Genomic DNA, 89,147 nt, shown 5'->3' on the forward strand with positions numbered 1-89,147 from the left:
CTCTCCTTTGCAATTTAGCTCTGCTTTGGATCGCAGGCCCTTATACTACCTGTATTGCCAAAGTAACCTAAGATATTGCAAGTACGTGGGAGTCTGTCTCGTTCATAATAACTGTTGACCCTCCGGGTCAAAGGGGACCGCTCCGCTTTTCCGGAATTGCTTCGTCCTCTCCGCTGCTTTTGTGCATCCCCCAACTTAACAAGAACAACCGGAAATCGCAATCTTCTGGTTTAACAAAATTGAAAAGGGGGCTGCCCTAAGCCATTTTCATGACTTTTGGGACAACCCCCTTCTGTATTTTGAATTACTGGTTTAAGCGGTTCTACATCGTTTTCAGCTCTTCTTTTGAAACAATACGCCAACCGTGTTTTATAAGGTTCTCTACGTAGGCTTCTATGGGAAGGTTTTCAAGCTCCAATGCAAGAGGTGTCAAAGAGACCCAGCATTCATCCGATGAATAGTTGAGTGTAACCTTCACAACCTCGTAACCATTGTGGAAATCCGGATGAAACCCAGGGTCGTCCAATATATCACCTTGAACAGGGCGAATATTAGATTCAAATGTTTTCACCAGTGCAGGTTGAATGCTGTTGCCTTCATGTTCTTGAACTGAGGATAAAAAGAGCAATAAGTTAATTTTCATTAGATCCTCCTCCTACTACTCGATTATTCTTGCTAAAGTCTTGTATTTTTTTGAGTATATCACAATGGAAAAAGGATGTTATTTTATGAAGAAAATCATTATGCCTATAGACACATTCGAAGAAGGGAAATAAGTACTATATATAGGTTAGAAGTCCGATTCTATAAGGTTTCGCAAGTATCTGTACGTCGGTAGAAGAAGAAATTAACTGTGAAATAAATCGAAATTTAAACATTGTTTATAGTCAATTATCGCAATCACGTTGCCTGTATAATTTCATTGTGATAACATAAAAATAGAAAAAGGACCGGTTGCAGCCGGTCCCTGCACAACTACCGCTAAAAGAGCGGTCGGCTGTGGGAAAAGCGATCAGAAGTAGACCGTTTCCTTAGCATGGGCGGCCTACTTCTTTTTATTGAAGGAAAGTGTCATAATCACCAATGTTGCAAATTGAATCATCAACTGTTGCAAATTGAATCATCAACAAAAGTGTATCTTTCACTTCCACAGGCATCACCTCCCTTCCGGGAGATTAGCCGACCGCCCTTGTTAGCCGTTAAGTTGTACAAATCAGATTATAACACAAACAAGCCCAGGGAAACCCCGCTCCCGAGGCTTTTATTTTTTTGTACACGCCAAGGAATAAGCTGCAGCCCCGCCTGAAAAGTCGAGGCCTGCATCGCTGCTTTCTATCAGCAAGGAGGTCGACTTAGAGATTCTTCAATTCGTTGAGATCGGTACCAACACGCACACCCAATTTGCCAGACATCCCTTGTGCAGAAGAACGTTCACATAAAAGCGCGGCTTCCGAAAACCCGGACAGCCGCGCCGTTACTATTTTTTTTAGAATGCTGGTGAAGGGAATCGAACCCCAGACCTACGCATTACGAGTGCGTTGCTCTACCTCTGAGCTACACCAGCAGAGCCGGTAACACCGACTGATCATAACCGATTATACAACTATAAATATGATAATCAAGACGGTTTTATTCCTTTATCAGCAGCCTTCAGCTTGGCCGCAACCGATTGCAGCTTCAATACGCTGGACGATTCCTTGTCGCGGCGGTCATCAATCTTGATGGATGTGGAGACGCGTTTCGCTCCTGACGTAAAAGGCGCTTCATGGAGTGCCGCAATCGCAGTGAATACATCGTCCAGGCTGCCTTCAATGATCGTGCTCATCGAGGTCAGCTCATAGGAAATCCCCTTTTGCTGGTGCAGCACCCGCTGCATTTCCACGACATAGCTGCTGAGACTGGTGCTGTCCGTCCCGATCGGAATGACTGTCACTTCCGCAATAGCCATATTCTTGCCCTCCTTTGGTGTCCGGCTCCTGCCACAACCGGTATGTTTTACATGTATTTTACCAGCCAGCCTCCCCTAAGTTCAAATACAGCACACTAGAAAATCAGTCTTTCTTCACCATGCTCGTCCATACTCTCGAATTTCCGCGATTTGCGTCTGTTTCCAATCTCCTTCCTTTACGGAATGATCTTTTTTTTGCTATAATCGTGCCTGTGTCATTTCATTTTTTCGGTTTACAGATACAATATATTGGGTTAAATTAGATAAGCAACACCTAAATATAGTACAGAAGCCAAAATTCGACACAATCCTGAAGAAAATGCCCATTCCTGAAGCCATGCGCTATTTTTAAGATTTGTGACGAGAGATTTACATAACTTCTCTCCGGATTGCTGCTCTTCAGCCCATCCGTGACGCATCATCCTACCGCAAGCAAGGCTTCCGCTCCTAAACGTTGTACGCAGACCATTTTTCAGCATGATCATGACCTGCAGATTCATAAATGGCAGACTTATTCTATAATCTTCAAAAAATGAAAGTGAGGAATCCTCCATGCCACAACTCGTGATTAAACCCAATAATCGTCAGCTTGCTTTTGACGAAATGCGAATTTCCGTTTATGCCGACCGTGTATTAAAGGATCTGGACAAACTGGATAAGGATCGCCTCGTGCGCGGCGTGTCGTCCAAGCTGCGCCGGGACGAAGTGACCGGTGATGAAATCAGCAATGCGTTCATCATGTCTGCCCTTGAACTGGTGAGCAAGGATGAGCCGGATTGGAAATTCGCCGCCGCACGTTCCCTGCTGACCTCACTCTACAAGAAAGCGGCCAATAACCGCCGTTATAAATCCTATCCTGATGAGCCTTACGGCGCGTTTTATCCCTTAATTACCGAAATGGTGAAGAAAGGGATTTACCGCGAAGAGCTTCTGGAATGCTACTCTAAAGAGCAAATTGACGAGCTCGGAGAACACATTGAACCGAACAATGATCTGCTGTTCGATTATATAGGCCTGCTGACTCTGTCCGAGCGTTACCTCGCCAACGACTTCGACGGCAAGGTCATGGAGCTGCCGCAGGAACGCTACATGGTCATCGCCATGTACCTGATGCACAAGGAGCCTGCCGAGAAACGCATGGAGCTGGTCAAGGAAGCTTACTGGGCCATGAGCAATATGTACATGACCGCCGCTACACCTACGATGTCCAATGCGGGCAAAAAAGTGGCTGGACAGCTCTCTAGCTGCTTTATCGATACGGTGGATGATTCCCTGGAAGGCATCTTTGATTCCAATACCGATGTGGCCCGTCTAAGCAAAATGGGCGGAGGTATCGGGGTTTACCTTGGTAAGGTCCGTGCCAGAGGTTCAGACATCCGTGGTCACAAAAACACCAGCTCGGGTGTCATTCCCTGGATCCGCCAACTGAACAATACCGCCGTCAGCGTAGACCAGCTCGGTACACGCAAAGGCGCCATTGCCGTTTATCTGGACGTATTCCACAAAGACATTCTGGCCTTCCTGGATCTGAAGCTGAACAACGGGGACGAGCGCATGCGCGCCCATGACGTGTTCCATGGCGTCTGCCTGCCTGATCTTTTCATGGAGCGCGTAGAAGCCCGCGGTGAGTGGAGCCTGTTCTGCCCTCACGAAGTGAAGAAGGTTATGGGCTGGACTGACGAGAACGGCCGTCCGCTCGGATTGGAAGATTTTTATGATGAAGAGTACGGCAAAGGCTCCTTCCGCGAGAAGTATGAGGAGGCCGTCAATCATCCGCTGCTGTCCCGCATCACGGTGCAGGCGATCGATATCATGAAACGCGTCATGAAATCACAGTTAGAAACTGGCACGCCTTACATGTTCTATCGCGATACGGTGAACCGTTCCAACCCGAACCGTGCCCACGGTATGGTCTATTCTTCCAACCTGTGCACGGAAATCATGCAGAACCAGTCCCCTACCGTCGTTGAGAAAGAGGAGCTGGTGACCAAGGACGGACAAACCCGGATCGTCATCTCCAAAATCCCAGGCGATTTCGTAGTCTGCAACCTGAACTCTGTCCATCTGGCACGTGCGGTGCCTGCTGGCGTGCTTGAGCGTCTTGTGCCGATTCAGGTGCGAATGCTGGATAATGTTATTGATATCAACAACATTGAAGTGCTGCAGGCTCAATATACCAACAGCCAGTATCGTGCGGTAGGTCTGGGCACCTTCGGTCTGCATCACCTGCTTGCCCTTGAGGGTATCCGTTGGGAATCGGACGAAGCGGTTGAATATAACGATAATTTGTATGAGAAAATCAACTATCTTGCCGTCAGATCCAGCATGGAGCTGGCGAAGGAAAAGGGCCGTTATGCGAAGTTCGAAGGCTCCGACTGGGAGAGCGGGAACTATTTTGCATCCCGTCACTACACGGACGGCACACGCGAGGGCAAGTTCGTTACGACGGCGGAATGGCAGGAGCTTGCTGAACAGGTGAGGATGAACGGTGTCCGGAATGCTTGGCTGTTCGCGATCGCGCCTAACGGCTCGACCTCGATCATTGCTGGCTCGACCGCCAGCATTGACCCACTGTACGAGCTGCTCTCTTATGAAGAGAAGACAACCTACAAGATTGCGAACCCTGCGCCGGATCTGAATGAGAAAACGATCTGGTACTATAAAACGGCCTTCCTGGTGGATCAGCATGCGTCCATTAATATGGCTGCTGCACGCCAGCGTCATATTGACCAGGGCCAAAGCTTTAACCTGTATGTCCGGCCGGATATTAAGGCCACCGAGTTCCTAGAGCTGCATCTGCATGCATGGAAATCGGGCATGAAGTCGACTTATTATGTCCGCAGCCGCGCGTTGACGATTGATGAGTGTGAAAGTTGTGCGTCGTGATCCTGAGGTCCTTTGAAAGGAGTTTCGATCCCCCTAAATCCCCCTTCCAAGGGGGACCCCAGCGGGGCCTGCTGCCCCCTGGACCCCCGCAAGTTTGGTGGAGAGAGTATGGGCAGCAGATAAGTTTCTATGGTAGAAGGAGCCGCGTTGTTGGTCCTGTTTGCTTCGCAAATGCGGTCCAACACGCTCTACTCCTGCGCTTAACATAAATCAAAGCTCACTTTAAAGGAGAGACTCTCCCATGCAATTACAAAAGATTTTTAATACGGAAGCACCCAACCGCTCCACACGCATCATCGAAGGGGAATGCTCCGGGATTTTGAACTGGAACGATATTCGTATGCCGCACATGTACAAGCTGTACAAGGTGCTGCTGCTCAACCACTGGATTGCGGATGAAATTCCGATGTCCAAGGATGCGTCTCAGTTTCCGCTGCTGGATTCGGAAGAGCAACGCACCTTTAAAATCAATATCGGGCTGTTGGCGGTGCTGGACTCGATGCAGACGATGTTTGTCGGGGACGTAAAACGTTACTTCACGGATTCATCGCTTGAGGCGGTCTCGGCGATTATCGGGCAGCAGGAGGTTGTTCATAACCAATCCTACTCCTACGTTCTTTCCTCCCTCGTCTCCGAGCAGGAGCAGAAGGAGATTTTTGAATATTGGAAGCATGATCCGGTGCTGCTGGAGCGCAACACGTTCATTTCGAACATTTATCAGGATTTCCGGGACAATCCGAACCCGCAAACCTTCTTCCAGTCGATGGTCGCTGACCTCATTCTGGAGGGCATTTTCTTCTACAGTACGTTCGCCTTCTTCTACAACCTGGCGCGTGATCAGAAGATGATGGGGACCAGCCAAATGATTTCGTATATTCAGCGTGACGAGAACCAGCACTGCTATTTCTTCGCGGAAGTATTCAAGCAGTTGCTCGTTGACTTCCCTGAGCTGAACACGAAAGAGAATATGGATTATGTCTACAAGACGATTAACCGTGCGGTGGAGCTCGAAACCAACTGGGCTTACTACACATTGTCCGAGGTGCGCGGCATTGATCTGAACGAGCTGTCTGACTATATCAAGTATATGGCTAACATGCGGCTGCGGCTGATGGGCATGGACAAAGCTTACGAAGGCGTTGATGTGAACTGCATGCCTTGGATCAAGCCTTTCTCGGACGATGCTCTGAACGCAACCAAAACCGACTTCTTCGAAGCCAAATCCCGCAACTACGGCAAGGTTGGCGACGATAACGGATTCGACGATCTGTAAGCAGGTTAAGCTTTAATGCTCTGAATGATATACCTGCTTAACCTTTTATAAAGTGAACAAAAGCCTGCATTCCTCAATTGGAAAGCAGGCTTTTTCCGGTGCAAGTCTCGATGAATAACCCCGTCTCAATTCCGTTCATATAGGTGATTTTCTTAAGCATATACCAATTATCGGACAAAATTTCTTCGTTTACAATGCGGATCTTCGGATTCATAGGGTGATCTCCTCCCCTTACTGTTTTGATCATAGCATTTTTCGTCCATGGAGGGAGCAACGGACAGCGCTCACGTTTCCTGGGCGTATGCATAGACTATGCAGTAAACAGTTACCCAGGAGGGACCTATGAACCCCATATATCCATATTACAAGAAAGAAACGGTCTGCAAGGAGCAAGTATTCACCTTCCCTCCTCAAAAGCAGCCGCTTCCCGGACTGGAAAGCTTGATGAATCCGCGTCCGATCAGCGAAGCCCCCTCCCTGCGCGGCAGCGGTAAGCTTGATGGCAAGACCATCCTCATTACAGGTGGAGACAGCGGGATCGGCAAAGCTGCAGCTATTGCCTTTGCCAAAGAAGGGGCGAATGTAGCTATCGCGTATTTAAGCGAACGTTCCGATGCGGAAGAGACCCGGCAGAGGATTGAACATCACGGGGGCCGCTGCCTGCTGATCGAGACGGATCTGAAGCACAAGGCCAACTGCACCCGGTCGGTGCAGGACACCGTTCGCACCTTCGGAAAGCTGGACATTCTTGTGAATAATCATGCCGTTCAATATGAAAGAAATAGTATTCTGGACATTACGGAGGAGCAGCTCTACAACGTTTTTCAGACGAACATCATATCTTACTTTTTTCTCATCCAGGCCGCACTTCCCCATCTATCCTCCGGCTCCTCTATCATCAATACCGCATCTGTTGTCGCTTATGAGGGCTATCCGCCGTTGATTGACTATTCTGCTACCAAAGGGGCGGTTGTCACACTTACACGCTCGCTGGCACGATCTCTGGCTCACCAAAACATTCGCGTAAATTGTGTGGCTCCTGGACCAGTCTGGACCCCGCTGATTCCCGCATCCTTATCGCCGTACAACGTCAGTACCTTCGGTTCAGATACAGCGCTTGGACGGGCTTCACAGCCCTATGAATTGGCCGCTGCCTACGTATATCTGGCAGGAGATGATTCCTCCTCTGTGACAGGAGAGTGCATCCATATCAACGGCGGGGCTATGGTGACAACCTGAGGAGAAATGCGAAGATTACGGACGGCCACCGGTATGCTGAAGCATTTCGATTTCACGGAGCATACGGGGCAGGTCGGCAAGCGAATCCATGATTAAATGAGCACCGGCACGCTTCAGCAGGTAAGCCGCTTCTTTGCGCTGATTCTCAGCACCCTCATCCCCGTGTCCAATTCCGTCCATGCGGTTCATGAAGCCGTCAAGCACACCGATGGTCCAGACGCCGGCATTCCGTCCTTCCTGCATATCGGCAACCGTGTCGCCAACCTTGACCATATCACTGAGCGGATACACCTGCATACGGTGCGCGTTTTCAAAGACCATCCAGGGAAATGGCCGGCCACTGTTGACCTCGCAGGGCGTTACCGTACAATCCAGCTCCGTATTTTGCAGAGCACGGCGTGCTGCGCCGTCCAGCAAATCGTTGGTGAACGCCGAGGTTGCTCCGGACTGAATACGCCGATCACGGATGTCCTGCAGCGCCTTATCCAGTCCGCTGCAAGGGGTGGAGGATTGCAGCAGGGAACGAAGCACCGGAACAAGCTCTGAATAAATGCGCTCGACATCGTCTCGGCCCGGCGCGGTGCCAAAGCGGTTGATCCAGCTCGACCGCACGTCCGACAGTCTTAACGTACTGGCAATGTGCTCCCGGATCGTCAACCCCCGGCCCCGCTTGATATCCTGCGGTCCGACATCGACACCCATCCAGCGGAATAAATCATTCATTCCCTGTGAGAGCCGAAGCCCCCCAGGATCCAGCACCGTGCTTTCCAAGTTGAATATGACAGCCTGTATCATACTTGCCCCGCCTTTCATCGCTGTACGTAAAATTCCTATAAGGACCATCATACACAATAAATGTTAAAAGAATTGCCGTGAACGGTCAGCCCTCTGTAATCTTCATGCTGTTCACGCCTGTACATTTCTGCCAAAACATACGTCTGTCTTAACTTATGCTGTCAGGAGGAATCATCATGCGAAATATGAACAATACCCAGCCCAAGCTGCCCTGGCGAATGGCCATCGGTCACTATGCACTGAACAAGCTGGCCTGCGGCGGTCTTGCCTTTTCCTTGCTGAGCCTGCTCTCGCTTCTTGTTCCGCTGCTACCGGCTGTGCCCTCAGCCTTGTCGGAGCAGGCATACTCCAACGACTGGCCCACACAGCTATGGGCCTATGGCCTCGGCCTGCCCACCGCCCTGGCTGCGGATGTGGCTGTAGAGCTCCTGTTTGTGCCGGATAAAAGGAAACAGGCCGCCCTTTATTTCACAACCGGGTTCGGCCTGTTTCTGATCCTTGCCTATTTTTCTGTACCCCGCCTAACCGGAATCACCGCGGCGGACATATATGCCGGCATCATCGTTGCCGCTATTTATATGACATGCCGGAAGCGATGGATGCGGGAATCCTTCGTACCGATTATGCTCGCCTTCGTGCTGCCCTTGATTTGCATGATTATAACGCATCAATAAGATCGCCAGCGATGACGGAGACAGCGCAGCTTCAGCACTTCATCAACGATGATCTTGCCTGCATTCTCCATCCTTCTCCACATCTCCTTCCGTAAACCCCCGCTTAATACCCTACGGTGAAGCGGGCGTTAACAAACTGCTCCTCCTCGATCTCATCCACGAGCGCAGCGGCATAGTCCTCCACAGAGATGCGGCTCTGCCCTGTCTCGTCGGTTACGAGCCAGTCCGTGCCGATCCGGAAATTCCCGGTACGGCGGCCAGGCTCAATGATGCTTGCCGGACTGAAGTAGGTCCAGGACACATCCGAGCCTTGATAGATGTCGAATGCATCGGCATGTGCCAGCGCGAGGGGGCGGATTTCCTCCGGAAATTCCTGTGTTTCCATCAGACGCTCGCCGTTCTCCGTTTTCAGACTCCCTGCTCCTCCTACGACGATCAGGCGCTCCACCTTCGCGCGGCGAACACCTTCAATCAGGGTGCGCGCAACCTCCAGCAGCTCCTCCTCCGCCCCGAACCTCGGTCCGTAAGCGCTGACCAGCACATCATGTCCCTGGGCGGCGGCTGCGATGGAATCCGGGCGTAAAATATCCGCCTCCACCACCTTCAGGTGCTCATGCGTCTCCGTGATTTTTCCCGGCTCCCTTACTGCTGCCGTCACCTGATGCCCGCGTCTCAGCGCCTCATGCATCACAGCCCGGCCAATCATGCCTGTAGCGCCGAGCACAATTATTTTTTTCTCCATGCCGATCCCTCTTTTCCTGCATTCTTGAAATCGCTTATCTGTATAGTGTTTCTTAAACCGCCCGTTTTACCCCAAACCAGCCCGTGCCGACTATCCCTTTCTCCAGTACATCCCTTCCGTTTCCGGCCGCGACAACCGGAACCCGAACTTCGCATACAGCTTATCCGCAGGCACATCCGCAAGCAAAGTTGCATAGCTTCCCAAAGGCATCTCCTTCTCCAGGTACTTCATAATCTCTGTCATCAGCAAACGCCCATATCCCTTCCCTTGATGGGTCGGCCTAACCGCAATATCTGTTATATGAAAAAAGCAGCCTCCATCCCCAACTACTCGTCCCATGCCTACCAGCTCGCCATTTTGACGCAAACTGACAGCAAACAGACTGTTGGGTAATCCGATCGCTGCTCCTTCTGCGCTAATAAGCGATAACCCAGCTCCCTGTCTCAACTCCACATATTCCTGAACAGTTGGCGCTTCATATAGGATTTCCGGCTCCATTCTATTCTCTCCCTTGTTAAAGACATCCCCACGATTGGTCCAGCCATAATTTATCGAGCTCTTTCACCTCATTCATTGTATCATTGTACGAGCAGATTGTAGCAAACGGAAGCCTCCCCATTCAAATTATGCTGACAGACTCAAGCATCGGCTCCGGCCACAGGGAAGAATCTGTAGACGAAACCCTAACTTACATCTAATATAAGATTATTCAGGCCTCATATCCGGTTATAGTATTCTTACATATAATGTTGTTCATGAAAGCCTTATCTTGAAACCGTTATATTAAGTATGCCATAGTGTTTAGTATAGAAAGGAGGGGACGCAATTGACCCCCGTGGAACTAACGGCCTTCTTGACGGAGAATCCGGCTGGCGCCCTGCCTTTGCTCATTGCAGCGGCGGTCATCGTGTGGCTGTATGCACACAGCGCCGTCCAGCTTCGTCTGTCCCGCAGACGACGGTTGGATGAGCTGCAGGAATCCTTGTATTTGTACGGTAGACTCGCAGGCCCGCTTCATGCCGCCGCACACGGGCAGCAGACGGAAAGCGATGGGGATATCGCGCTTGTGAAGGCGCTGGAGGAGTGCAAATCCGCACCTTACCTGACGCCGTACCTTCAGGAGGAAATTCAGAACTGTCTTGATCGCAGGGACGGTTCAAGAATTTCGCTGCTTCATAGATCATTGGATCGGGAAATGAACAAGCTGATTGAAGAACGGCGGCGGCTCCTCCAGGAAACTCATGCTCCCCGCTGGGGCACGGCTCTGTGGAATTTACTCCGTCCCGCCGCTGCTCCTGCCGCCGTCGCAGGCATTGTCCTGCTAACCTGGCGCTTGAACCTGGAGCTGCAATTCGCTGATCCTGCATTATCCGGCATGACGCTCTCTGTTGTCTGGATGCGTTATATATCCGGGCTGCTTGCCGTCGTTTACGTGTACCGACTGCTGAGTCTCCGGCGCCAGAATGGAATTGACGTGACGGCTTCCCACCTGCCGGCCAGTGTGCTGTCCTTCCTCATCGCTGCGGTTGCGCTGCTTCAATGGATTGGCCCGCACGCTTCCCCGTACATCCTGGGGGCCCAATTGCTTCTGTTTCTGAGCGGATTCATGTTCACTCGCGAACGTCCACGCAGCAAGCGTCCGTACGCCGGAACTCCCGACCAGACCGGACAAGCCCGGCAGACAGACCAGGATGAACAGCATACGGATCAAGGTACGGCAGAGACGGGGCCAGCCGCTCTGCATCGGTAACCTGCCCCCCTGGAACAAGCGCTGCAGTCTTCACGGACGCGGCGCTTTTTTTTGGAATTCTCTTCTCCTTCCGATTGTGCTGATTCAACGAGAAGGGTATTATATAGTTTATATAAATGTAAATGAATTATATGAATTGAAACTATTATGTAATCTACGGAGGAAGCATGGAACTCGATATTTCCGATAAATCATTGCCGGTGTACGAAGCGCTTGCCAGCGAGGTGCGGCTGAACATTATCCGGCTGCTGGCGGACACCCCTATGAACATCCGCGAATTGGCGGAAGCCCTGGGACTTAGCAGCGCGATCATGACCATGCATGTCAAGAAGCTGGAAAAGGCTGCGCTCATCACAACCAAAATGCTCCCCGGCCGCGGAGGCGTGCAAAAGGTATGCTCTCTGGCCGTAGACAGCATTCATATCACCATGCCACCGCATGAGCGGGACAACCGTCAATTCCATCAGACCGAGATTTCCGTCGGCCATTATACGGATGTTGATATCGAGCCCACCTGCGGCTTGGCCACTGTGGAGAAGATTATCGGGGAGTTCGATGAGCCCCGCTATTTTCTCGATTCAGAACGTGTGAATGCCAAAATTTTATGGTTCGGTCGGGGACATATTGAATATAAAATCCCTAACTTTCTGCTGGCCAGCCAAAAGCCGGGAGAGCTCGAAATCACGATGGAGCTGTCCTCGGAGGCACCTTCCACCAACGATAACTGGCCGTCGGATATTTCCTTCTATCTAAATGACGTCAAGCTGGGAGTCTGGACCAGTCCGGGTGACTTCGGAGATAATCGGGGCAAATATACGCCGTCCTGGTGGCCGGATAATATTAACCAGTATGGGCTGCTCAAAAGGCTGCGGGTGACCCCGGAAGGCACCTATATGGATGGCAATCGCATTTCGGATGTTACGCTGGATGAAGTGGTGATTGCGCAGAAGCAGTGGAAGTTCCGGATCGCGGTGACTGAAGACGCCAAACACATTGGAGGGGTTACCCTCTTCGGAACAGGCTTCGGCAACTATAACCAGGACATTGTGTTCCGTCTGTACTACACGAACATCAGCGGCAGATTAGGCCTATCCAAAGCAGAATGATTGCAGACGGATCGTTTGGAAAATCACAATAAAGGCGTCATGACCATCGGAAAAATTGGCGGTCGTGACGCCTTTATTACATGGCGGTATATTGTATATTCTGCACTTCCTACTTCGCAGGCTTTTGCATAGGTTCTATGCATACCGGACTTGGAATCTCCAGCACATATCCCGTGCGCTGCAACCGACCGCTCTCCCCATCGATGGCGAAAGATACGAGATTGCCGCCGTCCTGGTTGGCTGCGATCAGATATCCGCCGGGAAGCAGGTTGAAATTACGCGGTGTAGCCCCAAAGGTCTCCACCCAATCGATCACCTCCAGTTTTCCGCTGTCTTGATCGATCCGAAACGCGGCGATGCTGTTATGCCCGCGGTTGGAGACATACAGATAACGCCCGCAAGCAGTCACACGGATATCTGCAGCCGTATTGTCCGGAACCACCGCTCCTTCCGGCAGGGTGGACAGATGTTGCACGGGCTGGAGCTTTCCGGTTTGCTCATTATAAATAAACGCTGTCACCGTACTGTTCAGCTCATTAGCCACATATACAAATTTGTTAGTTGGATGAAACACCAGATGGCGCGGTCCCGAACCTGGTGGAAGTTCCGCTTCACGATGCGTCACCAGCTTTCCTTCTTCCAGACGGTAGACGACCACCTCATCCAGGCCAAGGTCGCATATCATGACATATCCGCCTGACGGATCAGGCACGATGGAATGCGGATGCGGGCCTTCCTGCCGATCCTGCCGAATTCCTGAACCAGTATGCTTCACCTGTGCCTGCAAACTGCCCAGTCCCCCGTCCGGTCCGGAATCATAGACGACCGCATTGCCACCTGAATAATTCGATGCCATCACATAACGCCCGTCGGAGGTCACAGACACATAACAGGGATCGGCTCCTTCCGTCGTCTTACGGTCCAGCATGTGCAGCTCACCTGTCCCGGCATCCACCGCATAAGCATATATATGCCCCTCCGCTGCTTCACTCACCGCATACAAACGGGACCCGTCCGGGCTCAGAGCCAGAAATGAAGGCCTCTCGATCCCTTCCGTCCCGCTTACAATTCTCATCTCCCCGCTTTCCCCATCCAAGGCGCACAGGTAAATCCCTGTCTCCGTGCGGGAAGCGTATGTACCCGTATAAAATAACTGCTCCTGTTCCATTTTCGTATCTCTCCTCTCCAGCTTCTGCATGCTCCATCCCTCATTATTACCCACGATGACTTGGAAATAAGACTGCCTTTAGTTCAGATCCACTGAAAACTTATACATTCTATAATCTTAACAGAAAAGACGATCCTTCCGTTCGGAGAGACCGCCTTTCTGTTTCAATCCAGTATTGGGCAAGCCTGCACTGCCCCTTTACACTGCAGGTTCAGCCCTTCTGCCTGCTTTCCAGTTCACCGCCAGAATCAGGCTGAGCATGAGGATGGCCGCACCGAAAATGTAAGGCAGATTAATATGCACGTCGAACAAGGTTCCCGCCAAAGCAGGTCCTACGATATTGCCGACGCTCATATAAGCATTATTCATGCCTGCGGCTACGCCTTGCTCATCACCCGCCATTTTGGATAATGCTGTATTGATCGCCGGACGCATCAGTGCCGTAGCCGTGAAGAAAATCAAAGCCACTCCGAGCACGTAGTAAAAGTTACCCGAGAACAGCATCAGCACCAGCGAAATTGCCGAGAACAGGAAAGATCCGGTAATGACGGCCTTTTCCCCGAATCGGTTTAATACCGGACCGATGGCGACAGCCTGGATCACGGTGCCAATCAGAGCCCCGATCGTAATAACCAAGGCAATATCACGCTCATCATAATGAAACTTGCCTGTAACAAAGAACGGAAACATCGTCTCAAAATGAGACAATCCAAACGTCAGCGTAAATATCATAATAAGCAGCGCAAAGTACGGCTTACGGAACGAAAGCGCAAACTGCTTGATCACATTCTCCCGCTTGAGCATCGTATTGCGATGTCTCAACTGATCCTCCTGCGACAGCGTTTCAGGCAGCAGGAACAGGGAAACCAATGTAGCCATAAGGGTCACAACGGCAGATACATAAAAGGGAGTCCTTACTGAAATATCAGCCAGCAGACCGCCTACGCCAGGTCCGATGACAAAACCCAGGGACATTGCCGAGCCGAGCAGGCCCATTCCTTTACCGCGTGTCTCCAGCGTAGTGATATCTGCGATATAGGCCATCATCGGCGGGATCAAAAAGGCCGCCCCGATACCGCCAATCAGACGGGAAACATAAAGCATCCACATAGCAGTACCCACGGCAAACAGCACGGCTGACACCGTCATAATGATCAGGCCAAGAATAATCAGCTTTTTGCGGCCGTATTTGTCGGACCATTCCCCTCCGATTGGAGAAAACATGAATTGGGTAAGCCCGAATGCGGCAACCAGATAACCCCCGGCTTCGCCACTGCCTCCCAGCATGCCCATAAACTGCGGCAGTACAGGAATGATAAGACCTATGCCCAGCATGGCAATGAACATATTGATCATCAGAATGATCAAAGGGCCTTTCCCTAACTTTGTTGCTGACATAATGCGGTTTCTCCTCCTCGTACACGTCTCTCTCGTAATAAAAATAGAACGCCTTGCTTGATTATCAATCCTTCAAGCTCTTATATCTTAATGGAGCGCCCGCCAAAAAACAAACAAAATTATCCAATCAGTGTGCCGTCCGGCAGCTTGACATCCGGGGCAAGCAGCACCACGTCTCCCTCACCCGGTACACCGCCCAGCACCAGCACCTCTGACTGGAAACCAGCAATGTTACGCGGCGGGAAATTCACAACAGCAACCACCTGCCGCCCGATCAATTGCTCAGCCTTGTAACGTTTCGTAATCTGGGCACTGGACCGCTTGATCCCCAATTCTTCCCAAACTGATAAGTTTGATAACAAACAGCAGCGATAGCGCTATGAACACACCGGACAGGAAACTTCTTACAACGCAAATAATTATAGAACATACGTTCGCTTTTGAACACAAAAAAACACAGGTATCGGCCGTAATGCCAATCCTGTGTCTGTTCGCTGCAAAGCATACGGCTTTCCGGCAAACTGCACGCAATCATGTCAAAATGTTTTGCCGATCACATGATCCAACGGGATGAAGCCGATCGAACGGCTGTCATTGCTGTTATTCCGGTTATCCCCCATCACAAAAATATATCCATCAGGCACAACCCACTCCCTGTCTTCCGTCTCATTCATGGTTTCCTTAATATAAGGCTCATTCAGCAGACTTCCGTTCAGATACACCGCATGATCCTTCACTTCCACCACATCGCCTGCCTTGCCGATTACCCGCTTGACATAGATGCTTCTACTCTTCTGCTCGTCAAACATCCGGAATAAAGGCTGCTCCCACAAATCGTTGATAAAACCACGCTTTTCCTTGACACGGCTATCAATAATGACGATATCGCCATGCTTCAATGATTCCGGGAAGAGGTTGGGGATCTTGGAGACATACAGCTTCTGCTGGTCTTGCAATGTCGGCTCCATCGAATGTCCTTCCACAGTATAAGGTTGGGCAATGAATATGCCGATAAATAAAGTGACTGCGATGGCTGCGCCGAACGTTCCCAACCAGCCCAACAGACTCTTCACCAGTTTCATCAGGACAAAACCTCGCTTATAATCATAGAGTAGATTTCATAATTCAAAGTTAATTTTGGTATATTCTTCTTATCAGTATACGTTGGTCTCCGCTGTCCGGTCAATTTACGGGAAGCGGATAACATTTCTATCATTCGAGAAATTTCCCAGGAGGGTGAACCTACTTTGCTTACCGCACTCAAGCAGCTTAAATCATACCGAATAGTACAGCTTGTACTGGCTGCTTATCAGAAACGTTTTGTCAGAATGCTAATTCCGCTCATTATTTTGGCACTTGTGATTTGGCTGGGAAGCCGTGAACTTCATAATATGAACATCGGCCGCATGCTGTTCGAACTGCGGCGTCTTTCGCCATGGACCATATTCGAAATTGCCCTATTCTCACTGATCGCCGCTGCCGTGATGAGCTCCTATGACTTTGTCGTCCGCAGGCACTTCCGGATGCCAATATCATTCGGCGCGACATTCCGGTACGGCTGGATTGCCAATACCTTCAACAACGCCTGCGGGTTTGCAGGTTTTACCGGAGCCGGCCTGCGCGCATTTCTGTATAAAAAAAGCGGCGTTCCGCTGAATGTCATCACGGCTGCTGTCATTTTTCTATCGCCTGTCGCGATCACAGGGCTGTCCCTGCTTGCGTGGGCCGTCCTGGCCCGGCTGTTCCCGGAAGGGCAACTGCTGCATACTTACCCCTGGCTGCGGTGGGCCATGTGGGGAATGGCTCTCTATCTGCCGTTATTCCTGCTGGTCCAGCGCTCACGCCTGTTCGGTAAATGGTTCAATCAGGGCAAAGGAACCATGCCATGGACAACCATCTCCGCTTCATTAGCCGCCTCCTTGCTGGAGTGGCTGTTCGCCGCGCTGGCCTTTGGCCTCGTCGGCCTTCGTGTCCTGCACGGCGTACCACTGGACGCGCTTATCGGTGTCTACGTCATTGCGGCCACTGCCGGTCTGATCAGCATGACTCCGGGTGGAATCGGCGCTTTTGACGTGACGGCTCTGCTCGGGCTGCAGCTCCTTGGGGTACACCCGGATCTTGCACTGACGGTCCTGCTGCTGTTTCGTTTCTTTTATTTTATCGTTCCTTGGCTCATCGCTCTTGTCCTGACTGCGGTCGAGATCATCCCGAACAGGGAACGAATCGGCGAGCTAGCAGGAACCGGTTGGGGCTATTCCTTGAATCAATGGCAGAAAATTTGGGGATGGCCCGGACAGTTTCGTTTTCTGGCTGACCTCGGCGTCTGGGCACTGAGCAAGCTGGTCCTCGCCGCCGGGCTCGTGCTGCTGCTGTCTGCGGCATTACCGGGACTGCTATACAGACTGCGCTTTGCCGAGAACCTGTTATCCCTGCCGATCATGCAGTTGTCCCATGATATTTCGGTCATCATCGGCATCATGCTAATCGTGCTGTCGCACGGCATTTCACTGCGAATCCGAAGGGCGCTCCGCCTTACCCTTGTGCTGCTGTTCGCCGGTGCGCTGTTTACGTTCATCAAAGGTCTCGACTTCGAGGAAGCCTCCTTCCTGCTGTTCGTCGCCTTGATGCTGTACCTTTCCCGCTCACGCTTTTACCGGGAAGGCGCGCCAGTGAGCCGTACAAATGTCCTGATCTGGGGCGGGCTCTCCGTCCTGGTAACCGTGGCCTACCTCCTGATCGGAGCGGGTGGGTACAGCTATTTTCTGCACCATTTGCCGCTGCGCATGAGAACGAATCTGCTGTTTGACAAGGAGCATTTCGGCATCAAGACCCTGCTCAGTCTGGTCTTCGCCTGGGTGTTCCTGACCATGTATCTGATGATGCGTCCCCAGCGCGATATCGAAACGCTGCCGGATACGGACGACATGGACAGGCTGCGCGAATTTATGTCTCATGAGCAAGGCAATTTGCTGACACACATGCTGTTCCTCGGAGATAAAAAATTTCATTGGGCCCAGGAGGGTGAAGTGCTCATCCCTTATGCCAGAAGCCGCAATAAGCTCGTCGTGCTCGGAGATCCTCTGGGTCCAATGCGCAAGGTCAGTGCAGCCATCCAGGAATTCCAGCAGTATGCCGACAAATATGCGCTTGCCGTTGTATTTTATCAGGCATCCCCGTCGTATCTGCCCATTTATCATGAGAACGGGTACCGCTTTTTCAAGCTTGGGGAAGAGGCCTTAGTGCCGCTGGAAGCCTTTACTCTGTCAGGCAAAAGCAACACGCCGCTGCGTACCGTAAGAAACCGGTTTGACCGGGAAGGCTACTCGTTTCAAATGGCTTATCCCCCGTTTGACGACACCCTGATGCGGCAGCTTAAATCCGTGTCTGATGTCTGGCTGAACGGTCGTAAGGAAAAAGGCTTTTCGCTCGGCTGGTTTAACGAATCCTACCTGCAGCTTGCTCCGGTTGCGCTTGTGCTGAACCCGCAGCAGCAGGTGATCGCCTTTGCCTCCCTCGCCCCGGCTTATGATCACAAGCAGACCGTCTCCATTGACCTGATGCGCCATCTGCCGGATGCGCCGAACGGAACGATGGACTTTCTATTCACCCGGGTGATGGAATGGGCAAAAGATGAAGGCTACGTGATGTTTAACCTGGGCATGGCTCCCCTCTCCAGCGTGGGCCAAAGCGAACGCGCGCTGCGCGAGGAGAAGCTGGCACGGCTGGTGTTTCAATACGGCAGTCACTGGTATGGCTTTCAGGGATTGCGCAGATATAAGGAAAAATTCTCACCCGCTTGGGAGCCGCGTTATCTTGCGTATCCAGCATCAATATCTTTGCCTATACTTACGGTAGAGCTGATGTACCTTGTATCGCGGAAAATGGATTAGGCTTCCAGCACGCATGTCAAAAAGGGGCTGTCCCTCTGTCATCCAAGATGACAGAAGGGACAACCCCTTTTTACTGCTAGCCTTAAATTAATTCACAGCCTTACCTTCTCAGAAGCCTCCGCGCACAACCGTCTCGGACAACGGCAGACGTCCGGATGGGCGAGCTGGTTCTTTCGCTTTGCCTACGGTAATCAGCATCACCGGCAGAAAACGATCTGGAATGTTGAATTCCTGAATCAGCTTCTCCGGGCTAAAACCGACCATCGGGCACGTATCGTAGCCCAAGGATTTAGCTGCCAGCATGATGTTCTGAGCTGCCAGCGAAGCGTTCATGATAGCGGAATCCCGCGCCGCCTGAGGACTTTGATAAGCCCCGTTAATCTGTCCGACCATAGCGTCACGGATTTCAGACTTGAGGAGGCCCGCTTCCACGGCCTGGTCAAAAATAACCGTATTGCGGTTTGCTTCCAGGTCCCCCAATACAGCGATCGTCAGGCTGCTCTCGGCAGTTTGGATTTGGTTATAAGCAACAGGAAGCAGCTTCTGCTTGTCAGCTTCCGACTCGATCACAAGGAATCTCCAATGCTGTAGGTTCCAAGCAGATGGAGCTTCGCTGGCCGCCTTCAAAATCGTCTGTAAATCCTCTTCTGGCATCTGAAAGCCAGTCTCATATTTTTTTACCGCATGTCTTTCGCTAATAACACGAAGCGTTTCGTTCAACTCAACTTTGGACATGGTACACTCTCCTATTCTCCTGTTTATGTATTTATACAAAACGATGTTTTCATTTCCGAAAACATCGTCAACACAGTATCCACCGTGTTCACGGCATTTCCGGATTAAGTTTTTACAGTGTACTGCTCACTTTCGCTGCTGTTGTAATTATAATAGTTACAGATTTGAGTGTCAATAAATTGACACATTTTTTCGTATCCATGAATCTATCCTCTCTCACTATAGATCGTTACTCCTGTTACAGCATTGTACTACTGTTTTTCCTCATTCGCTTATAGTATGATCAAAACAACTACATATATGAATCCTGGAAGAAAAGGAGAACATTCATGTTCGGAAAAAAGTCTGATTTAATGTTATTTTTCGCATGGATCGTCGCGTGCGTAGCGACACTGGGCAGCCTGTTTTTAAGCGAATATCTGGGGTACGAGCCCTGCAAGCTGTGCTGGTACCAGCGCATATTAATGTACCCGCTCACCGTTTTACTCGGCATTGCCTACTTTAGAGGTGATACGGGCATCCGCATCTATGTGCTTCCTCTAGCCGTGATCGGCGGCCTTATCTCCAGTTATCATGTGACGATTCAGCGAATCGCCGCCGCCCGCGCATCTGCTGCTCCCAGCACCTCCTGCGGCAGAGTGTCCTGCGAGACCGATTACCTGAACTGGTTCGGTTTTATTACGATTCCGGTACTGGCACTCATTGCATTTATTCTAATTATAGCGGCCATGATTGTTGTCAACAGACTGGACAAAAGACGGTGGTAATTCAGCAAAGGGGTTGTTCCAAAAGTCATGAAAATGGCTTAGGGCAGCCCCCTTTTCAATTTAAAGCAGCGGAGAGAACGAAGCAATTCCGGAAAAGCGGAGCGGTCGCCTTTGGCCCGAAGGGTCAACAGCGATTGTAGGAATGCTTCGTTCTCGGAGCCGTCTCACCCACGTACGAAAAGAGTGCCCCGGTCAAGAACTTTGGAGACTGGCATAATTATGTCAATTATAAGGCGAAACGATCCGGCATGGGGCTGTTAACCAGCAAATTGTGATATACTTAAAAAGTAGGATTTTTCCTGAAAAGACGGTTACAGATCCCATTAGAGAGGGGTTCTTCACTTGATACACATCAACCCTACTTACCTTCAATATGGAGCAACGATCGGCATGGTGATTATGGCCATACTCGCGATTTTTATTCGTATGAAGGCTAGCCATAGGCCCATAAATGTAAAAAAAATTATTATGCCTCCACTCGGTATGAGCACAGGATTTCTGATGTTCATCGTGCCTGAAGTTCGTATTCCGTTGCTGTGGGGACTAACTTCCTTCCTGGTTGGCTGGTTCATCTTCTCCTACCCGCTGATCCGAAGCACGAAATTCGAGATGGTGGACGGACAGATTTATGTCCAGCGCTCACGGGCCTTCTTCTTCATCCTGCTTGGCCTGCTCGCCGTCCGGATGCTGCTGCATGAGGTCGTCCAGCAGTATATCACCATCCCGCAGACAGCCTCCGTCTTCTTTACGCTGGCATTTGGAACGCTACTGCACTGGCGCCTGTATATGTATACGCAATATCGAAAGCTGTTCCCTTCCGGCACACCGGTGAGCCCCTAATACTACTCCAAATTGCAACAAAATCCCGAAAATATTATCGACCATTTGGTCAAGAAATGATAATATGAGTTGGTTGGAGGGAAAGGGGGCACGCCCGATTGGCAAGGAACAAGGAGTTCGATACTACTCTCGTTCTACACAAGGCCATGGAAATATTCGGCCACTATGGATATGAAGGAACTTCGCTAAAGGTGCTGCTGGAGGGGTTGGGTATCGCTCGTCAAAGCCTGTACGATACCTATGGTACGAAGCGTGATCTCTTCGTTAAAGCGGTCACGCATTATACGAACCAGAAATCATGTGCAGTTATCACCTATCTGGAGCAAGCAGATTCCGTTAATAAAGCGATTCACGATATATTTCACGAGGTTGCCGCCACTTTGAAAGATGAGCAGCGGCGTAAGGAATGTCTTATTTTGTACAGCGCCATTGATCAGGTTCCGCATGATCCCGAGATTGCAGACCTTTTCGAGCAAGACAGGGTTCGATTGGAGCAGGCTATCTATGATGCTTTGGTTCGAGCGGAACATCAGGGCGAGCTGAGGCCGGGTCAGGACCTGCACACTCTTGCCAGGTACTTGTACTATGCGCGCTATGGGTTAATTCAGGTTAGCAAGCTAACATCCGATCCTAAGGTGTTAGATGAAATCGTAACCGTTACGCTCTCTGCAATCGATAAATGATGGAGCGTTCACACACCATTATCTTTGTAGCGATGCCAAAGGACTCCAGGTCGAATTGACTTGGAGTCCTCTTTTATACACGCCATATTAAAGCTGTCTGTTCAACAGTGCTTATTGCTCAGTCAGCAGGATCGGCCCTTCAGCCGTGATCGCAAGAGTATGCTCGTACTGGGCGGATAATCCTCCATCCTGCGTGCGTGCCGTCCAGCCATCCTCGTCAATCTTGCAACGGTAGGTTCCAGTATTCAGCATCGGCTCGATCGTGATTACCATTCCTTCCTTCAGACGAGTGCCGCGATGTGGAGGACCGTAATGGGGGTAATGCGGCTCTTCATGCATGCTTTGACCGATACCGTGGGCGATAAAGTCACGCACGACCGAGAAACCTTGGGCCTCGGCATATACCTGAATCGCGTGGGAAATATCCCCGACCCGGTTGCCGACAACGGCCTGTTCCACACCTTTATACAAGCATTCCTTCGTCACGTCCAACAGCTTCTGCGACTGCTCGGACACCTGACCTACCGCATAGGACCAAGCGGAATCAGCCAGCCAGCCGTTTAAATTCACGACCATATCTATGGTGGCAATGTCGCCTTCCTTGAGCGGGGTATTGTTCGGAAAGCCGTGGCAGATCACGTCATTCACGGAACCGCAGGTTGCATACGGGTAACCGTTATACCCTTTTTGTTCGGGAGTAGCCCCGTTTTTTTTCATAAACGCTTCGGCAAAGGCGTCGATTTCAAGCGTGGTAATCCCGGGACGGATCATCTTCGCAATCTCCCGGTGACAGGCGGCGAGAATTTCACCAGCCTTCTTCATATGTTCAATTTGTTCCTTCGTCTTCAAAATAATCATGGTGACTCCCCTTACAATAGATTAAAGTCCGTGTCGCACGCAGCCGGAATCCGGCTATGCTGCGCAATTATGATTCAGCTTATGCGGCCGATCTTCTACCTGTTATTGTAGCGCAAAAAAAGGCAAAATGAAAACCGCAACGACAATTCCATTTGCAGAGCGGACAGGGATGATCTGTTTAAAATTTTATTGATACCGTTTACAAGAATAAAAAATTGTGTTTATAATAATCTTAACTTGTATACCAGTATACATGTTAAAGACAAACTTCATACGACAGGAGCGTGAGCCATGTGGATTATCCGGTAGCATGGCTGCAGGGAGCTTCATTAGGCGAGAAAATTGCCTGCGAACTCCGGCTGCAAATTATCCGGGGACACTATGCTCCAGGCACGGTCTTATCCGAGAACCAGATCGCTGCCGATTTCGGAACAAGCCGCTCTCCCGTAAGGGAAGCGATGAAGGTACTATCCGGTGAAGGATTAATCCGCCTTGAGCGGATGGGCGCCGTTGTTATTGGCATGACGCCCGCCGACATGGAGGAGCTGTTTGATGTCAGAATGCTGATTGAGCATTTCGTCGTTAAGCGTCTGGTCCGGAAAGATACCGTCCCTATCGTAGCCACGCTGGAACGCTTGACGGACAAGATGGAAGTTGCCTTCAAGCACTGGGATACCGCTGAATTTTCGCTGCAGGATTTTCTGTTCCATGAAATGCTGGTGCTGGAGGCAGGCCATACACGGATTCTGCATACGTGGAATGGGATGAGACAGCTCATCCTAACGGTGATGCTTGCTGCTACAGAGCAGCGCTTTTCCATCAAGAGCTCCGAATCGCTTGTGACGATTGCGAAGCATCGCACCCTAGCAGCCGCTTTAATGGATAAGAACGAGGAGCTGTTGACGTTTCTTGTGGACGATCATTACAAGGATACGCGCAATGCAGTCAATGACAGTGTACTTTCCCCTTTTCGCGAGTCGGTATCACCTCCAAAATGAAAGCGCTGCAAAAAAGAATGAAACACGTTTCCGTTTTCGGAAATGTTTTCATTACCTGAAGTTGTCGACAAGTATACAATTTAAACTTTTAAGGGAGGCTTCACCATGCAATCTCTTCTCGGGCTCAGTCATAATGCCAGTTTATTGTCCTGGGCATTGATCACGATTGTTCTGCTGATTGTGCTTATCGCTAAATTCAAATGGAATCCGTTTATTTCTCTGCTGCTGGCTGCGATCTTCCTCGGATTGATGAATGGCATGCCGGCACACGAGGTGATCACCTCTGTAACGAAAGGTCTTGGCGGAACGCTTGGTTCTATCGCCATCGTTATCGGGCTCGGTACGATGCTTGGTAAAATGATGGCCGAATCTGGCGGCGCGGAACGCATAGCCACCACGCTCATCGATCGCTTTGGCGAGAAACGCGTGCACTGGGCCATGCTCGTTGTTGCCTTTATCGTCGGTATTCCTGTGTTCTTCGAAGTGGGCATCATCCTGTTGATTCCTATTCTCTTCACCGTCGCACGTAAAATGAATATATCATTGATCAAAATTGGGATTCCGATGCTTGCCGGCCTGTCCACTGTACACGGCCTGCTTCCCCCACATCCGGCACCTATGATTGCGATCGAATCCTTCCAGGCTGACATCGGACGGACGATCCTGTATGCGCTGATTGTCGGCATTCCAACCGCTATTATTGCCGGCCCTGTATTTGGCAGTTGGATCAGCAAGAGGGTACATGTCACACCCAAGCCCGAATTAGTCGATCAGTTCACTAACAAAAGCGAGCGCGCCCTTCCCGGGATCGGCATCACTTTGTTTACGATCCTGCTGCCGGTCATCCTGATGCTCAGCGGCTCCATCGCCGCGATCGCCGATCCGGGGAAAACAAGCGGACTGACCGTATTCTTCGAGTTTACCGGGGATGAGGTCATTGCACTGCTGATTGCGGCCGTCTTCGCCTTGTTCTCGCTGGGTTATGCCAGAGGCTTCAACAAGGATGACCTTGCCCGCTTCACCAGTGAAAGTCTTGCGCCTACCGCGTCCATCATTCTGATTATCGGTGCAGGCGGTGCCTTCAAAACGGTCCTGATCGACAGCGGTGTCGGCAAGGCCATCGCCGAAATGGCAACAGGTGCGAATGTGAATGTCATTGTGTTCGCTTTTCTGGTTGCTGCGCTGATTCGTGTCGCCACAGGCTCAGCCACGGTCGCCATGACGACCGCCGCCGGGATCGTCGCGCCGGTGCTTGCGTTGACTCCAGGCGCGAACGTGGAGCTGGTGGTGCTTGCTACCGGTGCAGGCTCGCTGATTCTGTCCCATGTCAACGACGCCGGCTTCTGGATGATCAAGGAATTTTTCAATATGACGGTACCGCAAACACTTAAAACATGGACCGTCATGGAAACCATTCTTTCGGTCGTTGCTTTCGTTTTGATTCTGCTGCTGAGTGTGGTAGTTTAACTAGAGTAAAACACACAGTTACGGAAGCTGAGAGGAGTGTCACAATGGCAAATATCAATCATATGATCGGTGTGGATATTGGAACGACCAGCACCAAGGCGGTACTATTTGAGGAGAACGGCGCCATCAAGGCGGAGCATAATGTCGGTTATCCTCTTCATACCCCGGTCCCGGCTGCCGCAGAACAGGACCCGGATGAAATTTTCAAGGCGGTCATCACAACCATTCGCGAGGTGATGGTCAAGAGCGGCATACCGCCGCAATCCGTCCTGTTTGTTTCCTTCAGCTCAGCTATGCACAGTGTGCTAGCCGTTGATGAAGGCGGCACGCCGTTGACGGCCTGCATTACATGGGCCGATAACCGCAGCGCCCGTTGGACTGAGGTTCTGAAGAAGGAGCTTAATGGACACGCGATCTATCAGCGCACCGGGACGCCGGTTCACCCTATGTCGCCGCTGACCAAGCTGATGTGGATTACCCGTGATTTGCCCGAAATTGCGTCCAAAACCTATAAGTACATTTCCATGAAGGAATATGTGTTTGCCCAATTATTCCAGGAATACGTTGTGGATCACTCCATCGCCTCAGCCACAGGCCTGCTGAATCTGGAAAAGCTGGATTGGGACGAAGAGGCCCTCTCGGTGGCGGGTGTCACCAGCAAGCAGCTCTCATCCCTGGTACCGACGACACATGTCATGGAGGGTCTGAATCCGGTCTACGCCAAGGAGATGGGCCTGCCCGAAACGACACCGTTTGTCGTTGGAGCCAGTGACGGCGTATTGTCCAACCTGGGCGTCAACGCCATTAAGCCCGGGGTCGTAGCTGTGACCATCGGAACAAGCGGAGCCATCCGCACCGTCGTTGACAAGCCGGTCACCGATCCGAAGGGACGTTTCTTTTGTTATGCCCTGACCGAGGATCAATGGGTAATTGGCGGCCCCGTCAATAACGGGGGCATTATTTTCCGTTGGATCCGGGACGAATTTGCCGCGTCTGAGGTGGAAACCGCCAAGCGGCTCGGACTTGATCCCTACCACGTGTTGACTCAGATTGCGGAGCAGGTGCCTCCAGGCTCGGATGGCCTTTTGTTCCATCCTTACCTGTCTGGCGAACGTGCGCCGCTGTGGGACCCGAACGCACGGGGCTCCTTCTTCGGTCTGACCCTGAGGCATAAAAAGGAGCACATGATCCGTTCCGCCCTGGAAGGCGTACTGTTCAACCTGTACACTGTCATGCTCGCCATGGAGGAAGTCATTGACAGACCTTCTGTCATCCATGCTACCGGCGGCTTTGCCCGCTCCGAGCTGTGGCGGCAGTTGATGGCGGATATTTTCGATCAGGAAGTGATCATTCCCGAGAGTCTGGAAAGCTCCTGTCTTGGTGCCGTCATCCTCGGCCTGTATGCGCAGAAGCGGATCGATTCCCTTGATGCGGTCGGAAGCATGATTGGGACGACGCACCGTCACGTGCCGGAAAGAAAGCATGTTGAAATATACCGCGAGCTCCTGCCCATCTACATCCGGATTTCACGAAAATTTGAGGAAGAGTTCAGAGAGCTTGCCAATTTCCAAACCAAAATATTCGAAAAATAATGCAACCGTTCTTGTCTCCATACGTAATCTTAGAAAAGACAGTTTCCATGCAGATCATGGACTCTACCAAGGAGGACAAGACGATGCTTAAGAAAATATTGAACCGCCTGCTGCATTCCACTTCCCATTCTTCTCATTCTTCCCACCGGCGTCATTCTAGCAGCTCGCACGGGAAACATTATAAACGCCACTCAAGCAGCGATCACCGTGGGATGCACCGAGGTGGCCATGTCGGAAGGCTCTCTTCATCCGATCTGAAATACGGACACAGCCGTCACGGACATGGTTATTACAAGAACAGACACCGCAGCTTTTCGAGCTCCTGAGTCTGAGCATCTGTACACAGAAAGAACAGGCCGAGATTCACACGGCCTGTTCTTTTCTTCGTTTGGTTAGTAGTGCAATAATGTACGGGAGATAATGACCAGCAGAATGAACAAAACCAGAATCGCTCCGATCGATGTCATTCCGCCGTATCCTCCGAAACCACACCCGGATCCGCATCCCGGTGTATATCCTTGATCATATCCAACGCCTGCATATCCGGCACCTTTGATTTTCATTTTGTGACTACACCCCTTCTGCTGATGTCTCAGCTAGTCTTTACTACAGAATCATCTTATGTAGACGATCGTGCCGGGGTTATGGACAATATCCTATTTTTTTCAATTTCGTTGAGCACCTTATTCTCCGGGTAGAGCCGCTGCCCCGTAACCTTCACTCATTGGAGCAATCGGGACAGCCGTCTAAGATCCTGAAGGGCTACCGCCGAATCCTCATATCTGGGTCCGATCTGCAGCAAACGCTCCAGGAAATGGCGGGTTTGCGGGTGCAGTCGCAGCTCCTCCTGCCATTCGGCAGGTTCCTGGCCAGGAGCCGGATTGTAAGAGGAATACAGCATAAACAGCATGAAATGCCCGATATCATACAGATCGCTGTACATTTGTGCATCCCGCCGCTGCGGATCACGCGCATGCATCATGGAGCCAGGAAACACCTCCTGCGAGTCCTCCCCGATACCGAGAGCCAGTCCAAAATCGATCAGCCATGGCTCCCCGGCCCGCTGAATCACATTCGGAATGCGGATATCCATATGCACGAAGCCCTGCTCATGAACATAACGAACCCGCTCCAGCAGCTTCAGAGTGTATAGGATGCATTCCGTTTCCGTGAACCTTTGTTCCTGCTCAAAAATCAAATCTTCGAGTGTACTTCCCTCTATATATTCAGATACCATATATACCTTGTTCCGCCCCGGCGCGATCCACTCGATATACTGGGGAATGCAGCGGTGATGCATCTGCTGCAGAATATCCGCTTCCCGCTGCAGCAGCTTGACGGCACGCGCACGTTTACTAGGCTTGGCCTGTTTAACGGCTGCGCTCTTGCCGCTCTCTGTATCCGTACACAGATAGGTGAGTCCGTAACTGCCGATTCCGAGAAGCCTGACCACCTTATACCTGCCGCCGATCATCTCGCCAGGCTGATGCGGATAGTCCATCCAGGCTTCACGTACTCTGCGTAAATAAGCCAGCAACACCCTTCCTCCTTGGACAGACAGGCCTCTCGTGCCCGTCTTCACAACCCATTATATCACGGGCAGGTGCACGCAGGGGCACACGTTCACGCCTCTCTGCTTCTCCGCGGAAGAAGCCCGAAAATGCTGAACAGCGGGCTACGGGCCTTCTTCTTGCGTCCCTGATAGCTGCGGAGATTCGTAATGAGCTGTCTGTCCCTTTCCTCCTCCGTTTTCTCCTTGATCCAGCGCCGCTGTTCTTCAAGCTGGGCGGACAGGTCGCTATGCGTCTCAAGCAGCTTCTCCTGCCGCTCCTCCAATTCGGCAATACGGCGGTGGAGCTCCTCCCACTGTAAAGGAGCGTCTATCTGCTCCTGACCCGAGGCTGCCGCAACAGGAGAATAATCCTCTTCACTGGACAGATCGATATGCTGCAGCATAGGAGCTGCCGTGACCTCTTCCACCAGCGCCATGAGATCACGCGCCGCCTCCTCCGGCAAAGGCAGCGTTTCCTGCTTGTGTCCAAGCTCTGTCAAAACAACCTCAACCGCTTCCGACATCGTCATATTATTTTCCCGCAGCATGGACTTCAGAGAGCGAAAGCATTCAATATCCTGTTCCCTATATACTCTGGATTGGTTGACTGCGCGTTCGAAGCCGTAACCCTTCTCCTCCAAAGCCGCGGCATATTTCCTTAGCGTGCTGGCACCAACCCCCAATACTTTAGCAATTTCCGTTGTAGCTCCAGTTTCCTGCATACGCCATACCTCCTATAATTTAAATTAAACATGGCGACATTTCAGCATGACGGTCGCACTGCCCTGAGGGCTTGCCCCGTCCCAGTTCACTTATCTATACCAATTCGTCGGTTATACATAAAACTCCTTTGGCGCATTTATTCTATTATTGCGGATTACTAAGAGCTTTTGTCGGGACAGAATTCGACCTTGAAGGTGCTTGTTTCGACACATATTTTCCGGACTATTCACATCTAGACGCAACATGTTATGGTATATCACGTAAAAGTCCGCCAAAGCATAATTTAATGTATCACTTGTACGGGTCGGAATAGGGGGAGTAACAATGGGAGCAAAGTCGAGAAAAGTTGCGGTGGTAGGGGCCGGGATGGTCGGTTCAGGCTGTGCCTACTCCATGGTCAATCAATCGATCTGCGATGAAATCATGATCATCGACCGGACCTATGACCGTGCGCTGGCGCAAGCGCTCGATCTGTCGCATTGCATGGATTTTACGCATACACGGACAAAGGTATATCCAGGCACCTACGCGGATTGCAGCCAAATGGATGTCATTATAATCACTGCCGGAGCCAATCCCAAGCCGGGGGAGACCCGCCTCAGCGTACTGGATGCGTCCGCTTCCATTACCCGTGACATCGTCAGCTCCATCATGGCCTCAGGGTTTGACGGTATATTTGTCATCGCCGCCAACCCGGTCGATATCGTGACCTATCTGGTCAGAGAGATCTCAGGCCTGTCCCGCTCCAAGGTGATCGGCACAGGGACATCTATCGATTCTTCGAGATTGAAGACCTTGCTGTCTGAGGTGTTCAGTGTGGATCCGCGCAGTGTTCATGGTTATGCGCTTGGCGAGCATGGTGAATCCCAGTTTGTCGCCTGGTCTCATGTTACCATCGGCGGCAAACCTTTGCTCCACATCCTGCGCCACCACCGTGAACGCTTCAGTCATGTTGACCTGGACGATATCGCCCATAAAACAAAGAACGCAGGCTGGGAAATTTTTACCCGCAAAGGCTTCACCCAGTTCGGCATCGGCAATGCTTTGGCTTATATTACCCGCAGCATCTTGAACAATGACGGCAAAATTATAGCTGTATCTGCCGTGCTTGAAGGCGAATACGGCCACCGGAATGTATGCGTGGGAGTTCCAGCGATTATAGGCAGCGGGGGGATCCAGGAAGTCGTCGAGCTGGAATTAACGCCTGAAGAGCATGATAAATTCGACCATTCATGCCAGATTATTGCAGACAACATTAGAACTATTACAACCGTTTGATACTCTTTGAATGTAAAATCATATTCCTGTTTAAAAGTATAAAGAGCCGGAACACTAACCTTACCTTTGAAGGAGGAATGGATCATGCTGCTTGAAGCCGTATATCACCATCCGAAACGAAACTGGGCCTTCGGTTACGACAATGAGACCATTTATTTACGTCTGCGTGCCAAGAAGAACGACCTCACCGCCGTCAGCGCCCTGACCGGAGACAAATATGACTGGGAGCGGACCCGCGAGGTTATTCCCATGTACAAGCTGGCCAGCGACAGCAGGTTTGACTATTACGAATGCAAGGTCAGGCCCCGTTACCGCCGTTTGCGTTACGGCTTCATGCTGGAGGATGGGAACGAGCGCATCTGGATGAATGAAAATGACTTTGTAACAGAGGAGCCAAAAAAACCTGACCAGATGTTTCAGTATCCTTTTCTGAACCCAATTGATATTTTAATGCCGCCCGCTTGGGTTAAGGATGCTGTATTTTATCAGATTTTTCCGGAGCGCTTCGCCAACGGGGACCCGTCAAACGATCCTAAGGGAGTAGAGCCGTGGGGGGGAGAACCGCGCAGGGATAATTTTTTTGGGGGAGATCTGCAGGGTGTCATCGATCACCTGGACTATCTGCATGAGCTTGGCATTACCGGGATTTACTTTACGCCTGTGTTCCTGGCGACCACCAATCATAAATACGACACAGAGGATTATATGAAGGTTGATCCCCATTTCGGGGATATGAATACACTGAAAAGGCTGGTCAAGGAGTGCCATAACCGTGGAATAAGCGTGCTGTTCGATGCGGTCTTCAATCATTCGGGACGCACCTTCGCCCCTTTTGTGGACCTGCTGAAAAATGGAGAAAAGTCGAAATATAAAGACTGGTTCCACGTGCACCGCTTTCCGCCGGAGGTGGTGGATGGCGTGCCTACATACGACACCTTTTCATTTGAGCCCATGATGCCAAAGCTGAACACCGAGCACCCTGAAGTTATAAAGTACCTGCTGGGCGCGGCAGAATACTGGACACGTGAAATCGGCATCGACGGCTGGCGGTTGGATGTCGCGGATGAGGTGGATCATGCCTTCTGGCGTGAATTCCGGAAGACGGTCAAGACAGCGAATCCGGAGGCCTATATTCTCGGCGAAATGTGGAACGAATCTTCCGAATGGCTGCAGGGCGACCAGTTCGATGCGACTATGAACTACCCTTTCACTTACGCGGTAAATGACTTTTTTGTCAAACAGGAGCTGGATGCGGAAGGCTTCGCTTTCCGTATCGGCAATCAGCTTGCACGCTATCCCAAGCAGGCCACGGAAGTGGCGTTCAACCTGCTGGACAGCCACGACACCCCCCGTATTCTGACGCTCGCAGGAGGAGATAAGCGGAAAATGCGCCTCGCTGCTGTCTTTCAATTCACCTACATTGGCACCCCATGCATTTATTACGGGGATGAAATCGGGCTGGAGGGAGGGCCGGACCCAGGCTGCCGGAAATGCATGGAATGGGATGAAACAAAGCAGGACCGCGAATTGTTTCACTTTTACCAAGAGTTGATCAAGCTGCGCCGGGCCCACCCTGCCCTGAGAGCAGAGGGCACCATAACCTTTCTTTCAGCCGAGCCTGACGGCTCAGTCATCGCTTATGAACGACGCGGCACCGACGAGGTTCTCGTGATGCTGATGAACAGGAGCGCCGAGACGTCTCACCTCTCCTGCCCTGTTCGTGAATCGGACTGGCAGATCCTGTTGGGAGAGTGCACCTGGACACATGCGGGGGATGTACTGAAGGCCGAGCTTCCGGCCTACGGGTATGCTGTACTGCGCTCCCATTTAAGGTAGCCCTATCCCTTGTACATGATCAGCCGTTCAAATAGCTGCTGGGTAGAGGACTCCGGACTGATGTCCAGATCGTCTTTCAGCAGCTTTTTAAAACTGCCGTAATGCTCCTCGGCCGCTTTGTAATCCCCCATGCGGGCATACACCTCCAGCAACTGGCAGCAGACCTCTTCCGAATAGGGCTCCTTGTGCTGCAGAGCCAGCAGCCGCTCGGCGGCCTGCCGGGTACGATCGGCATACATCTCATCTGCCGCGGCATCCATCACGCCTTTCATGTACTTCCGGCGCAGCTTCTCCCTTTTGGAATAAGCCCAGGGATAATCATGCTCTTCCAAGTAGTTGCCGCGGTACAAGCCAAGCACCTGATCCAGACGGGCTGCTTCAGGCCGCCCAGATGCATAAATGTCCGTCATGCTCCGTTCAAATTCTTCCACATCGGTCGTCCAGCCGCCACGGGTAAGCCGGTACCTGTCCAGACTGAATTCCAGCTTGGTTCCGCATGTCCACTCCTTCATCGCCTTACGGATTTGATACACGGAGGTGTGTAAATGAACAACAGCCTTTTCAGGCGTATAACGGGGCCATAGCTCATTCAGCAGCTCCTGCTTGCCGATCCATTCCCGGCCATTGTGCAGCAGATAGGCAAACAGCTCCTGGGATTTTAGTGTCCTCCATTTAAAATGTCTTCTACCTGTTTCCCCCATAATACTGTCCGTAATCTCCAGCTTTTGAAAGCAGAGCACATTAGGCTCCTTAACGGGAGCCGGCTCTCTGATCGCTTTGGTCCCCCCGGCAACCCGGTCGATCGTCTTAGATAATCTTTGCGGGTGCACCGGCTTTAACAAATAATCCAGTGCCTGCAGCTCAAACGCTTCAATGGCATATTCCGAATAAGCAGTCACGAACACCACATGAATGTCGATATCCAGTTGTTGAATGATTTCAGCTGCTTCCAGTCCGTTGATTTCAGGCATACCGATATCCAGAAATATGATATCCGTCCGTTCGGATGCCAAATATTCCAATGCCGCCGTGGCAGAATTGAACATCCCCGTCATCTCGACGCGCCCATCCGCGCGCAGCAGCCTTTCCAATTGAATCAAAGCTGATCTCTCATCGTCTACCAGAATGGCCTGCATCATCATAATACCCCCTACCTTAGGTCCAATTAGATAAGACAATCAAACGCTTGGCTTATGCAGTAAGCGGGCAGGAGCGTTGTAAGGCACCAAAAAGCCCACCACCGTCCCTTCTCCGGGCTCACTGCTAATCTGCAGGCCGCTTCCGTAGAGGGAAATCAGTCTACGGTGGATATTCCGCAATCCTACACTGGGCGACTCCCCGCTGCCGGACAAGATTTGCTCTGCTTTGTCGCATGGCATCCCTACGCCGTCATCTTCCACGACGACAAGTATGCCTGTTTGTCGCGGACGGATAGAAATCTTTAGGTGTCCGCCACTCGCGCGCTGCATGATCCCGTGACGTATGGCGTTCTCCACGATGGGCTGAATAGATAGCGGTGGAATCAGCACATTGACCTGCTCCTCAATATCGAATTCGACCTGAAGTCGCTCCTCAAAGCGTGCGCGTTCCAATGACAAGTAAGACCGTACGAGCTCCAATTCCTTATGCAGTGGAACGGTCTGATCGCGATTGTGGAAATCAAAGCTGCTGCGCAAATACTGGCTGAGCTCCATCAGCAATTCTATAGCCCTGTCCGAATTCTCCGCACATTCGGAAATAATCACATTCAGCGCATTGTACAGAAAATGAGGCTTGATCTGCGCCTGCAGAAAGGCCATCTCCGAACGGATCGCCTCCTGGGTCGAATCCCTTAAATGAATCAGAGTACGCACTCGCGCACGCAGTTCTTCGGCATCCACTGGTTTGCGCAGAAAATCATTCGCCTCCGCCTGCAGGCCCGCATGAATATCACCCGGCAGATTACGAGCGGTAAGCAGGAGCACAGGCAGCTCCGCCAATGAGAACCTTTTCCGGATTTCCCGGCACAAATCAAGCCCCGACACGCCCGGCATCATCCAATCCGTAATCACCAGATCGATATGCTCTCTGCCGTTGATGTGGTTCAGCGCAGTACGGGCATCATGAACGGCAATGACCCTGCATTCTTCCGATGCCAGCAGACTTGCCAATACATGCAGATTCACACTGTCATCGTCAACAGCCAGGATCGTGTACTTACTTTTTTTGTCGGAAGCGGGAGAGCTTCGTTCGTCGTCCCTCCCTTCAAACAGCACCTCCTGCCTCTCCCTGTTCATTGCAGAAATGGTAACCGCATGATCTCCGGCGACCGGAAGTGTGAAGGTAAACACCGAGCCTGTCCCGATCTGTGACTCTACCCAGATTCGTCCACCATGCAGCTCAACCAGCCGCTTCGTCACGCTTAATCCGAGTCCGGTTCCGCTGGCCGTCATGTTCTCCAGATCATCCCCCCGCTTGAAGGAGTCGAAAATCGTGTCATGAAGCTCAGGCGCAATGCCAATTCCTGTATCCTCCACCTTGATTTCAACGTCTCCGCCTTGAACAACAGCAGACACCCGGATCTCCCCGCGCTCGGTAAACTTGATCGCATTGCCCAATAAATTGTACAGCACCTGCATCAGCCTGTCCCCATCAGCCATCACGTAAGGCAAATAATCGGGCAGTCTGGTCACGAAACGAACATCCTTAGCGCCGACAGTATGCTCCAGCACTTCCAGTACAGATTGCACCGCTGCCTTCAGGTTCGCGGGAGCGGGGTGAATGACGAGCCGTCCGTTCTTCAAATTAGAGAAATCAAGAATATCATTAATCAGGAAAGACAGGCGTCGCCCGACAGACACGATCAGCTCCATATTACGCAACTGTGCTTCATGATCCAGTCCATCCTTCCGGTCGATCATGCCCTGCGCAATATTGATCATGCCATGCAATGGGGTACGGAGCTCATGTGAGGTATTCGCCAAAAATTCATCCTTCATGCCATCCAGCGTGAGAAGCCGCTTCGACAGCAGTTCAACCTCCTGAAAGGTTACAGCGAATCGTTTGGCCAGCAGCACAGCCTGGGAAAAAATAAAGATCAGCGTTTCAAGGGGAACAATTCCCCGAATATCGGTCAGCCCCAGCAAATAAGCAATGCATAGAATGACCACCATCATAACGCTCAAAATGCCCAATGCCATTAATGAGTTATCCCGCTTGCTTTTACCAAATCCTTTCAGCAGGACGAATACCACATAGCATACCCAGGAAGCAAGATAGATCAGCAGCACCGGCTCGGCACGGGACAACACGACCGTCGGCATCAGGGGAATCAGAACAGTCCATACCACTGTCGCCGCCGTCGAAAGCCTGAGTAACTGCGGATGGACGATTCCGAAAGAATAGGCATTGACATAACGGACCAAAAAGAAAAAAGCGAGCAAGGATGACAACCACTGGGTTTTGACAACCCATTCGTAGTGCATTCCAGGAATCACCGCCATCATCTTTTCTCCCTGACTCAACACATAGAGCAGTGCTGCAAAGCAGAAGCAACCCATATAAAACAGTGCGGGCTCACTCCTGCGTAATCTATAGAGCAGCAAGAAGAATACGGCAGGAATACAGAAGCCTACAGCCAGTACCAGGTCTGTAGCCAGGCTAATGTCCCGCATGTTGCGGATGGAGGCATAATCACCAAACACAACCGGTTTGACGATTCCACCGGAATAATAATTGTAATTGGATACATGAATCATCACTTCAACAGTCGATCCGCTCACCCTAAAATACCCGTTGTAGGGCTTGTTGCCCGGATCAGACAATCTCCCATCCTCGCTTGGATTTCCAATACCTGCAACTTGAGCTCCGTTTATATAAATACTGCTTGCCGTCCGGATATTCAGCGTGCGTATGCCAAAGAGATCTTTATCCTGCTCCGGTGTCCGGATCAGCAGACGGTAGGTTCCATATCCCGTGCCGCTGTTCTCAGGCATATGCGGATTCCAGATATCCGGGACATGCACATAGCCGTGCGGGTGTTGTTGGCCGTCCGCCTTCCAGGATTGGGGATTTAAAAATTGGCCAGGATAAAACTCCCAGTCACCGTTAAGTCTTACAGCTCCGTTGTTCTGAAAGTCCCAGTCGCTCAAATCCAGGACACCTTGGCGGGCAAGGTAGCGCTCCGAATTCGTATGAGCACTTGTGAACAGATAATAAACGGGAAAAACTACAGTTAATAAAAAAAAACCTGACAGGATAATCCACTTTTTTTTCATTTGCCTCACCTGCGTTCATTATAACGTTTATTCCTATCCTTTCACATAATTCATCCAATACCTGAAAATGCTAACGGAGAAGGAACTGCAGTAGGCTCCGAAATTTTGGATATTAGGGGGATATAGAATGCCGCGTTTATGGAAGCAGATTTTGTGTATTACCCTTGCTTTTACGATTGCATCTGCCGTTTCAGGAGCCACACTCGTTATGGCCTCCTCTGCCCAACCGTATCATTTTGGATTTAAAAAGAGTAAAAATGGAGAACTGCCATCCATTGCCCAGGAAGGCTTCATGAACATTCTGCAGAAGAACGGATCGATCTTCCTCGGGGACGCAGGGCAAAAAGAGCTGTATCTGACCTTTGATAATGGCTACGAGAACGGGTACACGGCGAAAGTGCTTGATGTACTGAAGGCCAAGAAGGTCCCGGCAGCCTTTTTCGTGACCGGGCATTTTGTACGTGATCAGCCCGAACTGCTGCGCCGCATGAATGACGAAGGCCATATTATCGGCAACCATTCCTGGAGCCATCCCGATATGACGTCGCTGACGCCCGAGCAAATCCGCACGGAGCTGGACAAGGTGCGTGAAGCTAGCGCCCGTATAACCGGACAGCAGAAGATGAGCTTTGTAAGACCGCCACGCGGTATATTCAGCAGCCGGGTGCTGGAGACCTGCAAGCAACTCGGCTATACCAATGTGTTCTGGTCCGCCGCTTACCGTGACTGGGAGACGGACAGGCAGCAGGGAGCCGGATACGCCTACCAGCAGGTCATGTCACAGCTCCATCCGGGAGCCGTGATCCTGCTGCATTCCGTGTCCAAAGACAACGCCGAAGCCCTCTCCTCCATCATTGATGATGCGCGTAAGCAAGGTTATACCTTCAAAAGTCTGGATGAATTAAAGGTTAAAATGTATCGTTAGATTTCATGCAGCTCGAAGCAAAGACGGCCCTGTTACGGATAACAAACTTTCCAAATAAATGTAACAACCTGCGGTTCCGTTCCGTCTGGAAGGAAAAGGGGGTTGATCTTATGAGTAAAGCCTGGCGGAAATTACTACCGACGCTGCTGGGAGCAGCCATTGTATTCAGTATGCTGCTGGGAGTCAAGCCATCCGTCATGTATGCATGCTCCTGCGTCGAGCCGCCGTCTCCGTCCGAAGCCCAGGCACAGAGCGCGGTGGTATTCAGTGGAGAAGCGGTATCGCTCCAGCAAAAGATGTCTGACATCATGTCTTCGGCCGATCCGGTCCGGGTCAGCTTTCAAGTGGATCGCGTATGGAAGGGCAGCGTTGGGAATATCGCTACTGTTACTACCGCTGCGTCATCCGATAGCTGCGGATATGAGTTCGCGGAGGGCAGAGATTATCTTGTGTATGCCCGCTATGCCCCAGACTCCGGGGAGCTCCATACGATCTTGTGCGATCGTACGGCTCTTGTATCCGAGGCTGCGGCAGACCTACGAGAGCTTGGCCCACCATCAGCACCCGCTGTACGACAGAACGCATCCTCCACATTGCCAGGAGCTCCTCCGCCATTGGGCCCTGACAGCTCGGCCGTACACTGGGCTGTTTCCGGGTTGATCACCGTCGTCTCTTTATCAGCTATTCTTCTGTACAGGTGGAGAAATCCACGCAATTGACGGATCATTGGCCTGTGAACCTGCCTGTTCCATATTGGAATTGCAGTTCACAGGCCTTCAACGTAATGCCCGATGCCAGCAGACAGGCCTTTCATCAGGCTTGCCGAACAAATAACCTTGGGCGAGCGAGACGCCTGCTTCCCGGCAAAATTCGAAATCCTCGCGCTGTTCGATGCCTTCAGCAAGCACCCGGCCTGCAAAACGACGGGCCGATTCGACAATCTGGCTGATTTGCCGCTGCTTATCCGCATCCTGATGACAGCCGTCGATAATACCACGGTCAATTTTGACGTAATCGGGCTGCAATCTGTTCATGACCTCAAGCGTCGAATAACCTGCTCCAAGATCATCCAGTGCAACAGACATGCCCCGGCTGCGGTATTGTTCGAAAATTTGCTGAATCGCTCTCATATCGTCAATCTGCTCCGTCTCCACCACTTCAAATACGAAGTCCTGCGGATTCAGTGACAGACGGTCAATCGCTTCGAACGTAAGGTCCAGGCAATATTGAGGATCATTAATCGAGGAGGGCAAAAAATTAATGAATCTCTTAATGCCATTCGGCAACCAGCGTGCGCTGGCCTCAATGGCCGAAATCCGGGCTTCATTATCCAAAAAAGAAAGCAGTCCGGTCTTGCGTGCGACTTCAAATAACTGAAAAGGCTGAAAGACCCTCACACCAGACAGCGGCCGCAGCAAAAATTCATATCCGATCACCTTGGTGTCTAGGTCCACAATAGGCTGCATATAACTTGTAAAGCAGCGCTGCATCATCAGATGCACCATATCACTGTGCTCAATTCTGGACTTTAATATGTGCGGCGGAATCCATGAATCGTCCATCTCCATGTCCTCTAAGCCGGACAATTGCACAAGCACGCCACCAAGCACGTCTGTGCTTGCCGCTACTAGCAACTTAAGTATTTCAAGCACATCTTCCCTGCCCGAATAGCCCAATTGCAGTGTATGATCCTCCAAAACTTCAATTTGGCTCATATAAGAACTGAGCGCTTCTGCAAGTGTTTGGACAGCCGGGCGGATTCTGAGTAACCCTTGATCTTCGAGAGGCAATGTACCGCTGCGGCTGCTGCAATTCATCTAACAATCCCCCCGGAACAATTTTCCTATGATCGTTTTATTATAGCATGCCAAATAGAGCAAAAGAACTAGTGGATTGGATGAATTCGCCAAAATTCGAGCAATATTCAACCTCCTTTCATTTCTTCTATCAATTATATATGTATTAAATTCAATTTATATCCATTCATTTTGATCTATTGAAACTATTTTTCGTATTGTTCGACAAAAAAACCGACACATGGTGCCGGCTTCCTTTAAGTCGAGCATAGGTTATGGAATTTGAATCGTTTGGCCGATTTGCAGACGATGAACATTCTGGATTCCGTTCAGTTCCGCTATTTCCTCCCAGCTTACTCCGAACTTCAAAGCGATTCGGTACAGGTTGTCTCCCTTTTGAATGGTATAAGACGACCCGGATGATGATACTGGCGGTTTCGCAGGAGAAGGCTTGACCGGTGAACCCGTTTCCGGTGTCACTGGTGTTGTCGGCTTCACTGGAGCTGCAGGCTCTGCCGTTTCTCCGGCAGCTTCCGCCGACAGCAGTTTGTATTTAGCGAAGCCATTCTCTCCGGCTCCTGTGTAAGTGATGCTTGAAGCTTGGGCAGTCAAAGATTGAGCGGCTGGCGAGGAGACGAACGTCACTTCCGCATCCCCGAAAGGTGCGATCGACCAGTTGCCGTCAGCCGACGGGTTAATGCTGCCATTTTCGTTAATATAATCGATGATAACCTGACGGTTCTCATCCGGCGCCGCCATGATGATCCGCTGCCCGTCCGGGTTAGCCAGCTTGGATGAAGAAGCACGGTAGTTGTTCGTCGCAACGATGAACTCCTGTTCAGGATCAATCGGCTTGCCGTCATATTGCAGATTTTTGATCCGGTTCGCGGAAGCATTCACTACGCTGCCCTTGCCGTCATACTTGACGGGCTCGGTAACATCAATTTGGTAAGTTACTCCATCCATCACATCAAAGTTATAGGTTGGGAAATCGTTATTGATCAACTGCTGTTCACCGCTCTGTCCTGGTTGAATCTGATTAAATTGCCCGGCTGACCATTCCAGCCACTCCTTCACCTCGGCTCCTGTAACTCTCACAGCATATACCGTGTTCGGATAGACATAGAGATCGGCCACATTCTTGATGGCAATCGTTCCTGCCGGAATGTTCGTGTAATAAGAGGCGCCGGAACGTCCCCCTGCTTTGAAAGGTGCTCCTGCCGACAATACCGGCAAGCCTTCATACTCGGTGCCCGCAAGCTTCTTCTCCACATACCATTTCTGCGCATTCGTTACGATCTGAATGGAAGGGTCATCCTGAACAAGCGCAAAAAAGCTGTTGATCGGTGCAGTGGTTGTACCGACCGGTCCACGTACATACTCCAGCGTTTGGGCATGCTCTTCGTAAACGGCTTCTACTACTGCAGGGTCCGGCTCTGCCAAAGACGCCTTATTGGTTTTGTCATAGATTGGGCGGGCCGCAGATTGCGAATCCGCAACAGTCCACTTGCCGTCCTTCAGTTCCAACTCAAGGTCAACTACACCAAGATTGTCCCCCCAATAACCAGATTCAACGGAAGGAAGTCCGTTAATCGTTCCTGCTTCCACATCGACCCCTGCCATCCCTTCAAAAGCAGCACTCGGGAACACTTTATGGGCATGTCCGAACAAGATTGAATCAATGCCGTCCACTTCACTCAAATATTTGACCGCGTTCTCCATATTTGGAGTCTGTGGGGTATCCTCATATCCGCTGTGCACCAGCGCAACCACGATATCAGCGCCATCCGCCTTCATTTGCGGAACAAATTTTTCGGCTGTTGCCACGATATCCTTGGCAACGACCTTGCCACTCAGATGGGCTTCATCCCATAGATTAATCTGCGGAGGCAGCAGGCCGATCACCCCTACTCTAAGCGTATGCTCCGTTCCATCCTCATCCACGACTTTTTTATCGATAATCCGGTATGGAGTGAAATAGTTCTTGTCGTTGCTTTCATCCTCATCGCCGTCATCTGTATATACGTTGGCGTTAATATAAGGGAACTCGGCACCTTTCAACGTCTTCTGCAGAAAATCCAGCCCGTAATTGAATTCGTGATTACCCAGTGTAGCAGCATCATAATCCAGCAGATTCATCGCTTTGTATACCGGATGGACTTCCCCATCCTGGAGCGGATCGATTTTGGCTACATAGTCTCCAAGCGGATTGCCTTGAATCAGATCGCCGCTGTCAAACAGCATGCTGTTCTCGGCCTCCGCTCGCGCCTGCTTGATCAGCGTGGCTGTCTTGGCGAGTCCATACTCGTCCGTCGGCTTGTCCGTATAATAGTCATAGTTCACCAAGTTCACATGCAGGTCGGTCGTTTGCATAATACGCAGCTTGACAGTAGCGTTGTCTTCAGCGGCCCAGGTCGGTACGGCTGGCAACGCAAGCACGTTAAACGCAACAACGGCGGCTGCAAGGCCTTTCATTCCTTTTTTTCTAAATTTCAAAATTAACCCCTCCCGGTCTATGTATAAAATAATCAAAGCGATTTCCATGTCTGTAACATCCCTTGTAAACCTTGTCACAAAAATCGCTTTTATTGATACTTATTCTAATCGAACCACGGTCAAATGAATAGAGTTTTTATAGTGAAAATCCACTCTTATGTTAGTTTACATAACACATTGTAAAAAAATCAGGCCGATGTGCCGGGACCCGTTTCACATCCCCCTCTGGACACTCTGCCCGTGAAGGCATATAATCAACGTTAGTTCATACTATTGAGCCCGCAAAATCTTCAAAACAATGCGGATGCTTTCAAACCGGCAGTTTAAGGTCTTGAGGCTCCTTCATACAACTTGCCAGGGGTGCTGGAATCGGCCGGCTGAGATTGTGTCCCTAGACACTGACCCTTACAACCTGATCTGGGTAATGCCAGCGTAGGAATCGCTACAGAGTGACATGCCATTTAGAGCATCGTCATCCTTCCTTTGGTGTATTACAAGCGTCCCGGATAACGGGGCGCTTTTTTTTGCAGGATCACGGCAGATGATAAGCATTGCAGGGAGAGTACGGGTAATAAGAAGGAGAGAAGAAAGTATGTTTTCTTTGCAAAAATGGAGCCTTGGAGCGGTATGCACCCTGCTCCTGATCCTGACAGCCTGCGGCGGACAGACGCCCGCTTCACAGGGTTCGAACACTGCAGGCAGTACGGATTCAGGAAAGCTGAAAGACGTGAAGGTGGTTCTCGACTGGACTCCTAATACCAACCACACCGGATTGTATGTAGCCAAAGACCAGGGATATTATGAAGAAGCCGGTCTGAACGTGGAGATTGTACAGCCCGGAGAAGGCGGTGCAGATCAGATGGTCGCCTCCAATGCCGTTCCGTTCGGCATCAGCTATCAGGAAAGTGTGACCCAGGCTCGTACACAAGGCGTTCCGCTCGTATCCATTGCGGCCGTGATTCAGCATAATACGTCCGGCTTCGCCGCTCCGGTAGACCGCGGCATCAAGTCACCCAAGGATTTTGAAGGCAAAAAATACGGCGGCTGGGGCTCCCCGGTCGAGGAGGCTGTCATGAAATCCATCATGGAGCTGGATGGCGGGGATGTCAGCAAGGTAGAAAACATCAACATGGGCGATGCGGATTTCTTCACTGCGGTCAAGCGGGATATCGATTTCGCCTGGATCTTCTACGCATGGACAGGAATTGAAGCCGAGCTGCGCGGAGAGCAGCTTGATATGCTGTACGTCAAGGATTATTCCCAGAGTCTGGACTATTACACACCAGTCATCGTCACGAACGAACAGACCATGAACAACGACCCTGAGCTCGTCAAAGCCTTCATGAGCGCAACGGCCAAAGGTTACCAATATGCGATTGACCAGCCGGAGAAGGCTGCGGAGATTTTGTCGAAGGCGGTTCCTGAGCTGGACAAAGAGCTTGTGCTGGCCAGCCAGAAATGGCTGAGTCCGCGCTATCAGGACGATGCGGCGCAGTGGGGCGTCCAGAAAACGGAGGTATGGAAAAATTATTCAGACTGGATGTATGAGCGCAAGCTGCTCGACAAACCCCTGGAGGTTGAGAAAGCCTTCACGAATGATTTCCTGCCGCAGAACGGCGAATCTTAATCTGATCCCGAAAGGAGACGGTTGTATGGCTAACACATTGTTGAGTATACAAGTGATTCCCAAAACGCTTGGTGGCGAGGACAGCATCCCTTACGTCGACAAAGCGATTGAGGTGATTCAGCGCTCGGGCGTCAAGCATCAGGTCAATCCGCTGGAGACGACGATGGAGGGCGACCTGGATGAGCTGCTGAATATCGTCAGGGACATGCACACAGCACTAACCGAGGCTGGCATTCCAAGCGTGATTTCACAGATCAAGATTGCCCACAATCCGAATGGCATCAGCATGGATAAGCTGACCGAGAAGTACCGTCCATGAATACGAAGGAGAGCATCTATTCCGTGTTCAAAAACGTGTGGCCGCCCGTTGTGGCGGTCCTCTTCTTTTTGGCGGTATGGCAGGCGGCGGCGGTCTTCCTGCATATTGAGCCATGGATGCTGCCAAGTCCGGCCAACATTGCCGCCGAGGCGGCCGCCCAATCGGCACTGCTGGCGGATCATGCCTGGACTACGGTCAAGCTCACGCTGAGTGGATTTGCGATCGGGACTACTGTCGGGCTGCTGCTGGCCGTGCTGCTGCACCTGGTCCCTTTCCTGAGGCGTGCGCTGTATCCGCTGCTGATTCTGAGTCAGAACATTCCAACCATTGCGCTCGGACCACTACTGATGATCTGGTTTGGCTTTGGCCTGCTGCCCAAGCTCATGGTGATTACCCTCGTCTGTTTCTTTCCGGTCGTCGTTGCCGCCCTGGACGGGCTGGCACAGACAGACCGGCTGATGATGAACTATATGCAAATGTCTGGCGCAAGCCAGATGCGCATCTTCCGCAAGCTTGAGCTGCCGCATGCGCTGCCCTCTCTGTTCTCAGGCATGAAAATTGCGGCCACCTACAGCGTAATGGGGGCGATTGTAGCTGAATGGCTCGGGGCAAGCAAGGGGATCGGCTACTACATGCTGCTGCAAAAATCGGCCTATCGCACGGACCGCGTATTTGCGGCGATTGCCCTTATTGTTGCGCTCAGCTTGATCATGTTCCTGATCATTGCGCTCGTTGAGAGATGGCTGATCAGATGGCGGCCGGAACAAAAATAAGAGCTTTACATTAGCCTTGGCAGTTAGATGCCAGCCCGGAGAAAGGAAGTGTGAAAGGATGAGCTTGAATACCGGAGAAGAAGCGGCCCTAAAGGCCGAGCAGGTGAGCATCACTTTCCAGGATCGAAAGAAACGGCTCCCCGTGCTCCAGGACATTTCCCTGGCCGTGGGACAGGGGGAATTCGTCTCGCTGCTTGGCCCTTCCGGCAGCGGCAAGAGCACACTGTTCCATCTGATCGGTGGACTGCTGACCCCGGCTCAGGGGCGTATTTATATGAACGGCGAGGATGTAACAGGGATGCGTGGGCGGATTAGCTACATGCCGCAGCAGCCCGCCCTGTTCCCGTGGCTGACAACGCTGGACAACGTCCTGCTCGGGCAGGAGAATGCACCCGGCTCGGGCACAGGCCCCCGTCGTGAAGCGCGGACGGAAGCCCGCCACTGGCTGGATGAGGTCGGGCTCGGGAAATTCGCCGACGCCTATCCGCATATGCTGTCCGGGGGAATGCAGCAGCGTGCCGCCTTCCTGCGGGCTATGCTGAGCCCGCAGGAGCTTATGCTGCTCGACGAGCCGTTCAGCGCCCTGGATGAGCTCACTCGGTCGGATATGCAGCAATGGCTGCTGCATATGTGGGAGCGCAACCGCCGCTCCGTCCTGTTCATTACCCATAGCATTGAGGAAGCACTATTGCTGTCAGACCGCATCTATGTGCTGTCCGCAAGGCCTGCTTCAATACTGCAGGTGGTAGACGTGCCTTTTGCAAGACCGAGACGCGAGGAAATCACCACGGACAAGGAGTTTGTGGAATTGAAACGTGAATTAAGCCGCTGGATGCGGGAGGAAAAAGCGAAGAAAAGTGCCGTTTGGGGCGGTGATTCCGCATGAGCCTTCCCCCATTAATCGACGCCCATATTCATCTGGACAGCTATTCCGCAGAGGAGCAAGAAGCCCTCTTGTTCACCTTGGCCGGAAGCGGCGTAGAAGCAGTCATTTCCGTCTCCATGAATCTGCGGTCCTGCGAGGCCAACTTGCGTCTGTCCTCCGAACAGCCTGGAACGATCTTTCCGGCGTTTGGTTATCATCCCGAGCAGCCCCTGCCCGGCGCTGCCGAGCTGGAGCAGCTTTTCCGCTGGATGGAGCATCATGCGGACCGGATGATCGCGGTGGGGGAAGTCGGACTGCCTTATTACTCCGCCCAGGAAGCCGCACTCAAGGGAGCTCCCTTTGACCGGGACGGCTACATTGAGCTTCTGGAACGGTTCATTCTATTCGCCAAGCGGTACGACAAGCCGATCGTGCTGCACGCCGTATATGAGGACGCCGACATTGCATGCAGGCTGCTGGAGCGCCATCATGTCACGCGGGCGCATTTCCATTGGTTTAAGGGAAGCCCTGCGACGATAGAGCGAATGGCACAAAACGGATACTATATCTCATTCACACCGGACCTGCTGTACGAACCCGACATTCGGGCACTGGCGGAAATCTACCCTTTGTCTCAAGTGATGGCCGAAACGGACGGACCTTGGCCCTTCGAAGGCCGCTTTGCCGAGCAGACGACCCATCCGCGCATGACGTCCGATGTCATCCAGGCCTACTGCAGTATTCATGGCATGACGGGAACGGAAGGCAGACAGCTCTTCCGTGACAATACACGGCGCTTTTACAAGCTGTAATTTGATGGCCAAGTTGTACCCGCTTTTACTCAGCTCAACCTGCAGCGATCTCTCCTTCCGGCGAACTCGTAGGGTTGGATGCGGCAGCGGCGCTTACCAGCCTGTCATACTGCTCCGACAGCTCGGAGAAGAGCTGTTCGCCGAAGGCGGTCCAGCGGGCATGCTGGCTCAGAATGTCCAGTGCCTGCCCGATCTGGGCCAGCACCCGCTGCCTTCTGCTCGAGATGTCGGCATGCGGGACGGCGGCTTCAACAAGCTCATACCACAGCCCGATACGCACGAACACAAAAAGGCCGTGCAAAACTCCCTTGAGCGGCCGTAAATCCTCCCGCCAAGGTGAAGGGTACCGCTCATCCGGGCCGTTCAGCAGCAAATCATCCAATTCAAACAACTGGTCCAGCCGGGCATGGCCGAATTCATGGATCAGATTCTCGGTCGTCCACATCAGATCGCTGCGGTGAGACATGAAAATAGCTCCCTGGAACAAGTTGTGGGTAAGTGCCCCGATCTCCTGGGTATCCAGAAGATACACCGTCCGCACATGCGCAGACGCCTCCCGGTACATCTGCGGCCAGACCGTCTTGATCAGATCCATCGCCTTCTCGTAATACCATATATCCGCCAGTGGCACGGAACGGATTGCCGGAAACGACGGCTTCTCCTTGCCGTAGGATTGTATGATCTCCGGCAGCTCCCGCTCCAGAAAGACTTCAACGAGCGGATCGGAGCCCCCGAATTGAATACCGCCATGCTCGTAGAAGCCAAGCCGCCTAAGGATAGAAGCATCGGTCTTCTTTTCACCGGTCAGCTCGGAGAATCCGACCTCACACCGCCGTTCTCCTGCGGCTATCCATACCGTGTCGCCTGTCTTGGCGAATGTGACCCGCATATGCTTGGCCTCCACGCCGAGATCCACGGCTGTAGCGCAGCCGGGAAAATACACGACGCCCTCCGCATCGGTCCGCAGCACCGCTGCATCCGGCCCATCCTCATGCCTCCATAAAGGGATGAGGACCAGACGCGCAAACTCCTCCAGCAACCGCTCACTGACTGGCTTCTCAGGAATCCCCCCTTGAAAGGCAGGAAATAACCGGGTATCCATCCAGTTCACCAGTACGGGATGCAAAAGCATACGGTAATGCTCCTCGCGCAGCATGCTGTCCCAGCGCAGCAGGCCCGCATCCTGTTCCGCACAAGCCTGCAGATGATGCTTCAGCTTTTCCATCCGCCGCTTCACCATCAGGGTGTACACGAAATCGTTCTTCATTTCGGACGGCTGTACAAACTTAAACATGCTACATAACCTCCTTGGTTGCGGCCCCTGCTTCCGCAGCAGCCGGATGATGCACCGACGCATCCGAATCCTTGCGTATGGCCGGGTTCATGACCAACAGCACGATAACCATAATCCCGAAGATCCCCATAACACCGAAAAAGCTGCGCACAGGAATCCACGACAGCAGCATGCCCGTAAGCATCATCGCGAGCGGACGTGAGCCCTCTGTCATGACTCTCATCATGCCGGCCGCGCGACCCAGTACAGGACGAGGCACCTTAAGCATAAACAGCGTCTGCAGCGTCACATTGGCCAGCGGGCTGCCCAGGCCGGCCGCGAACACAAACAACGCTTCCCATACCAGCCCCCGAATCCAGAACAGCATACCGAGACCGGCCATCAGCAGGCCGAGGCCGGTGGACATGGTAACGATATAAGGCCACCTTCTCACGAATCCCGTTACGAGCGCGCCTGCGGCAATACCGATAAAGAAGGAAATTTCCAGCACTGCGAGCTCGGAAGCGTTACCGACCATAAGCGGAAACAACAGCGCGGTAGGCGAGAGCATAAAGTTGATCAGCATAATGTATATGATCAGATTCCGCAGCAGAGGCTGCGTCATAATCGTGTCCAGCCCTTCCTTGAAATCAGCGGCCAGACTGGCAAAATTCATGCTCGCTTCCCTCCGCTCCGTCATGCGAGCGTCCCGTACCAGCATCAGCAGCAGACAGGATATAAAAAACGTGGCCGCGTTAAAACCAAAGGCATAGACCGTTCCAATGGTTAAAAGCCATGCCCCGAGAGCAGGAGCCGTCAGCCCTACCACAGTCTGTACCAGTTGGGCCACGCTTTGGGCCTGGAACATATAGGGCTCGGGCACGATATTCCGGACGGTTACCGCTCTGGCCGGTCCAAAGAATGCCGTGAAGGACGACAGCAGCAGCGCGGCCGCGATGAGCTGATAGGGCAGCAGTACACCGGTGATCCACAGCAAGATCACCATTGCGATAATAATCCCGCGTATAATGTCACAGCAGATCAATATTTTCCGCTTGCTGCTACGGTCCACAATGACACCGGCAAACATACCCAGTACAATGAGCGGCAGCGTCTCAGCAACGAGAAGCGCCGACATCCACAAGGCACTTCCCGTGAGGAGCTTCATCAGCCAGATCAGCGCAATCGCATAGACGCCGTCCCCGATCACTGATATCGTCTGAGACATCAGCAGCAGCCGATAATTACGGATGGCAAATAACGCTCTGTAGGAGGCTCTGTTTCCGGTATCAGGTGCATTTTCCTGCCGAGATTCCTGGGAATTCATCCCCGTCCTCCTTCCGATTCAATTACTAGGGGCTGGTCCCCGAAAAAGGGATACGGCAAGCGTATGCCACTCACAATCCGGATCACTTGACACCAGATTTTCATCGTCAAACTCCTGCTGAAGCTCTTTAAGCCTGGTCATGTATTCATCTATTCGGGAGACAGGCACCTTCGCATGCACCATGCCCATATGAAAGAGATCTCCCCGGTTCATATTCGTGAGCAGCGCCGTCTTAACGACCCCTAAAATGTACATTGCGGCAGATAACCGCTGCGAATCGCTGTAGCTGCTGCCAACCAGCAGATGAAACGTATCCGCCTTGGAGGAATAACATTTCTCGACAATCCCGCCGCTGACCTTCTCCGAATGCAGAGTGATGAATTCCTGCTTAAGCATGCTGTCGAGAATATAATTCATTTTGGCCCTCGAACAGCCGAGCCTATCGGCCAGCTCTCCCGCGGTGGACGGCTTATCCATAATGCTCAGGAACACTTCCAGCCCTCTGTCTTTAATGAGCCGCTCCAGTAGCTCCGGCTTTCCCTGTACTTCACTGCCGCTGCCGTATTGCGATGACGTCATGCTTCATCCTCCTTACAGTAAAATGGCAAGCTCCTCGGAGCCTACACCAAGGGCCGAAAGAGCCATACGGTCCTGAGTGAACAGCTCGCAAGCGAACGACTGCAGCTCTTCGGCGGTCAGGCGCTCGATTTCGACCCGCTCCAGGTCTACGAAGAAGTCCCTGTTCAGGAGCGCATAACGGCCTGTGATCTGCAGCAGCTTGGCATCATTACCGGGAACCTGCATCAGACTTGTTATTCTGGCAGCCTTTACCCGCTGTAGCTCTTCCTCTCCAATGGCCTCCGTCTTCAACTCCTCCAGAACAGACAGGACCGCCTCGTACACCTCCTTGATCTGGTCCCGGCGGCAGTTCACCTGAATGCTTAAATATCCACTCAGGGCATAGCTCTGCGAATAAGAAAAGACCAGATAGGCAAGCTCCCGCTTCTCTCTGAGCTCCACATGCAAGCGTGATTTCAGGCCGGTGCCCAGAATGACGGATAGAAGATTCATCAACTGTCTCTCCTGGGAGTGAAAGGACGCGCCTACAAAGGAAATGTTCAAATCCACCCTCGGAGTGGCGGTAGACAAACCCAGAATACTCGGCTCGATTTCAATGACGACGTCCTTTTGTTTGCCCTGGTATTTCCAATCGTGGAAGTGACGGTCGATCTGGCCAATGACTTCTTCAGGTTCAACATTGCCTTGGACAATCATCTGCGTATTGTTCGGAATGTAATAATGGTGAAGCCTCTCTTCAATCTGCTCCCGGTTGAAGCCAAGAATATTGTTCCGGTTCCCGATCACAAATTGCCCCAGTGAACGGTTGCCCCAAAGGGCTTGCTCCACCAGCTCCTCCCGGATACGTCCAGAGGAGAAGTAGGTCTCCGCTTCATGAAGAATAATATTGCGTTCATGCTCCAAGCTCTCCATACTTACGTTGTTGTTCATGACAATGGCACCCAGGCACTCGATCATCATCGGAAGGTACTCCCGCTGCGCGGACAGCGTACACCGTGTCATCTCCTTGCCCGTAAACGCCTCATAGAGAGCGCCTCGATCCATCAATTCGCCCAGCAGCCTGCGGGCATAGCTATTCATATTCGTGTAATTAAAGGAAACATGCTCAATAAAATGGGAAATGCCGTTCACGTGATTCTCTTCGTTCTTCACACCGTGATTGATAAAAACGCCGATATTGAGCGTTCTCGCATGGGGTATTTTACGTATGGTTACCTGCAGACAATTTTCAAAAACGGCCTTGGTCACCAGCTCAGAGAACATTCTTATAATCTACTCCCTTCCCCGGATGGGTCTCGCACGGACCCTGTACCGCAAAAAGCAGCAGAGCCGCTGCCATAAAAGAGCGGCTCCCGCTTCCCGCTTATTTCAGGCTGCTGGCTAGAAGGACACGCTCACCGATACTTTGACGGCTTCCTGGATTCCCTGCTCGCCAATCTTGTTCTCCTCGGCGGATCCCAGCAATGCTTCGGACAGCGCCGAATCACTGATGACAACCTCCCCCTGACTATTTACCGTAAATGCCTCCGGGCTGAGCGTTAACTGTTTTTTCTCTTGTGCCATTCCAATCTCTCCTTTTTGGATAAAAGTGTAATAAAATGACCGACAGAGCTACCGACCAACGTTCATACCCGTTTTTTTGACCTCACCTCCCCAAAAGATCATCCTCTAATGCTCAGCGTCTCAGGACAGGGCACTAAGCTGATTCTCTCCGCTTCCGCTTGCAGCAGACAGCTCTCTTAAGCGCTGCAGCCCAGCCTGCTTGGGTGTATATGTCCCCAGCGGAACCGCCAGAGCCAAATAAACCTCGCCCTCGGTGACCATCCAGCGTCTCTCCACAAATCTTTCCAGGCAATGCCTGACCTCGTCCTCATGCAGAGTAAACCCTTGTTCCCGCAGACGGATGACGATGTTCGGGACAGAAATCATATTGTCACAGGATTGATAAATCATTGTTTCATGAAGTGTAAGCAAAGTCGTGGGCTGATCGGCGACTAAGCGCGTATCCACCAGAATGATGCGGTCATCCTTGAGTACGGAAAAGAACTCGCTTTCCCTGTAATGGGCCTGCCAGCTTTGGACGGCCTGAAGCATACGGGACGTGTACGAAAACGGATTTTGGTGATCTGCGTAGTCAAAATCGAAGTGGTAGGCAATCTGCGCAAGCCGTTCGGGAGGAAGCGCAGGGTAGATCAGTTCATAGGAACGAAGCGGACGGATGTTACAGATTCCGTAGGCTTCCGGATTCATATAATAGGGACTGAACCGGTCCAGCCGGATGGGAGCGGTCCCTCCGGGAGGCATCAGGTGGGTCAGAGACGGAATCAACTCCGCGGCGGCATCATATTCCCATTCATTCTCACCTGGAAAACCATACAAAAAGTTCCACAGCGGCGTCACCGAATATTCGGAGCACCATTTCAGCAGACGAACATTCTGAAGCATGCTCACTCCTTTTTTCATCAGCCTCAGTACAGACGTAATCATGCTTTCGATACCCGGCTGCACGTAATGGAACCCGGCTTCCTTGAACAGCCTGATTTGCTCTTTGGTCAGGTTCGCCTTGGTTTCATAGAACATATCAAGATCAAGCTCATTATCACGGATCACCGGAAGAACCGTCTTGAAATAGTTCATGTCTATGATATTATCCACTGCTGTCGCTTTATTCGTGTATTGTCCATACCGCTCCTTCAGATACACAATTTCATCAAGGGCCCTTTCGGGCGATTTGCTGCGAAAACTCATCGTTGACCCGTTCAGCCCACAAAACAGGCAGTGTGACTTTTGCCCCCACCAGCAGCCCCTGGAGGACTCGAAAAGAAAGCGGCGCCTGGTCTTGTGGTCCTGCAGGCCAAAATTGTCAAATTGTGAAAAATAATCATCGTAATTTGGGTAAGGAAGAGCATTCATGTCATGAATAGGCGGAGAAGAAGCCGTCTGACCCGGGTCTTGTCCCGAAAGGGCAGACCGGAGAATAATTCCCGGACCGGCGCTTGCAGCAGGGTCACCGGTAGTCCGGAGACGATCGATGAAGGAAATAAAGGATTGGTCTCCTTCGCCCGAGCATACCGCATCCATAAAATTGAAACTGCGAAGGGTTCCTAGTCCCATGGGACTCTCGACGTTGGAGCCGCCAAAAATGATAAATTTGTCAGGAAAGCGAGACTTCAGAAGTTTAGCCATACTTAGGGAGGCTGTATTTTGCTCAAATACAGTAGTGAAGCCGATGACATCGTAGCGGCTCCAGTCATACTCGGTCAAGCAGTTGTCCAGAAAGGAGTCTACCTTGGCACGCACATCCAGCAGGCGCTGAAAAGCCCGTCCTTCATTGGAGGACTTTCTCTTGAATCGAGAATACGTTGTTATAAGATATTGTTTGTACTCCTCGAACGTATCTTCACCATCAAATAACGATTGTGAGAAAATCCATTCCCCCGCCAGCGCATTGGTCGGGTAGGTTGAGTTTTCGGCAAAGCAGTCGTACTCCTCCAAGCCGATCAGAGCTGCGAATTTGAGGTTTAAATACAAGGTGTCGCAGTCAATCCCCTGTTTGCGCAATCCGGACTGGAGCAGACCCAGTCCAATCGATGGCCGATAGGCCGAGGCAAAGGGCATGCTTACGAGCGCAACATGCATAGCGTTCCTCCTCCTTGCAAGCTTGAAATTCGACGACTTCCGACCATAGCAGGACCGAGGTGCGAATGCAAGAAAACGGCCGGAGCGGGTAGATACTCAGTAGTTTCCGCCTTTACAGGGCCTGACAGGATGCAAGGAGCCTTGGAAGATTAACGCAATATGTGTAAATCATTTCCGTTTTGTCCATTGTAATCAGATTATCTCTCTATTTCAAGCAATTTTTTTCAACAATCCTTCAATTCATGTCTGACACCAAAAAAGAAAGGTACGGTTTCCAATCATCACCTAAGATGACTTTGGAAACTGTACCTTTTTTCTGTACTTTACCGCTTCACGAAGCCCTTTTGTTCCAGGAAACTCTTCATATGAAGACGGGCTGGCTCGGTTAACCGCACCGCCATAATCTCCGACCACGGGGTCGTCCGTTCACCGCCTGTACGCTCCGACAAATAACGGGTCATGGCTTCGTCATACAGCTCAACCTGCTCCATCGTTTGCTCCGGATCGTAGCCGTTCATATGCAGCACGGCTGCCTGCGGCAGACGCGGACGCAGACCCGGGTCTTGATCAGGCACACCTACGCACATACCGAACACCGGATATACCAGCTCCGGCAGACGCAGCAGCTCGGATACTTCAGCAATGTTATTGCGGATACCGCCAATGTATACAATCCCCAGGTCCATCGCCTCTGCGGCAATAGCTGCGTTCTGGGCCGCAAGAGCGGCGTCGATCGTAGCGACGATAAAGTTTTCCGTAGAATCCTCATAGGAAGTCTGGTCCGGCCTGTGCTGTTCTGTCACACGCTTCAACCGGTACAGATCGGCGCACCAAACGAGAAACACAGGACACTGCTCCACATACGCCTGACCACCGGCAAGCCCGGCAAGCTGTCTTTTCAAATCCGGCTCCGTTACTGCGATCACCGAATAAGCCTGTACATTGCTGGAGGATGAAGCCATCTGCCCCGCCGCCACAATGGCGGACAACTGCTGCTCGGATATTGCTTCCTGCTTAAATTTACGGATGGACTTGTGATTCATCAAAACAGACAACGTTTCGTTCATGCTTCCTTCACCCCTAATCCCAACAGAATAAACCGTACCGCTTCTGCAGCGATACTCTCGACCCCTATCTTCTCATCAGCAAATACATCTTCAAAATTGACCATATGTTTATGGGACAAGGCTACACCCATCACCATGACAAGGGCATTCGTAGACGAATCGAAGGTGAATACTCCTTCTTCCTTCCCTCTTAACAAGAGTGATCTGACCTGGGACCAGACCTCAACCAGAACATTCATGACCGTCTGCCTGCGCGGCGAACGCAGCAACATTTCCTGTTGGATTATAAAGCTTAGCTCCCGATCCCGGTGCGTTACTTGAATAATCCGTGAAACCAGCAGACGAATCCCCTCGATGGGGTCCAGATCGGCAAAATTCACACTTTTCAGCTCCTTAATGGGAAAAAAGTGTTCAACGACAGCCTTATACACGCCCTCTTTCCCCCCAAAGTGGTAGGATATCAAAGCAATGTTGGCACCTGCCGCCTCACAAACCTGCCGACAGCTCGTTCCGTCGTAACCCTGCTGGGCAAACAGCCTTTTGGCCGCAAGCAAGATGCGTATTTTGATATCCGGTTCCGTCTGCGTCATTCTCCCTGATCCCCTTCGCTATATGCTAGTCGGTCCTATTATGGAACTTTGCCGCCCGGGAATCAAGCGGGGACGCGTTTCACATCCCGGCATCAAGCTTCCCTTCCTGCTTCTTATGCGCCCTCCGGCATTACAGCCGGAGCTGCCGACGTCTTGCCTTTTAACGCCGTTGCCAGAATGGCAACCGCCAGGCATACCAGCAGGATAAGCGCAAGCAACCCCGCCGCATGGCCCGCACCCGGACCTCCAAGCTGTATGCTCATAATCCCGTTGACCGCATAAGTAGCCGGCAAAAATGCTCCAAGGTGCTGATAGAAGCCATTCAGCATTTCACGCGGCACCATCGCTCCCGAGGATACAAGCTGGATAGACAACATAATAATGTTGAAGAACATACCCGGCATGCCGAATACAATCAGGAACATTTGGGTGAAGAACATGAAGGTCAGCATCAGAAGCACTTCATATAACCACATCAGCCCAAAGCCCTGCTCCATCTGTCCCCCCAGTAGACTAATCAAACCCGTGCCCACGAATGAAACGACCAGTGCCGTTCCCAGGTTAATCAGGACGCGGGCACCAAACTTGCTCCATTTGCCAGCCTGATGGCCCACCATCATCGTCGACTGCTGCAGATTCAACCCCATAATCATGGAACCGACAAACGTAGCCAGCACCATCATCATCGGCACCATTTGATTGTTCATTCCCTGCACCGGATGGATGGAGGTTACATGGGATTCCACTCTTTCCGTTAACGCACGGGCGGTTTGCTCTGCCGCTGCTGCCGGCATATTGGCCTGGGTAAGTGCCGCCGTCGTTCCTTGCACAGCCGCCTGGCTGTTGATCGTGGCCGTCACGTTCTGTTCTACACCCTGCATGATGCTTTTAATGGTCATCGGGTTGGCTTCATTAATCGTGTAGCGGATTTCCGCCTTGTCCGCCGGTGACGTCAGCCGGGCTGTAAAGTCCGCCGGTATTTCCATCACCATTTGCAATTCCCGGTCATTCAAGCGCGTTTGCGCTTCCTCGGCCGTCAATCCCGTGACGATTTGAAAAGGCAAATTGCCTGCCAGTTCGTCCACAATCTGTTTTCCTATGCTCGGATCCTCGTTCACAATCGCGATTCTCAGCATGCTGCTGCGCTCGGTTACCCCACTGTACGCAGTCATCCAGATCACACTGAAAATAACCTGAAACATAAGAGCGGTAATGATGCCAATGATGGTCATTGGTTTGCTAAAATAAAGCTTTAATGCTGTAAGCATGTTTCTTTTTCCTCCAAGATTTTATTTAATCAAACATTTAAATCAAACGTTTGTTTAATAAACTATAAGATTTGAAACGATATGTCAATGCTTTTATGTAAATTTCATTTTAAATTTACATTCCAAATGCTACTTAAAGATTCAGGTGATATCCCATAATCTCCTATAATTTTTTTTAGCATTTCTCCGGGACCCTTGCTCTCATTTTCGTTAGTTCCAATGATTTTCATCTTTCTTACACGCTCCTCTCATTCAGGATCTCTTACATACCCCTATTATTACCCCTCCAGATAAAACCTGCCTCAAAACGTATACAATCCATCCGGATGGATGGATTGTACGTGTACTTTACATCATCGAAAGACCAGCAAAAAATCACCTTGAACTGGCGAAGCGTTCAAGGCATTTACTCCCCTGCCCAGTGCCCGGAATTGTTCTGGAGAAGCGGAGCGTTCGCCTTTGTCCCCGGATTTCTTCCGCTGCTTGCTTCAATCAGGAAATCCGGGGACAACAGCGATCGGAGGAACAATCCGGGCACGCCCCCTTACAACTTCACCCGCTGCAAACGCAAAGCATTCAACACCACTGACACCGAGCTGAATGCCATTGCCGCTCCGGCCAGCCATGGGGCCAAAAAGCCGAGCGCCGCAATCGGAATGCCAATGACGTTGTAGGCCAGCGCCCAGAACAAGTTCTGCTTGATGTTGGCCATCGTGCGGCGGCTCATCTCAATCGCATCGGGAATGCTGTTCAAATCACCGCGCATCAGCGTAATATCCGCCGCCTCCATCGCCACATCCGTTCCCGTGCCCATGGCCATGCCGACATCGGCTGTGGCCAATGCAGGCGCATCGTTGATGCCGTCTCCAACCATGGCCACAGAACCGCCAAGCTGCTGCAGCTTCCTCACTTCGTCTGCCTTGCCTTCCGGCAGCACTTCAGCCAGCACACGGCTGATTCCAGCTTGCTCTGCCACCGCCTGCGCCGTCCGCTCGTTATCACCGGTGATCATCAGCACGTCAACCCCCATTTCACGCAGACGAGATACGGCTTCACGTGAGGTATCCTTAATGGTATCCGCAACGGCGGCGAGCCCAGCATACCGGCCATCTACCGCAATGATCATGGCCGTCTTGCCGCTGCTCTCCAGCCGCTTCATCAACTCGTTAATTTCCGGATCAAGCTTCACCTGCTCCCGCTCCATGAGCCTGCGTGTGCCTGCCAGCACCATGCTTCCTTCAACGAAAGCTTTGACGCCATAACCCGGCATATTTTCAAAAGCGGATGCATCCGGTATTTCCACGGATCGGGCCGTTATCCCGGTAACGATGGCTTCGGCGAGCGGATGCTCCGAGCCCTTCTCTGCGGCTCCCAGCAAGCGAAGCAAACGCTCCTCCGGCATATCAGAGGCCGGAAGCAAATCCGTCAGTTCAGGTTTTCCGTTAGTGACGGTGCCTGTTTTATCCAGCACCACTGTGCGGATATTTTGCGCCGCTTCAAGATGCTCTCCGCCCTTGAACAGGATGCCGTATTCGGCCGCACGCCCCGAGCCTGCCATAATCGATGTAGGGGTAGCGAGCCCCAGCGCACACGGGCAGGCGATGACCAGCACGGCAATTGCCTTCTCCAGCGAGCCTGCAAAATCGCCAGGTGCAGCGAAGAGGTACCAGATCGCAAAAGTCACAAGCGCAATCCCTACGACAATCGGGACAAAAATGCCGGAAATGACATCCGCAATCCGCTGAATCGGAGCCTTGGAGCTTTGTGCCTCCTCTACTACCCTGATAATACGCGCCAATGCGGTGTCCGCCCCTACACGGGCGGCTCGGATTTTCAGCAGCCCGTTCTTGTTCAGAGTTGCGCCGGTGACCGGATCCCCCGCCTGCTTCTCGACCGGCAGACTTTCCCCGCTCAGCATCGATTCGTCCACCGCCGAGCTTCCTTCCAGGACTTCGCCATCCACTGGAACCTTCTCACCCGGCCGGACGATCAGTATGTCGCCGACAACCACCTGTTCCACAGGAATATCCAGTTCCTGTCCGTCCCTTACGATACGGGCCGTACGCGCCTGCAGCCCCATCAGGCTCTTAAGAGCATCGGAGGATCTGCCCTTCGCGACAGCCTCGAACCATTTACCGACCAGAATCAGCGTAATGAGCACCGCGCTCGTCTCATAATACATTTCAACCTGGCCATGTCCGTGCATACCAACCGATTCCAGCGTCAGGTACAGGCTGTAGAAATACGCAGCCGAGGTCCCGAGCGCCACCAGCACATCCATATTGGCACTGCCGCTGCGCAGCGCTTTGAATGCGCCGACGTAGAACTGCCAGCCGATAATGAACTGCACGGGCGTCGCCAGGATAAGCTGGAACCATGGGTTCATAAACAGCTCAGGCACGTAGATGCCGGAGGTGAAGCTGAAATGCCCCACCATGGCCCACAGCAGCGGCAGCGACAGGACAGCCGAGATCATCCACTTCCACTGCTTGTGCCGGATTTCGCGCTGGCGCAGATCCGAAATGTCCGAGCCTTCCGATTGGGGAACGGCTCCGTAGCCAAGCTGCTCTACCTTTTTGACAATATCTGCGGAATTTACCGTGCCCACCATATACTCCACATGCGCAGTTTCCAGCGCCAAATTAACACTGGCCGAGGTCACGCCGGGCATTCTGGACAGTGCTTTCTCGATCCTGCTGGCACAGGCGGCGCAGGTCATTCCGGTAATATCAAAATCAGCCTGTTCCGCTGCCGTACCGTAACCCAGTGAGCCGATCTTATCCCGCACTCCCTGAAGATCCGTAACCTCGGGGTCAAAGCTTACCGTCGCCTGCTCCAAAGCCAGGTTAACATTCGCTTCCGCAACACCCTCCATCCGGTTCAACCCTTTTTCAATCCGGGTGGCGCAAGCCGCACATGTCATACCTGTAATATGCAGTGTAGCCTGCTCCTTCCCTTCCGCTTGTGTGCTCATTTCCCGTCCTCCCTTTATTCAATATACCCCCATAGGGTATAAAATTCCCCCAAAGAGAGAGCTTCAATTCCTGAAGCTCCCATTATAGCTTTCGCAATAGCCAGACGCTGCCCAGCCTATTCAGACTACATCATACCCCTGATCTTCAATCGCTTCTTTAATCGCCTTCAGCGTTGCTTTGCTCTCTTCAAATTCGATCTCCACCGTCTTGGAAGCAAGATCCACCTTGGCTGTTCCTCCCGCATTTTGCACGGCCCCCTCCACAGCCTTCACACAATGGTTGCAGGACATACCTTCTACATTCAATGTAACTTGAGTCATGTTCCATTCCTCCCTGGTTATATTATTTCATTAATTTCTTGACCGTAACAAGAAGCTCATCAATCACTTCATTCTCCCCTGCCTGTAGACGCTCGATCACACAGCTCTTCATGTGCCCTTCAAGCAGCAGCTTGCCAACTCCATTCAAAGCGGACTGAGCTGCCGCTATCTGGTTCAACACATCGTCACAGTAGGTGTCTTTCTCAATCAATCCCTTGATTCCGCGAATTTGTCCTTCAATCCGGTTCAACCGGGATATCATGCTGTTCTTCAGTTCGGGAGCGTGATGGCTGCGTCGGGCTACCGGCTCTTCACTGCTCGCAGCATGGCCGCAATCATGTACAGTGCCGTTATCCTGCACCGCGTCTGCTCCCAGTTCGGACTGCTTCACTGAACTGTTCCCTCCCCAATGTGTTGTACACATATCATATTATACCCCACAGGGGTATGTCAAACCCGTTTATCCCCTATTTTTCGACAATCGTGTCAGCCGAAAACTCTACAAAATTAGTAAGAAGTTCTCATTTTTTTTTAGTTTTATCTGGTATAATGGCTACAAAGTTTCATTTTATTTGAAAATATTGGTCTTTTTTTGTTTGTTCGCGAGGTTTTTCGCAGGATTTTGTTGAGTGAGCTTGCGATGTAGCATCACTAGTACAAATCATATTACGGAGGATACGCTATGGTATATGATGGAGTACTGCTCGGGTTGATCGTCGGCCTGTTCAGGGGCGGATTTCGTCAGGGTCTGACGGGATTAAGCAATATCCGGCTTACTGCAGGATGGATCTTCCCGCTCTTGCTGCTCGTCCAGCTCGCCATTTTTTATCTTCAGGAGCACTCTGCCTTTCTCGCTTCCATTAACGGCTATTTGTTTATGGCCGTTTACGTCGCAGGGCTTGTATTTCTTTGGCTGAACAGACAGCATGCAGGCTTTCGTCTCATCCTGATCGGTGTTTTCCTGAATTTTCTGGTCATGGCCGTCAACGGCGGACGTATGCCGGTATCGTTGAGCGCTTCCTCCGTACTGGGTCCTTATTACGTTGAACTGCTGCAATCCGGAGAGGTGATATCCAAGCACTTTATGATGGACTCGGCAACCCGCCTTTCGTTTCTGGGAGACATCATCCCGCTGAGTGCCCCTTATCCCCGCACCCAGGTGATCAGCATCGGTGATGTCGTTATGAATGTCGGCATATTTCTCTTCATTCAGAGCGTCATGGTTGCAAAGAAGAAAAAGGTTAATGGACAAGTGAACCCGCATCATGCTTAACATACAGCATACTACGGCGAAGGGAGGGGAAATCTCATGAAAAATATGAAATATTCTCGCATTGTCGTAAACGCCATGATCATCGCTTCTGTTGTTATCGCTTTGACTTCCGGATACAAAATTGGCGGTTAATGATTTGTACCCCATTCACCCAAAACAGGCCGGATCGGCCTGTTTTTTCTTGCACCCGCTCCTGCCTCGTCGATTTTTGTCGTATTACCGCAAACTGAGGTGGATTTTTCAAACAGACCCTGATATGTTAAACATCAAGACCACCCTACAAGGCAGGAGAATATATTCATGAGATTATTCAAATCTCTCCATCAACACGTTACCCCAACCGGCATTTATGCTGTTGTGATGTGTCTGGCTGGTGCCGGAGTATTTGCATATACGAACCAGTGGTCCTTTTTACAGTATTCCTCCTCAGAATGGGTTACCGTCTATTCCTTGCTGGGGGCCGTTCTGATCCTTGAGTACTTTACCTTTCAATTACCGCCTGCAAGCAATAAGCAGTCCATGGACTCGTCTGTATATCTGGCCTGCATATTTGTCCATGGCAGCGAGATCGCCATCTTCATTTTGTTCTTAACGAGCCTGATTGCCGCGATCCGGGATTATAAGCTTTCGTGGTGGAAGCATCTTATTAATTTCTCCATTTACGCATTGGCCATTTTTGCAGCGTCCACTGTCTTTCAACTCGCCGGGGGACCGCAGGGGCCTCTGGATGACCGTTACATTGCCGGCTACGTCCTGGCCATGCTTAGTTACTTTGCGGTAAATACGGTGACCTTGGGACTGTATTTCTATCTGGCCTACGAAGGATCACTCAAGCAGCTTCGAAGGGCGTTCGTCGCCGAATCACTGCTTGTATACCTGTGCACCCTTATCCTGTCCCTTGTGCTGACCGTTCTGATCTACCATAACGGCATTCTGGGGCTGGTGCTCTTCCTGGGGCTGAGCATGCTGCTGTCGCACGCCTTCAAGCAGTTGTTTGACATGTTCCGGGATGTTGAAGAAAAGTCCATTATGGACCGCCGGACCGGTTTATATAATCACAGTTACTTTGAAAATGTGCTCGAATCCGAGCTGAGTGCAGCAAGAAAAGACAAGCTTCCTTTGTCTCTTGCATTAATAGATATTGATGATTTCAAGAAATACAACGATCAGTTCGGTCATCTGAAAGGGGATCAGTTGCTCGGTTTTCTCGGGAATCTGCTGAAAAAGGAAACGGAAGGCACCCCAATAACCGCATCTCGTTACGGTGGAGAGGAATTCACCCTGCTGATGCCGGGGTATACCGCCGAGCAGGCCTACAACGTGGTTAATCGTATCCGCAAGAAGCTGAACGACTCCCGTTATGAAGGGGTGGAAATTTTCCCGCACGGGTGTTTATCCTTTTCAGGCGGCATCTCTGAGTATCAGGCCGGTATTTATGATAAATCCCAGCTTGTCGACCAGGCGGACAAGGCGCTCTACTATGCGAAGCATCAGGGTAAAAACACAATCCATCTGTTCGGCAGCTTCAATGCGACGGAACGGGAAATTGACCTCGCCCAGGATGTCCGGGATATCGAGCAGCAGCTCAGCTTATTTCTATATAAAGATATCAGTACCTTCAAGCATTCCAAACGTGTTTTCAAGTACGCGATGGATATCAGCGAGGTGCTCGGATTAGGACAGGAGGAGAAGCGCCGTTTCGTGCTGGGAGCTCTGATCCATGACATCGGCAAGCTGGAGATCCCTTGGGATATACTGAACAAAAGAGAAAAGCTCACGCCTGAGGAATGGACTCTCGTTCAAGGGCATGTCACTTGGGGCAGGCGGATTGTCGAAGCCAACGAACGCTTTGAAGAACTGATTCCGTTCATCGAGCTGCATCACGAACGATATGATGGCACCGGGTACCCTTACGGCTTTGCGGGGGAGGAGATTCCAAGGCTGTGCCGAATGCTTACGGTCATTGATTCCTTTGATGCGATGACCACGGAAAGACCCTACCAGCAGGCAAAAACGTTCGAGCAAGCCCTAGAGGAGCTGCGCGCCTGCTCGGGCTCGCAGTTCGATCCTGAGCTTACCCGCATCTTTATCCGTTATATCAAAAGCACACACCCGGTCTTCCCTCACATCCGTTCTCTTCACTAGCCCCGGCCCCCGTTCCTCTGCGGCGGGGGCTTTTGCTTTTTGCCGCCTGGGATTGTTCATCATTAATCCATATAATAGATAAAAAATAGATAAAAACCTGCGCTTAAGGAGAATGGTATGACATACAGACAAATCAAATGGATGATTCTGACCATCCCGACCATTATCGTCGGCTTGTGGGAGTATGTGCGGCATCAGTTTCTGATGCCTGTGATTTCAATGGACACGGGTAACTGGCTCACGCCGCTCATTCTGTTTGTCGTCAGTGTGACTTTGCTTAGCCGCCTGTTCACCCTCATGGAGGCATCCAGAGCCGAGCTTGAACGGGAGCGGGCTGCCAGGGATGTGCTGCAGGCCAGAGAAATGCTTGCGCGGGAGCTGCATGACGGCATCGCCCAGTCGCTGTTCCTGTTGTCCGTCAAAATGGATAAAGCCGAACGCAGCCTCAGCTCTGATGTGGCCGCCACGCAATGGAGCGGGATTCGCAAAACGCTTCATGAGGTGGACAGATACGTCCGGCAGTCCATTTCCAACCTACGCGACCTCCCGCTTCATCCGGCTCGTTCAACGCTGCCCTCGATGCTGCAGCGGATTCGGGGGACGGCTGATGATGTCTACCCGCAAGCCAGCGTGGAGTGGGATATAACCGACGAAGCCTTGACGGCCCGAGATCAGGCAGAGCTGCTTGCCTGCATCCGGGAAGCGCTGCTGAACGCCCGCAAGCACGCCCAGGCCAGCCGGATCAGCATCCGGGGAAGCGCTGAGGGACAGCAGGGCTGGAGGCTGCTCGTTGAAGACAACGGTCGCGGCTTCCAGGGGGACCCGCTGAACAGAGCCGACAGGTATGGGCTGCGCATTACCAAGGAGCGTGCAGAGCAGATGGGATGGAGATTCACCTTTGAACGCCGCAAGGAAATGACAGTTATGGAGATTTCCAAAGGAGGACAAGCCAATTGAACAGGACTAGAGTGCTGGTCGCGGATGATTCGGCCCATGCACGTGAGGCGATTTCCGATATTCTGGGGGAAGACAGAGCTTTCGAGATTATCGGGGAAGCGTCCGGCGGAGAACAAGCCCTCCGGATGACGGAGGAGCTGATGCCGGATCTGATTCTGATGGATATCCGCATGCCGGATCTAGACGGTCTGGAGGCAACCGGCTTGATTAAGATGCGTTTTCCGTATGTCAAAATTGTAATTATCACCGTATCCGACGATGCTGCCCACTTATTCGAGGCGCTGAAACGGGGGGCGCAGGGATATTTGCTGAAAAATCTGTCTCCCTCCACCTGGCTGGAATATTTGCGGGCCGTCGTCAGTGATGAAGCACCACTCAGCCAGGAGCTGGCCTATCGCATCCTGCAGGAATTTCCGGCTCCACCGAAGCAGACGGCCGCTGGCCAGAGCCTGACACCGCGCGAACGGGAGATTCTGAACTGGGTAGCGTCCGGCCAGACGAACAAGGAGATTGGAGAAGGGCTTGGCATCTCGGAGCAGACGGTCAAGAATCATTTGAAAAATATTCTGCACAAGCTCCAGCTCGAAAATCGTGTTCAGCTTACGCGTTATGCGCTGGAGCAGGGGCTGGTTGACCGTAAATCTCACCCCCTCAGGTGAGCACGAGGATCCCAAAGGCTTATTGACCAAGGGGTCCTCTTGTTCCTGTTCTGAGACACTCTAGAGACGATTATGTGATATTTTTCATGCTTTTGCCATAATTACGCTCTAAATTCTCCTCCATTATAGCCCTATGTGGGGATAGCCCACTATTTCAGTAAATACTATAATGAACATTCATCAAGAGCATATGTTGAAAAAATCCGGGAGGTGTGCCCCTATGAACCGCAGCATTCGAGCCGTTCTAGGAACCGGCTTTATGAGCCTCGGTCTGGCGCTGCTCTTTCTTTTCCCGCATCTGGCTTTGGCCCATGCCTCACTGATGGAATCCAATCCTGCCGCCAATGAGGTGCTTAGCGAGCCACCTGCCAGCATCCAGATGACATTCAGCGAACATCTACAACCCGCATTCCTGTCCGTACAGGTAACAGGCGCAGACGGTTCAAGAGTGGACAACGGGGACGCCGCACTGTCCTCCGACAATGCGGCAGTTGTTCAAGCTGGTTTGCGGTCCGGCATTCCGAATGGCGTCTATACGATTACCTGGCGTGTACTGTCGGCCGACGGGCACCCCATTCAAGGGGTTATTCCCTTCCAGATCGGAGCCGGTGGTGAACATCTGGGCGGCGAAGGAGCCGCCGCTGCCGCTCCTTCGCCCCTTGTACGCCCTGACCTAATTGCCGTGCGGTGGTTGTTTTATGCAGGTCTGTCCCTCCTGTTCGGGATGCTGTGCTTCCGTCTTTATGTATGGCGCGGTCCTAACGCTGGTGGCAGTAAGGGGATTGAGGCGGGAAACAATCCCCGTTTGCAGACGCTGATCTGGACGGGCTTTGCGGCAACAGCCGTTGCCGTATTGATCAGCCTGCCGCTGCAGGTTTCCTGGGATGCCGGCGTACCGGTAACTCGTGGCTTCTCTCCAGCGCTGATCGGTGAAGCTCTGCAGTATACAAGCGCGGGCAAGGCCTGGTTTGTCCAAATCATGATCCTGCTGCTGCTCAGCGCACTGCTGCTGTACGCCTTCGACCGTGCTCAGTCTGAACGCCGACGGGTGCTGTGCGCTCATGCATCCGTCAGCATGGTTCTTGGCATCATGCTGGCCAAAGCCTTCACAGGTCATGCGGCAGCAGCTACCATTCCGGCCCTGGCCATCACCGCCGATTTCGTTCATCTGGCAGCGGCGGCCTTCTGGATTGGCTCGCTTGCTGCCATGATTCTGTATTTACCGTCCACGACGCGTGAGTTGCCCACTGCAGAGGGCGAACGCATTCGCAGCGAAGCGATGCGGCGTTTTGCCGGGTGGGGCATGACGGCAGCGGCGTCCCTGCTGGCTACCGGTATCTATACCGCCCTGGTACATCTACCGTCACCCGCATCGCTGTTCATAACAAGCTACGGCTATACACTGCTGGGCAAAACAGTGCTGCTGATCGTCATGCTTGCCTTCGCCGCTTACCAGTTCCGGCTTGCCCGCCGTCCTTCCAATCGGGCGCGAAATGGAACCGCGATCCGCTGGGAGCTCACCACCGGCATCCTTGTGCTGCTGCTGGCCGCGCTGCTTACACATCTGTCTCCCACGGCAGGGGCAGAGACCGAAGTGGAGAGTGACTCTTTCCGGCAAACGGCAGCCGCAGCTGCAGGCAACTATGAGGTCGAGTTGGCCGTGGATCCGACGAGGGTAGGCAGCAGTAGCTTTGAGGTCTGGATCCGCGATGCCGATGGAAAGTCCGTTACGGACATTCAGCAGGTAACGCTAACGCTGATTCCTGCAGCCAGCGACCGCCGAAACCAGGAAGTTGTCATCCCTGGCCAGTCCGCTCAGCCGTTCACGGCCAAGGAGCTGCTGGCGACAGCGGGTACCTGGACCGTGCGGGTGCATGCCCTGACCGGGTCCCTCGATTCCATCGATGCCGATTTCGAGCTGCCTGTTGCCGCCCCTTAACACGGGGTCCGAGGGCTGCCTGAATTTATTTTACAAAGGAGTGAAAGCCGATGAGTACACACCATCATTCGTTCAAAAAGAAATTTCTCAAAATCTCCTCCACTCTTTCCGCCACAGCGGTAGGGGTGCTGCTGTTCGCCAGCATTGCCAGCGCGCATGTCACCGTCTCTCCTTCCGTCTCCCAGCCGGAGGCCTGGGAAACCTATACCATCAAGGTGCCTGTCGAAAAGGATTCGGCAACCACGAAGGTCGCCCTCAAAATACCGGAGGGTGTAGAATTCAAGCAGTACGAGCCAGTGCCGGGCTGGAAGGTCAGTACGACGGCCAATGAAGCCGGTGCTGTCAATACAGTCACCTGGACCGCAAACGGAGAAGGGATCCTTGCCGGACAGTACCAGCGCTTCAGCTTTGTCGCTGTGAATCCGTCCGGAGAAGCCAAGATTCCCTGGGATGCCTTCCAGTATTATGCGGATGGAAGCATCGTTGAATGGACCGGAGATGAAGGCTCTGACCTCCCTCATTCCGTGACAGCGGTGACTGCGGATGCCGCAGCGGAGCCGAAGCAAAGCGATTCCGGGGCAGGACATGAGGACGAAGCGGATTCAACGGGCACGAATGCAGGAGCACAGGCCGATAGCAGTAACACGGCAGCAGACGCTCAAGCGGCCCCTGCAGCAGCGGAAGCGCCAGCCTCTTCTGCCATACAAACCGTCACGCTTGTGATCAGCATTGCCGCTCTTGCGCTATCCATTGCAGCCCTCCTGCGTGCTGTGAAGAATCGGAAATAACAGAATATCATTTTCAGCACAAACAAAAAGTCGAGAACAGGAGAAACCCCCCCCTGTTCTCGACTTTTCTATCTAACCCAGAATCGCCAATGGATGATTCCTTTTTTTGTTAAGGTAAGATACGCACGCAGCAGCGGAAAGAACGAAACGATTCCGGAAAAGCGCAGCGTTCGCCTTTGGCCCGAAGGGTCAATAGCGATTGGAGGAACGTTTCGTTCTTGGAGCGCCTCACTCTATTCCAGCAGCATGCGAATGCCTGTAAGCACAATGCCGATCAAAAAACCCGTCAGCGCTCCGTTAATTCGGATCCACTGCAGATCCTGTCCCAGCTTATCTTCCATGAGCGCAATCAGCGCCGCATTGTCCATCTTCTCAACGTTTTCTCTAACCAGGCTGCCGATCCGGTTGTGGTTCTTCTCCACCCATCCGGTAATAGCCATGATGATCTGCTCGTTCAACCGCTCAAGCAGTTCATCGTCCTTACGCAGGTCCTCAATCAACCGCGCGCACAGCGGGAGGATATAAGTCTGTACATAGGCGCCGTTCTCCATAGAGGCGAGCAGACGTCCACGAAGCTCCTCCAGCTTGCCCAGCACCATTTCCTCGCCCTTCCATGAGGCGGCCTGTTCATTTTTCCAGTCGTTCAGCCTGGTATGAACTTCGCTATCCGACGCCAGCTTTTCAATCTGTCCCTGCAGGCCACCCATAAAGGCTTCCCGCCGTGGATGACTTTCCATTTGCAGCTCATATACTCTTTCCAATAAAAAACGCCGGATCATGTCTCCCATGCGCTCCTCATTGAGATACCCCAGAAACGCGCTGACCGCAAGCTGCATCAGCCCGTTCAACTGCAAGCTTGAAATGGCCTGCATCCCCATCGTTCCCAAGGTTATGACCGTCTCGGATTTATGAAGCCATGCTTCCGCCTGTTCTAACGCATAATCCAGCACCTTCTGATCATACCCGCGTTCCAATGTCTGCTTCGCCAGTGATTCAAGCAGTTGCCCCGCATCCTGTGTCATGATCTGCCGCCGGATTTCCTCCGTAATGACGGGAGCCAGACTGTCCAGCGGCAGCCGGCTTATCAGCCGCTTGGCCAGTAGATCGATGGCTTCAGCCGCCCTCGGGGAAGCAAGAGCCTGCTCTGCTCCGTCCAGCAGCATTTCTGCGAGGCGGACATCCTTGATTTTGGCTGCGATGCTTTCTTTGTTCAGAAGGTTATTCTCCACCGTGCTTACCAACGCATCCGTCAGCTTGCCCCGGTTCTTGGGAAGAAGGGCCGTATGCGGAATCGGGATGCCGAGCGGGTGGCGGAACAGCGCCGTGACGGCGAACCAATCCGCCAGGCCGCCAACCATACCGGCCTCGAATGCGCCTGCCAGCAGGCGAACGGCTCCGTACTGCTGAAACGGCAGGGAAGCCGCAAATCCGGCACCCATAATAATAAGCGACCATGTCGCTGCTTTTTTGGTCTGTCTTCTCTGTTTCGGTTTTGCCATGATTTATCCTCCAACCTTGCGCCTATGACTGAATTACCCTTTGGTCACCATATTATCACCGTATGACAAGAATCCCAAACTGCGCGTCTTCTCTTCCGCGAAGCTCTTGCTTCCCGGACGGACTGCAAAATACTTACATGAGTACGTGGCAACGGTGGAATACTATATTTCTTTGCAATATGAATATACATCCATATCTTAATCTCGTGTTATCTTTCTTTACAAAAATTCTTGAAATTCCTATATTCTCAGTGTATCATTAGTTAACTATTTTTATATGTTCTATTTGCTTACACAAGTTAAACTGGATTTATATGTATAATGTACAGAAAGGGCTCATAGACACTTACTACTGAACCCAGTACGTAACACAGATAAAGGGGGGCTCGTTCTGATTCAGTTTCGGAACGTCAACAAACATTATGGCAGCTTTCAGGTCCTTAAGGACATTAACCTGACGATTGAAGAAGGCCAAGTGGTTGTTATTATTGGACCTTCCGGTTCCGGTAAGAGCACATTGCTTCGCTGCATGAACCGTCTGGAAACTATTTCCGACGGGGAACTGATCGTCAACGGTGTCGCACTCCATGACAAGAAAGTGGACATCAACAAATTCCGCCGCAATATCGGCATGGTTTTCCAGCACTTTAATCTATATCCCCACAAGCGGGTTATTGATAATATCGTGCTTGCTCCAACCAAGGTACTCGGTGTATCCAAATCGGAAGCTGCTGCAACAGCTATGACCTATCTGAAGAGGGTAGGCATTGAAGACAAGGCACAGAGCTATCCTTCACAGCTATCCGGGGGACAGCAGCAACGTGTCGCCATTGCGCGTGGGCTTGCCATGAAGCCACAGGTCATGCTCTTTGATGAACCCACATCCGCACTTGATCCCGAGACCATTGGTGAAGTGCTTGATGTTATGCGTTCTCTTGCCCATGACGGCATGACGATGGTCATTGTAACCCATGAAATGGGCTTTGCCCGCGAGGTTGCCGACCGGGTCATTTTTATGGACCAGGGCCAAATTCTGGAAGACAGCACGCCGGCCGAGTTTTTCGCCGAGCCGCGTGAAGAGCGTGCACGCACGTTCCTTAGCCGTTTGATCAACCACTAAATATATATAATTTGAAAGGGGTTCAGTTTTATGAAAAAAGGTTTGAAATGGAATGCGCTTTTGCTGCTAGCCCTCTCTTTCGCTCTGGTTCTCGCCGCATGCGGCAACAAAGCTTCTACCGACACAACGGCCGGCGAAGCCGGCGGTGAAGCGCAAAGCGCGCTGGAGGCCATCAAGGCACGCGGCAAGCTCGTTGTCGGCGTGAAGAGCGACACCAAGCTGTTCGGTTTGAAAAACACCAGCACCGGGGACATCGAAGGCTTCGACGTCGATGTCGCAAAAGCGATCGCGAAACACATTTTGGGTGACGAAACCAAGATTGAGCTGAAAGAAGTAACTTCCAAGACACGTATCCCGCTCCTGCAGAACGGTGAAATCGACATGATCGTTGCGACCATGACGATTACCGAAGAACGCAAACAACAGGTTGACTTCAGTGACGTATATTTTGAAGCTGGCCAGTCCCTGCTCGTTCCGAAGGGAAGCCCGATCACAGGCGTGGATTCTTTGACTAAAGGCACGAAAGTATTGGCTGTTAAAGGCTCTACTTCCGTAAAAAATATCAGGGAAAAAGCTCCGGATGCCGAAGTGCTTGAATTTGAAAACTATCAGGATGCCTTCAACGCGCTCAAAGCCAATAAAGGCGATGCCCTGACAACAGACAACGCAATTCTGTTCGGCATGCAGCAGCAGGACGCAAGCTTCGAGATGGTCGGCGGCAACTTCACTGACGAACCATACGGTATCGCAGTTAAGAAGGGCTCCACTGATCTGCTGCAGGCGGTAAACGATACGCTGACTGACCTGAAGTCAAGCGGCGATTATGACAAATTGTATGAACAATGGCTTGGCGTTAAACCTGAATAATAGAATGGCGGAAGGAGCCGCAGCAGCGTGCTCCTTCTTTCTTGCCATCGGCTAACGGAGGTGTGATCCGCATATGCTAACTTTTGACATTAATGTCCTGTTCAATTATTGGGACTTGTACATGGAGGGCTTCCTGAACACCATCAAGGTCAGCTTAATTGCTCTTGTGGCAAGCTTTCTGCTTGGAGCCTTGATTGCCGTATTCCGGATAGCACCCTTCAAGCCACTGAATTGGTTGGGTACCATTTATGTGGAAATATTCCGGAATATCCCGCTGCTGATTACGGTCTATCTCTTCTATTTGGGCCTGGGTCCTCTCGGCATCAACCTGGACGGTTTTAAATCGGGTACCATCGGATTAAGCATTTACACCGCCGCTTATATTGCGGAAGCCATACGCGCCGGTATTCAGACGGTGCCCAAAGGCCAGATGGAAGCAGGCCGGTCATCCGGCTTGACGTACAATCAGACGATGATCCATGTCATTCTGCCGCAGGCCATCAAGATTGCGCTGCCGGCCATGGGTAATCAGTTCATTAACCTTTTCAAGAACTCGTCCATTCTCGCTGTCGTTGCCGCTGCGGATTTGATGCTGATGTCCGACCGGATCAACTCGGAGACATTCCTGCCTGTCAGCGTTTATGCTTTCACCGCTTTATTATATCTGGTCGTTACCCTTCCGCTCAGCTTTGTCATGCTGTACATGGAAAAGCGGCTGGCCAAAACATCTTAAGGAGGGAAACCTGTTATGGATTTTATAGGTTTATTTAGTGGGCCTAACGTCAAATTTATACTGCAGGGCTTCCTCCTTACGTTGGAAGTCGGCATCTGGTCCATCGTTATCAGTACGATCGCGGGCATCATATTCGGCGTTTTGCGTTATACACGAATCCCAGTTATTACCCAGGCGGCTGCTACCCTTATTGACCTGATCCGCAACCTGCCGCTTCTGCTGATCATTTATTTCCTCTTCCTCGTCCTGAAGCCGCTCGGATTTGACGTCGATTTGAAATGGTCTGCAATCATCGGCCTGTCCGTTTTCGAAGGGGCCATGATTGCGGAGGTGGTACGCAGCGGCTTGAAATCGGTCGATAAAGGGCAGATTGAAGCAGCCAGATCGTCAGGCTTAAATTACACACAGACGCTGTGGCATATCGTTCTCCCGCAAGGCTTGCGGCGGATGGTGCCCCCGATGGTAAGCCAGTACATTTCCCTGATGAAGGATACTTCGCTGGCAGTCATCATCTCACTGCCTGAGCTGACGCACAGCGCGCAGATTGCTGGCGCGCAGAATCAGTCCTTCGTGATTCCGGCGCTTCTATTCGCGGCTTTCCTGTATTTTGCCGTGAACTACAGCATGTCGCTGATCGCCAGAAGGCTGGAAGTGCGAACCCATTGATCGCCCAATGATTGAACCTTGAGCGGTGAGCATTGACACGTTGAGGTCCATCCTTTACTCTTAATTTAAAGCACTGAATTAAATACCACTCGCGGATGAGGCTTACGGGAGAGACCTGATCAATATCATGATTCAGGGCACCGAAGGAGCAAGCTGTACGGCACCCGGCCGACAGTTAATCTCTCAGGTACATGTACCGTTAGCTGACGCAGCTCTGGAGAGCGCGCAAGCCACCAAAGGGGTAAGACGGGGCTGGAAACAGCCCGTTAGAAACTCTCAGGTACAAAGGACAGAGACAAGGGACATCTCCTTGCTCTGCCCTTTTTTTGTGCTGACATCTTACGTAAGTATACGAAAAAAATTGTATACATAAGGAGGAATAGACATGCGCTTCAAAGATGTATTCTCTATCATCGGTCCGGCGATGACGGGCCCTTCGAGCTCACATACGGCTGGAGCCGTCCGTCTTGGCCGGATGGCACGGCATTGGCTCGGCGGATTGCCTGAACAGGCCAAGATGACGCTCTACGGCTCTTTTGCGGATACGTATAAAGGACATGGCACGGATCTTGCTCTTCTCGGCGGCCTGCTTGATTACGAAACGGATGATGCGCGGATCCAAGACGCAGAGCATTGGGCGCAAGAAGCCGGCATGGCATTTGAGTTTGTCACCAGCGGCCTTCCGGCTCCCCATCCCAATACGGTCCGGTTAGAGCTGCAACGCGGCGGAGAAAAACGTACACTGCTCGGGTCATCGATCGGCGGAGGCAATGTGAATGTACAGCAGCTAAATGAGTTCCGTGTCAATTTAACCGGGGAGCTTCCTGCCCTGATCCTGCTTCATTCGGACAAACCGGGCATGCTCGGGTCAGTCACCTCCGCGCTCGGGGCCGCTGGCGTAAATATCGCTTATATGCATGTTGACCGCAAGGGGCGGGACGGTGAGGCCTTAACTGCGATTGAAACGGACAGCACAGTACCTGATCAGCTCATCACAGAGCTGCAATCGTTAACTCACATGTATGAAGTGAGAAATATGGATATCCGCGGCAAAAGCAAGCGGCAGTAATAGATGCTAATAAAAGGAGCAAAACACCTATGCGTTTCAGACATCTTCACGAAATCAGCGGGATTTGCAGGGGAGAATCCAAGACGATCAGCACCTTAATGATTGAAGAACAATCCAAGGAGACAGATACTCCTCAACATGAAGTGTTCAGCCAGATGGCTGATTATTACGAGGTGATGAAGGAAGCGGTGCGACGCGGCCAGACGGAGAACACCGTATCACGCAGCGGATTAACCGGCGGAGACGGCAAAAGGGTAGCTGACTATCTCCGCTCAGGAGAAACCTGCTCGGGAGATGCCTCAGCACTCGCTATGGCCTATGCCCTTTCCGTATCCGAGGTAAATGCCTCCATGGGCCGCATTGTAGCCACTCCAACGGCTGGTTCCTGCGGAGTTATTCCAGGCGTATTCATCAGCTCGCAGGAGAGATTCGGATGGTCGGATGAACATATGGTTCGCGGTCTCTTTGCAGCAGGAGCCATCGGTTATGTCATAGCCAACAATTCGTTTATATCCGGTGCAGAGGGCGGCTGTCAGGCCGAGATCGGCTCCGCCATCGGCATGGCAGCCGGGGCGATGGTTGAGCTGCGCGGCGGAACGCCCGAACAGGCGGTTCATGCCGTTGGCCTTGCCTTGAAAAACACACTTGGACTGATCTGCGATCCCGTAGCGGGCCTCGTTGAAATCCCTTGTATTGTACGCAACGGGCTCGGAGCTGTCACGGCCTTAGCTGCGGCGGATATGGCGCTGGCAGGCGTACGCAGCGCCATCCCATCGGACGAAGTGATAGATGTCATGCTGGAAGTTGGCAGCGCCATGCCTGTCCAACACAGAGAGACCGCCAAAGGCGGCCTTGCCCAGACCCCGACAGGCCGGCGGATGACAGAAGCGCTTGCGGGCAACAACCCGCCGGCTGCAACAGAACAGAACTAACCATAAGAAGCATCGTGCAACCGAAAAAGGCCGTTCCCGTTTTATCGGGAGCGGCCTTCTTCTATACAACCCACTTTATTTTTCCGTAACATTGACAACCACCTTGGTCGTCTTGCCTGCGTACTTCAGCATGACCGTGGTTTTACCTTTGCTGACCCCTTTGATGATTCCATTCTTGGCGGTAGCGACCAGAATTCTGGAAGAAGTCCATACTCCTTTTTTCGTTACATCCGCCTCTGTGTCATCGACATAAGTAGCAGTTGCCGACAGTTGCACCTGCTGTCCTACTGTCAGGTTCAATAATACCTCGCTCGTTTCAAGGTACTTCAGTGCATCCACCGTAACAGGCACCTTCACGCTTTTACCGCCGTATTTTGCCGTAATGGTCGTTTTGCCGTAACCGGTTGCCGTAACCGCACCGCTCTTCACGGTTGCCACCTTGTAGCTACTTGCGGTCCATTCCACTTTATTGGTCACATCGACAGTCGAACCGTCGCTTAACGTGGCTGTAATTTTAATATTATTCGTTTCACCCGTTTTCATAGAAAGAGAAACTTCAGATGCCGAAATTTTCGTTGCCGTATCCACCTCAACCGTAATGGTGACCTTCTGACCGCCATATTTCGCCGTAATGGTCGCTTTGCCTTTTTTATAGGCTTTGACAGAACCGTCTTTGACGGAAGCGATGGTTGTCTGGCTTGAAGACCATTCCGCGTCTTTGGTTACATCTCTTGTGTTACCGTCCGAATCCGTTGCTGTGAGCGTAATCAACTGAGCAGCGTCACCGGCTGACATCACAATCAGGAACTTATCCGCCTCAAGCTCTGCAGCCAGACCTACTTCCACTTTAATGGTTGCTTTCATATTTCCGTATGCCGCAGTGATCGTAGCCCCACCTTCGGACATACCTGTGATCAAGCCTGACGAATCCACTGACGCAATCGCGGAGCTGGTGGTCGTCCATTCCGCTTCGTCCGCAACATTCTCTGTAGTTCCATCCTTGTAGGTTACCGTCAGCTCCGCCTGATACGTATCATCAATATCGAGAACGACGGATTTTGCTTTTACCGCCAGCTTGGAAGGCTCGCCTACGGTAACGGTCACTGTCGCGCTCTTGCCGTTGTAAGTTGCAGTAATGACCGCAGTGCCTTTATTGTAAGCTGTCAGCTTGCCCTTATTCACATATACAACACTGTCCTTGTCCGAGGTCCAGGTTGTATCGTCGGTAACCACTTCCGTTGAGCCGTCCGTATAAGTGACCTTAGCCGTCAATTGGACAGGCTTACCGTTCACGGACATTGAAACTTTCGAGCTGCCAATGTCCAAATGGGATGCCGTCTCCACGTTCACGGTAATGGTGGCTGATTTACCGCCATAGGTTGCTGTAATCGTAGCGGTTCCGGGGTTGTATGCCGTAATCAGTCCCCCGCTGGACACATAAGCAACATTTTCATTGCTCGAAGTCCAGGTTGCCTTGCTTGTAACGTCGGCTCCATTTTCATCCTTCAATACAGGCTGATGGGTGCCCTTGACGTCCAAATAGACCTCTGACTTATCCACGCTCAGCTTGTTAACTTGTCCCACCTTAACAGAGAGGGTGGCCGTCTGTGTGCCGTAGCTTGCAGTAATCGTTGTCGTACCTGCACTGTAGCCGATCAGATAACCGTCCTTCACATCCGCTACTGACGGGTTGCTGGACGTGTAAGCGGCGGTCGTTGTCACATTCTTGCGAGTACCGTCTGCAAACGTTGCGGTCAATTCCAACTGCTGCTTCCCGCCGACCGAGTCAATGATGGCTTGATTTTGATTAAAATCAAGATAGCGGGCCACTTCCACGCTTACCTTGACCGTTACTGTTCTGTCCCCATATTTAGCAGTGATCGTTGCTTCTCCTGCTTTGTTGCCGATAACCTTGCCTTTATACACGCTGGCAATGCTCTCGTCACTCGATGTCCACCCCGCATCACCAGTAACATCCTTGGCGGCGGCATCCGGGTAAGCAGCCGTTAGGGTAAGCTGCTTCTCCCCACCGATTTTCAGGAAAAGATTCTCAACATCCACCGTCAGCTTGTTTGTTTTCTCCACGCTAACAGTGATGGTCGCTGTCTTCGTACCATACTCGGCTGTAATGACAGCCGTCCCCTGTTTATAAGGTGTGATGCTGCCCTTCAGCACATCGGCTACCGTTGCATCACTGGAGGACCACTCGGCATTCGCCGTTACGTCCTCGGTCGTTCCGTCGGGAAAGGTAGCAGTCAACGTAACCTTCTCCGGAGCATCGCTCAGCAGAAGAGAAACCTCCGTGCTGCTTGCTGTCACGCGTTTCACCACATCTACAGTGACTTCTATGGTAACCGTTTGCTTGCCGTACATACCAGTGATGGTCGCCGTACCGGCAGCAATACCAGTTACTGAGCCATTCACGACTGTAGCAACAGCGGAATTGCTAGAAGTCCACTCCGCCTCGTTAGCCACGGTATTGTCTATCGTGTTGTCGCTGTAGGTTGCTGTAAGTGTAACTTGTTCAGGTGTGCCTTTGCGCAGATTTAGGCTGGTTACATCTGCGGTTAAGGCCTTCACTTTCTTGGTTACCGTAATGGAAGTTGATTGGGAAAATGTTTTACCGTCCCCATCCTTAAAGATGGCAACAATCGTTGCTGTCCCCACCGATTTGGCAGTAACTGTACCGTTATACACGGAAGCAATGGCAGCATCGTCACTTGTCCAATCGGAATTAATCGTCACATCCGACGTTTTGGCATCGCTATATACAGCTGTAGCGGTCAGTTTTAACGTTTCGCCAACCATCAGCTGGGAGCTGTTCGCTGACAGAACAATTTTCGAAACAGCACTTGCAGCCCATGCCGGCGTGGCACCGACGATCAACAACAAGAAGGACAACATGATCGCAAGCGGTTTGGTCCAACGATTCCTCAAATGATTTACCTCCGATATATGAATATTCTTTAAACCTCACAACTTCATATATCGGTAGATGTTGGGAAAACTTTAGGTTACTTTAGTCCTATTTTGACTCTGTTTTCATACCCGATCTGTATTCGGTCGGCGTCATGCCGCACTTGCGGCGAAACACCTGTGTAAAATGTCTTACATCATGATACCCGATCCGGTCGGCAATATCGACGAGCTTCAGTTGGGGATCAAGCAGCAGCTTTTTGGCCTGCTCCATGCGCAGACTGATAACATAATCCTTGTAACCCTGACCGGTTTTCTGTTTGAAGAGCTGGCTGAAATACACGGGATTCAGGAATACGACCGATGCGACCCTCTCCAGAGACAGATCCTCCGTAAAATGGGCACGAATATATTGCAGCGCCACATCAACGGTGTGGACACCTTCCTTCAGACATTCACCGCTGCCGGGTGCAAGATTGCCCTCCAATGAATTGCGCAGCGCCGCCGCCGTATCAGGTATACCTGCAAAATCACGGTGCGGCCCGGATGCCGCCGCTTGGAAGGGCAGCTTCAAATATCTCCGCAGATGTCCATTCAACTGGTCGATCAGCTTAGCGGCCTCCACTTCATTCTGGAGGCGGGCGATGCCAAGCAGACTATAACGGTCCAGGCTGACGACAAATCCGTGACCGGCCGTATCCAGCAGCTCGGAGAGCACATTTTCGATAATAAAATGCTCCAGATGATTTTTCCTTTGCACTGGCCCCATACTGACCATAAAAAGATGGAAGTCCGGATAATTCTCTACAAAAGGGCGGATATCCAGCTTGCCTATATCCAGCCCGAGCGCATAGCGCTGAAATACGGCTTCCCTCAGGTATCCCAGGTTGGACTTCAGCAGCTTGCCGTCTCGCACCCTTTCCGATTCAGCTTGTGCTTCTCCTGCCAGGGTTTCCACACACTCCAGCAGCTTCTTTTTGCCGATCGGCTTCAGCAGGTAATCCTTTGCACCAAGACGAACCGCCTTCTGGGCATATTGAAATTCCGAGTGGGCAGAAATGACAACCCACTGCAGGTGAGGATGCTTGCGCTTGGAGATCCGCATAAACTCAAGGCCATCCATACCTGGCATGAGAATATCGGTCAGCACAATATCCACCGGATGCTCCGCCAGAATCCCCGCCGCCTCCTCAGTGGAAGCTGCGGCATAGATACAGCTATCCGGCCAAGCCTGGTGGATCGTGCGCCCAATGCCTTGGCGGATCGTATGCTCATCATCAGCTATCAGTATATTCATCGCTTTTCCTCTCCTTCGGAAGCGGGATGGTTACGGTGATTACGGTGCCTTTCCCGGAGTGTCTGGCTATGCCAAGCCCAAATTCCTTGCCGAACATATGATGCAGCCGCATTTGCAGGTTCTGTAAACCGATATGGCCGGATCTGCCGCTGATGTTCTGTTTCCCGGGATTAGCCAGTGCATACCGTACCTCGATCAAACGTTCCGGTGTGATCCCGACGCCATTGTCGGCAATGGTGAGCTGCAATGAATCCCCCGATTCCTTGGCACGGACATACAGTTCCCCGCGCACATTCGGCTCCAGCGGCTCCAAGCCATGTTTGACTGCATTCTCAATCAGGGGCTGGAGCGTCATCTTCGGGATACGTATATCCATCCACCGCTCGCTGATATCCATGAGGACAGTGACCCTGCCTTCCAGGCGGGCCTGAATAATGGTCAGATAGTGTCCCATCTGCTCAACCTCCTCCCGCAGCGTCACCTCCGCCCCCTCTTCCCAATGACTGCTGTAACGGAACATATGAGACAAGGACAGCACCACCTCACCCAGTTGATCCTGTCCCTTCTCATCAAGCATCCAATAGATCATATCAAGCGTGTTGTACAAAAAGTGAGGATTAACTTGTGTTTGCAGGGCATGCAGCTCTGCATTCTTCTCACTGACCGAAGAGATTTTGACCAGCTCGATCAGCTCCTCGATCCGGCCAACCATATGGTTAAAGGAATCAACCAACTGATTGACCTCCTGATACGAGGTGACTTGCAGCCGCCGTCGAAAATTGCCTGTCTCAACCAGCTTCATTTCACGAATCAGGCGTTCCAGGGGCTGAGATATGCTTTTGGACACCACCGATGCAATGAGCGCGGATAGGATAATCAGCGCGGGTGCCACAATCAACAGGAACCGTTGGGTTTGAGCCAGCTCGACATTCAAGTCTTTGTTTGGCGTTACACTGATTACGGACCAGTCGGCAAAAGGAAGTCGGGAAGCAATGACGACCTGCTGCCCTCGCCGTTCAACGATGATGTCATCCCCTCCTGCAGACTGTAGGCTCTCAAGGGTCGGAGGAGGATTGGTGGATGTTGCCGACACAATTCGTTCCCCCTGGCCTACCAGATAAACCTCGCTATTCGGGCCTACCCGCAAATTGTGAAGAGCGGCCAGGATCGACTTGGGCTCCGCTTCAAACAGCACGATCCCGATCGGTTTATGTTCATCCAGATCATAGAGCTGACGGCCAAATGCAAAAACAGGCCTCTTCTCCATCCTGTCGATAAGCGAATGGGGATAGACGCCCAGCCAAGCAATTTTACCTGCTGAATTTTTAATCTCCTGATACCATTCCGAGTGCATGTATTCCGGGTCTATCACATTCATGTAGTTGCCGTAGTTATACACCTTACCGTTATCCTTTAAAACATGAATACCTATGAGATCCTCCCGTGAATAATAAATGGCACCCAAAATATTGGTAATGGTACGTTCATTAATATAAGCGACTGCCTCCGGCTGAGCCGTTTCCGTATCCAGGAGCCGGACAAGATCAACATTATTGGTGATAGATTTGGTCAGACTGTTATAACTGTTCAGCAGCAAATCGAATAATCCGGCCGTTTGGGATACGTTCTTGCGGGCCAGATCACTGATTTTGTCATGGAACTGAACGGTAGTCCGGTTGTAGAACAGCAGACTGATCGCCAGCACAATGCCAGACATGCAGAAGAGGAACAGAATGAACAGCCGATGATGAATGGATTGAAAACGGCGCTGCAAGCCCATGTACGCTCCTTTCGTATCGTTTGTCCTATCTGCCCCTCCGCTGCTGCACTGCTCATGCTCCAGTCAGGTTCGACTCAGCCCTTCACCGCACCGGCAACCATTCCCTTCGTAATACGTTCAGAGAGAAGGAAATAAATGATGATTACCGGGAGCGCACCCATCACGAGATACGCGCCTATGTTGCCATAGTTGACGGAATACTGGCTGACGAATGTGTAGATGCCGAATGGCAACGTTTTTAACCTTTCGGAGGAAATAAACGTGGCTGCCATAATGTACTCATTCCAGATATTAATGAATGTAAGAATACAGACCGTCATAACCGGCGGCACAGAGATCGGCAGAATAATACTCCGGAAAATCCGGTATATGTTCGCCCCATCCATATAAGCCGATTCCTCAATCTCATGGGGAATGGACCTCATGAAACCGCTGAGAATGAACACCGCGATCGGTGTCTGGAACGCAACGTAGGGCAGAATTAATGACAAATGGGTGTTCAGGATATTTACATTTTTAAAAATAACCATTAGGGGCAACAGTGTAGCCTGCATGGGAATCATCATGCCTACCAGGAACACAAGCATGATCAGCCCGCCATAACGCCAGCGGAAGCGTGTAATCGCATAAGCCGTCATGGAGCTAAGCAGAATTACACAAAGCATCGTTATTCCGGTCACGAACACGCTGTTGGACAGATACTGCAGATAGCTGCCTGATTCAAAAGCCTCTTGATAATTACTCCAACGCGGTGTTTGGGGAAGAGCGAAAAAGCTGCCGCCCAGAATTTCCTCATTGGTCTTCAGTGAGTACGTCAGCAGCCAAAACAGCGGATACAACTGCGTAACAACGAGGACCGCAAGCACGGCGTATACGATCGATTTTTTTAACGTTTTCATCGGCTCCGGCCTCCTTAGTTTACCTTATTCTCGATTCGTTTGAAAACAAAATTTATAACTACTGTAAACACAAGACAGAAAACGACCAGGAAAGATGCCAAGGCGCTGCCGTACCCGTATTTCATCGACAGGAAGGACATACCGTACATATAGGTAGCAACGGTGTCTGTGGCATGAGCCGGTCCGCCGCCTGTCATGACCCAGATCAAATCGAAGGATTGCAGCGAGCCGATGAAGGCAAGCACAATGGAGATTTTAAAAATCGGAATAACCAGCGGTAGAGTCACGTAGCGATCTGCTTTGAAGCCCTCGGCCCCGTCAATTTTGGCCGCCTCATACAGCTCGTTAGGAATGTTCTGCACACCTGTAAACTGGATCAGCAGGTGATACCCGAAATATTGCCACAGGGAAACGAAATAGAGCGAATACATCGCTATATCAGGCTCAGTCAGCCAGTTGCGTGTCCATGATTCAAGTCCCAATGCCACAAAAACCCCGTTCAGCATGCCGCCCATCGAAGCGGGATTGTAAATCGTTTTCCAGAGCTGTCCAATGATAACAACAGACAGAATGACAGGCAGAAAATAGATGGTGACAAGGGTGTTGGCTTTCCGCATGTACCTGTTCAACAGGATCGCAATCAGCAGACATACCGGGATTTCAAGCATAGAAAACACCGCAAACATAATTGTGCGCTTAACCGAAGGCCAGAACAAAGGATCATCGGTCAAAAACTTCTGATAATTAGCCAATCCAACAAACTTGGCATCCGAAATTCCGTTCCAGTCCAGCAGACCACTGTAAATCGACACCAGAATCGGGATGAACACCATACCTACGTAAAGCAATAGACAGGGCAGCACGAATACCGCAATGGTACCGGCCCGCACTTTTAATACATTCATGATTCTCCTCCTTTATCTGTATCTTTTACTCCATCCTTTATATTTCATAGTGGCCGTTCCTGAAAGCAGGGAAGGAACCGGAGGCTCCCTCCCTGCCGCAGGCCGGGTGTTCTGTTTTTACGGGTTGGCTTCAAATGCTGCCTGGTGCTCTTGTGCCACCTGGGCAGGGTCAGTCTCCACGACGAACAGATTTTGAATGCTGCTTAGATGTGCCTGTGACACAGCAGGGTTCATCGTGTTATCGAAGGCAAGATCTCCGCCTTTAATATTTTTGAACAGATCATTCAGACCGATAGCGAGCTCCGAATAGCCTGCTGCTTTAAAATCGCCTTCAATCTTATGGCCGCTGCCTACTGCATCCTTGAGTTCGAATTTAACTTTAGGCATTTCTGTCATGAAATAGTGCAGGAAGTCTTTAGTTTCTTCTGGATGCTCGCTGTTCGCTGACATCGCGAAGGCACTGCCCGGTGCAACAATATACTCGTTGACGTCTCCTTTGCCGTTCACGGTAGGGAATTGGAATGCGGCCACTTGATCCGCTACAGAGGATGAGTCGATGGCTCCGGTCTCCCAAGTACCCATAATGTACATAGCCGCTTTACCGGTTTTGAAAATATTACCGCCAGCATTATAATCAATCGATGTTGCTCCATCCGGGAATGCGCCGGCTTTCACCAGCTCCTGGAACGCTGCAACCGCTTCCGTGAACGCTGGATCATTGAAGGTTTTCTTGCCGTCAATCACGTCCTGCAAAAAGCCAGGGCCGCCATTAGTACGAAGCAGGATGTTCATGAACAACAGCGAGCCGGTCCAAGAGTCCTTTTCGCCGATCGCAATTGGGGTAATGCCTTTGGATTTCAAGGTCTTAACGACCTCAAGCAGCTCCTCGAACGTTTTTGGCGTTTCTGCAATACCCGCCTGCTCGAACAAGGCTTTGTTATAATACACAACCTCAATGTTATTACCGTCCGGCAGTGCATATACATTGCCGTCAAAGCTGTAATAATCCAGCAGACCGTCCTGGAACTTATCCTTCAGGCCGTCTTTTTCTACTACATCATTCAGCGGTGCCAGCAGACCTGCTTCAACGAAAGGCTGCATTTGCGCCGCCGGGTTCACGATTGTAATATCAGGCACCTCTTTGGAGGCTGCCTGTGTTTTTAGCTTCAGCTTCTGCTGGTCTGTATTCAGGGAGTCGAGTTCAATTTTCACGTTCGGGTGATCCTTTTCATACTGCTCAACAAGCTGGTTCATCATTTTGTGTGCGGGAGTTGTTGGATCGGGATAGATGTTCTGGAAAGTGATTGTCACCTGCTCCCCGCTGTTCCCGTCACCACTATTGCCAGGGCTAGTGGTAGTTCCTCCGTTTTCTTGCCCGCTGCATGCTGCCAGCGTGAAAATCATTGCGCCCGCCATCGTCAAGGCAAACGCTTTCATTTTTCCTGTACGCATGACCCTTGTTCCTCCTTAAATGAATGAATTAAGCATTTTTTCTTACCACTTGCATCAAGTAGGCTTCTGCAGATAATTCAATGAGGTGATATGGTTATTATCTTTCAATTTACCGGTGTGAACAATGTAAGAACTTAGGAAGTGAGGTTTGTTTTTTTAAGGGGGTCTTTTTTCACAAATCTCTGCAAACCACTTGCATTTCTCTTGCATAATGGGCATAATATGAATACATCTATTATATGATAATGATTATCATTATTGCGGTTGTTGTGATATGTAATCTTTCTAAGGGGGAAGGAACCTGGTGAACGCTGCTCTTCAAAAGACCTCTCTGCACATTGACGATTACTTGGACCTTCTGAATCTTGCTGTTCAAGTTCAGGATGAGAAATGGCAGAAGGAAATTCGCCGTAAACTGCAGGGTATGCTGCAGCATACGGGACAACAGGCCTAGATATTCCGTATCGACATACTTACTAAGAAAATAGAAAACGCTTAGCGGAAGATTTTCTGCCGTTATCGAGTGGTTCGGTTCAAGCTAATCGAGGAATAGGGTCAGTCCCATGCTCCTCGATTAGCTTTTTTGCTATAAACGGCATATTTCATTGGAGCAATGCCCCTGCTCGGGGCAGCAGCACATCAAGCGTAAGTCCCCCAACTGCAAAATGTTGATTTTGCCTTCCTTCATCTCAATCGTGCCTTGCTCTTTAAGCGAGGTAAGCATCCGATTGACACTCTCCCGGGTCGCACCAATCATTTCGCCAAGCTCTGTATGATTCAGCTTGATATTCAGCAAAATCCCATCCTCGTTCTTGATTCCGCACGTATTGACTGCACGGATCAGAGTAGAAGCCAGGGCGCCGGTTTTTCCGTACAACAGCAAATCCCTGAAACGTGACTCCATAATCCGTTGTTTGAGAGCGAACCACTTTACAAATTGCACAGCCAGGTCTCCATGCCTGCTCAATAGCCCTTCAAGCTCCTTCCCCTGAAACACCCCGATCTCACACGCGTCCGCCGTTTCTGCTGTATAGTTATATTCCTCTCCGCCCAAGCCCCCAAATTCACCAATCAGGTCTCCCCTGCGTTGAATCGTCAGCATGAGCTCTTTTCCGTCCTCCGTCGATTTGCGCAGCTTGACGCGCCCGGAGCGGATATAGTAAAGCTGGCCTGCTTCCTCTCCCTCCATAAAAAGGCTGACACCCGCTTTAACTTTCTTCCAGGTCATAATACCCTTCAGCAGCTCAATATGCTCATCCGTTAAAAACAAATCGATCCCCATACGTTCCGCCTGCGCCGATCCTGCCAACTTTTCGATATATAATGTAGCCATGCTCACGCCCCCTTAGCCTTTCTGATACTCTAATCATAATATGATCCACCGTTTTGCGTTATCGGGAGATTTCCTGATTTTTCTCCTTCGAAAACCCTGAATAGGTGTGATTAAAGTCACTTCAGCAAGTGTAAGAATATGATATTTTCCCTAGTATTACACCATATATTGAATCCGGTGTTTACGCTTCTTGTGCATAAGGAAGTTCCCCTACTCTTTTCTAAAGGAATGTTATGACACCTATGAACGGATGGAAAGTAAATCGGTTTTACCTCGTAAAGGAAGTGCTTTGTAATGATAGATCTATTACCAGAAATAAAGGGGGAGCTTGACTCCCTGAGAAAGCTGATCTCGTGTGATGTAGCTGCGGTGGCTTGGATTCATTCATCGCATAATTCTTTCCGCTGGCGTTATGTATCAGGGAGTCGCAGTGATCGTTACCAGCGAATCTCCTTTAAGATCGGTTATGGAATATCAGGCATGGCGGTGAGACTTGGAAGGCCACTAGAGACAAGTCCTCTCTTGCAGGATACCTACTCGTTAAAACAAGAATCCGCATTAATGCTTGCGGAACAACTGCATTCTGCCTTTGCCACCCCCATATTCGGAACGAATCATCTTCCCCAAGGTGTTGTACTGGTTGGAAAAAGGAGTACCTATAGCTTTGTTGCTCATGATATTGCTCTAGTGGAGCAAACCGCCCGGCGGCTTGGCGCCCTTAAGCTGAGCTTGTCTTAATTGTTCTTATCCGGAGCTAAAGCTCCCCGAAGGCGCTTAATAAAGGAATCCTGCATTGATAGGATTCCTTTATTTTTGTATGATGAGGTCATACACGCGATACATCGCCTACGGAGGGATATTGTGGTTCGCATACTTGTTGTTGATGACCATGTTGTCGTCCGGTCCGGCCTCATTGCATTACTGGATGGAAAGCACAATATTAACGTGATCGGAGATGCCGCCGACGGGGATGAAGCTATAACCAAGGCGCTTGAATTAAAGCCGGATGTCGTATTGATGGATTTCAGCATGCCCCCCGGCAAGGATGGCCTGACAGCCACCATTGAGCTGAAGAAGCTGCTGCCTGATACCGAAGTGCTCATTCTGACCATGCATGATGACGATGAATATTTGTTCCGTGCCATTCAAGCCGGAGCTTCAGGGTATATTCTGAAAAGCGCACCCCATGAAGAGCTGATTACGGCCATTCAATCGGTTTCACAGGGAAATGCGTATCTTTATGCCAATGCAACCAAGCGCCTTATGAGCGAATATCTGGATAAGTTAAAGCAGGATGACCACCCCGGTCCCTATGAGACTTTATCCGAACGGGAAAAAGAAATTTTATCCTGGGTCGCCAAAGGCTACTCTAATAAAGAAATTGCCGAGCAATTGGTGATCAGCGTCAAGACTGTGGAGTCGCATAAGAGCAACCTGATGGAAAAGCTTAATCTCAAAACCCGGCCGGAGCTCGTCAAATTCGCCATGAAGAAAGGACTCCTCAATTATGAGTAATCATCACAAATGGATTTTCCATCAAACCATCGGAGAGCAATCTGTACCCCTCATTGAGCAGTTAGATGATCATATTCCGGATGAAGGATTCCGCGAGGCATTGCGTTACTCCCTGCTCCAGCTCTCCGATCTGAAATTTGCCCTTGATGAATCGTCCATTGTAGCGGTGACCGACCGCAAAGGGACGATTCAGTATGTTAATGATAAATTTTGTGAAATATCAAAATATACACGCGATGAATTGATCGGCAAGGATCATCGGATTATTAACTCTGGCTATCATTCTTCCGAATTTATGCAAAACTTATGGAGGACGATCTCCTCAGGGAAGGTATGGCGGGGAGAAATTCGCAACCGTGCCAAAGACGGTTCTTATTACTGGGTGAATACAACGATTGTTCCTATTACAGATGACAAAGGCAACCCCTATCAATATCTAGCTGTGCGTAATGAAGTTACAGAACTCAAAGAGGTACAAGCAGAGCTCCAGAGCATGATGACACAGGTCATGCAAATTCAGGAGGAAGAGCGCAAGCGTTTTTCACGCGAGCTTCATGATGGGATCGGACAAAGTCTGTTTTCCCTGGCTATTCAGATGGATAACGAACTGTCCAAGCAGGCCAATCCAGCCATCCAGCAGCTGCGCCAGCAAGTTACAGCCGTTATGGCTGATGTACGCGGGTTGGCGTGGGAGCTCAGACCTTCCGTACTGGATGATTTGGGTGTCGTTCCTGCACTTCGGACTTATATTGACAACTACAGCAATCATTATGGAATACAGGTAAACTTCACCTGCACCCTGCACAAGCGGCTTGATATCCAAAAAGAGATCGCCATCTATCGAATTGTCCAGGAGGCTCTGACCAACACAGCAAAATATGCAGATGTATCGGAAGCTAACGTCATTGTCGAAGATCGCAGGTCTGAGGTTTGGATTACGGTGGAAGATAAGGGAGATGGGTTTAAACCCGAACACACCGGGCAAGGAGTAGGCCTCTTCAGTATGGAGGAACGCGCTCGAGGGGTCGGCGGCCAGCTTCGTGTCCAGACCGCATCAGGCATGGGCACCCGTATTGAACTGAATATACCCGTTGAATAAGAATGTAAAAATAAAAAAAGAGAGAGCTCTGTCGGAGTAACAGGCTCTCTTATTTAAGGTGTCACAACTGGTGTGACAAGAATCCGCTAAGTAAAAACAAAAAAGCGGGTGATGGGAATCGAACCCACGCTACCAGCTTGGAAGGCTGGAGTTCTACCATTGAACTACACCCGCAAATTAAAGATCGGGACGACACGATTTGAACATGCGACCCCCTGGTCCCAAACCAGGTGCTCTACCAAGCTGAGCTACGTCCCGATAATATTTCACGAAATTATAATTTCATTGAAGTAATATGGCGTCCCCTGAGAGATTCGAACTCCCGACCTTTTGATTCGTAGTCAAACGCTCTATCCAGCTGAGCTAAGGGGACAAACTAATGGAGCGGACGACGGGAATCGAACCCGCGACCCTCGCCTTGGCAAGGCGATGCTCTACCGCTGAGCCACGTCCGCAAAATATGGTGCGGTCGAGAGGACTCGAACCTCCACGGGGGGTTAGCCCACACGGACCTGAACCGTGCGCGTCTGCCAATTCCGCCACGACCGCATATATTGGAAACTGGTGAGCCATGAAGGACTCGAACCTTCGACACCCTGATTAAAAGTCAGGTGCTCTACCGACTGAGCTAATGGCTCATAAATGGCTGGGGATATAGGATTTGAACCTATGCATGACGGAGTCAAAGTCCGTTGCCTTACCGCTTGGCTAATCCCCAATAATTAATTAAAGAGGGCGATCGATGGGACTTGAACCCACGAATGCCGGAGCCACAATCCGGTGCGTTAACCCCTTCGCCACGACCGCCATGGCATTTAAAAAAAACTGGTGGAGGATGATGGATTCGAACCACCGAACTCGTAAGAGAACAGATTTACAGTCTGCTGCGTTTGGCCACTTCGCTAATCCTCCATGGATGGTGCCGGCGAGAGGACTTGAACCCCCAACCTACTGATTACAAGTCAGTTGCTCTACCAGTTGAGCTACACCGGCATATTAAATTAAAGGTGGCTCGGGACGGAATCGAACCGCCGACACGAGGATTTTCAGTCCTCTGCTCTACCGACTGAGCTACCGAGCCCTGCATCAGGCAGAACCGACGATATACTTTCACTTCGTGAGATACTGCGATATTGATTCTACGAAGCGTCACTCCGACGAACCCTATTTTGGATTTTCATCCCTAAAGCTATTAAATGGCGGAACCGACGGGATTCGAACCCGCGATCTCCTGCGTGACAGGCAGGCATGTTAGGCCTCTACACCACGGTTCCAGATGCACTTTCTTAAATTGAAAGTAATTGCGGGGGCAGGATTTGAACCTGCGACCTTCGGGTTATGAGCCCGACGAGCTACCGAACTGCTCCACCCCGCGATATTAAAATATGGTGGAGGCTGAGGGGATCGAACCCCCGACCCTCTGCTTGTAAGGCAGATGCTCTCCCAGCTGAGCTAAGCCTCCATATGACCCGTAGGGGATTCGAACCCCTGTTACCTCCGTGAAAGGGAGGTGTCTTAACCCCTTGACCAACGGGCCTTGTTAATAAGATACTGATTATATATTAAACAAGTCTTACTTGTCTAAAAACGAGTTGGCGGAGAGAGAGGGATTCGAACCCTCGCACCACTTACGCAGTCTAACCCCTTAGCAGAGGGTCCCCTTGAGCCACTTGGGTATCTCTCCGAGTAGCGGCAGAGGGGATCGAACCCCCGACCTCACGGGTATGAACCGTACGCTCTAGCCAGCTGAGCTACGCCGCCACCTTCATATAATAAATCAGTAATTTGTAAGAATGGCTCCCCGAACAGGACTCGAACCTGTGACAACTCGATTAACAGTCGAGTGCTCTACCAACTGAGCTATCAGGGAATAATGGTGGAGCCAAGGGGGATCGAACCCCTGACCTCCTGCGTGCAAGGCAGGCGCTCTCCCAGCTGAGCTATAGCCCCAAATAATGTTCACTCGTGGTGGGCCCTAGTGGACTCGAACCACCGACCTCACCCTTATCAGGGGTGCGCTCTAACCAGCTGAGCTAAGGGCCCTAATATGTATCCTTTCCCTAAAAGGGATCTGCCTGGCAACGTCCTACTCTCCCAGGACCCTTCGGTCCAAGTACCATCGGCGCTGGAGGGCTTAACGGTCGTGTTCGGGATGGGTACGCGTGGAACCCCTCCGCTATCGCCACCAGACAGGTTTTT

78 protein-coding genes, 21 tRNA genes, 1 rRNA gene, 1 pseudogene and 2 riboswitches are annotated in these 89,147 nt (G+C 51.4%); of the genes and pseudogenes, 38 read left to right on the forward strand and 63 right to left on the reverse strand.

Translation table 11 applies throughout. The annotated features are described in order from the left end of the window. Positions 1–322: 322 nt before the first annotated feature. From OIN60_RS04180 to OIN60_RS04195, 4 genes are all read right to left on the reverse strand, one after another. On the reverse strand, positions 323–643 hold the full coding sequence (locus OIN60_RS04180) for a hypothetical protein (protein WP_305753619.1): 321 nt from the start codon (positions 641–643) through the stop codon (positions 323–325). Between the two features lie 849 nt (positions 644–1,492). Then, positions 1,493–1,564: transfer RNA gene (locus OIN60_RS04185), tRNA-Thr, on the reverse strand. Positions 1,565–1,618: 54 nt separating this feature from the next. Beyond that, entirely contained in the window at positions 1,619–1,948 is a 330-nt protein-coding gene (locus OIN60_RS04190) for an MTH1187 family thiamine-binding protein (RefSeq protein ID WP_305753620.1), read from the reverse strand. Positions 1,949–2,202: 254 nt separating this feature from the next. Next, positions 2,203–2,502 carry a hypothetical protein gene (locus tag OIN60_RS04195; RefSeq protein ID WP_305753621.1) on the reverse strand — a complete coding sequence of 100 codons (300 nt, stop codon included), beginning with the start codon at positions 2,500–2,502 and terminating at the stop codon, positions 2,203–2,205. On the opposite strand from OIN60_RS04195, the gene OIN60_RS04200 reads away from it, so the two are divergent. After that, the gene (locus OIN60_RS04200; RefSeq protein ID WP_305753622.1) at positions 2,501–4,834 is read left to right on the forward strand and encodes a ribonucleoside-diphosphate reductase subunit alpha; all 2,334 of its coding nucleotides are present in this window, start codon (positions 2,501–2,503) and stop codon (positions 4,832–4,834) included. The genes OIN60_RS04195 and OIN60_RS04200 overlap by 2 nt on opposite strands. A gap of 241 nt (positions 4,835–5,075) precedes the next feature. Then, positions 5,076–6,107: a ribonucleotide-diphosphate reductase subunit beta gene (locus tag OIN60_RS04205; protein WP_305753623.1), complete on the forward strand. Its 1,032-nt coding sequence runs from the start codon at positions 5,076–5,078 to the stop codon at positions 6,105–6,107. Between the two features lie 73 nt (positions 6,108–6,180). Here OIN60_RS04205 and OIN60_RS04210 read toward each other — a convergent pair whose 3' ends face one another. Further along, the gene (locus OIN60_RS04210; RefSeq protein WP_305753624.1) at positions 6,181–6,321 is read right to left on the reverse strand and encodes a hypothetical protein; all 141 of its coding nucleotides are present in this window, start codon (positions 6,319–6,321) and stop codon (positions 6,181–6,183) included. 128 nt (positions 6,322–6,449) lie between these two features. Between OIN60_RS04210 and OIN60_RS04215 the strand changes: the two genes are divergently transcribed. After that, a complete protein-coding gene (locus OIN60_RS04215) occupies positions 6,450–7,346 on the forward strand; it encodes an SDR family oxidoreductase (protein WP_305753625.1) in 897 nt (298 codons plus the stop codon). Between the two features lie 15 nt (positions 7,347–7,361). Here OIN60_RS04215 and OIN60_RS04220 read toward each other — a convergent pair whose 3' ends face one another. Then, entirely contained in the window at positions 7,362–8,141 is a 780-nt protein-coding gene (locus OIN60_RS04220; protein WP_305753626.1) for an HAD family hydrolase, read from the reverse strand. A 176-nt stretch (positions 8,142–8,317) separates the two neighbouring features. Here OIN60_RS04220 and OIN60_RS04225 point away from each other — a divergent pair, with 176 nt between their 5' ends. After that, entirely contained in the window at positions 8,318–8,815 is a 498-nt protein-coding gene (locus OIN60_RS04225) for a hypothetical protein (protein WP_305753627.1), read from the forward strand. A 103-nt stretch (positions 8,816–8,918) separates the two neighbouring features. On the opposite strand, the gene OIN60_RS04230 is transcribed toward OIN60_RS04225, so the two are convergent. Together OIN60_RS04230 and OIN60_RS04235 are read right to left on the reverse strand one after the other, a co-directional pair. After that, the gene (locus OIN60_RS04230) at positions 8,919–9,557 is read right to left on the reverse strand and encodes an NAD(P)-dependent oxidoreductase (protein ID WP_305753628.1); all 639 of its coding nucleotides are present in this window, start codon (positions 9,555–9,557) and stop codon (positions 8,919–8,921) included. A 90-nt stretch (positions 9,558–9,647) separates the two neighbouring features. Beyond that, complete coding sequence (locus OIN60_RS04235) at positions 9,648–10,055, reverse strand: GNAT family N-acetyltransferase (RefSeq protein WP_305753629.1); 408 nt, start codon at positions 10,053–10,055, stop codon at positions 9,648–9,650. A 337-nt stretch (positions 10,056–10,392) separates the two neighbouring features. Here OIN60_RS04235 and OIN60_RS04240 point away from each other — a divergent pair, with 337 nt between their 5' ends. Beyond that, positions 10,393–11,307, forward strand: coding sequence for a hypothetical protein (locus OIN60_RS04240; protein WP_305753692.1), 915 nt, complete (start codon positions 10,393–10,395; stop codon positions 11,305–11,307). 167 nt (positions 11,308–11,474) lie between these two features. Next, positions 11,475–12,413, forward strand: coding sequence for an ArsR/SmtB family transcription factor (locus OIN60_RS04245; protein WP_305753630.1), 939 nt, complete (start codon positions 11,475–11,477; stop codon positions 12,411–12,413). Between the two features lie 109 nt (positions 12,414–12,522). On the opposite strand, the gene OIN60_RS04250 is transcribed toward OIN60_RS04245, so the two are convergent. The 4 genes and pseudogenes from OIN60_RS04250 to lepB form a co-directional block, all read right to left on the reverse strand. Continuing rightward, positions 12,523–13,611, reverse strand: coding sequence for a lactonase family protein (locus tag OIN60_RS04250; protein ID WP_370872372.1), 1,089 nt, complete (start codon positions 13,609–13,611; stop codon positions 12,523–12,525). 168 nt (positions 13,612–13,779) lie between these two features. Further along, positions 13,780–14,979: an MFS transporter gene (locus OIN60_RS04255; RefSeq protein WP_305753631.1), complete on the reverse strand. Its 1,200-nt coding sequence runs from the start codon at positions 14,977–14,979 to the stop codon at positions 13,780–13,782. Positions 14,980–15,098: 119 nt separating this feature from the next. Next, a pseudogene (locus OIN60_RS04260) lies at positions 15,099–15,314 on the reverse strand (tRNA-binding protein); the annotation flags it as partial. Positions 15,315–15,515: 201 nt separating this feature from the next. Further along, positions 15,516–16,061 carry a signal peptidase I gene (gene lepB / locus OIN60_RS04265; protein WP_305753632.1) on the reverse strand — a complete coding sequence of 182 codons (546 nt, stop codon included), beginning with the start codon at positions 16,059–16,061 and terminating at the stop codon, positions 15,516–15,518. Between the two features lie 165 nt (positions 16,062–16,226). Between lepB and mprF the strand changes: the two genes are divergently transcribed. Further along, complete coding sequence (mprF, locus tag OIN60_RS04270; RefSeq protein ID WP_305753633.1) at positions 16,227–18,869, forward strand: bifunctional lysylphosphatidylglycerol flippase/synthetase MprF; 2,643 nt, start codon at positions 16,227–16,229, stop codon at positions 18,867–18,869. Between the two features lie 108 nt (positions 18,870–18,977). Here the strand turns inward: mprF and OIN60_RS04275 are convergent, their stop codons facing one another. Then, complete coding sequence (locus OIN60_RS04275; RefSeq protein ID WP_305753634.1) at positions 18,978–19,604, reverse strand: nitroreductase family protein; 627 nt, start codon at positions 19,602–19,604, stop codon at positions 18,978–18,980. Between the two features lie 329 nt (positions 19,605–19,933). Between OIN60_RS04275 and OIN60_RS04280 the strand changes: the two genes are divergently transcribed. The 3 genes from OIN60_RS04280 (at position 19,934) to OIN60_RS04290 (ending at position 21,894) form a co-directional block, all read left to right on the forward strand. Beyond that, the gene (locus OIN60_RS04280; RefSeq protein WP_305753635.1) at positions 19,934–20,371 is read left to right on the forward strand and encodes a disulfide oxidoreductase; all 438 of its coding nucleotides are present in this window, start codon (positions 19,934–19,936) and stop codon (positions 20,369–20,371) included. Between the two features lie 342 nt (positions 20,372–20,713). After that, positions 20,714–21,211, forward strand: a complete 498-nt coding sequence (locus tag OIN60_RS04285; protein WP_305753636.1) for a CcdC family protein — start codon at positions 20,714–20,716, stop codon at positions 21,209–21,211. A 98-nt stretch (positions 21,212–21,309) separates the two neighbouring features. Then, on the forward strand, positions 21,310–21,894 hold the full coding sequence (locus tag OIN60_RS04290; RefSeq protein WP_305753637.1) for a TetR/AcrR family transcriptional regulator: 585 nt from the start codon (positions 21,310–21,312) through the stop codon (positions 21,892–21,894). A gap of 111 nt (positions 21,895–22,005) precedes the next feature. Here the strand turns inward: OIN60_RS04290 and map are convergent, their stop codons facing one another. After that, on the reverse strand, positions 22,006–22,752 hold the full coding sequence (gene map / locus OIN60_RS04295) for a type I methionyl aminopeptidase (protein ID WP_305753638.1): 747 nt from the start codon (positions 22,750–22,752) through the stop codon (positions 22,006–22,008). A gap of 293 nt (positions 22,753–23,045) precedes the next feature. Between map and OIN60_RS04300 the strand changes: the two genes are divergently transcribed. The 3 genes from OIN60_RS04300 (at position 23,046) to gntK (ending at position 26,809) form a co-directional block, all read left to right on the forward strand. After that, entirely contained in the window at positions 23,046–23,750 is a 705-nt protein-coding gene (locus tag OIN60_RS04300) for a GntR family transcriptional regulator (protein WP_305753639.1), read from the forward strand. 105 nt (positions 23,751–23,855) lie between these two features. Next, on the forward strand, positions 23,856–25,217 hold the full coding sequence (locus OIN60_RS04305; RefSeq protein WP_305753640.1) for a GntP family permease: 1,362 nt from the start codon (positions 23,856–23,858) through the stop codon (positions 25,215–25,217). A 44-nt stretch (positions 25,218–25,261) separates the two neighbouring features. Next, positions 25,262–26,809 carry a gluconokinase gene (gntK, locus tag OIN60_RS04310; RefSeq protein ID WP_305753641.1) on the forward strand — a complete coding sequence of 516 codons (1,548 nt, stop codon included), beginning with the start codon at positions 25,262–25,264 and terminating at the stop codon, positions 26,807–26,809. A gap of 392 nt (positions 26,810–27,201) precedes the next feature. Here the strand turns inward: gntK and OIN60_RS04315 are convergent, their stop codons facing one another. The 3 genes from OIN60_RS04315 to OIN60_RS04325 all read right to left on the reverse strand — a co-directional run bounded on the left by OIN60_RS04315 (position 27,202) and on the right by OIN60_RS04325 (position 29,083). Beyond that, positions 27,202–27,372 (reverse strand): hypothetical protein, encoded by a 171-nt coding sequence (locus OIN60_RS04315; protein WP_305753642.1) that lies wholly within the window; start codon positions 27,370–27,372, stop codon positions 27,202–27,204. A 158-nt stretch (positions 27,373–27,530) separates the two neighbouring features. Then, the gene (locus OIN60_RS04320) at positions 27,531–28,349 is read right to left on the reverse strand and encodes a serine/threonine protein kinase (protein WP_370872373.1); all 819 of its coding nucleotides are present in this window, start codon (positions 28,347–28,349) and stop codon (positions 27,531–27,533) included. 83 nt (positions 28,350–28,432) lie between these two features. Beyond that, on the reverse strand, positions 28,433–29,083 hold the full coding sequence (locus OIN60_RS04325) for a MerR family transcriptional regulator (protein ID WP_305753644.1): 651 nt from the start codon (positions 29,081–29,083) through the stop codon (positions 28,433–28,435). Positions 29,084–29,408: 325 nt separating this feature from the next. On the opposite strand from OIN60_RS04325, the gene OIN60_RS04330 reads away from it, so the two are divergent. Beyond that, positions 29,409–30,362 (forward strand): L-lactate dehydrogenase, encoded by a 954-nt coding sequence (locus OIN60_RS04330; protein ID WP_305753645.1) that lies wholly within the window; start codon positions 29,409–29,411, stop codon positions 30,360–30,362. Positions 30,363–30,446: 84 nt separating this feature from the next. Beyond that, a complete protein-coding gene (locus OIN60_RS04335) occupies positions 30,447–32,198 on the forward strand; it encodes an alpha-glycosidase (RefSeq protein WP_305753646.1) in 1,752 nt (583 codons plus the stop codon). 2 nt (positions 32,199–32,200) lie between these two features. On the opposite strand, the gene OIN60_RS04340 is transcribed toward OIN60_RS04335, so the two are convergent. Both OIN60_RS04340 and OIN60_RS04345 read right to left on the reverse strand, forming a co-directional pair. Next, complete coding sequence (locus OIN60_RS04340; protein ID WP_305753647.1) at positions 32,201–33,340, reverse strand: response regulator; 1,140 nt, start codon at positions 33,338–33,340, stop codon at positions 32,201–32,203. Between the two features lie 36 nt (positions 33,341–33,376). Next, positions 33,377–36,454, reverse strand: a complete 3,078-nt coding sequence (locus OIN60_RS04345) for a hybrid sensor histidine kinase/response regulator (protein WP_305753648.1) — start codon at positions 36,452–36,454, stop codon at positions 33,377–33,379. A gap of 127 nt (positions 36,455–36,581) precedes the next feature. On the opposite strand from OIN60_RS04345, the gene pdaA reads away from it, so the two are divergent. Next, on the forward strand, positions 36,582–37,379 hold the full coding sequence (pdaA, locus tag OIN60_RS04350; protein ID WP_370872374.1) for a delta-lactam-biosynthetic de-N-acetylase: 798 nt from the start codon (positions 36,582–36,584) through the stop codon (positions 37,377–37,379). Between the two features lie 110 nt (positions 37,380–37,489). Continuing rightward, positions 37,490–38,098 carry a hypothetical protein gene (locus tag OIN60_RS04355; protein ID WP_305753649.1) on the forward strand — a complete coding sequence of 203 codons (609 nt, stop codon included), beginning with the start codon at positions 37,490–37,492 and terminating at the stop codon, positions 38,096–38,098. Positions 38,099–38,155: 57 nt separating this feature from the next. Here OIN60_RS04355 and OIN60_RS04360 read toward each other — a convergent pair whose 3' ends face one another. After that, entirely contained in the window at positions 38,156–39,196 is a 1,041-nt protein-coding gene (locus OIN60_RS04360; protein ID WP_305753650.1) for an EAL domain-containing protein, read from the reverse strand. A 252-nt stretch (positions 39,197–39,448) separates the two neighbouring features. Continuing rightward, positions 39,449–41,671, reverse strand: a complete 2,223-nt coding sequence (locus OIN60_RS04365; RefSeq protein ID WP_305753651.1) for a bifunctional 2',3'-cyclic-nucleotide 2'-phosphodiesterase/3'-nucleotidase — start codon at positions 41,669–41,671, stop codon at positions 39,449–39,451. A 346-nt stretch (positions 41,672–42,017) separates the two neighbouring features. Continuing rightward, positions 42,018–42,128, forward strand: a riboswitch (TPP riboswitch). A gap of 135 nt (positions 42,129–42,263) precedes the next feature. Between OIN60_RS04365 and OIN60_RS04370 the strand changes: the two genes are divergently transcribed. The 5 genes from OIN60_RS04370 to OIN60_RS04390 are packed head-to-tail and all read left to right on the forward strand — an operon-like array spanning position 42,264 to position 46,067. Next, positions 42,264–43,298 carry an ABC transporter substrate-binding protein gene (locus OIN60_RS04370; RefSeq protein ID WP_305753652.1) on the forward strand — a complete coding sequence of 345 codons (1,035 nt, stop codon included), beginning with the start codon at positions 42,264–42,266 and terminating at the stop codon, positions 43,296–43,298. Between the two features lie 25 nt (positions 43,299–43,323). Beyond that, positions 43,324–43,617 carry a thiamine-binding protein gene (locus OIN60_RS04375; RefSeq protein ID WP_305753653.1) on the forward strand — a complete coding sequence of 98 codons (294 nt, stop codon included), beginning with the start codon at positions 43,324–43,326 and terminating at the stop codon, positions 43,615–43,617. Further along, positions 43,614–44,390, forward strand: coding sequence for an ABC transporter permease (locus OIN60_RS04380; protein WP_305753654.1), 777 nt, complete (start codon positions 43,614–43,616; stop codon positions 44,388–44,390). The genes OIN60_RS04375 and OIN60_RS04380 overlap by 4 nt, the downstream gene beginning before the upstream one ends. A 58-nt stretch (positions 44,391–44,448) precedes the next feature. Further along, positions 44,449–45,276: an ABC transporter ATP-binding protein gene (locus tag OIN60_RS04385; protein WP_305753655.1), complete on the forward strand. Its 828-nt coding sequence runs from the start codon at positions 44,449–44,451 to the stop codon at positions 45,274–45,276. Beyond that, entirely contained in the window at positions 45,273–46,067 is a 795-nt protein-coding gene (locus tag OIN60_RS04390; RefSeq protein ID WP_305753656.1) for a TatD family hydrolase, read from the forward strand. The genes OIN60_RS04385 and OIN60_RS04390 overlap by 4 nt, the downstream gene beginning before the upstream one ends. A 34-nt stretch (positions 46,068–46,101) precedes the next feature. Here OIN60_RS04390 and OIN60_RS04395 read toward each other — a convergent pair whose 3' ends face one another. The 13 genes from OIN60_RS04395 to OIN60_RS04455 form a co-directional block, all read right to left on the reverse strand. Further along, the gene (locus OIN60_RS04395; RefSeq protein WP_305753657.1) at positions 46,102–47,361 is read right to left on the reverse strand and encodes an aKG-HExxH-type peptide beta-hydroxylase; all 1,260 of its coding nucleotides are present in this window, start codon (positions 47,359–47,361) and stop codon (positions 46,102–46,104) included. A gap of 1 nt (position 47,362) precedes the next feature. Next, entirely contained in the window at positions 47,363–48,667 is a 1,305-nt protein-coding gene (locus OIN60_RS04400; protein WP_305753658.1) for an MFS transporter, read from the reverse strand. Positions 48,668–48,685: 18 nt separating this feature from the next. After that, a complete protein-coding gene (locus tag OIN60_RS04405; RefSeq protein WP_305753659.1) occupies positions 48,686–49,246 on the reverse strand; it encodes a helix-turn-helix domain-containing protein in 561 nt (186 codons plus the stop codon). 12 nt (positions 49,247–49,258) lie between these two features. Then, entirely contained in the window at positions 49,259–50,509 is a 1,251-nt protein-coding gene (locus OIN60_RS04410) for a M16 family metallopeptidase (RefSeq protein ID WP_305753660.1), read from the reverse strand. A 117-nt stretch (positions 50,510–50,626) separates the two neighbouring features. Then, on the reverse strand, positions 50,627–50,809 hold the full coding sequence (locus tag OIN60_RS04415) for a hypothetical protein (RefSeq protein ID WP_305753661.1): 183 nt from the start codon (positions 50,807–50,809) through the stop codon (positions 50,627–50,629). A 120-nt stretch (positions 50,810–50,929) separates the two neighbouring features. Beyond that, entirely contained in the window at positions 50,930–52,885 is a 1,956-nt protein-coding gene (locus OIN60_RS04420) for a RiPP maturation radical SAM C-methyltransferase (protein WP_305753662.1), read from the reverse strand. A 323-nt stretch (positions 52,886–53,208) separates the two neighbouring features. Next, positions 53,209–53,952: an oxygen-insensitive NADPH nitroreductase gene (nfsA, locus tag OIN60_RS04425; protein ID WP_305753663.1), complete on the reverse strand. Its 744-nt coding sequence runs from the start codon at positions 53,950–53,952 to the stop codon at positions 53,209–53,211. Beyond that, positions 53,949–54,542 carry a TetR family transcriptional regulator gene (locus tag OIN60_RS04430; RefSeq protein WP_305753664.1) on the reverse strand — a complete coding sequence of 198 codons (594 nt, stop codon included), beginning with the start codon at positions 54,540–54,542 and terminating at the stop codon, positions 53,949–53,951. The genes nfsA and OIN60_RS04430 overlap by 4 nt, the downstream gene beginning before the upstream one ends. Before the next feature lie 113 nt (positions 54,543–54,655). Further along, the gene (locus OIN60_RS04435) at positions 54,656–55,810 is read right to left on the reverse strand and encodes a YhgE/Pip domain-containing protein (protein ID WP_305753665.1); all 1,155 of its coding nucleotides are present in this window, start codon (positions 55,808–55,810) and stop codon (positions 54,656–54,658) included. A 104-nt stretch (positions 55,811–55,914) separates the two neighbouring features. Next, positions 55,915–56,040 carry a hypothetical protein gene (locus OIN60_RS04440; RefSeq protein ID WP_305753666.1) on the reverse strand — a complete coding sequence of 42 codons (126 nt, stop codon included), beginning with the start codon at positions 56,038–56,040 and terminating at the stop codon, positions 55,915–55,917. Between the two features lie 314 nt (positions 56,041–56,354). Beyond that, positions 56,355–58,784, reverse strand: coding sequence for a heavy metal translocating P-type ATPase (locus OIN60_RS04445; RefSeq protein ID WP_305753667.1), 2,430 nt, complete (start codon positions 58,782–58,784; stop codon positions 56,355–56,357). Positions 58,785–58,904: 120 nt separating this feature from the next. Then, a complete protein-coding gene (locus OIN60_RS04450) occupies positions 58,905–59,105 on the reverse strand; it encodes a copper ion binding protein (protein ID WP_305753668.1) in 201 nt (66 codons plus the stop codon). A 22-nt stretch (positions 59,106–59,127) separates the two neighbouring features. After that, on the reverse strand, positions 59,128–59,496 hold the full coding sequence (locus tag OIN60_RS04455) for a metal-sensitive transcriptional regulator (RefSeq protein WP_305753669.1): 369 nt from the start codon (positions 59,494–59,496) through the stop codon (positions 59,128–59,130). Between the two features lie 291 nt (positions 59,497–59,787). Here OIN60_RS04455 and OIN60_RS04460 point away from each other — a divergent pair, with 291 nt between their 5' ends. The 6 genes from OIN60_RS04460 (at position 59,788) to OIN60_RS04485 (ending at position 66,866) form a co-directional block, all read left to right on the forward strand. Further along, a complete protein-coding gene (locus tag OIN60_RS04460) occupies positions 59,788–60,378 on the forward strand; it encodes a DUF5317 domain-containing protein (RefSeq protein WP_305753670.1) in 591 nt (196 codons plus the stop codon). A gap of 300 nt (positions 60,379–60,678) precedes the next feature. Next, entirely contained in the window at positions 60,679–62,523 is a 1,845-nt protein-coding gene (locus tag OIN60_RS04465) for a bifunctional diguanylate cyclase/phosphohydrolase (protein WP_305753671.1), read from the forward strand. Between the two features lie 117 nt (positions 62,524–62,640). Further along, a complete protein-coding gene (locus OIN60_RS04470; RefSeq protein WP_305753672.1) occupies positions 62,641–63,480 on the forward strand; it encodes a sensor histidine kinase in 840 nt (279 codons plus the stop codon). Then, positions 63,477–64,139, forward strand: coding sequence for a response regulator (locus OIN60_RS04475; protein ID WP_305753673.1), 663 nt, complete (start codon positions 63,477–63,479; stop codon positions 64,137–64,139). Before OIN60_RS04470 ends, OIN60_RS04475 begins: the two co-directional genes overlap by 4 nt. Before the next feature lie 220 nt (positions 64,140–64,359). Then, entirely contained in the window at positions 64,360–66,078 is a 1,719-nt protein-coding gene (locus OIN60_RS04480) for a copper resistance CopC/CopD family protein (RefSeq protein WP_305753674.1), read from the forward strand. A 50-nt stretch (positions 66,079–66,128) separates the two neighbouring features. Then, on the forward strand, positions 66,129–66,866 hold the full coding sequence (locus OIN60_RS04485) for a YcnI family copper-binding membrane protein (RefSeq protein ID WP_305753675.1): 738 nt from the start codon (positions 66,129–66,131) through the stop codon (positions 66,864–66,866). A 233-nt stretch (positions 66,867–67,099) separates the two neighbouring features. Here the strand turns inward: OIN60_RS04485 and OIN60_RS04490 are convergent, their stop codons facing one another. Then, positions 67,100–68,365, reverse strand: a complete 1,266-nt coding sequence (locus OIN60_RS04490; protein WP_305753676.1) for a DUF445 domain-containing protein — start codon at positions 68,363–68,365, stop codon at positions 67,100–67,102. A gap of 391 nt (positions 68,366–68,756) precedes the next feature. Here OIN60_RS04490 and OIN60_RS04495 point away from each other — a divergent pair, with 391 nt between their 5' ends. From OIN60_RS04495 to sdaAA, 6 genes are all read left to right on the forward strand, one after another. Then, on the forward strand, positions 68,757–69,485 hold the full coding sequence (locus OIN60_RS04495; RefSeq protein WP_305753695.1) for an amino acid ABC transporter ATP-binding protein: 729 nt from the start codon (positions 68,757–68,759) through the stop codon (positions 69,483–69,485). 30 nt (positions 69,486–69,515) lie between these two features. Beyond that, a complete protein-coding gene (locus tag OIN60_RS04500; RefSeq protein ID WP_305753677.1) occupies positions 69,516–70,352 on the forward strand; it encodes a transporter substrate-binding domain-containing protein in 837 nt (278 codons plus the stop codon). 73 nt (positions 70,353–70,425) lie between these two features. Continuing rightward, positions 70,426–71,085: an amino acid ABC transporter permease gene (locus OIN60_RS04505; RefSeq protein WP_305753678.1), complete on the forward strand. Its 660-nt coding sequence runs from the start codon at positions 70,426–70,428 to the stop codon at positions 71,083–71,085. A gap of 15 nt (positions 71,086–71,100) precedes the next feature. After that, positions 71,101–71,751 (forward strand): amino acid ABC transporter permease, encoded by a 651-nt coding sequence (locus tag OIN60_RS04510; protein ID WP_305753679.1) that lies wholly within the window; start codon positions 71,101–71,103, stop codon positions 71,749–71,751. Positions 71,752–71,846: 95 nt separating this feature from the next. Next, a riboswitch (glycine riboswitch) is annotated at positions 71,847–71,960 on the forward strand. Positions 71,961–72,136: 176 nt separating this feature from the next. After that, positions 72,137–72,820: an L-serine ammonia-lyase, iron-sulfur-dependent subunit beta gene (sdaAB, locus tag OIN60_RS04515; protein WP_305753680.1), complete on the forward strand. Its 684-nt coding sequence runs from the start codon at positions 72,137–72,139 to the stop codon at positions 72,818–72,820. A 29-nt stretch (positions 72,821–72,849) separates the two neighbouring features. Continuing rightward, a complete protein-coding gene (sdaAA, locus tag OIN60_RS04520) occupies positions 72,850–73,752 on the forward strand; it encodes an L-serine ammonia-lyase, iron-sulfur-dependent, subunit alpha (protein ID WP_305753681.1) in 903 nt (300 codons plus the stop codon). Positions 73,753–73,827: 75 nt separating this feature from the next. Here the strand turns inward: sdaAA and OIN60_RS04525 are convergent, their stop codons facing one another. The 6 genes from OIN60_RS04525 to OIN60_RS04550 all read right to left on the reverse strand — a co-directional run bounded on the left by OIN60_RS04525 (position 73,828) and on the right by OIN60_RS04550 (position 83,001). Next, the gene (locus OIN60_RS04525; protein WP_305753682.1) at positions 73,828–76,689 is read right to left on the reverse strand and encodes an Ig-like domain-containing protein; all 2,862 of its coding nucleotides are present in this window, start codon (positions 76,687–76,689) and stop codon (positions 73,828–73,830) included. Positions 76,690–76,777: 88 nt separating this feature from the next. Next, positions 76,778–77,965: a response regulator gene (locus OIN60_RS04530; RefSeq protein WP_305753683.1), complete on the reverse strand. Its 1,188-nt coding sequence runs from the start codon at positions 77,963–77,965 to the stop codon at positions 76,778–76,780. Continuing rightward, complete coding sequence (locus OIN60_RS04535) at positions 77,946–79,739, reverse strand: sensor histidine kinase (protein ID WP_305753696.1); 1,794 nt, start codon at positions 79,737–79,739, stop codon at positions 77,946–77,948. The genes OIN60_RS04530 and OIN60_RS04535 overlap by 20 nt, the downstream gene beginning before the upstream one ends. Positions 79,740–79,819: 80 nt before the next feature. After that, positions 79,820–80,644 carry a carbohydrate ABC transporter permease gene (locus OIN60_RS04540; protein WP_305753684.1) on the reverse strand — a complete coding sequence of 275 codons (825 nt, stop codon included), beginning with the start codon at positions 80,642–80,644 and terminating at the stop codon, positions 79,820–79,822. 14 nt (positions 80,645–80,658) lie between these two features. Continuing rightward, positions 80,659–81,549 carry a carbohydrate ABC transporter permease gene (locus OIN60_RS04545; RefSeq protein WP_305753685.1) on the reverse strand — a complete coding sequence of 297 codons (891 nt, stop codon included), beginning with the start codon at positions 81,547–81,549 and terminating at the stop codon, positions 80,659–80,661. Positions 81,550–81,666: 117 nt separating this feature from the next. Continuing rightward, positions 81,667–83,001 carry a sugar ABC transporter substrate-binding protein gene (locus OIN60_RS04550; protein ID WP_305753686.1) on the reverse strand — a complete coding sequence of 445 codons (1,335 nt, stop codon included), beginning with the start codon at positions 82,999–83,001 and terminating at the stop codon, positions 81,667–81,669. Between the two features lie 304 nt (positions 83,002–83,305). Between OIN60_RS04550 and OIN60_RS04555 the strand changes: the two genes are divergently transcribed. Then, positions 83,306–83,455: a hypothetical protein gene (locus OIN60_RS04555; RefSeq protein ID WP_305753687.1), complete on the forward strand. Its 150-nt coding sequence runs from the start codon at positions 83,306–83,308 to the stop codon at positions 83,453–83,455. 132 nt (positions 83,456–83,587) lie between these two features. Here the strand turns inward: OIN60_RS04555 and OIN60_RS04560 are convergent, their stop codons facing one another. After that, entirely contained in the window at positions 83,588–84,334 is a 747-nt protein-coding gene (locus OIN60_RS04560; RefSeq protein ID WP_305753688.1) for a Crp/Fnr family transcriptional regulator, read from the reverse strand. 294 nt (positions 84,335–84,628) lie between these two features. Here OIN60_RS04560 and OIN60_RS04565 point away from each other — a divergent pair, with 294 nt between their 5' ends. The 3 genes from OIN60_RS04565 to OIN60_RS04575 all read left to right on the forward strand — a co-directional run bounded on the left by OIN60_RS04565 (position 84,629) and on the right by OIN60_RS04575 (position 86,948). Beyond that, the gene (locus tag OIN60_RS04565) at positions 84,629–85,072 is read left to right on the forward strand and encodes a GAF domain-containing protein (RefSeq protein ID WP_305753689.1); all 444 of its coding nucleotides are present in this window, start codon (positions 84,629–84,631) and stop codon (positions 85,070–85,072) included. Between the two features lie 123 nt (positions 85,073–85,195). Further along, positions 85,196–85,849: a response regulator transcription factor gene (locus tag OIN60_RS04570; RefSeq protein ID WP_305753690.1), complete on the forward strand. Its 654-nt coding sequence runs from the start codon at positions 85,196–85,198 to the stop codon at positions 85,847–85,849. Beyond that, the gene (locus tag OIN60_RS04575) at positions 85,842–86,948 is read left to right on the forward strand and encodes a PAS domain-containing sensor histidine kinase (protein ID WP_305753691.1); all 1,107 of its coding nucleotides are present in this window, start codon (positions 85,842–85,844) and stop codon (positions 86,946–86,948) included. Before OIN60_RS04570 ends, OIN60_RS04575 begins: the two co-directional genes overlap by 8 nt. Before the next feature lie 103 nt (positions 86,949–87,051). Here the strand turns inward: OIN60_RS04575 and OIN60_RS04580 are convergent. The 21 genes from OIN60_RS04580 to rrf all read right to left on the reverse strand — a co-directional run bounded on the left by OIN60_RS04580 (position 87,052) and on the right by rrf (position 89,138). Further along, positions 87,052–87,122, reverse strand: a tRNA-Gly gene (locus OIN60_RS04580). 10 nt (positions 87,123–87,132) lie between these two features. Then, a tRNA-Pro gene (locus OIN60_RS04585) sits at positions 87,133–87,206 on the reverse strand. A 38-nt stretch (positions 87,207–87,244) separates the two neighbouring features. Then, positions 87,245–87,321 (reverse strand) — tRNA-Arg (locus tag OIN60_RS04590). A 7-nt stretch (positions 87,322–87,328) separates the two neighbouring features. Then, a tRNA-Gly gene (locus OIN60_RS04595) sits at positions 87,329–87,403 on the reverse strand. Positions 87,404–87,409: 6 nt separating this feature from the next. Beyond that, positions 87,410–87,497, reverse strand: a tRNA-Leu gene (locus tag OIN60_RS04600). A gap of 13 nt (positions 87,498–87,510) precedes the next feature. Further along, a tRNA-Lys gene (locus OIN60_RS04605) sits at positions 87,511–87,586 on the reverse strand. A gap of 5 nt (positions 87,587–87,591) precedes the next feature. After that, a tRNA-Gln gene (locus OIN60_RS04610) sits at positions 87,592–87,666 on the reverse strand. Between the two features lie 16 nt (positions 87,667–87,682). Next, a tRNA-His gene (locus OIN60_RS04615) sits at positions 87,683–87,755 on the reverse strand. 19 nt (positions 87,756–87,774) lie between these two features. Continuing rightward, positions 87,775–87,860, reverse strand: a tRNA-Tyr gene (locus OIN60_RS04620). 5 nt (positions 87,861–87,865) lie between these two features. Beyond that, positions 87,866–87,941: transfer RNA gene (locus OIN60_RS04625), tRNA-Thr, on the reverse strand. Positions 87,942–87,956: 15 nt separating this feature from the next. Beyond that, a tRNA-Phe gene (locus OIN60_RS04630) sits at positions 87,957–88,029 on the reverse strand. A 116-nt stretch (positions 88,030–88,145) separates the two neighbouring features. Beyond that, positions 88,146–88,222: transfer RNA gene (locus OIN60_RS04635), tRNA-Asp, on the reverse strand. Between the two features lie 27 nt (positions 88,223–88,249). Beyond that, a tRNA-Met gene (locus OIN60_RS04640) sits at positions 88,250–88,323 on the reverse strand. 11 nt (positions 88,324–88,334) lie between these two features. Beyond that, a tRNA-Val gene (locus OIN60_RS04645) sits at positions 88,335–88,410 on the reverse strand. A 3-nt stretch (positions 88,411–88,413) separates the two neighbouring features. Beyond that, a tRNA-Glu gene (locus tag OIN60_RS04650) sits at positions 88,414–88,485 on the reverse strand. Positions 88,486–88,541: 56 nt separating this feature from the next. Further along, positions 88,542–88,632, reverse strand: a tRNA-Ser gene (locus OIN60_RS04655). A 3-nt stretch (positions 88,633–88,635) separates the two neighbouring features. Next, a tRNA-Met gene (locus tag OIN60_RS04660) sits at positions 88,636–88,709 on the reverse strand. A gap of 33 nt (positions 88,710–88,742) precedes the next feature. Further along, positions 88,743–88,818, reverse strand: a tRNA-Asn gene (locus tag OIN60_RS04665). Between the two features lie 4 nt (positions 88,819–88,822). Continuing rightward, a tRNA-Ala gene (locus OIN60_RS04670) sits at positions 88,823–88,898 on the reverse strand. A gap of 16 nt (positions 88,899–88,914) precedes the next feature. Further along, a tRNA-Ile gene (locus tag OIN60_RS04675) sits at positions 88,915–88,991 on the reverse strand. Between the two features lie 30 nt (positions 88,992–89,021). Then, positions 89,022–89,138, reverse strand: a 5S ribosomal RNA gene (gene rrf / locus OIN60_RS04680). Positions 89,139–89,147 lie beyond the last annotated feature (9 nt).

This window comes from Paenibacillus zeirhizosphaerae (genome assembly GCF_030705605.1).
GTDB lineage: Bacteria > Bacillota > Bacilli > Paenibacillales > Paenibacillaceae > Paenibacillus > Paenibacillus zeirhizosphaerae.

What these genes read in the sequence shown, in the direction of transcription:
- OIN60_RS04245 (WP_305753630.1), top strand. Translation starts at nt 11,475, where the DNA reads ATGGAACTCGATATTTCCGATAAATCATTGCCGGTGTACGAAGCGCTT.
- OIN60_RS04210 (WP_305753624.1), bottom strand. Translation starts at nt 6,321, where the DNA reads ATGAATCCGAAGATCCGCATTGTAAACGAAGAAATTTTGTCCGATAAT.
- OIN60_RS04250 (WP_370872372.1), bottom strand. Translation starts at nt 13,611, where the DNA reads ATGCAGAAGCTGGAGAGGAGAGATACGAAAATGGAACAGGAGCAGTTA.
- OIN60_RS04385 (WP_305753655.1), top strand. Translation starts at nt 44,449, where the DNA reads ATGAGCTTGAATACCGGAGAAGAAGCGGCCCTAAAGGCCGAGCAGGTG.
- OIN60_RS04380 (WP_305753654.1), top strand. Translation starts at nt 43,614, where the DNA reads ATGAATACGAAGGAGAGCATCTATTCCGTGTTCAAAAACGTGTGGCCG.
- OIN60_RS04375 (WP_305753653.1), top strand. Translation starts at nt 43,324, where the DNA reads ATGGCTAACACATTGTTGAGTATACAAGTGATTCCCAAAACGCTTGGT.
- OIN60_RS04460 (WP_305753670.1), top strand. Translation starts at nt 59,788, where the DNA reads ATGGTATATGATGGAGTACTGCTCGGGTTGATCGTCGGCCTGTTCAGG.
- OIN60_RS04505 (WP_305753678.1), top strand. Translation starts at nt 70,426, where the DNA reads ATGCTAACTTTTGACATTAATGTCCTGTTCAATTATTGGGACTTGTAC.
- OIN60_RS04305 (WP_305753640.1), top strand. Translation starts at nt 23,856, where the DNA reads ATGCAATCTCTTCTCGGGCTCAGTCATAATGCCAGTTTATTGTCCTGG.
- OIN60_RS04435 (WP_305753665.1), bottom strand. Translation starts at nt 55,810, where the DNA reads ATGCTTACAGCATTAAAGCTTTATTTTAGCAAACCAATGACCATCATT.
- OIN60_RS04445 (WP_305753667.1), bottom strand. Translation starts at nt 58,784, where the DNA reads ATGAGCACACAAGCGGAAGGGAAGGAGCAGGCTACACTGCATATTACA.
- OIN60_RS04560 (WP_305753688.1), bottom strand. Translation starts at nt 84,334, where the DNA reads ATGGCTACATTATATATCGAAAAGTTGGCAGGATCGGCGCAGGCGGAA.
- sdaAA (WP_305753681.1), top strand. Translation starts at nt 72,850, where the DNA reads ATGCGTTTCAGACATCTTCACGAAATCAGCGGGATTTGCAGGGGAGAA.
- OIN60_RS04510 (WP_305753679.1), top strand. Translation starts at nt 71,101, where the DNA reads ATGGATTTTATAGGTTTATTTAGTGGGCCTAACGTCAAATTTATACTG.
- nfsA (WP_305753663.1), bottom strand. Translation starts at nt 53,952, where the DNA reads ATGAACGAAACGTTGTCTGTTTTGATGAATCACAAGTCCATCCGTAAA.
- gntK (WP_305753641.1), top strand. Translation starts at nt 25,262, where the DNA reads ATGGCAAATATCAATCATATGATCGGTGTGGATATTGGAACGACCAGC.
- OIN60_RS04195 (WP_305753621.1), bottom strand. Translation starts at nt 2,502, where the DNA reads ATGGAGGATTCCTCACTTTCATTTTTTGAAGATTATAGAATAAGTCTG.
- OIN60_RS04355 (WP_305753649.1), top strand. Translation starts at nt 37,490, where the DNA reads ATGAGTAAAGCCTGGCGGAAATTACTACCGACGCTGCTGGGAGCAGCC.
- OIN60_RS04480 (WP_305753674.1), top strand. Translation starts at nt 64,360, where the DNA reads ATGAACCGCAGCATTCGAGCCGTTCTAGGAACCGGCTTTATGAGCCTC.
- OIN60_RS04395 (WP_305753657.1), bottom strand. Translation starts at nt 47,361, where the DNA reads ATGTTTAAGTTTGTACAGCCGTCCGAAATGAAGAACGATTTCGTGTAC.
- OIN60_RS04275 (WP_305753634.1), bottom strand. Translation starts at nt 19,604, where the DNA reads ATGTCCAAAGTTGAGTTGAACGAAACGCTTCGTGTTATTAGCGAAAGA.
- OIN60_RS04440 (WP_305753666.1), bottom strand. Translation starts at nt 56,040, where the DNA reads ATGAAAATCATTGGAACTAACGAAAATGAGAGCAAGGGTCCCGGAGAA.
- OIN60_RS04255 (WP_305753631.1), bottom strand. Translation starts at nt 14,979, where the DNA reads ATGTCAGCAACAAAGTTAGGGAAAGGCCCTTTGATCATTCTGATGATC.
- OIN60_RS04485 (WP_305753675.1), top strand. Translation starts at nt 66,129, where the DNA reads ATGAGTACACACCATCATTCGTTCAAAAAGAAATTTCTCAAAATCTCC.
- OIN60_RS04345 (WP_305753648.1), bottom strand. Translation starts at nt 36,454, where the DNA reads ATGAAAAAAAAGTGGATTATCCTGTCAGGTTTTTTTTTATTAACTGTA.
- map (WP_305753638.1), bottom strand. Translation starts at nt 22,752, where the DNA reads ATGATTATTTTGAAGACGAAGGAACAAATTGAACATATGAAGAAGGCT.
- OIN60_RS04315 (WP_305753642.1), bottom strand. Translation starts at nt 27,372, where the DNA reads ATGAAAATCAAAGGTGCCGGATATGCAGGCGTTGGATATGATCAAGGA.
- OIN60_RS04235 (WP_305753629.1), bottom strand. Translation starts at nt 10,055, where the DNA reads ATGGAGCCGGAAATCCTATATGAAGCGCCAACTGTTCAGGAATATGTG.
- OIN60_RS04530 (WP_305753683.1), bottom strand. Translation starts at nt 77,965, where the DNA reads ATGAATATACTGATAGCTGATGATGAGCATACGATCCGCCAAGGCATT.
- OIN60_RS04215 (WP_305753625.1), top strand. Translation starts at nt 6,450, where the DNA reads ATGAACCCCATATATCCATATTACAAGAAAGAAACGGTCTGCAAGGAG.
- OIN60_RS04370 (WP_305753652.1), top strand. Translation starts at nt 42,264, where the DNA reads ATGTTTTCTTTGCAAAAATGGAGCCTTGGAGCGGTATGCACCCTGCTC.
- OIN60_RS04360 (WP_305753650.1), bottom strand. Translation starts at nt 39,196, where the DNA reads ATGAATTGCAGCAGCCGCAGCGGTACATTGCCTCTCGAAGATCAAGGG.
- OIN60_RS04450 (WP_305753668.1), bottom strand. Translation starts at nt 59,105, where the DNA reads ATGACTCAAGTTACATTGAATGTAGAAGGTATGTCCTGCAACCATTGT.
- OIN60_RS04220 (WP_305753626.1), bottom strand. Translation starts at nt 8,141, where the DNA reads ATGATACAGGCTGTCATATTCAACTTGGAAAGCACGGTGCTGGATCCT.
- OIN60_RS04500 (WP_305753677.1), top strand. Translation starts at nt 69,516, where the DNA reads ATGAAAAAAGGTTTGAAATGGAATGCGCTTTTGCTGCTAGCCCTCTCT.
- OIN60_RS04200 (WP_305753622.1), top strand. Translation starts at nt 2,501, where the DNA reads ATGCCACAACTCGTGATTAAACCCAATAATCGTCAGCTTGCTTTTGAC.
- OIN60_RS04180 (WP_305753619.1), bottom strand. Translation starts at nt 643, where the DNA reads ATGAAAATTAACTTATTGCTCTTTTTATCCTCAGTTCAAGAACATGAA.
- OIN60_RS04230 (WP_305753628.1), bottom strand. Translation starts at nt 9,557, where the DNA reads ATGGAGAAAAAAATAATTGTGCTCGGCGCTACAGGCATGATTGGCCGG.
- OIN60_RS04550 (WP_305753686.1), bottom strand. Translation starts at nt 83,001, where the DNA reads ATGCGTACAGGAAAAATGAAAGCGTTTGCCTTGACGATGGCGGGCGCA.
- OIN60_RS04280 (WP_305753635.1), top strand. Translation starts at nt 19,934, where the DNA reads ATGTTCGGAAAAAAGTCTGATTTAATGTTATTTTTCGCATGGATCGTC.
- OIN60_RS04420 (WP_305753662.1), bottom strand. Translation starts at nt 52,885, where the DNA reads ATGCATGTTGCGCTCGTAAGCATGCCCTTTGCCTCGGCCTATCGGCCA.
- lepB (WP_305753632.1), bottom strand. Translation starts at nt 16,061, where the DNA reads ATGAAACTGGTGAAGAGTCTGTTGGGCTGGTTGGGAACGTTCGGCGCA.
- OIN60_RS04470 (WP_305753672.1), top strand. Translation starts at nt 62,641, where the DNA reads ATGACATACAGACAAATCAAATGGATGATTCTGACCATCCCGACCATT.
- OIN60_RS04545 (WP_305753685.1), bottom strand. Translation starts at nt 81,549, where the DNA reads ATGAATGTATTAAAAGTGCGGGCCGGTACCATTGCGGTATTCGTGCTG.
- OIN60_RS04335 (WP_305753646.1), top strand. Translation starts at nt 30,447, where the DNA reads ATGCTGCTTGAAGCCGTATATCACCATCCGAAACGAAACTGGGCCTTC.
- OIN60_RS04390 (WP_305753656.1), top strand. Translation starts at nt 45,273, where the DNA reads ATGAGCCTTCCCCCATTAATCGACGCCCATATTCATCTGGACAGCTAT.
- OIN60_RS04340 (WP_305753647.1), bottom strand. Translation starts at nt 33,340, where the DNA reads ATGATGATGCAGGCCATTCTGGTAGACGATGAGAGATCAGCTTTGATT.
- OIN60_RS04410 (WP_305753660.1), bottom strand. Translation starts at nt 50,509, where the DNA reads ATGTTCTCTGAGCTGGTGACCAAGGCCGTTTTTGAAAATTGTCTGCAG.
- OIN60_RS04490 (WP_305753676.1), bottom strand. Translation starts at nt 68,365, where the DNA reads ATGGCAAAACCGAAACAGAGAAGACAGACCAAAAAAGCAGCGACATGG.
- OIN60_RS04225 (WP_305753627.1), top strand. Translation starts at nt 8,318, where the DNA reads ATGCGAAATATGAACAATACCCAGCCCAAGCTGCCCTGGCGAATGGCC.
- OIN60_RS04575 (WP_305753691.1), top strand. Translation starts at nt 85,842, where the DNA reads ATGAGTAATCATCACAAATGGATTTTCCATCAAACCATCGGAGAGCAA.
- OIN60_RS04465 (WP_305753671.1), top strand. Translation starts at nt 60,679, where the DNA reads ATGAGATTATTCAAATCTCTCCATCAACACGTTACCCCAACCGGCATT.
- OIN60_RS04415 (WP_305753661.1), bottom strand. Translation starts at nt 50,809, where the DNA reads ATGGCACAAGAGAAAAAACAGTTAACGCTCAGCCCGGAGGCATTTACG.
- OIN60_RS04565 (WP_305753689.1), top strand. Translation starts at nt 84,629, where the DNA reads ATGATAGATCTATTACCAGAAATAAAGGGGGAGCTTGACTCCCTGAGA.
- sdaAB (WP_305753680.1), top strand. Translation starts at nt 72,137, where the DNA reads ATGCGCTTCAAAGATGTATTCTCTATCATCGGTCCGGCGATGACGGGC.
- OIN60_RS04400 (WP_305753658.1), bottom strand. Translation starts at nt 48,667, where the DNA reads ATGAATTCCCAGGAATCTCGGCAGGAAAATGCACCTGATACCGGAAAC.
- OIN60_RS04405 (WP_305753659.1), bottom strand. Translation starts at nt 49,246, where the DNA reads ATGACGTCATCGCAATACGGCAGCGGCAGTGAAGTACAGGGAAAGCCG.
- OIN60_RS04430 (WP_305753664.1), bottom strand. Translation starts at nt 54,542, where the DNA reads ATGACGCAGACGGAACCGGATATCAAAATACGCATCTTGCTTGCGGCC.
- OIN60_RS04330 (WP_305753645.1), top strand. Translation starts at nt 29,409, where the DNA reads ATGGGAGCAAAGTCGAGAAAAGTTGCGGTGGTAGGGGCCGGGATGGTC.
- OIN60_RS04540 (WP_305753684.1), bottom strand. Translation starts at nt 80,644, where the DNA reads ATGAAAACGTTAAAAAAATCGATCGTATACGCCGTGCTTGCGGTCCTC.
- OIN60_RS04205 (WP_305753623.1), top strand. Translation starts at nt 5,076, where the DNA reads ATGCAATTACAAAAGATTTTTAATACGGAAGCACCCAACCGCTCCACA.
- OIN60_RS04325 (WP_305753644.1), bottom strand. Translation starts at nt 29,083, where the DNA reads ATGCAGGAAACTGGAGCTACAACGGAAATTGCTAAAGTATTGGGGGTT.
- pdaA (WP_370872374.1), top strand. Translation starts at nt 36,582, where the DNA reads ATGCCGCGTTTATGGAAGCAGATTTTGTGTATTACCCTTGCTTTTACG.
- OIN60_RS04190 (WP_305753620.1), bottom strand. Translation starts at nt 1,948, where the DNA reads ATGGCTATTGCGGAAGTGACAGTCATTCCGATCGGGACGGACAGCACC.